Below are 114,163 nucleotides of genomic sequence, written 5' to 3'. Positions count from 1 at the left end.
GCGTGTGTAATCGTCGCTGGTGCAGCCGCCGGCGAAACCGGCAAGAAGCAGGGCGAGGCTCGATCTCAGGACCAGACGCATGGCTTCAGTCCTTCGGCAGGTCGAGGAAATGCCCGACCGTGGTGGTGGGAGCGGCCCGTGCGGCACTGCCATCGGCCAACGCCAGCGCGCGGCCGCTGTCCGACGCCTTCACTTCCTCGGTGTTGTTGAGGAAGTAATCGGCATTGCTGGGCGGCTGCGTGCCATCGGTGGGCTCGACCATTTTCTTCGACGGATCGACCGGCTTGACCAGATAGGGCGTGACGAGGATGACCAGGTCGGTCTCGCGCCGCTGGTAGGATTTCGACGAGAACAGCGGTCCAAGAACGGGCATCTTGCCGAGGCCGGGGATGCGCGACGTGGTGACGTCGTTTTGTGTCTGCAGCAGCCCTGCGATCATGAAGCTCTGGCCGTTCTTCAGGTCGACCGACGTCTTGGCACGCCGCACGATGAAGCCCGGCACGGAGATGTTACCGATGTTGTAAGACGCCGACGCGTCGATCGAAGAGACTTCCGGCGCGATGTCGAGGCTGACCAACCCGTCCTTGAGCACAGTCGGCGTGAAGTCCAGGCTGACGCCGTATTTCTTGTAGGTGACGGAGATCTTGCCGTTGTCCTCCGAAACCGGGATCGGGAATTCACCCCCGGCGAGGAAACTTGCCGTCTGGCCGGAGCGGGCGATCAGGTTGGGCTCGGCCAGCATACGGGCGAGGCCGCGTTCCTCCAGCGCCTTGACGGCGATATCGATGGACACGCCGTTCGACAGCAGGCTGCCAATGATCTCGCCTGTACCCACCGTCGGCACCGACGCCCCATCCGGGTTCAGCACGACACTACGCCCGCCGAGGCCATAGGCGAAATTGGCGCTGTATTTGGCGCCGAGGTCCTGCCCCGCCTGGCGGTTGATCTCGACGAAGCGAACATTGAGCTGGACCTGCTGCGACGACGAGATGTTGACCGAGTTGATCACGTCCTCTTTGCCGGAAAAGCGCGTGGCGATCTGGTTCGCCTTTTCGGCGGCAACCGCGTCATCCGCCTCGCCCGACAGCACGACACGGCCATTGGCCGAGCCGACCTTGATCTTGGCGTCCGGCACGCTGGCGCGGATGGTGCTGGCAAGTTGATCGGTGTCGAGCGTCACCTCAATGTCGACGGTGCCAACGAGCTGCTTTTTCTCGTCGAACAGCGCGATGCCGGTGGTGCCGAGATTGTTGCCCAGCACATAGAAGGATTTGTCGGTCAGCGGGTTGACGTTGGCGATATCCGGATCGCCGATGACGATCTGGTAGAAGGCAGCACTTGTCACGATCGTCTTGGGCTTGCCCTTGGCGACCTTGATCGACGCATTTTTGGTCGACGAGACATAGACGACGTCATTGTCCGCCCTGGCCGCGCTGGGCAAGGCGAGCGTGCCGCTCGCGGCCAGTGCAACCGCCATCGCCAAGGCGCGCGCGATGCACGACCGGTCCGTCATTCGATACTAGGCTACGCATCAGCATTGTCCCGTCCCGCCCGGTCCCCACCGGCCTTTACTTCTGGTTCTGGTCCCGCGCGGGAACCTGATATTCCTCGGCCTTCGTGCCGCGCGTCACGATGATTGTCTTGAATTTCGGCTTCTCCGGCTCCTTGGTCATGGCGCCGAACAGCGAGCCGGCCGCGGCCTCGGCCTTGGCCGCCACCGATCCGCCGAAGGAGGAGATGGTGGTGACGCCGTTCTTGCCATCGCCGCCTTCACTGGCGGAGCGAAGCGACAGCGACAGCGTGCCGACGGTGCGGGCAAGCGCCACTTTCTGCGCGCCTTCGGTCGTCACCTCGATGGTCACGGAATTGGTCACCTGCGGCGTCGTCTGGCGCTCGTCGGCGCCCTGGCCGACACTCAGCACCTTGGCATCGGCAACGACAATCTCGGAAGTGATGGTCGAACCGGCGGCGCCTTGCGCGTTCTTGGCGACTTCCTGGATTTCGCCGGCATCGCGCGTCAGCACGACATCGACGCGGTCGCCCGGCGTGACGAAGCCGCCGACACCGGCGATCTCGTCGGTGCGGATGGTGACCGCCCGCATTCCTGGCGTCATCATGTTGGAAAGCGTTGCGCGCCCGTTCGGCCCCGACAACTTGGTGAGCAGCACCGGTTCGTTGACGTCGATCGGCGACAGCACGACGCGGCTGCCTTCGCCGAGTAATCCATCGATGGTGGGAAAGGCACCTTGCGGCAGGGAATCCTGCGGCCATGGGATTTCAACCAGCTTGGCGCGGTCGAGTTCCATGCCGTAGCGCAATGGCGCGTTTGCCACCACGATGGTCTTGAACTCAATCTTGGGCGCGGCGGGAGCGGGTATCGACGCCGTTTTCTCGCCGGCATCAGCCTTGGCCTGGCTCTTGACCCAGAAATCCGCGGCAAAGATCGAGATCGCGCCGAAAACGGCGGCGATGCCGATCATCGTTATGGCCTTGCCCCTCACGCCGAAACCCCTGATGCCCGTCGTTTCTTGTTATGTTGGGCTCACGCTAGGCCGCTTTGTTAAAGAATCAGGAATGCGGAACGGCGGTCTCAGACCTATTTCCGCCCGCTTGGTTATCGAATGGTTTTAGGATATGAGGGGTCAAATCCCCGAACGTAACAGGAACCTCCGTCGCCTGGCGCCGCAAAGCGTGGCAGTATCGACGGGTGATTTGCAGCATCGGACCCGATGGCAGGCATGGACGACAACAACGATCTCTTCGGCAATCTGGGCAAGGAGCCGCAGCCGGCCCGCACGCTGGCACGTCCGGCGGATCCGCTGGTGCAGGCTGCCAAGCGTCCTGCCGCGACCAAGGATGGCAGCGAGGGTTATAGCGCCGCCGACATCGAGGTGCTGGAGGGGCTGGAGCCGGTGCGCCGCCGGCCAGGCATGTACATTGGCGGCACCGACGACAAGGCGATGCACCATCTGTTCGCCGAAGTCATCGACAATTCGATGGACGAGGCGGTCGCCGGCCATGCCACCTTCATCGACGTCGAGCTTTCGGCCGACGGCTATCTTGCCGTCACCGACAATGGCCGCGGCATTCCGGTCGACCCGCATCCGAAGTTCAAGAAGCCGGCCCTCGAAGTGATCATGACGACACTGCATTCGGGCGGCAAATTCGACTCCAAGGTCTACGAGACATCAGGCGGCCTGCATGGCGTCGGCGTGTCCGTGGTCAACGCGCTGTCGGACCATCTCGAGGTCGAGGTCGCCCGCGGCCGCCAGCTCTATCGCCAGCGTTTTTCGCGAGGTGTTCCGGTGACCGGCCTGGAGCAGCTTGGCGAGGTTCACAACCGCCGCGGCACAAAAATCCGCTTCCATCCCGACGAGCAGATCTTCGGCAAGGGTGCGGCGTTCGAGCCGGCCCGGCTCTACCGCATGACGCGGTCGAAAGCCTATCTGTTTGGTGGCGTCGAAATCCGCTGGACCTGCGATCCCTCTCTGATCAAGGAAAAGGACCAGACGCCGGCCAAGGCGGCGTTCCATTTTCCGGGCGGCCTCAAGGATTATCTGAAGGCATCACTCGGCGATGACTTCCAGGTTACCCGCGAAATCTTCGCCGGCAAGAGCGAGAAGCAGGGCGGCCATGGCTCGCTGGAATGGGCGGTGACCTGGTTCGGCGGCGACGGCTTCGTGAATTCCTACTGCAACACCATCCCGACCGGCGAAGGCGGCACGCATGAGGCCGGCTTCCGCAACGTGCTGACGCGCGGGCTTCGCGCCTATGCCGACCTGGTCGGCAACAAGCGCGCCTCGATCGTCACCTCGGAAGACGTCATGATCTCGGCCGCGGGCATGCTTTCGGTGTTCATCCGCGAGCCGGAATTCGTCGGCCAGACCAAGGACAGGCTGGCGACAATCGAAGCGATCCGCATTGTCGAAACGGCAATCCGCGATCCCTTCGACCACTGGCTGGCCGACAATCCGCAAGAGGCCTCGAAGCTGCTGGAGTGGGTGATCGCGCGCGCTGACGAGCGGGTGCGCCGACGCCAGGAAAAGGAAGTGTCGCGCAAAAGCGCGGTGCGCAAGCTGCGCCTGCCGGGCAAGCTCGCCGACTGCACGCAGAATGCCGCTGCCGGCGCCGAACTCTTCATCGTCGAAGGTGACTCGGCCGGCGGCTCGGCCAAGCAGGCGCGCGACCGTGCCAGCCAGGCCGTCTTGCCGTTGCGCGGAAAAATCCTCAACGTCGCCAGTGCCGGCAACGACAAGCTGGCCGCCAACCAGCAGATATCGGACCTGATCCAGGCGCTCGGCTGCGGCACCCGCTCAAAGTACCGCGACGAAGATTTGCGCTACGACCGGGTGATCATCATGACCGACGCCGACGTCGACGGCGCCCACATCGCCTCGCTTTTGATCACCTTCTTCTATCAGGAGATGCCGGCGCTGGTACGCGGCGGCCATCTCTATCTGGCGGTGCCGCCGCTTTACTCGATCCGGCAAGGCGGCAAGGTTGCCTATGCCCGTGACGATGCGCACAAGGACGAGCTGTTGCGCACCGAGTTCAGCGGACGCGGCAAGGTCGAGCTTGGCCGCTTCAAGGGACTGGGCGAGATGATGGCCGCGCAGCTCAAGGAGACTACCATGGATCCGAGGAAGCGCACGCTTCTGCGGGTCGATGTGATCGATGCCGAGGCGGCGACCAAGGACGCGGTCGACGCGCTGATGGGCACCAAGCCCGAGGCCCGCTTCCGCTTCATCCAGGAACGCGCCGAATTCGCCGCAACGGAAGTGCTGGATATCTAGCCGCTGGCCAGTTTAGCTTGCGCTTCCGATATGGAGACCAGCATGTGACCTGGGCGCGGCTGAAGGGCTATTTCGAGGCGAGTTTGGCGGGGCTGACGCAGCCGACGCGCTCGGACTGGATTTTCGCACTTCGCACGGTTTCGGCCGGCCTGATCGCACTTCTCGCCGCCTACGTCCTGAAACTTGATCACCCGCAATGGGCCATGATGACGGTGTTCATCGTCGCCCAGCCGGTCGCCGGTATGGTGCTGGCGAAAGGCTTCTACCGGCTGCTCGGCACGCTTGCCGGTGGCGTCGCGGCGATCGGCATCACCACGGTATTCGGCACCAACCCATGGGTGCTGGTAACCGTGCTTGCCGTCTGGATCGGCATTTGCACCTTCGTCTCGTCACTGCTGCGCAATCCCGAAGCCTATGGCGCGGCGCTCGCCGGCTACACCGCGATGATCATTGGCCTGCCCGCCTTCGGACAGCCGCATCTCGTCGCCGACCTCGCGGTCGCACGTTGTGCGGAGATCGTGCTCGGTATCGTCTGTGCCGGCCTGACCAGCCGGCTGATCCTGCCGAAGCTGGCGGCCGACGCCATTATCTCGCGGTTGAAGCGCAGCATCCTCGATCTTGCCACCTATGCCAGCGGCGCTTTTTCCGGCGGTGATCCGGCAACGCTCGCCGGCTTGCACCGAAAACTGGTCGCCGACACCCAGACGCTTGGCGAGATGCGCGCCTATGCCAGGCTGGAAGCCCCGAGTTTCGCTCCACGCGCCCATCCGGTCCGGCGCACCATCGGACAACTTCTCTCTGCGCTGTCGGCGGCACGCGCGCTGCATTCGCACGCAGCTCCCAAAAATGCAGCACTCATACCGGTGCGCTCGGAGTTGCATACCCTTGTCAGTGAACTGGCGGCGAAGCCGGGCGCGTTGGACGACACCGCCCCCTGGGTGACACGGCTCGACGCGATCTCGGCCAAGGCCCGGCAAATTCCCGATGCCTCGGTCGACCAGGGCGACGACAGGGTCGGAACCATCACCCGCCTCACCATCGCCGCCGATTTCGCCGAGGCCTTCAAGCAGGTGCTGCGTGGCCTCGACGCCTTGCGCGCTCCCATCACGCGCCCGGTCCGCGGCAGCAGGCAGCCTGCTCTGGTGGTGCACCGAGACTACCCCGGCGCATCGCGCAATGCCGTGCGCGCTGCCCTTGCCACCTTGCTGGTCGCGGCCTTCTGGTTGACGACGAAATGGTCCGAGGCGGCGGGCACGGTCATCATCGTTGCCGTCGTATCCAGCCTTTTCGCCGCTCGCCCCGATCCGGTGCAGGTGTCCTGGGGCTTCTTCAAGGGAACGCTGCTGGCTTTGCCCTTCGCCTTTCTTGTCGGCCAGATCGCGTTGCCCGCCCTGCCCGGCTTCGGCTGGTTCGTCCTGTTTGTCGTCCCGATCCTGGTGCCAACGGCGCTGGGCATGGCCAATCCGCGCTATGTCGGCGTGGCCACGGCCTTCGCCATCAACTTCCTCGCTTTCCTCAGCCCGCATCAGGCAATGACCTATGATCCCGGCCCGTTCTTCGCCGGCTCGGCATCGGTGCTGGTTGGTATTCTGCTGGCGATCGGCGTCTTCATCCTGGTGCTGCCCGCCGATCCGTGGCTGGCGGCCAATCGCATCGTACGCGCCATGCGCGAGGATCTGGCGCGGCTTTGCCTGCATGAGCGCGTGCCGAGACGTTCGGCCTTCGAGAGCCTCGCCTATGATCGGGTCAACCAGCTGATGCCGCTGGTGCAGAATTCCGGGAGCAAGGGCGATGCGGTCCTGGGCGGCGGCGTCGCCGCTGTCACAGTCGGCCTGGAAATCCTGCGGCTGCGCGAGGCGCAACAGGCGCATGCCGTTCCGTCCGAAACCGCGCTTTCGATCGCTACCTTTCTGAGGGGCCTGGCGCGCGAGCTGCTCTTCCGAGCCCCTGGCGATCCGCAGACAGCGACCGTCGCCGTCGCCCGCCAATATGCGGCGACCATCGCCCAGCGAAACGCCACCGGCGACGTGCTGCAGATCGCGGCATCATTGCGCATTATCGCCGCCGCGATCGAGGATTTTCCGGATTTTTTTGCGAGGGATAAAGGCTAGGCTGCCGCTATCGCCAGTGCGTGCCCACGCGCATTCTCGCGCAGCGCATCGAGATGGATCGACTTGATCAAGGCGGCAAGATCGCCTTCGGCGGATTGCCCGCCCACCTCTTTCAGCATCAGCCAGCTGACTTCCTGCACGCCGGCGACGCGCTTGCCGTTGGCGACCTCGCGCCAGATTTTCAGCGCGCGCAGGATGATGGCATGCGTGGCGGCAGCGAGGCCGGCGCTGCGGAACAGCGCCTGCAAGGCGACATCATGCCCGCCGGCCAGCAACGCCCTCACCCTTTGTTCGGATTGCTGGCTGAGCGCGACCAGCGCCGAGCCGAAGAAATCGACCTTGCCGTGCGCGATGGTGCGGATGAGGAAGCTGGCGGTCAGGTCGCCGCGTAGGCGCAGATGCTCGATCAGCGCGGCATGTTCTTCCTGGCGCGTGCCCTCGATCAGCGTCACCGAGGCCTTGACGCAGGCATCGCGCATGACGCGCTCGGCCCGTGCGGCGCCCATCAATGCCATGACCAGCGGCGATGTCTTCAAGGTCTCGCCAAGCTTGATAAGCAGCATATGCCGGCAGTCGGCAGGCAATCTAACGTCCGAGATCAGTGCCTCGCGCACCAGCGGCAGATGCCCGTGGCGTTCGGCCATGCGGCGGAAGCTCAGCGAAGCGATCGCGGCGCCGCTGTTGGCGAGCAGGACGGCGCAGGCTTCCGCCTCGCCGATCTCGGCGATCGCCGCCGACAGCGCCATCGAGACAACAGGACGGTCGGCGATCAGCTTCTGCGTCGCCTTCGGGCTTGCAGCCACGCGATTGATCAGGTCGGCATCGGTCAGCAGCGGCGAGCGCGCCAGCACGACGCCGGCAACCTCCGGCTGATCGGACGCCAGCGCACTGATGATCTGCAGTGGCGCGTGGTGGCTCATGGAGAGTGCTTCGGCCATCGCCAGCCGTACTTTCGACGAGGCATCGTCGAGCAGCAGCGTCAGCGCAGCCTCGGCGGCGCAGCGATCCTCGAACGGCAATTCGGAATTGACATAGGCCCGGGCCAGCGCATTGGCCGCGGCGGCGCGCTCGGACACTCTTGCCGTGTAGATCCATTTCAGGAAATGCGAAACAACAACCATGCCCGTCTGCTTACGCCCCTTGCCGGAAGGTTTCCGGCCCCGCTTAAGACGGTAGGCAGAAATGGTTTACGAACGGTTCACCATGTTCATTAACTGGCTTGCGAGCGCCGGATGCAGCGCCTATCAACCGACAAACAGCGCAGGAGACGGAAATGGCCGGGCTATATCTCGAAGAGTTCGTCGTTGGCCATGTCTTCCAGCACACGCTACGCAAGACCGTCACCGAGAGCGACAACATGCTGTTTTCGGTGATGACGCTGAACCCGCAACCGCTGCATATCGACTTCGATTTTGCCGCCAAAAGCGAATGGGGAAAGCCGCTGGTCAACTCGCTGTTCACGCTCGGGCTGATGATCGGCATTTCGGTCAACGACATCACCGTCGGCACGACGGTGGCCAATCTCGGCATGAAGGAAACCGTCTTTCCGCATCCGGTCTTCCACGGCGACACCCTCCGCGTCGAGACGACGGTCATCTCGGCGCGCGAATCCAAATCGAAATCGGATCGCGGCATCGTCGAATTCGAGCATCGCGCCTACAACCAGCATGGTGATCTGGTTGCGAAATGCACGCGCCAAGCGATGATGCTGAAGAAAGCCGCCTGATGCGCTCGCTGCTGTTCGTTCCCGGCGATTCCGAGCGCAAGCTGGAAAAAAGTTTTGGTGCCGGCGCCGACGTGGTCATCGTCGATCTCGAGGACTCCGTGGCACCGCAAAACAAGGCGCAGGCACGAGACGTTGCGGCGCGCTTCATCATCGAACGCAGGGCGCAAACCAGCCCAACCATCTATGTCAGGGTCAACGACCTGTCGACCGGGCTGACCGATGACGATCTGGCTGCGCTCGTGCCAACCAGGCCGGATGGCATTATGCTGCCCAAATCCAACAGCGGCCAGGACGTCCAGCACCTCTCGGCCAAGCTCAGGGTTCACGAGGCCCAGAGCGGCTTGGCCGATGGCGCGATCAAGATCCTGCCGATCATTACCGAAACCCCGGCCGGTGTGCTCGCCGCTGCGACCTATGCCGGGGCAAGCGCGCGGCTCGCCGGTCTCACCTGGGGCGCCGAAGACCTGTCGGCTACGATTGGCGCGCGCACAGCCCGCGACGAGTACGGCCGCTACACCGACCTCTTCCGCCACGCTCGCCTGACGACCATCCTTGCGGCAGGAGCCGCAGAGGTCGCGGCAATCGACACCGTGTTTCCGAATTTTCGCGACATGGCGGCCTTCGCCGTGGAATGCGCTGAAGCCGAGCGGGACGGATTCACCGGCAAGATGGCGATTCACCCTGATCAGGTGCCCGTCATCAATGCCGCCTTCACGCCCTCGGCGGAGGCGGTGAAACAGTCGTCGGCGATCGTCGCGGCGTTCGCGGCGGCGGGCAATCCCGGCGTCGTCGGCATCGACGGCAAGATGTTCGACCGCCCGCATCTGCGGCTGGCCGAGCGGCTGCTGGCCCGGGCCAAGACGGCAGGCGTTTGTCTCAGTCTCGCGCCAGCACGATGATTCGGTCCTCCGGCAGGTAGGCCAGCGCTTCCGACTTCAGCGGATTGACGGTGACGCCGCCCAGCGCACGCTGATCAGTGTCTCCGGCACGGATGCGCCGGTACCCTATGGCGATCTCGCCGCGCAACCGCGCCGATTCCGCGATCGTCCAGAAGGTCACAGGCTGATCGATGGCGACATAGTCGCCGACCGGTCGCATGTAGATTTCGGAGCCCTGCTCATCGAGCAGGTCATCGAAGATCGCGGCGAGGTACTGGTTCTCCGACGCCTGCGCCAGCATCAGGCTGACCAGCCTATTGCTGACGACGAAATCATCGGCCTTGGTCACCGCCGCAAGCTCACGGTTGCGCACGTCGATCATCTCGCTGACGATCGAGATGTGCGTGCCGGCATCGTCCGCGATCTTGCGCAAATGGAGCAGCGTCACCAGCGTGCGCGTGTCGGCGGGCTGCGCTGCCATGGTTTCGCTGTAGCCGAGAACGAGCACGTGGTCGTAGGACGGCACGTCCAGACTTGCCAGGGCGGTGCTGCTCGATGTGTCGGTGATGCGGCAGGAAACCGACAGATTGTCGCCGGCGACCGGCAGTTCGGCAACTTCCTGCTCGAGGCCGGGTGTGTCGGCGGCGATGGTCAGGATCGACCCAGGCGCGACGTAGCGCGACAGTTCATAGGTGATGATCGGGCCGCGCCGGTTCCAGCCGAGGATCAGGGTGCGCTCCGGCTTCGGCTCGATGGGCCGCGGCCCACGGATCGCCGCCGCATCGATCTTGATCCCGGTGCTTCCGAGCTTTATCGCGGCATCGTCCTCGGCGATGACGATGGCGCGCATGTCCTTGCCGATCACGAGGTCCGACGAAGGGTTGAGGTTGACACGCCCCTGCTGGTCGCAAAGCCCGATCAGCGCGCAGTGTTCATACGCCATGACCGCCTCGCCGAAGGTCTTGCCGGCGAGATCAGGCTGCTCGGTCGCGTAGATTTCGCAGCCGTCGAAATCAAGCAACTCCGAATAGACGCCGCTCAGACCCGACTGCCGGCTCGAATGCACGACGATGCGCGAGATCAGCTGGTCGGCCAGCACGAGCTGCACCTCGGCTCCGCCGACGACGCGGGCGACCTCGGCATTCCTGCCATCGCGGATCTCGGCGGCGATGTTGTAGGGGTCGGTGCGCCGGCCCGGGTCGTTGACCAGCGCCAGCACCGTCTTGATGACTTGCGAATCCGGATCGTCGCCTTGCGGCGACAGCACCACGACCGACCGCGAGGTCTGCGGGTTGACGATGGCCAGGTCATAGAGATCGGTTGGATCGCCGCTGCGGCAGATGACGCGCGTGTTGCCCAGTTTGCCGACCTTGGCCGCGATCTCGTCCTCCATCTCGACCTTGTCCATATTGGCCATGACGACGATGCGCGGGCGGCGGCGGCTGGCATTGGCAATCACGAGTTCGGAGATGACGTCGAAGATCGATGGCGACCAGTTGAGGATGATGGTGTGATCGGCCTCCAGCACGCGCGAGCGGCCCTTGCGCAATTCATCGAGCTTGCCGTCGACACCGGCGCTGAGCACGCCGATGAGGGCCGACACGACGAAGATGCCGGCAAGCGTGACGACGAGCATGACGAGACGGAAGGCCCAGCCGGTGTCCCCGCCCATCGTGCCGGAATCGAGCGTGCGCATCAGCGATTCCCAGAACGCTTCGAAGAAGCCCAGCGGCTCACCGCCCTCCGGCGCGATGCGGGTCACTGCAAGGAAAGCCGCTGCGGCAATGATGATCAGCAGGGAAACGATGGCGAGCCAGCCGATCAGCGCGATCGGCCCGGCGGCCATGCTCCTGTCGAACTGGTAGCGCAGCCGGGTTGCCAGCGAGTTCTCGTTTCTTCATGTCGCCGGTGCCCCCGCACTATCCCCAAGGTCGACGCGCCAACGCAACGCCGAAGCCGCTCTCTTAGCCTGTGTTCAGGTGAAGGGGAATCGCTATTCGCGTGTTCGCGGATAAGGAATCCGCTGCGATGGCTGGCGTGCGAGGGCGGCAGGCACTTCGCCTGACCGCTACCAGACCATCGGGATCAGGCGGTAGCGAACCTCATTTGCATAATCGTCATAGCCGCGCAGGCCGGCGCGAAGCGTTTTCTCTTCGATGAAGGTGCGAATGGCCAGGAGAACGACGAACAAGAGTACCGATGCCAGCCCCCACCAGGAGCCGAGCAGAAGTGCCGTGCCGACGAGGAACAGGATGGCGCCGGCATACATCGGATGGCGGACATGACTGTAAGGCCCCGTGGTGATGACGCGCTGTCCGCGCTCATCCTGGATCTTCACAACGGGTGCAGCAAAACTGTTCTCCAGCATTGTCAGGTAGCAGATCCAGATTCCCACCAGCAGGACCAGCGTGCCGACCACCTGTGCCCAGACTGGAACCGTCGACCAGCCGAAACGGAAGTCGAAGCCCATGAAAATCTGCCAGCCAAAGATGGCGAGCAGCAGTATGGACAGCAGGACCTTGTCGGCCGCCGTCTGGTTCTTCTGGATCGGTGGGCCTAGCCGCTCATTCATCAGGCCCGGATCGCGTCGCGCCAGCGCGATACCCAAAGTGAGACTGAGCCCGACCATCCCCACCAGATAAACCCAGGCCCCCGGCCAATGCAGCGTGCCGGCCGACAGGAACAGCAAGGCGCCCATGACGCCAAACCAGATGAATGTTTGAAGAAGCAATTTCGCGATCATGATCGACCTTCCACGGTATGCCCCCGCGGCATTGGCCGGATTAGACCAATGGTCTACCATACCGACCACTGGTCTATAATTCAAGTGGACTATCCGATATCCCGTGCTGGACGGGAACGCCCATCACGTGCAGAGGTTTGGTCATGCCCCGTGTCGTCAAGCATCCCGAACTCAGGCGAGAAGAACTTCTGGACCACGCCCAGGCCCTGTTCCTGACGCGGGGCTATGACAAGGCGAGCCTCAACGATGTGATTGCGTCCGCCGGCATCTCGAAGGGCGCCTTCTATCACTACTTCCCCTCCAAGGAGGCTCTTCTGGAAGCCTTGGCCAGCCGCTTCGCGCGACAGGCGCTGGCTGGGGTTCAGGGTATATTCGACGATCCCGGCCTCGACCCGCTTGGCCGCTTGAACGGCCTGCTCTCCCAGTCGCGGCGAGCCAAGATCGAGACCGCGACGGAAGCCTGGGCTCTTTTCGAGACGATGTTTCGGCCTGAGAACCTGGTGCTTTTCCACCGCATCAATCTGGCCGCCAGCGCGTCGTTTTCACCACTGCTGGTCAAGATCATCCGGCAAGGTGTCGAAGACGGCAGCTTCAGGACCTTCGATCCGGAGGGTGTCGCCGACATCGTCATGCAGTTCGGCATGGCCACGCATGACGTCGTTGGCAAGGCGATCGCCGGCGGCAGCGACGCCGATATGGAGGTCGCGATCGAAGTCCTGGAGAAACGCGTCAGGCTCTACGAGATTGCTCTCGACCGCATACTCGGCCTCGCCGATGGAAGCATTCGGATCGGTGAACCCGGCTATATCAGGGCCGTCATGACAGCCCGGCGGAAAGCCGATAAGGCGCGGTGATTTGCCAGGCCCCGGCCTATTCCTTGCCCCAGCGTGGCCGGCGCATCGAAAAGACCTCGCTGACGCTGGCATAATCCATGTAGCCGAGACGAGCGACATTGCCGGCCTTGGTGATGTCGAACAGGCCGTCTTTCAGAAAGGCATCGTCGATATGCACGCCGACCACTTCGCCGGCGACGACGACGGCGCTGGTCGGCGTTCCGTCCAGCGCCTTTGGACGAAAGACTTCCGTCACCTGGCATTCCAGCGCGGCGGGCGCTGCTGCCACGCGCGGTGGCTTGACGAGGCGCGAAGGCGCCATGGCGAGGTCGGCATAGACGAACTCGTTAACGCCGCGCGGCGCGTTGACGGAGGTGTAATTCATCTTCTCCGCCAGATCGCGGCTGACCAGATTGGCGACGAACTCGCCTGTCTCCAGGGCAAAGGAGGCGCTGTCCTTCTCGCCTTCCGAGGAGAACCAGACGATGAACGGCCGCGTCGAAACGGCGTTGAAGAAGGAGTATGGCGCGAGATTGACCTCGCCCGCCTCGTTCAGCGTGGATATCCAGCCGATCGGGCGTGGCGCGACGATCGCCTTGGCCGGATCGTGCGGCAGCCCGTGCCCCTTGGACGGTTTGTAGAACATTCAGCCCGCCCAGGGTCCTGAATAATCGGCATAGAGCTTGGCCGGATCAGGCCGTGGCCGTTCCGGCGCCGGGCCGGCATAGGAGCCGATATGGATGAAACCGACCACGCGCTCCTGCGGCGCCAGTCCAAGGATCGCCCTGCCCTCCGGCACGTCGGAATACCAGTTGCTGATCATGTTGGTGCCGTAGCCCAGCGCCTTGGCGGCAATCATCAGGTTCATCGCCGCCATGCCGCCGGACAGGAACATCTCCCATTGCGGGATCTTGGGATTGTCCTTCGGCACCGACACCACGCCGATCACCAGCGGAGCGCGCGAAAAGCGCGCCAGTTCCTGGTTGCGGCGGCCTTCCGGCAACGGCCCCTCGCGCTGTTCGGCAAGCGCCGCCAATTGTTTGCCGATCTCGATGCGGACGTCGCCGCGATAGAGGATGAAGCGCCAGGGTTCGAGCCGGCCGTGGTCGGGCACGCGCGTGGCGGCGGCGATCATGGTGGCGATATCGGCATCGCTCGGCGCCGGTTCCCTGAGCTCCGGAATCGGCGCTGAATTTCGGGTCAGCAGGAAGTCGATGATCGGCGACGCCATGGGCGCAAGTCTCCTAGACACTCTGTTTTGAGCTGAAGCGCACCATCGGGAATTCGGGCGGCTCGGGCAAAGGCGCGCAAGCGCCGGGCGGAAGAGCCATGGATTGGACTCTTAAGCCTTGAAATTGCCACTGCCATGGGCTTCAAAGCAAGGCATGTTTGAGGGGCGACTGCGTCTTTTCCTGGTCTGGCTCTGCACCGCGCTGTTCTTGGCGCCGGTTTCGCTGGCTGTCGCGCAGGAAAAGGACGGTGTCAGCGACCTGAAACTTCCGGGAATTTCGAGTTACGCGACGCCCAAAAGCGAAACCCCGCTGGCGCTCGGCGGCGGTGGCGCCCTCACCTTGTCGGCCCAGTTGACCGACAAAGGCACCGACATCACCCGCGGCCTGGTCTGGCGTGTCTTCAAGCCTGAAGCCGTCAACGGCAAATTGCCGATGGTCGCTTCCGCGCATGGCGGCAGCGCTGTCTTCCAGCTCGAGCCCGGCAGCTATCTGGTCCACGCCTCTTATGGCCGCGCCGGCGCCACCAAGCGCATCACAGTCGGCAAGGAAGCCAAGCGCGAAAGCCTGGTGCTCGATGCCGGCGGCTTGAAGCTTGACGCGGTTCTGTCCGGCGGCGTGCGCATTCCCCCGAAAAAACTGCGCTTCTCTATCTATGAGGGCACCGCCGAAGCCAATGGCGACCGCGCGCTGATCATTCCCGATGTCGAGCCCAACAGTGTCGTGCGGCTCAATGCCGGCATCTACCACGTCGTCTCGACCTACGGCGCGGTCAATGCGGTCATCCGCTCCGACATCCGCGTCGAGGCCGGCAAGCTGACTGAAGCCACCGTCGAGCACCACGCCGCCGAGATCACCATGAAGCTGGTGCGCGAGGCCGGTGGTGAAGCGATCGCCGACACGTCGTGGTCGCTGCTCAACGAATCCGGCGATCCGATCAAGGAAACCGTCGGCGCCTTCGCCTCGATGGTGCTGGCCGAGGGTGACTACACCATCATCGCCAAGAACCGCGATCGCATCTACCAGAAGGACTTTACGGTCGTTGCCGGACAGAACCTGGAGATCGAGGTTCTGGCGACGGAAGCCGCGGCGATGGATCCCGAAGAAGGCGCGGATTAGCCTTCCTTCGGCGGGATATTTCCAAGTTCAGGCAGCCAGCTTGGTCCGTGCCGGCAGGAAGGGAATCCGGCGGCGCGGCAGCTGCGGCGCCAGGTCGAACACGCCGCGGTAAAGCCGGTCGAGCAATGCCTTGCGATCGCGCAGCGGCTCGAGTTCGCTCCAGCTCAGCACCTCGCCGACGCGTACGTCGATCGCCTTGCCGGACAGCCGCGCGAACTCGTGGATGAGCATTGAAAGGCGCAATGTCAGCGATGCCTTGCCAACGAATTTGGCCACGCGGCCATCGCGCTCGGCCATATTCATCGGCCCGCTGATCAGATGGAACAGCCGGCCGTTCTGTCCGGAAAAATGCATCGGGATAACCGACGCCTTGGCATCCTGGACCAGGCGTGCCGGAAACATCTTCCATGGCAGGTCGCGCGCCCGGCCAAAGCCTTTCGGGGCGGTGGCGACGCCACCGGCGGGAAACACCACGATGGTGACGCCTTCCTTCAGCAGCCGCACCGCTTCATGGCGTACGGCCATGTTGTTCTTCAGCGCGTCCTTGGTCTCGGAAAAGTCGATCGGCAGCGAATAGGGCTCCATCTCGCGGATCTTGAGCAGATCCTTGTGGATCATCACCCGGAACGGCCGCCCAAGTTGCTCCACCAGCGACAGTACGGCAATCCCGTCGCCTATGCCGAACGGATGGTTGGCCACGATCACCAGCGGCGTCTCCGGCAATGGCGCGGGCGGCCATTGGTCGGCGGTCCGTATCCGCACGTCGATCAGGTCGAGCATGCGGCTGAATATGCGCTCGCCTGATGGCACCACCTGGCGGCGCCAGAAATCATAGAGCGCGGCATAGCGGTCGCGCCCCGACAGGCCTTCAATGGAATGAATGACCCAGCGCGTCAGCACCGGCTGATGCGGATTGGCATAGGAAAGTTCGGGAAATGGTTTTTCGCGTAATTTCAGCTTGAGCATGGGGCTCGTTACAAGACCGGCGTGACAGGGATATGAAAATGGCGGTGGACCGCTCCACCGCCATCACCAAAGGGCTGTTCAATCAGGCGGCGCGCTTGCGCCGGCGATCGGGCGTGATCGCTTCTTCGGTCAACCGTTCGATCGCCTGGGCAAGGCCGAGCGATTCCTGGTCGCGTGAGCCCAGCCGGCGAATGTTGACCGTTTGCTCTTCCGCCTCGCGCTTGCCGCAGACGAGGATGACCGGCACCTTGGCTAGGCTGTGTTCACGCACCTTGTAGTTGATCTTCTCGTTGCGCAGATCGGCTTCCGCCAGAAGCCCGGCGGCCTTCAGCTTTGCCACCACTTCGGTCGCATAGCTGTCCGCCTCGGAGGTGATCGTCGCCACCACCACCTGCAGCGGCGCGAACCACAGCGGGAAATGGCCGGAATAGTTCTCGATCAGGATGCCGAGGAAACGCTCCATGGAACCACAGATGGCGCGGTGCACCATGACAGGCTGCTTCTTCTCGGAATCCGAGCCGATGTAGAAGGCACCAAACCGTTCCGGCAGGTTGAAATCGACCTGCGTCGTGCCGCACTGCCATTCGCGGCCGATGGCGTCCTTCAGCACATATTCGAACTTCGGCCCGTAGAAGGCGCCCTCGCCCGGGTTGATCGAGGTCTTGATCCGGTTACCAGACCGTGTCCTGATCGTCTCCAGCACATTGCCCATGATCGCCTCGGCATGGTCCCAGGCCTCATCGGTGCCGACGCGCTTTTCCGGCCGCGTCGACAGCTTGACGCTGACTTCTTCAAAACCGAAATCGGCATAGGTCGACAGGATCAAATCGTTGATGCGCAGGCATTCGGCCGCGAGTTGCTCCTCGGTGCAGAAGATATGCGCGTCATCCTGCGTGAAGCCGCGCACGCGCATCAGCCCGTGCAGGGCACCGGATGGCTCGTAACGATGCACATTGCCGAATTCTGCAAGCTTTACGGGCAGATCGCGATAGGACTTCAACCCATGCTTGAAAATCTGCACGTGACCCGGGCAGTTCATAGGCTTCAGCGCGAAGACGCGGTCGTCGTCGGTATCGTCACCGGCGACCGTCACCTTGAACATGGCGTCGCGATACCAGCCCCAGTGGCCTGACGTCTCCCACAGGCTCTTGTCCAGCACCTGCGGCGCGTTGACCTCCTGATACCCCTGCTCGTCGAGGCGGCGGCGCATATAGTTGACCAGGTTCTGGAACATCTTCCAGCCCTTGGCATGCCAGAAGACGACGCCCGGTCCCTCTTCCTGGAAATGGAACAGGTCCATCTCGCGGCCGACCTTGCGGTGGTCGCGCTTCTCGGCCTCCTCCAGCATCGTCTGGTAGGCGTCGAGCTGCGCCTGGTCGGCCCAGGCCGTGCCGTAGATACGCGTCAGCATCGGGTTGTTCGAGTCGCCACGCCAATAGGCACCGGCCACCTTCATCAGCTTGAAGGCGTTGCCGATCTGGCCGGTCGAGGCCATGTGCGGACCACGGCAGAGATCGAACCAGTCGCCCTGGGCATAGATCTTGAGATCCTGGTCCTCGGGAATGGCGTCGATCAGCTCCAGCTTGTAACGTTCGCCCTTGTCGGCAAACACCTTCTTGGCCCTGTCACGCGACCAGACCTCCTTGGTGAACGGCTTGTTGCGCGCAATGATCTCGCGCATCTTCTTCTCGATCACCGGAAAATCATCGGGCGTGAACGGCTCGTTGCGGGCGAAGTCGTAATAGAATCCGTTCTCGATCACCGGTCCGATGGTCACCTGCGTTCCCGGCCATATCTCCTGCACAGCTTCCGCCAGCACGTGGGCGGTGTCGTGACGGATAAGCTCGAGAGCGCGCGCATCGTCGCGGGTGATGATCTCGACCTTGCCCGACTTGCCCAGCGGATCGCTGAGATCACGCACGGTGCCGTCGATGGCGTAGGCGACGGCCTTCTTGGCCAGCGACTTCGAGATCGATTCGGCAAGACCGGCACCGGTCATCGCCGCGTCGTAGTCGCGCACAGAGCCATCAGGAAATGTCAGGGAAACGGAATTCAGCATCATGGTTCTCCTATCCAGTCCCGCAAACGAGCGCGGGTGGTCGTGGGGTAAAGCCGCCAATCGCATGGACAAGCGGCAGCGGGCGGGTTTTAGAGGCAGTGCCGCGTCAGGTAAAGAGCGGCAATTGGCGCAGCTGTCAGGAAGTGTCGCCACAGATATCGAAGACACTTGCCAAAATGCACGACATCAACTGGAATCATCAGCATGGAAGACGCCGTACCCAGCCGAACTGCCCTTGGCGTCGCACGCATGAGGGCCTTGCATCAGTTTTCACCGCAGGCAGGGCTGTTTCGCGATCCCTACGCGATCGCGATCCTGGGTGGGGCTGCTCCCGCTGCACAGGAGCTTGAGGAGGAAGACGAGCGCCGCCGGCGCATGCGCCTGTTCGTGACCGCGCGGGCCCGGTTCGCCGAGGACTGGCTGGCGGCGGCGGTCCGTCGCGGCATCCGCCAACTCGTAGTGCTGGGCGCCGGCCTCGATACGTTTTCGCTGCGCAATCCGTATCCGGATCTCAGGATATTCGAAGTCGACCACTCGGCGACGCAAGCCTGGAAACGCAAATGCATTGCCGATAGCGGGCTTGCCGAGCCACCCGCCACCACATTCGTGCCGGTCAATTTCGAGCGGCAAAGTCTGTCCGTGGAACTGGCTGCGGCCGGTTTACAGTCGACAGAGCCCAGCTTCTTCATGTGGCTGGGGGTCGTACCCTACCTGACAAAAGAAGCGATCTTCAAAACGCTGTCCTGGATTGTCGGCATCCCCGGCTCGGAGGTCGTGTTCGACTATAGCGAGCCGGCAGAGAACCGTGATGCAGCGGGACAGGCCGCCCTTGCCTTCCATGCAGCGCGCGTCGCTTCTGTCGGGGAGCCATGGATCAGCTTCTTTGTCCCCGTCGAACTGGCGAAATCCCTGAATGACCTCGGGTTCGACGAGATCGAAGATCTCGAGAGCGGCGATATCGCCGCCCGCTTTTCCGGGGCCTCGAAGGGAACCACGAACAATTCCGGCGGCCACATCATCCGCGCGCGCCGAAGCGCCTGATCAGACTCATTTCACCAGCAGCGGCAGGTCCTTCAGGAACCCGGAACGCGTGCTCCAGCCCTTCGGCACATCGGTGCGCTTGGTGTCGACGATCAGCCGGGCAAAGACGATCTGCTGGCCGTCCTTTTTCGCCCACCCGACGAACCAGCCGAGCGAACGCTTGTCCCTGACCTTGTCGGCATCATTGGCCAGCCTGGTGCTGCCGGTCTTGCCTTGCACGGTCCAGCCTCCCGCCTGGAAGGTCGGGATGATAGCCGATGTCATGTCATAGGCCTTGGCCGAGACCGGCAGCTTGCGGGCAAGCAGCTTGCGCAGGAAATCGATCTGCTCGACCGGCGTAATCTTGAGCGAGGAATTCACCCAGGAATGGGTAAGGCCGTCATTCTTGCCGGGATTGCCGGAAACATCCCTGTTGCCGTAGTCGAGTTTCGAGACGTAGCCGGCAAACTTTTCGCCGCCGAGCCGTCGCGTGATCTCGCGGGAGAACCAGATAATTGAATCGCGTTCCCAGATTACCGGATCGACGGTCTTCTGATCCCGCTTCACGGCGTTGAATTCGGGTTTGTAATCCCAGGTCGGCGTGTGCTCGTCGCTCAGGATGCCCGCGTCATAGCCGATCAGCGAAAGCGGCACCTTGAACGTCGAAGCCGGGCTGAAGCGCTGGTCGCAGGTACCGTCCTGATAAAGCGTCTTGCCGCTCGCCGCATCGGCGATCAGCGTGCATTGCACATCCCCAAGCGACGCCGACTGCGCGCGCATCGGAAACCCCAGCAGCCAGGCGAGCAGGAACAGGACTCCAGCCAGGATAAAGGGAAGACGGTCGATGTTACGCATTGATGCTCGCTCCAGAAAGGGTGTTCGCGAGCGGGCTTAGCGGGGTCTCTTGTCTCGATTTTGTCTCAAATGCGCAGTCTTTGTGCAGGCTTGCGTTAACCCTACCGGATCGTAAACACGCACTGTCGCCCGAGGCGTGACCGGCGCAATCATGCCTTGGTTTCGGCGTGCTTGCGGCCGATCCGCCAATACCGCCACGGCATGAACCAGACATAACGATCGGCCAGCACTTCCGGCACTAGATCGATGCCATGCGTGCCGAACGGTCCGCAGCGCAGCACCCGGAAAAATCCCATCCAGCCGCCCGCCCACAAGCCATGCCGGGCAATGGCCTCATGCGCGTATTCCGAACAGGTCGGCAAATGCCGGCAGGAATTGCCGACAAAGCCAGACAAAGTCAGCTGGTAAAGGCGCACGAACGACGTGCCGAGGAGACGGCCAGGCGTCTTGCGCCACGGGCCGGGCCAGTTGCGGCCACGCCCCGGCGGTTTGGCAGTATGGGTATGCCCAAGCGGGTCGTGCACCGCATTCTCCGTATCGCGTTCCAACGCGATAGATGTGGGCTTCCGTGGGAGAACGCAATCCCATCCCTTGTCTGCCTGATATCATGGGCGAGAGCGGCGAAATGGCTGCCTGTCAACCGGAGCTGGCCACCGGCCAGAGCTGGCCGGCTCTTCGCTGCGCTTTGCACCATGCCTCTCGTCACGCCATTGGAACGTTGCAATCCGCATCACATCGCCGAAAATGTTTAGGAACTGGATCATGGTCGCCTCTCCTTTGACGCGATTAGACCGCCGCTGGCCTTCGCCTTCAAACGAGTATAATTTCCACTTCGGATAATCCTGGGTTATGCGAAATGAAGCGCGGACGCCTGCCGTTGACGGCATTGAGGAGTTTCGAGGCGGCGGGCCGGCATCTGAGTTTCAGTCGGGCCGCCGAGGAGCTGTTCGTCTCGCAGGCGGCGATCAGCCGGCAGATCCGCGAGCTCGAAACCTTCCTGCGCCAGCCCTTGTTTGAACGTCACCATCGCCGCGTCGAACTGACGGATGCCGGCCGCCGGCTGCTCGCCCAATTGGTCAGGAGTTTCGACGACATCGACAGACTGCTGTCAGAACTGGTTGCCGCCCCCGCGCAGTCCGTGGTTCGTGTCAGCGTCGAGCCGTCGCTTGCCTCAGTGTGGCTGGTACCGCGCCTCAACCGGTTTCGCCAATTGCGGCCTGACATCGACATATCCCTCGAAGTCGATCCCAGGCTGATCGAATTCCGCAGCGATCAGCCCGAGCTTGCCTTGCGCTTCAGTGCGAATGCAAACTCCTGGCCCCGCAGCCAGGCCGAGCGGCTTGCCTCGACGGTCGATTCACCTGTTCTGTCGCCGGCACTGCTCGCCTTGGGTCCTCCCCTTGAGAAGCCGATCGACCTTGCTCGCTACACGCTTTTGCATGAGGAGAATCGTCAGGGCTGGGCACGCTGGTTCGAGGCCGCCGGCGTGCCCGCCGATGCTGTGCCCGCGCGGGGTCCCATGCTGGCGGACGCATCGCTTTCAAAGCAGGCCGCCCTGCTCGGACATGGCGTGGCACTTGGCGATCTCTTGCAGATCGGCGGAGAAGTCGCATCCGGCGCGCTGATCAAGCCCTTCGATATCGACGTTGCGTCCGGCGCCTACTGGCTGGTGGCCAGAAGTCTGCGCGATCTTTCGGAACCGGCAGCCGCGTTCGCCGACTGGTTACGAGGCGAGTTTGCTGAAAGCAGACACGCGCTGGAGGAGCACGCCTAAGCCGCTTCTTCGGCGCGCTTCTTCTCGATCTGGCCGATGGCGTCGACCACAGCGTCGAAAGTCAGCATGGTCGAGGCATGGCGTGCCTTGTAGTCGCGCACCGGCTCCAGATATTTGAGGTCGGCGAAGCGTCCTTCGGGCGGCGCGCCATTGTCCTTCAGCATCTTCAGCATGGTGTCGCGCACCGCGCGCAATTCCTCGGCACTGGCGCCGACGACATGCTGCGCCATGATCGAGGACGACGCCTGGCCGAGCGCACAGGCCTTCACGTCATGGGCGAAGTCGGTGACAATGCCATTCGCCATCTTGAGGTCGACGGTAACGGTCGAACCGCACAGTTTGGAATGCGCCTTTGCGCTCGCATCCGGATGATCGAGCCGGCCGATGCGTGCGATGTTTCCGGCAAAACCGAGAATTTTCGCATTGTAGACGTCGTTGATCATATTTTTCCAATCCGTCGCCGCCAAGCGAACAGCGATTGCCGCTATAACGTCTTCCTTTCGCTGCGCCTGACCATATATAATGCTGGCAGTTGGGTATCGACAAGGCAACCGAAGCGGGTGCCTTCACCTGATCTGTTCACGCCACTTGCGGGGCTGGAAACCGGGCGGGTTCCGACACCGAAAGGTCGTGGTCCGTTCAACTCGTTCCTCCGCAGAGAGGAACTACGGGAGACGCCTTTATGGATGCCGTCATCAAGAAGCTCATGCCCCAGGCCGCCTATATGGAAAAGCCTGTCACGGACCGGCCAAGCGAGGCCGAAGTCGAGGCTGCCGTACGGACGTTGCTGCGCTGGACCGGCGACAACCCGGACCGCGAGGGACTGATCGATACGCCCAAGCGCGTGGCCAAGGCCTATCGCGAAATGTTCGGTGGCTACGATATGTGCCCGGCAGAGGAACTTGGTCGTACTTTCGAGGAGGTCGCCGGCTATGACGACCTCGTGATCGTCAAGGACATCACGTTCCATTCGCATTGCGAGCATCACATGGTGCCGATCATCGGCAAGGCGCATGTCGGCTACCTGCCGGACGGCAAGGTGGTCGGCCTGTCCAAGATCGCCCGTGTCGTCGATATCTTTGCCCATCGCCTCCAGACGCAGGAAGCGCTGACCGCGCAGATCGCGGGCGTCATCCAGGATGTGCTCAACCCGCGTGGCGTCGCCGTCATGATCGAGGCCGAGCACATGTGCATGGCCATGCGCGGCATCCGCAAGCAAGGCTCCACCACGCTGACCTCCACCTTCACCGGCGTCTTCAAGGATACGCCCGAAGAGCAGGTTCGTTTCGTCACCATGGTGCGCGGCGGGGCGTAAGCCCCTCGCCGGCGTCACGGTCAACAGGAAAATAGACCTGCAATGTCGGCACTGGAATTTCCCAAAGCTCCATCAGACAAGAAGGCTCTCGAAGAAGGCGCGGTGTTTTCACCGCGCTTCGACGCCGCCGGGCTCGTCACGGTTGTGGTCACCGATGTCAAGGATGGCATGCTGTTGATGGTGGCGCACATGAATGCGCAGGCATTGGCGCTGACGCTGGAAACGGGCATCGCCCACTATTGGTCGCGCTCGCGCAATGCGCTTTGGAAAAAGGGCGAAACCTCGGGCAATTTCCAGCACGTCGTCGAGATGCGCACCGACTGTGACCAGGACGCATTGTGGCTGCACGTCAAAGTGTTGGGCCACGACGCAACCTGCCACACCGGCCGGCGTTCATGCTTTTATCGGACGGTGGGGCTGGTCGACGGCAAGGGGACGCTTGCCGATGACGGCAGCAAGCCGCTGTTCGATGCGGAAAGCACGTATCGAAAGCCACGGTCTTGAACCTTCTGCCTCACACCAACCACATAGATTTATCATTTCGATACGGCCCGCCTGTACATTAGCCGTGGGACAAGGGAGATCATGATGCTCGAGTGGGCGTCATTGCGTGGCAGACCAGACGTGAGCGAGGCCAACGGCCTCTCCTCGCCCGGCGGCGCATCCGAAACGAAATCTTCCAGGAAAACAGGCATTTCGCTCGCCTTGGGCGGTGGTTGCGCCAGAGGCTGGGCTCATATCGGCGTGCTGCGCGCGCTCGATGAAGCCGGCATCGAAGTCTCGATGATCGCCGGCACCTCGATCGGTGCGCTGGTCGGCGGCTGTTATCTCGCAGGCAAACTGGATGAGCTGGAAGCGTTCGCCCGCAGCCTCACCAAGCGGCGCATTTTTGGGCTGCTCGATCTCAATCTGCGCGGCAGCGGCCTGTTCGGCGGCATGAAGCTCGATGCCCGGCTGCGTGAGCATGTGGCGGGCATTCGCTTCGAGGACCTGCCCAAGCCGTTCGTCTGCGTCGCATCGGAAATCCGCACCGGCCACGAGATCTGGCTGTCGAGCGGCTCGCTGATATCAGCCATGCGCGCATCCTACGCGTTGCCTGGCGTGTTCGAGCCAGTGAATTGCAACGGCCGCATCCTCGTCGACGGTGCGCTGGTCAATCCGGTGCCGGTGTCGGTCTGCCGCGCCTATGAGCAACCGCTCGTCGTGGCGGTCAACCTTCACTACGATCTGTTCGGCCGCGCCGCCGTGATCAAACACAGCGCCGGCGAACTGGTTATCGAAAAGGACGCGCCCCGCCCCGGCCACCTGGACCCGAACCACCAGTCGCATCAGACGCGCCTCGGCATCACCGGCGTCATGGTCGAGGCCTTCAACATCATCCAGGACCGCATTTCGCGTGCCAGGCTTGCCGGCGATCCACCCGACATGTCGCTGCAGCCCAAGCTCAGCCATATCGGCCTCACAGAATTCCATCGCGCCGACGAGGCGATCCAGCTCGGCTATCAGGCGACGATGGCGCAGATCGGTGAACTGACCCGGCTGCAGGCGGTTCTGGCCTGATCAAATCCGGATAGCTCTCACGCCTTTGCCGCATCGATGACGCGAAACTGCACCGTGCGGTTGCCGTTCCAGTAATTGCCCGACAGCGAGCCGGCGACATGCACCGTCTTGCCCCGGTTCTTGAACAGGAATTCGCCAAGCACCGTATCGACGGCGCGAAAGGCGATCGCCTGGATGCGGCCGCCGCTGTCCGACTGCAATTCGCAGCGGATATGGTTGGTGCCGACCGGCCTGGCGTCAGCCAGCCGATGGCGAGGCAGCACGAAGACGGGCGCGACATGGCCGGCGCCGAAGGGACCGGCCTTGTCGAGCGCGTCGAGCAGGCCAAGCGTCGCGCCCTCCGCGGCAAGCGCGCCGTCAATCGCCAGGCTTTCCTCGTCCTGCAGCCGAAACACCTCGGTGGCCGCCCGTTCCTCGAAGAACGCCCTGAGTTCCCCCAGCCTGGCGCGCTCCACGGTGATGCCGGCCGCCATGCCATGGCCGCCGCCCTTGACGATCAGCCCGGCATCGGCGGCTTCGCGCACCAATCGGCCAAGATCGAAGCCCGAAACAGAGCGGCCCGAACCGGTGCCAACGCCATTGGCATTGAAGGCAATGGCGAAAGCCGGCCGACGCGCGTGGTCCTTGAGCCTCGAGGCAAGCAGGCCGACAATGCCGGGGTGCCAATTGTTGCTGGCGGTGACGATGATCGCCGGACCGCTGCCGCCAGCAAGCTCGGCATCGGCCTCGGCACGCGCCGCGGCCAGCATCTCCTGCTCCATCAGCTGCCGCTCCTGGTTCAGCCGGTCGAGCGTCTCGGCGATGGTCCGTGCTTCGACCGGATCGTCCGTCGCAAGCAACCGGCTGCCGAGCGCCGCATCGCCGATGCGCCCGCCGGCATTGATGCGCGGCCCGATCAGATAGGAGAGATGAAAGGTGCTGATTGGCTCGCCGATGCGCGAAACCCGCGCCAACGCGGCCATCCCTTCATTCTTCTGCTGGCGGGCCACCTGCAGCCCTTTGACGACGAAGGCACGGTTGACGCCGGTGAGCGGCACCACGTCGCAAACGGTCGCCAATGCAACGAGATCAAGCAGGGAAAGCAGGTCGGGCGGCGCGACGTCGCTCAGGCCCCGCAGGACCTTTGCGGTCTGTACCAGGGCAAGGAACACGACACCGGCTGCGCACAGATGCCCCTGCCCGGAAAGATCGTCGTCGCGGTTCGGATTGACGACGGCAATCGCGGCTGGCAAGGCGCCGCCGACCTGATGGTGGTCGAGCACCACGACATCGGCGCCGGCTTGATTGGCCGCATCGACGGAAACGGCGCTGTTGGTACCGCAATCGACGGTGACGATCAGCGTCGCACCGCGCGAGACGAGTTCGCGCATGGCATCGGGATTGGGACCGTAACCTTCGAAGATACGATCCGGAATATAGATTTCCGACGGTATGGAGAAATGCGTCAGGAACCGCTTCAGCAAGGCCGACGAGGAGGCGCCATCGACATCGTAGTCGCCGAAGATCGCCACCTTCTCCCTGGCCATCACCGCAGCCGCGATGCGGTTGGCGGCTTTGTCCATATCGGTCAGCGAGGCTGGATTGGGCAACAGGTCGCGGATCGTCGGGTCGAGAAACCGCTCGGTCTCATCGGCGGTCACGCCACGTCCGGCAAGCACGCGCGCGACGATGTCAGGCACGCCATGGCCTTGCGCGATGGCAAGCGCGACCATGTCCTGCCGCTCGGTCAGCCGATGCTCCCAGGAGAGACCGGTCGCCGACTGCCTGACATCGAGGAAGAGGCGCTTGTCGCCCATCATGCGCTTTGCCAACTCATGGTTGGCAGCAGGATAATGCATACCGTCCAAAAATGCGCAGCGGTTTTGGGACAACGGCAGGCACAAGCAGCAGCCCAAAGGCGGGCAAAGCCAAGCGGTTCGCGATGATGCGCGGTCACGGAGGATTTCAACTAAAAACTACGCTTTCCGCTTTTCAGCCTGGCGCCGGACCCATTCGTCAGCTGCATCCCCCATCGTCTTTTCCTGGCCATCCTTGAGCCAGGCCATGAAAGTTCGATCGAACCTGAACGCATCGCCGCATTCGCGGATGAAAAAGCGGCGCACATTCTGGGTGTTACGGTAGGATTTCGTGATGGGCGTGGCACGCGAAACCGAATCCGCGTGCCAGTCGAACGCTTTCATCATCAATCCTTGCGCCGCCAGGTTCAGATGCAGCCAAGGGCTAGCAACTGCGGCGCGGCTTCGCAAGCAGCTCTAGAACTTATCCAGATCCTGGTGCCGGGCCTTGATCTCCCGCACGGTCCGCGATGAGGAACGCAAGACGATCGTGTGCGTGGTGATATAAGTGCGGCCGAACTTGACGCCAGCCAGCATGTTGCCATCGGTGACGCCGGTGGCCGCGAACAGCACGTCGCCGCGCGCCATGTCTTCCGCATAGTAGATCCGCTTCGGATCGGAAATTCCCATCTTGGCGGCGCGTGCGACCTTTGCCGGCGTATCGAGGATGAGCCGGCCCTGCATCTGGCCGCCGGTGCAACGCAGTGCGGCCGCGGCCAGCACGCCTTCCGGTGCGCCACCGGTACCGAGATAGATATCGATGCCGGTCTCGTCGGGATCGGTGGTGTGGATGACGCCGGCGACATCGCCGTCGCCAATCAGCCGGATGGCAGCACCCGTGGCGCGCACCGCATCGATCAGCTTGGCGTGGCGCGGCCGGTCGAGGATACAGGTGGTGATGTCGGACACAGCAACACCCTTGGCTCGGGCGAGGCTGGCGATGTTCTCGGCCGGCGAGGCATCGATATCGATGACGCCATCGGCATAGCCAGGACCAATGGCGATCTTGTCCATATAGACGTCGGGCGCGAACAGCAGGCTGCCCTTCTCGGCAATGGCGATGACAGCAAGCGCGTTGGGCAGGTTCTTGGCGCAGATCGTCGTGCCTTCGAGCGGATCGAGCGCGATATCGACCGCCGGGCCTTTGCCGGTGCCGACTTCCTCGCCGATATAGAGCATCGGCGCCTCGTCCCGCTCGCCCTCGCCGATCACCACCGTGCCCTTGATGGCAAGGCGGTTGAGCTCCTGGCGCATGGCATCGACCGCGACCTGATCAGCAGCCTTCTCGTCGCCGCGACCGCGTAGCCTGGCTGCCGCCACGGCCGCCCTTTCGGTGACGCGCACCAGTTCCATGGTGAGTATCCGGTCAAGGCCGGCAACTATGTTCTGGGCCACATTCATTGGGGGAAAATCCTCGTTCACAAGCGCCTCCCGCCGGAGGCGGGCCTGTTTTGTCAAACGAGCATGACAACGGCAAGACCTACCACGAGTTTTATCGAAAGCTAAGCAATATCAATCGATTGAACCATATTTCCAACAAGAAGGCGGCCCGATCGTAAACGACCGGGCCGCCTTGAAGACGTAAAAATAGCGCTGTCGGGACCTAGAAAACCGCGAGATATCTGAGCAGCGAAATGATGCCGATGATGATGACGATGACCTGCACGATCTGCCGCATCCTGGCGTCGAGCGGCAGGCGCTGCACCAGATAGAGAACGAGAATGATGACGAGGAATGTGATCAGGATGCTGATCAACATGGATGAAGCCACGGTGCCCTCCTTGAAATGATTGCCTGAAATGGAGAATCGAGCCGGCGACGCCGGCTCGATGCCGGCGCGCTCAATACCAGCGGCGCGACGTGTCGTTCGTCGATTGGCCGATGGCAAAACCGGCCAGGAAGCCGAGCAGGCCGATTACACCGACCACGGCTGTCGTCGTGCCCGGGTTTTCGCGAGCGACGTCCGAGACCGCCTGAGCCTGACTGCGCAGTTGCTGCGCGGTCCGCGATGCGCGCGCCGCGGCGCTATCGTAAAAATCCGAAGCCTGTTCGCCGGCGTCGTCGAGCAACTCAGCGCCCCTTGCCGAAATGCTCTTGTTGATCTTGGTGATCTCCTTGCGCAGTTCGGCGATCTGCTTTTCCATTGTCTTCTGGATATCGTCGATATTCGGCAGGTCGGATTTGTTGGTATCGGCCATAAAGTGGCTCCCTTGGTTGTTGACCAAGAGAACGGCGTCGACACGAATTCGTTCCGGCCAATTGGTGGCTATTTGCCATCAGCCAGGCAAAACGCTTGCAGGGTCCCGCGCTACAAGCGAATTGAGAGCTACCCTGCCCGCTCGATGCGGATGACCTGCGGCTTGTCGGTCAGGTGACCGTCCTTGGTGATGCCGTCGACGGCCTTGCGCACGGCGGCCTCGGTGGTCTCATGCGTGACGAGGATCACCGTCTTCTGCACGGCGGCCTCACCACTGACCGCGTGCTGGACGATCGATTCCAGCGAAATATCGTTGTCGGCCATGCGCTTGGCGATAGCAGCGAAGACGCCGATGCGGTCATGCACGGTCAGCCGGATGAAATAACCGCCGGCATGGCTGCGCATCTGCGCCTTCTTGTAAGGCCGCAACTCCTTCGCCGGCCGGCCAAAGACCGGGCCATGCTGGAAGCCGGGCCGGCTCTTGGCGATGTCGGCGACGTCGCCGATGACGGCCGAGGCGGTGGCATTGCCACCGGCACCGGGGCCTGAAAGCAGCAGTTCGCCAAGAATGTCGGTCTCGATCGCCACCGCATTGGTGACGCCATGCACCTGCGCGATGACCGAGGCGGTCGGCACCATGGTCGGATGCACGCGCTGCTCGATGCCGCTTTCGGTGCGCTGGGCGACGCCGAGCAGCTTGATCCGGTAGCCGAGGTCGCCGGCCGCGCGGATGTCGGCCTGCGTGATGTTGGAAATGCCTTCCATATAGATGTCGTTGGCCGCGATCTTCGTGCCGAAGGCAAGGCTGGTCAGGATCGACAGCTTGTGCGCGGTGTCATGCCCCTCGATGTCGAAGGTCGGATCGGCCTCGGCGTAACCCAGCCGCTGCGCATCCTTCAGGCAGGCATCGAACGAGATGCCTTCAGCCTCCATGCGGGTCAGGATGTAGTTGCACGTGCCATTGAGAATGCCGAACACGCGGGTGACCGAGTTGCCGGCCATCGCCTCGCGCATCGTCTTGATGACGGGAATGCCGCCCGCCACCGCCGCCTCGTAGTTGAGCAGCACGCCCTTCTTCTCGGCAATCTCGGCCAGCGCCACACCATGCTTGGCGAGCAGCGCCTTGTTGGCGGTGACGACGTGGCGGCCGGCTTCGAGCGCCGCCTTCACCGATAACCGCGCCGGCCCTTCATCGCCGCCGATCAACTCGATGAACACGTCGATATCGGCGCTCTGCGCCAGCTTGACCGGATCGTCGAACCATTTTGCCGAACTGACATCGACGCCACGGTCGCGTTTCGGATCGCGCGCCGAAACCGCTGACACGACAATGTCGCGCCCGCATTGCCGGGTCAGTTCCGGCGCCTTGTCGCGCAGCACCCGCGCCACCGACGCACCGACCGTGCCAAGTCCGGCAATTCCAACACGCAGTGCTTCAGCCATGGAAGGCGACGTCCCTCAAATCAGATCGATTTTTTTGCTTACCGGTGGGCGGACAGCGGCACCACATTGTTGGGCTGCTTGGCGCTGCTCGACAGGAAACGCTTGATATTGCGCGCCGCCTGGCGAATCCGGTGCTCGTTCTCGACCAGCGCTACGCGCACGAAATCGTCGCCATGTTCGCCGAAGCCGACACCAGGCGCCACCGCCACGTCGGCGTGCTCGATGAGCAGCTTGGAGAATTCGAGCGAGCCGAGATGCTTGAACGGCTCCGGGATTGGCGCCCAGGCGAACATCGAGGCGGCCGGCGCCGGAATGGTCCAGCCGGCGCGACCGAACGAATCGACCATGACGTCGCGGCGCTTGTGGTAGATGTCGCGCACCTCGGCGATATCGGCACCATCGCCGTTGAGCGCATGGGCGGCGGCCACCTGGATCGGCGTGAAAGCGCCGTAGTCGAGATAGGATTTCACCCGCGTCAACGCCGAGATCAGCCGTTCATTGCCGACAGCAAAACCCATGCGCCAGCCGGGCATGGAGAAGGTCTTCGACATCGAGGTGAACTCTACGCAGACATCCATGGCGCCCGGCACCTGCAGCACCGAAGGCGGCGGATTGCCGTCGAAATAGATCTCGGAATAGGCAAGGTCGGACAGGATGATGATGTCGTTCTTCTTCGCGAACGCCACCACGTCCTTGTAGAAATCGAGCGAAGCGACCAGCGCCGTCGGGTTCGACGGATAGTTGAGGATCAGCGCCAGCGGCTTCGGGATCGAGTGACGAACACCGCGCTCCAGCGCCGGAATGAAGCCGTCATCCGGCTCGACCTGCAGCGAGCGGATGACGCCGCCCGACATGATGAAGCCGAAGGCATGGATCGGATAGGTCGGGTTCGGACACAAGATGACATCGCCGGGCGCCGTGATCGCCTGCGCCATGTTGGCGAAGCCTTCCTTCGAGCCGAGCGTAGCCACCACTTGCGTGTCGGGGTTGAGCTTCACGCCAAAGCGGCGCTGGTAATAGGCGGCCTGGGCGCGGCGCAGGCCCGGAATTCCGCGCGAGGAGGAGTAACGATGCGTGCGCGGATCGCGCACCACTTCGCACAATTTGTCGACGATGGCCTTGGGCGTCGGCAGGTCCGGATTGCCCATGCCGAGGTCGATGATGTCGGCGCCGCGCGAACGGGCGCTGGCCTTGAGCCGGTTGACCTGCTCGAACACGTAGGGCGGAAGCCGGCGGACCTTGTGGAATTCTTCCATGGCAGTTCCAGACATCGAAAGACCCCGGACATAGGGGGCGTTGGGCGCGCGCTATATACTCATTTGCAGGTAGGGTCGAGGGCGGGATCGCATTTGCCTTCGATCTGCTTCAGCGTCTGCGGGCCATGCTTCTTGGCCAGATCCGTCAGCGCCGCCTGGTTGGAAACCGGTGGGCCGCCGCCTTTTTTGGCGCCTTGCCGGTTTTCGTCCGCCTTCAACTGGGCGAGCTTGGCATCCCGCTCCTCATTGGTGAACTGCTTGGCTGCCACCTTCGGCGGGATATTCAGGTTCGGAAAGGTGCCGGTATCCTTCGGGCCGGCAGTATCGGCCATCGGCACCGGAGCGCCGGTATTTGTGCTCGAACACCCGGCGATCCCCACGAGGACGATCGCCGCGCCGATGCGGCAAAAGCGTGCGGCACCGAAAAAAACAGTCTCGCCAAAATTAATCGTCATATTGTTTCCTTGGCAGCCGGGGTAGTGCGAGATTGGACCCTGTCGGATGTCCCATGTTAATATGTCAAGAAATCGCTTCGGGAGGAACCCCGCCAACAATGTCCAAAACACCCGATTCGAGCAAAACGGAAGATGACGAGCCTTCGACCGTCGAGCAATATCTGGTGAAGGATCCGGAACGCTTCGCCTTGAACATGGCGCGCATGATTGAGCAGGCCGGCAAGGCGGCTTCCGCCTGGGCCGAGCCGCGTGAGAAAGGCGAAGTGCGCGACCACGTCGCCGAACCGGTCGTCGACATGGTCAAGACCTTCTCCAAGCTCAGCGAATACTGGCTCGCCGACCCGCAGCGCGCGCTGGAAGCACAGACGCGGCTGTTCTCCGGCTATATGACCGTGTGGGCAAACGCCATACAGCGCGTCAGCCCCAACACCGAGGCTCCCGAAGATGCCGTCAAGCCGGAGCGCGGTGACAAGCGCTTCCAGGATCCGGAATGGGGCCGCAATGCCTTCTTTGATTTCCTCAAGCAGGCCTATCTCGTCACCTCGCGCTGGGCGTCCGAACTGGTCGATCACGCCGAAGGTCTGGACGAGCACACCCGCCACAAGGCGAGCTTCTACGTCAAGCAGGTGTCCAACGCCATCTCACCGTCGAATTTCATCCTGACCAACCCGGAACTGTTCCGCGAGACCGTCGCCTCCAATGGCGAGAACCTGGTGCGCGGCATGAAGATGCTGGCCGAGGACATCGCCGCCGGCAAGGGCGACCTGAAAATGCGCCAAGCTGATTACTCGCCCTTCGAGATCGGCAGGAACATCGCCATGACGCCCGGCAAGGTGGTCGGCCGCAGCGATGTCGCCGAGATCATCCAGTATGATCCGACGACCGAGATGGTGCTCAAGCGGCCGCTTCTGATCTGCCCGCCTTGGATCAACAAGTTCTACATCCTCGACCTCAACCCGCAGAAATCCTTCATCCGCTGGGCGATCGAACAGGGCCATACCGTGTTCGTCATCTCCTGGATCAATCCGGACGAACGGCACGGCGCCAAGGGTTGGGAGGCCTATATCCGCGAGGGCCTGCAGTACGGCCTCGACACGATCGAAAAGGCCACCGGCGAACGCGACGTCAACGCGATCGGTTATTGCGTTGGCGGCACATTGCTGGCGGCGGCATTGGCGCTGATGGCGCAGGAGGGCGACGACCGCATCCGATCGGCCACTTTCTTCACCACTCAGGTCGACTTCACCTATGCCGGCGACCTGAAAGTGTTCGTCGACGAGGACCAGGTCGCGGCGGTGGAAAAGTCGATGAACGAAAAGGGCTATCTCGACGGCACCAAGATGGCGACCGCCTTCAACATGCTGCGCTCCGGCGACCTGATCTGGCCCTATGTCGTCAACAACTACATGCGCGGCAAGGATCCCCTGCCCTTCGACCTGCTCTACTGGAACGCCAATTCGACCCGCATGGCCGCGGCCAATCACTCTTTCTACCTTCGCAACTGCTATCTTGAGAACAACCTCTCGCAAGGCAAGATGGAGCTGGCGGGCCACACGGTCTCGCTCGGCGATGTCACCATCCCGGTCTACAACCTCGCCTCCAAGGAAGACCACATCGCGCCGGCGCTTTCTGTGTTCCTCGGCTCGAAATATTTCGGCGGCAAGGTCGACTATGTCATGGCGGCATCGGGCCATATCGCAGGCGTCGTCAATCCGCCGGCATCCAACAAATACCAGTACTGGACCGGCGGCCCGCCGACAGGTGATTTCGGCCAGTGGTTTGCCCATGCCACCGACCATCCCGGATCCTGGTGGCCGCACTGGCAAAGCTGGATTGAGGCCAAGGACAACACCCGCGTGCCTGCCCGCAAACCCGGCAAGCATATGAAAACCTTGGGCGATGCTCCAGGCACCTATGTCAAGGTGCGTGTGTAACGGACTGTAATGTCTGGTGAGTTGACGGCCCGGTAAAAGCGGGCGAAATGGTGTCGTCAACCATCAAGCAGCCGTAATTCGGCAATCACGGCAAAAATACTTCAAGGCTTGCGGATTTGACACAGGTCTCGTTTCCGGATCGGAGACAAAGGTCACCTTGGACAGCGATGCTTCGGCGCCGCGCCAAGGACATACCGACCGGGCATCGAGGGGGAATTTGACTTTGAAATCAGCAGGGTGGAGCCTCGCAAAGGGAGAACGCCGCGCCATCGTGGCAGCGCTCTGCTCCGTGCTCCTGGCCTCCTGCACATCGGCCGGCGACCCGACACAGTCGGTTGGAATGCCTGGTTACAATGCCTCTTCCTCGGACATCAGTGCGGCCGCCACCGGCAAGCCCATCGCCACCGCCGATTCGACATCGCAGACGACGGCCACGCAGACAACCGTGATGAGCGAAGGCGATACGGCGCTGCCGGAAACGGTCGCCTACGTGCCGGTCGCCAAGCCCGAAGCCGCCTTTCCGCTGACAACGCCCGCCGGTGCTGAAACGATCGCGGGACAAACGCCGCAGGCCTTGCAGCAGCCTGTACAGACGGCGCAGCAGACCGACGCGGTCGCCCAGAAGATCGCCGCCGCCGATGCCGCCGTGACCGCGCCGAAGCCGGCCGCCGCACCGGTGATGAACAATCCGGTCTATGTGACAGCTGGCGAAGCGCCGCAAGCCGACGCGCCGAAGAAAAGAGGCTTCCTGGCCTCGATGTTTGGCGCCACGCCCGCTTCCGCGACGCCGGCACCGCTGATCAACACGCGATCGGGCGAACAGCCGATCGTACCGGCCAAGTCGGCGCCCGTGCCGGCGGCCGCAAAGCCGATCATCACTTTGGCCTCGGCCGACTCGACGGCAAAACCGATACAGTTGGCCTCGACCGGTGGCGACACCGGCCACATCACGGGCAGCGATGCCTTGCCCGGCGTGCGCCAGACGGCCCTGTTCGAAATCAAGCGCAAGTCCGGCCTCGACGACGAAAGCGACGTCGACCTCAACGAGGACGAAGGCTCGGGCGGGTCCTACCAGGTGGCGTCGGCCGCCGGCATGGCCAGGCTCGCGCCCAACGGGCTGCTGAAGCAGAACGAGACCGTCGACGTCGCCTGCCTGAAGCCGTCGCTGGTGCGCGTGCTGAAGACGATTGAAGGCCACTATGGCCGCAAGATGATGGTGACGTCGGGCTACCGCGACCCAGCCCGCAACCGCCGCGCCAACGGCGCCAAGAATTCGCTGCACATGTACTGCGCCGCCGCCGACATCCAGGTCCCCGGCGTCTCCAAATGGGAACTGGCGACCTACATCAGGACCATGCCTGGCCGTGGTGGCGTCGGCACCTATTGCCACACCGATTCGGTCCACGTCGATGTCGGCCCCGAGCGCGACTGGAACTGGCGCTGCCGCCGGCGTAGCGGCGGTGGTGACGGTGGTGGCGACGGCTAACTGATTGGCGGGCCGGAGCCTGTTAGCGACAAACATCGTTCCAGTGGGCCGTCCCAGACATTCGAGATTAGCCGAAGCGTCCACAACTTCGTCATCCGAGGACGGAGCAGGAGCGAAGCGATGGGGTGCCTCCGCTAATGATCCAGCCATGCAGTCGTGATGAACCACCTTTGTTTCCAAAGCCCCGGAAAAAAGTTGTCCAAGGCGGCAACTGACGGGTTGCCGGTTGCACACAACGTCAGTATAAGCCGCTTCGTCTGAGCGCGCCCATCGTCTAGCGGTTAGGACACCGCCCTTTCACGGCGGTAACAGGGGTTCGATTCCCCTTGGGCGTACCATCAAAATCAAGCACTTAGCACAACTCTGAGAAATATCGTTTAATATTCGTCTAATATCTGTCTCTTGGCGAGCGCTGGAGACGTATGGAATCATCCAGATTCTTGATTTCAAAAACGACCTCTGAACGGCGATCCAGCCGCCAGTTTATCGTGCCGGGGCTTCGGCGCGGACTGCCAGCAACTGACGGTGCGTCATGAACGACGGGCCTCGTTGCCTGTTGAACCGCTAGCCGAAAAGCATTCTCACCCCGAACAACACCGCCACGAAAATGAGAAAGGCGATTGCCAGCGGGATCAATCCCATAACAATTTCCGAGAAGGATTGAGTTCGGGATGCTTGTTGTGGCCGCATCCGGTACCGGGTGCTTCGAGGCAGCTCGTGCTTGGGATTTGGCGCCGCGATTGATGGCCATTACAAGATCGCCTTCTGGATTACGCGCATCCCCAGTGCAGCCGCAACCAGCCACAAGGCCTCGTCCCAGTGATTGAAGGATTTGGTGGGAAACCGCTGTCCCAGCAGCAGCGCGATCATGGCTGCGAAGACCGCATAGAGACCGAGCCATGTTGAGGTCACGGCGTACCCAGCCTTTCCGTGGGAAGCGATGAGCATGGATATGCGGAGCTTCAGGGTGAACCTGCCTACACTCTGCCGGGAGACCTGATCCAACCGAACAATCATTGCCACTCGCAGTCTGGGACACAGAAGAGGAATGGGCTGTCGGCTGCGCCGAAATCACCATCGAAGCGAAATGCTCGACTGGTTTCCTGACATGCGCCGCTCCTGAACTCAGTCCTTTCCAGGCAAATTCCCGTTCTGAAACGACATTCGCGCCAAACGAGAAACGATCTTACAGCCTGGCTGCATATGGATTCGAAACGGCCCGAAGCCCGGTTTCATAAGAAAGGCATATACTTTCGTGGTTCGGGCGCGCCAAGAAGTGGTATCAGTAGTGCATCTGCATATCCATCATGTCGGCAGGCATCATGCTGCCGTTCAGGTTAGCCATGATCGTCAGTGAACCCACCACGACCAGCGTCACGATCAGCACGCCAAACGCGAGTGCCAGCACGTTGTTGGTGTTGTCCGGGCCTGTTGTGATGTGCAGGAAGAACACCAGGTGGACTCCCATCTGGGCGATGGCAAGAACCGCGAGGCCAAGCGCGACTCCCGGTCCCCAGAGCAGCGTGGTGTTGGCGACCCAGAACGAGATCGCGGTGAGGATTACGGCGAGCAGCAGGCCGATCGAGTAGACGAGGATCCCGGAGGACGCCGCTTCCCGCTCGGTCGCAATCGACTGGTCGCCGGGGGCGCGATCGAAGCGTGCTTCAGTCATTGGGTCACTCCCATCAAATAGACGACCGTGAACAGCCCGACCCAGACGATGTCGAGCGCGTGCCAGAACAGCGAGAAGCACTGCAGCCGGCGCTGGACGGCAGGCCGAAACCCCTTCGATGTGACCTGCCCCATCATCACCACCAGCCAGATCAGGCCGGCGGTCACGTGCAACCCGTGGCAGCCGACAAGGGCGAAGAAAGCCGAGAGGAATGCGCTGCGTTGCGGGCCGGCACCGTGCGCGATCATGTCGGCGAACTCGCGTATCTCCAGGGAGAGAAACGCGACACCGAGCACGAATGTGAGCAAGGCGCCCAGATATGTGGCGAAACGGCGCCGCGAACCGACCGCCAGGCTCATCAGCCCGCATGTGTAGCTAGAGGCGAGAAGGCACGCGGTTTCGATGGCGACCCTCGACTGATTGAACAGCTGGGCACCCGTCGGGCCTCCCGCACTGGCATGCTGAAGCACCGCATAGGCAGCAAACAGCGCGGAGAACATCACGATGTCGCTCAACAGGAAAATCCAGAAGCCGTAGGCAACGACAATCCGTTTCGGCGCCGGACCGGCCTCGCTCGCGCTCTGCAGCGCTTCGCCAGACTCAACAGCAACACTGACGTTCATATCGCGGCCCCCGTCAGGTGAAGCCGGTCGAACTCCGCAATCTGTGCTGCCGGCACCTCGGTTTCGTCCCCCTCGCGAAATGCGAAGACGAGTATCGCCAAAAACGTCCCGATCAGGCCCGCCCCGGCCATCCACCAGATGTGCCAGATCAAGGCGAAACCGATGACGACGGCGAAGAAGGCGTTGACGACACCGACCGGACTGTTCTTCGGCACTTCGATCGGCTCGTACTGGCGCGCCGGCTCCGGCTGAGCTTGCCGTGCGCCGACCCGCTGCTTGGCGACCCAGAAGCTGTCGCGCCCGGCCACTTGCGGCAGGATCGCAAAATTCCACGCCGGCGGCGGCGACGCTGTCGACCATTCCAGCGTGCGGCCGTTCCACGGATCTCCGGTCACGCGAAGCCGGTCGCGGTTGCGGATCGAGACGACTAGCTGCACGATCTGGCAAACGATGCCGCCCAGAATGATGACGGTGCCGATCGCCGCCACGACCAGCCACGGCTGCCAGGCGACATTGTCGTAGTGCTGCATGCGCCGGGTCATGCCCATAAGGCCGAGCACATAGAGCGGCATGAAGGCCACGTAGAAGCCGACCAGCCAGCACCAGAACGATGCCCTGCCCCAGCGGTCGTCGAGCTTGAAGCCGAACGCCTTGGGGAACCAGTAATTGTAGCCGGCCATGACGCCGAATATGACACCGCCGATGATGACATTGTGGAAATGCGCGACCAGGAACAGGCTGTTGTGGAGCTGGAAATCGGCCGGAGGCACCGCCATCAGCACGCCTGTCATGCCACCGATGACAAAGGTCACCATGAACCCGATCGACCAAAGGATCGGCACCTCGAAGCGGACGCGTCCACCATACAGGGTGAACAGCCAGTTGAAGACTTTAACGCCTGTCGGCACGGCGATGATCATGGTCATGACACCGAAGAAGCCGTTGACGTCGGCGCTGGCACCCATGGTGAAGAAGTGGTGCAGCCAGACGAGGAAAGAGAGGATGCAGATCGCCATCGTCGCGGCCACCATGGAGCGGTAGCCGAACAGTGGTTTGCCCGAGAAGGTCGCGACAACCTCCGAAAAAATGCCGAATGGCGGAAGGATCAGGATGTAGACTTCTGGATGACCCCAGACCCAGAACAGGTTGACGTACATCATCGCGTTGCCCTGTCCGTCGACCGTGAAGAAATGAAAGCCGAGATAGCGGTCGAGCAGCAGCATCCCAAGGGTGGCGGTCAGGACCGGGAAGGCAGCGACGATGAGCAAATTGGCCGCAAGCGAGGTCCAGCAGAAGACGGGCATGCGCATATAACCCATTCCCGGCGCCCGCAATTTCAGGATCGTGGTCACGAAATTGATCCCGGTCAGCAGCGTACCGACGCCGGAGATCTGCAGCGACCACAGATAGTAATCGACGCCGACACCTGGGGAGAATTGCAGCTCGCTGAGCGGCGGATAAGCGATCCATCCCGTTTTGGCGAACTCACCAACGACCAGCGAGATGTTGATCAGCAGCACCCCCGAGGCCGTCAGCCAGAAGCTGACCGAGTTCAACGTCGGAAAGGCGACATCGCGGACGCCAAGTTGCAGCGGCAGGACGAAGTTCATCAAGCCGATGACGAACGGCATCGCCACGAAGAAGATCATGATGGTGCCGTGCGCCGAAAAGACCTGATCGAAATGCTCCGGCGGCAGATACCCCTGAGCACCGCCGGCAGCGACTGCCTGTTGCGCCCGCATCATGATGGCATCAGAAAATCCGCGCAGCAGCATGACCAGCGCCAGCAGAAAATACATGACGCCGATCCGCTTGTGGTCGACGGATGTGATCCATTCGCGCCACAGATACGGCACATAGCCTTTTAGCACGACCCAGGACAGGATACCGACGATGGCCAGCACCATGAAGGCCCCTGCCCCCATGATGATCGGTTGGTCGAAGGGGATGGCGCTCCAGTCGAGTTTGCCGAGCAGGGTCATTTGTCTGTCCTCTGTGACACCATGTCCGCGAGCCGTGTGGGATCGTTCGGCTGTACCGCCAGGCTCAGCACGTGGTTGAACAGGTCGGGAGCAACGTCTCCATAGGTGAACGGCGCTACCGTCTCGCTTGGCTTGGCAAGGTCGGCATAGGTCCGCGCGTCGAGCATCGGACCGACCTCGCGCGTCGCGCTCACCCACTGCGAGAAGGCATCGGCCGGCACTGCGTCTACGGCAAATTGCATATCGGCGAAGCCCTGGCCGCTATACTGGGCCGATAACCCACGGTACCGTCCGGCATGATCGGCCTGCAGATGAAGCCGCGTCGCCATGCCGGCCATGGTGTAGATTTGGCTGCCGAGCTGCGGCACGAAGAAGCTGTTCATCACGCCTGAGGACGTCAATTCGAAGCTGACCGGAGTGCCAATGGGGATGGTCAATCGATTGACGCTTGCGATGCCCTGGTCCGGATAGATGAACAGCCATTTCCAGTCGAGCGAGACCACCTGGACCCTGACAGGGTTGGTCGCGGAGGCAATCGGCTTGCGTGGGTCGAGGTCATGCGCGCCGACCCACGCAACGCCGCCAACCAGCAGCACCGTCATGGCGGGGATCGACCAGACCAACAGCTCGAGACGGCCCGAATACTCGAAATCCGGCCTGTAGCGGGCGCGCCCGTTCGACGAGCGAAACCAAAAGGCCACAGCCAGCGTAGCCACGATCGTCGGGATCACGATCGCCAGCATGATGCCCAGCGAGTTGAATAGAACCAGTCGTTCGGCCACCGCGATCGGTCCCTGCGGGCTAAGCACACCTTCTGAGCAGCCCGCCAGCATCACGGCGCCGGCCAAGCCAGCGGCGAGTAGTCCGTACCGCATCTTAGTCCTCATCTGCCTGCGTTGAAGGATTTTCGGGCGAGTTCAAAGGGCGGCAGCAGAACATCAAAACCAACGGGCCTTCAGCAATGGTCTTGACGCTCATCGTGCCGCTCCAGCTTCGTTTCACGGGAAGACGCTTCGGATTTATCATCACGATCTGCGTCTATTGCTTGAGCTTGCCTCGCCCGGTTGAGTTAAGCTTGTATGTCGCTGCTGAACCGGGCCCGAATGTGCTCAAAGAATTGGTTGCGACGGCGCTTTTTGCTTCAGCCACGAGGACGGCATCCGTCGATGGGACAGGCACACCAGCTCGGTTCGGTTGCCGGGCTGGCGATGCATCAAAGGAAATTTTCCTTCACCATTTCCCAGACATCCCCTCCGCGGCCGTGCAAAACCGCGCGCGCCGAGTAAAGCGCCATGCCAGCTGCCGCGCCCGCGGCCATAAACGGTGGCATGACCAGCTGCAGGGGACTGACATGCACATGCAGCAGTGCTGGCCCCGGTTGCGCAAGCCAGTCCTTGACACCAGCTTCAAGGTCGTCTGCCTTAGAAACCGTCTTGCCCCAGAGGCCGAGGGCTCGCGCGACGTCGCCAAAGTTCGGGTTTTTCAGCCGCGTGAACGTATCGAGCATCCCTTCGGCCTTCTGCTCGATTTCGACGAAGCCGAGCTTGCCATTGTCGTAAACGGCAATCTTGATCGGCAATTGCTCCTGGACGATCGTCATCAGGTCGCCGAAAAGCATCGAGAGGCCGCCGTCGCCAGCCAGGCAGACGACCTGGCGGCCCGGCTGCGACTTCTGCAACCCAATGGCCGACGGCATGCCACCAGCCATGGTTCCATGCAGGAGACTGGCGAACGTGCGGCGCTGACCGTTGGTTTCGATGTAGCGGACAAGCCAGGCGGCCGGTGTCCCGTCGTCCGCCGAAAATACTGCATCTTTCGCGGCATGCCGATTGATCGCTTCGGTCAGATAGGTTCCGGGAATGCAGCCGTCACGACCGGCAACAGCCTTTGTCTTTTCCGATTGCCTGGCCTTCGCGTAGCGCCGCAAATATTGGTCGCGGAAGGAGGCGTCGGTGCGTTCGACCAGCTTCGACAGCAAGGCTTCCAAGGTTGCTCTTACGTCGCCGACAACACCCTTTGTGACCGGATGCCGCCGTCCGAGATGGGTCGGGTCGATATCGATCTGAACAATCCTGGCCTTGCCGGGATAAAACTGCCTCCAGGCAAAATCGGCACCCAGAAGCAGCAGCGTGTCGCAGTCGAGCAAGGCGTGATAGCCGGCCTCGTTGCCGAGCATGCCGGTCATGCCGATATTGAAGGGATTGTCGAACTCGAGGAAATCTTTGCCGCGCGAGGTATGAGCGATCGGGGCCTTCAGCCTCTCTGCAACGGCGAGGATTTCCTTATGCGCACCTTGGCAGCCGGATCCGCCATAGATGGCAATGTTGCCGCTGTTGTTAAGTATCGCCGCGATGTCGTCTAGATCGCTGTCGCTCGGACGAACAACGGGCTGTGAAACGTGAACTGCGTACGGGATGTCATCGTGCACCGTTGAGGCGGAAACATCAGCCGGCACAATGAGAACGGCGACACCACGTTTCGCCAAGGCGGTCTGGCAGGCGATGACGGTTTTGCGCCGCGCCTGCTCCGGCGTATAGATCATATCGCAGAAGACGCTGCAGCTCTGGTAGATCTGCCTGAAATCGACTTCTTGGATGAAATCAAAGCCCAGTTCGTCGCGGATGATCTGGCTTGCAATGAGAATGACGGGCGCACGGTTTCGGTTTGCCTCAAAAATTCCGTTGATGAAATGCAGACTTCCGGGACCGCAACTTCCGGCGACAGCGGTCAGATGACCCGTCAGCTGTGCCTCAGCCTGAGCGGCGAAAGCACCGGCCTCCTCATGTCTCATTGACACCCACTCGATCTTGCTTCGCTCGAGCGAGCGCGCAATCAGATTGAGCGTGTCGCCCACGACGCCGTAGCAATGTTCTACGCCTGCGCTCTGGAGCGTTTCTACGATAATGTCTGCTACCTGCTTGCTCATAATGCCTAACCTGGTGAGATCCTTTTAGGGTCTCAATATGCGGCTTGCCCGATGGCCGATCTTGGCTGGGACTGCGAGGATTTGGAGCGGATTGCTGCGGCTGTCCGCCGTTGCTTTCAAGGCGCGGCAATAGGGGTCTTGTCGGGCCTATGCAATCAGCGGCGCCACAGGGGCTCGCGCTCGCGGCGCCAGTTGGCCGGACTTTCGCCAAAGGCATGCCTGAAAAGCTTGGACAAGTGTGCCTGGTCTGAAAAGCCGACGGTCAGCGCGATTTCGCTCAGCGAAGCTGCGCTCGTCAGCATCAGGTGACAGGCTTCCTCGAGCCGCCGCCTCACGATGTAGGCATGCGGCGGTTCTCCGAATGCCTGTTTGAACGAGCGTGAGAAGTGGGCCGTACTGCGCCGCGCAACTTCGCTGAGATCACTTGCGTGGATCGTTCGATGCAGGTTTCGGTCGATGAAGGAACGAACCCGGGCGATCTGCCAACCCGCCAGTCCACCCGTTCTCGAATTGTTGACGCCTGAACGACGCTCGATTTCCAGCTGGAGAATGGATGACGCGGCTGCCAGCGATGTCCTTGCCGCGTCATGGTCATGCTCGATCTCGCTTTGGGCGGCTTCAAGCAACAACACGAGGCTGTTTGCCAGGGAGCCAAACTCGAGATCCATTGGAGATGAAACATCCGCGGCATCGCTGTATGGCCGTTCCATATCGAACCCTCGACAAACACTTCGTCCCAGCGGGGGCGAACTTCATGCAGGCTCTTGAGAGAACCGAACATGAACTCGGCCGTGGTGACAGGCAGTTTGATGGTTTGGGCTGGCGCGATCTATTGCACGCGGGTGGCGCGGAATAAGCTCATGGTTTCACTGGACTGAACTTTGGCTTACACTGGGAATAACCGCAGACCGAATATCGTTGGAACCACCCGGTCGATGCGGCTGCGCATCAGGAGTACTGCGGTTCCTCATCAGGCACCAGTTGCAACTTTTCCGCCATTCGGCTGAGCGCGAGAAGCGAATTGGCCTTCATCTTTCGCATCAAACGGCTGCGGTGCACCTTCACAGTGGCCTCGGCGATGCCGATATCGCCGGCAATCTGTTTGCTGAGCCGACCGCGCGCGACCTCGATCATGATTTCGCGCTCCCTGGGACTCAGCGACGCGAACCGCTCCCTGAGGACGACCAGGGCCTCTTCATTCTCCCGTCGGGCACGATCTCGCGCGAGACCGAGCTGGATGGCGTCGAGGAGTTCCTGATCGCGGAACGGCTTTGTCAGGAACTCAATGGCGCCGCCCTTCATCGCCTGCACCGACATGGCGATGTCGCCATGGCCAGTGATGAAGATGATCGGGATCTCCCTGTTCACCGCGGCGAGCTGGCGTTGAAGATCAAGGCCGCTTCGTCCCGGCAATCTGACGTCGAGCACCAGGCAAGTGGGGCCATTCGGTGGGTCCGACTGAAGAAACTCCGAGATCGACGCAAACAGCCGAGCCTCGAGGTCGAGCGATCGCAACAGACGCCCGATAGAGGCTCGCAAGGCTGCGTCGTCGTCGATGACAAGGATGGTAGTGTTCGCGTCCGACATTGGTGCTGCTCGCGATCAAAGAGCGGGCAAATGAGCCTTTGTCTCAGTCTGCAAGGTTCGCGTGCTCCTTTGCTGCAAGCTTAGTCCCGACCGGCGGACGTGAACAGTCTCATTCTCCGTCAGGGGATGGCCGCGGGCGTAAACGAAAGTTTATGCGATCTGACACCGGTTCGACGGGTCGGCTGTCTTGCAGCTTCGGAATTCCCGGCCCGGCATAAGCCAAAGTTTACTTACACCAGTATTGCTCCTGCCTCACTCTTGGGCGCAGGCTGACCCATCGCATGGGGTGCGGAGGCGTTGTCGGGACGCCCGCACCGAAGGTCGTGCGCATTCCGGAGCACACCTATGCCGGTGGTGTCGTTGGTCTCGGTTGTCGAAGACGACCAGTTCTTTCGCGAATCCATGAAAAGGCTCATGAGATCGCTCGGTTACGACGTTGCGATCTTCCCTTCGGCAGCCGATTTCCTCGCATCGCCTCGTCTCGCCGAAACCACCTTCCTGATCGCCGACGTCAATATGCCAGGGATGACCGGGCTCGAACTCTACGAATACCTCATCAAGGCGGGTTACGCGATTCCGACGATCCTGGTTACGGCCTACCCCAGCGACCTAGACCACGCCCATGCCATGAAGGATGGGGTCGTTTGTTACCTTCGTAAGCCGTTTGATGAGCGGCATCTGATACGATATCTCAGCGAGGCGCTCCTGTCCCGCCAGCCGAGCGGCGAGAATTCGTGAGTTTCTCACGCTTCGCTGGGCAAGGAAAACCGAAACACAGCACCGCCTGATACATTCGTATCTGCCCACAGCCGGCCGCCATGGGCATCGATGATCGACCGGGAAATCGACAGTCCCATCCCGACGCCACTCGCCTTCGTGGTGTAGAAAGCCTGGAAAACTTGATCGAGATGGTCTGGATCGATGCCCGGCCCTGAATCGTGCACGGACACCAGGACGCCGCCGGTCTTAATTTGCTCGGTGCTGATCGACAGTTGACGAACTCGATCGTCGACCATGCTCATGGCTTCGACAGCGTTCAGGATCAGGTTGAGCACGACTTGCTGCAATTGGACCCGATCCCCCTCGACGAGAGCCAGCGCCTTGGTGAAGTGGGTTGCGACCGAGACTCCATTCGTGGCGATTGCGCTTTGTGCCAATCCAATCACTTCGCTGATCGCTTTGTTAAGAGCGAAACGAGCCTTTCGCGGGGGCGCTTTCTTGATGTGGTCACGAATACGGTCGATGATATCTCCAGCTCGATCGGCATCGTCGACGACACTGGCAATGGCCTCCCGGATTTCGTCCAGATCCGGCGCGTTTCTGTCCAGAAAGTGCATGGCCGCGCGGGCGTTATTGCGCGCCGCAGCGATCGGTTGTGTGATTTCGTGAGACAGGGAGGCGGCCAGTTCCCCCATCACGCTGACGCGGTTCATATGGGCGAGATCGGACTCTAATTGGCGCAATCTTTCATGCTCCTCCCGCGCTAGCACGAGTGCCGTCACATCGGTACCAGTGCCGCGATAGCCACGGAATTCTCCGTCGGCGTCAAACACTGGCTTGCCACTGGCGTTCACATGGATGGGAGAGCCGTTCCGGCGAGCAGAACAGTAAACGAAGTCACGGAACGGCTTACGGAACTCGAGAGTTTCTCGCATAAGCCGCCACTTCTCCCGCTCCGTTTCAAGGTCGAGAGCGTCACCCCAGCACGGCGTTCCAATTCGATCGACCGCCTGTGAACCAAATGCATTCTCGGTCAGCAGCGTGAATTTGTGGTCAGGCCCAGTTTCCCAGAACCAATCGGACGCGGTTTCGGCATAGTCCCGGAACTTCTCCTCGCTCGCTTGCAATACTTCCTCGGCGCGCTTGCGTTCCGTCACGTCGAGAACTGTGGCGACAACTTCAACAAGTTCTCCACTCTCGGAGAATTTAGGATGAGCTTTCCCTTCGATGTATTTGATGGTTCCATCCGCTATTTGGATTCTGTATTCAAGCTTGTAGTCCTTTTTGTCTTCCACCGCTCTGCGAGTTACTTCCCGCACTCGCTCTCGGTCATCCGGATGAAACCTATCCAGCACAGCTTTGTAGCTCGGAATACCATCGCGCGGGTCAAACTCGAAAATTCGATAATTCTCTTCTGACCAATGGAAGAGCGTTGTTTGATTGTACGCAGAGGAACCGGCGTGGCTTAGCGACTGCGCTTCGGACAGATATGCTTCGCTGCGACGTAACAGGACTTCGGTCTGCTTGCGTTCCTCGACGTCGACAGACAGGCCGTACCATTGGATGATGTTTCCCTCCCCATCGCGCAGGGGCTCACAACGAGCGTGGTGCCAACGATACTCGCCGTCGGCCCGGCGCAGACGCATTTCTCCTTCGTACGCGGTTCCGGCCTGCATTGCATGAAAGTAAGCCTTTTCGGTCTCCGAATAGTCGGCCGGATGCACGAACGCCTCCCAACCACGGAGCTTAAAATCCTCAAATCGCATCCCGCTGTAGTCCAACAGGCGCTGATTGATATGGGTCGGCTCACCGTCGGGCCCGCTTGACCAAATAAGGCTTGGAACCGTCTCGACGATCTGGCGGAGCTTGTATTCGCTCTCCCGGAGCGCGCGTTCTGAGCGCATAAAATCTTCGATTTCCAGATTCACCCCGACCCAATGCAATAGGGCTCCATCGCTTGCTCGGAGCGGTTCGGCGCGACTAAGGAACCAGTGGTAGTCTCCTTGAGCGTCAGGAACTCGTTGACGAAACTCAGCGGCCTCGCCCGTGCTTAGACACGCGGCCCAGACTTTGCGTGATTCTTCTTGGTCGGCTGGATGCAATAACGGGATATGGGCGTCCCACGGTGCGCCAACGTCGATTCCGAAACGGAGGGGATGATCTTCCGCAAGACCAAGGTAATCCGCAGTTCGCTTGTTCACGAAAATGAGCGCACCTGAAGGAGCTGTGTACCAAGTATACGCGGGAATCGCATTTAGACTTGCTTGCAGTTGCGACATGCGCCCGATCTGGCCCGTCGACCAGGTGAGGCCCGGAACCGTGTCGAGAATTTGACGAAGCTTGTCATCACTTTCCCGAAGGGCTTCCTCAGTCCTCTTTTGATCGTCAACGTCGATGAGAACGCCGCACCATCGTAGCACGCGGCCGTCGCTGGCCCGCAGTGGCTCTCCGCATACGTTGAACCATCGATATTGACCGCTGGGACCGCGAAACCTGCAGACCACATCGTGAGGATTTTCAGTCTCGAGGTTTGTGAGCCAGCTCTTCACTTTGAAGGCGACGTCTTCCGGATGGACTCTGTCCGCCCATCCCCAGCCAGTGATCTCGCCGAGCGCTGCGCCAAAATAGTCGAGCACACGCTTGTTGACGTACTCGATAAAGCCGTCAGGCCCGGCTCGCCATACCAGCGTCGGGATCATGTCCACCAGCAAAGGAGGATCGTCCTCACCGCTGATAAATGCCCCTTCGATTCCGTTACCGTCCTTTGACATAAGTCGCTCCACGGCCAGCTCACAGATTCGGACCTGCCTTTGCCGCAGGTGCTATGTCCCGGGCGATCTGAACGATCCGGCAAAGGTGGCGCGGTCATCTTATCCGCAGCGCCAAAGACAGGCCATATCCTCGGCTCATTCGACGATCAATGCGGCTTCCGGGAGACTCGCCTCCTCCGAGACGGACGCACTGCAAGGCTGATATTGGCAAAATCATGCGAATGAGATCAGCGCTGGCGAGTTCGCGTTGCCAATCCATGTACGCTTGTGATGAGGGCTTGTCCGATGGCAGCGAGCCGGTTCATCTGCTGCTGGCTTCTCATCCTAGGCTGAAAGACGGCCAGGAAAACGGCCTGTTCGCTGTCGGTATATTAGCCAGAAGCTTGGCAAGTACGACCTTTGCCTGTCTTTTGGATCGGCATGCTGCGATTTGGCTGTTTCTGCGTACTCTGTCGCACGCGCAAGGCGGTCCAAACACAGCCCTCGCCTACCCCGGATTGCGGTGCCATGCGGCGCGATCTGTGCTGCGGCGTCCATGGGCACGATTGTGAGCTAGCCTTCGCCGTATGTCTCTCTGAGCTTCTTCTTGTCGAACTTGCCGACGCTGGTCCTGGGGAGCACGTCGACAAACAGGATCTTGTCCGGGATTCCGAATTTCGACATCACGCCGGCGTCCGCGAAGGCTTTCAGATGCGCTTTGATCTGCGTGTCGCTGAGATCTTCGCCCGTGAGGGCATCCCGGATGACGAGCGCCAGCGGCCGCTCGCCCCATTTGTCGTCTCTGATGCCGATGACAGCGGCTTCCGATACACCCTCGCATCGCGAGATGAGATCTTCGAGCTGAAGCGATGAAACCCATTCGCCACCGGTCTTTATGACGTCCTTGATCCGGTCGACGATGCGGACGTATCCGCCGGGCTCTATGACGCCGATGTCGCCGGTGTGCATGTAGCCGCCAGCCCACAATTGCTCTGACGCTTCGGCATTGTCGACATAGCCCTGCGTGAGCCACGGCGCGCGCACGACGATTTCGCCCGGCGTTTTTCCGTCATGCGGCAGTTCGCTGCGATCCCTGTCGAGCAACCGGATGTCGACCAGCGGCGCGGCTATGCCGGCCTTGGTGCGGATATCGGTCTCCTTCTCAAGATCGCCTGTGAGATCCGCGGATTTCACCTGCGCCAGACAAAGCAGTGGTGCACTCTCAGACATGCCGTAGCCTGCATAGACGTCGACGCCCAGCGCCAGCGCCTGTCTGGCAAGGCCCTTCGGCAGTTCGGATCCGCCGATCACCATCTTCAGACCGGCGAGATCGGTGCCGGCCGCCGTGGCCGCGCCGAGCAGCATTTGCAGGATCGTTGGCACGCCGTGCGTGAAGGTTACGCCTTCGGTCTTGATCAGTCTGAGAAGTACGGCGGGATCGTAGTGTCCGGGATAGACCTGCTTGACGCCGGACAGCGTCGCCGTCCACGGAAACCCCCAGGCGTGGACATGAAACATCGGGGTGATCGGCATGTAGACGTCGTCGCGGCAGAACCGGCCTTGTTTCGCAGCGCTGCCCAGGAAGGCCATTTCGGCAAGTGAATGCAGCACCAACTGGCGATGGCTGAAATAGACACTTTCGGCGCACCCGTTGTCCCCGTCGTATAAAAGGTGGTGGCAATCCTGTTCTCGTCGAAGTCCGGAAAAGCATAGTCGGGCGAAGCGGCTCGTAGCAGTTCCTCATAGTCGCCGACGAAGGATAGGTTGCCTGTCTCAGGCACCGCCCGATCCGACATCAGGACCAGCGTCTTCACTTTGGGCAGTTGCTGCTTGATGCTTTCGAGAACCGGCACGAAGTCGTCATTAACGAGAAGCACCGATGAACCCGCGTGATCGATCGTGTAGGCGATCTGTTCCGGTGACAGACGCACGTTCACCGTCTGCAGTACCGCGCCCATCATGGGAACAGCAAAATAGGCCTCCAGGAACCGGTTGCTGTCCCAGTCGAGCACGCCGACGGTGTCGCCGGCGCGCACACCAAGCCTGTCGAGGCTGTATGCCAGCCGCCCGATGCGCTCGCGCAACTGGCGATAGGTGAAACGCGCCCTGTCGCGATAGACGATCTCCTGATCGGGCGACTGCAGGAGCGGCGTATGCCACAGCTGTTTGATGAGCAGTGGATACTGATATGCGGCGTATACGGGTCTCTCGGCCATGGCGGCGTCCTCGGGATATGTCGCGCGTCAGCGCTCGATGGCGAGGACGCCGGCCAAATGGCTTGATGATGGCGGGCCTCACATGCCCCGCCTCGGTTCTAGGCGACGCGATTGGCCTTTCTCGACCGCGCCGCTTCCGCATCCGCCTTGTTTCGCAATTCCAGAAGGCCAAGCAGGACCTCGTCGCGCTCCGCGGCAAGGTCGTCGATCGACCGCGAGCCGACCTCGGCGTGAACGCCATCGATCAGCTTCTTCTGCAGCTCCGGCGTCAGTTCCGGCGAACCCAGCACCTTCCACCAGGCCGACATCGGACCGGTGAATTGCTGCAGGAAATGTTCCATGCCGCCCTGTCCGCCGCCGAGATGATTGAGCAGGACCTGACCCATGATGCCCCACCGCAGCCCCGGTCCCCAGGAGACAGCGGTGTCAGCGTCGGCGACACTGACGACGCCTTCGCCAACCAGATAGTACACCTCGCGCGCAAGGGCAGCCTGCAGGCGATTGGCGACATGCCCGGGCACCTCCTTGTGCAGGCGGACCGTCTTCTTGCCGAGGCCAGTATAGAATTCCGAGGCACGCCGGATCGTCTCCTCGGATGTCTTGGCACCGCCGACGATCTCGACCAATGGCACCAGATGAGGCGGATTGAACGGATGCGCGATGACGCAGCGTTCGGGGTGGTTCGGGCAACCAGACTGGATCTCGCTCATTGTCAGGCCCGATGAGCTCGAAGCGATGATCACGTCGGGCGGCAGCAGTTCGTCGAGCTGGCCGTACAGCTTCTTCTTGAAGTCGATCCGCTCCGGTCCGTTCTCCTGGACGAGGTCGGCGCCCTTGACGGCCTCCGCCATGTCCGCACTAAAGGTCAGCCGCATCGGCGAGGCCCCGGGGGCAAGCCCCAGCCTGTCGAGCGCCGGCCAGGCCGCGTCGACGAAGCGCCGCAAAGACGCTTCCGCATTGGGGGCGATGTCGGTCGCCACGACATCGAGGCCCTTTGCCAGGAATTGTGCCGCCCAGCTCGCGCCGATGACACCCGTACCGATAATGGCGACCTGAGAGATCTGCTTGCTGCCAGCCATAGTCATTTCTCCTTAGAGGGGATTTCGGCGTAAGCGACGCCAGACAGATTGCCTTGGGCGAAAAGAAGCGGGCGCTTTTCGGAGCCATCAAGCTTTGCGGTGTAGACCGAGCCGCCGAGATCGGTGACGAACATCCGATCGTTGGCAGCGTCGAGAGCAATGCCGATGCCTTCCATCAGATCGCTCACGACGAGTTCGGGTCCATATCCATTTCTGGTCGGCGCATCGATTGAGCTGCGATTGACCGTATTTCCGGCCGGCGGATTTCCGCGATCCGTCCAGTAGAGAAAGCGGCTTTCGAGGTCGAGTTCGAGATCGATCGGCTCGGGCAGGTCGTCGAACAAAACTTCTATGTCCGTTCGACCAGCGGCGGCCTCGCCCCTAGGCAGATCTATGCCCGCCCGGAAGATACAGCCGACGCCGGCATTGTCCGGTCCCTTCTGCGTCCAGTAGATTTGTCCACGCACGGGATCTACCGTGATGCCGACGCACCATTTGGTGGCGTCGCGGCTGTCGTCTTCGCCCTCGCCCGTCCGAACCAGCGTCTCTACATTAGTACCATTGAGATTTGCGCGCATCACCCGCATACCCTCGCGGTCGCACCAGTAGAGCTTGCCGCTTCGCTTCTCGAGGTGGATCTGCTTTGGCGTATGCGTGATGCCTTGGGGAACGATGACCCTACGGTTGCTGCCATCGAGGTCGGCGCGCTCGATGGAACCGTCGTTGAGGTTGGGAACTCCCATATTCGTCCAGTAGATATGGCCGGCTCCGACGTCGACCACGATGCCATCGGGTAGATGGCAATCGGTGACGATTACCTCCCGGTCGGAGCCGTCGGGGTTCATCGAGTGGATACGGTTGCCGCTCAGTTCGAGAACGAACAGTCGGCCTACCGTGTCCTTGCTGCCCGATGTTGATTTCGATTTCGTCGCGGAAGCGTCGTTCATGGATTTCTCCTTTCGCGGCCTGAGGCCTCGATGCCAAAGTGCGGCATCACTCACATTCGATCATCGCCAACGGCTCTATGCGACCGCCGCGGGTTTCCTGGTTTTTGTGAAGTCAGGCGGGCGCTTTTCCAGAAAGGCTGTCAGCGCTTCCTATGCCTCATCGGAGCGGACATGCACGCTGAACGCCTCGTTCTCGGCCTGCATCGCCGCCTTGACCTGGTCACGGAAGGACCGCTTCAGAAGTCGCTTGGACGCTTGCAGCGCACCGGCTGGTTTGGCTGCCAGCTTCCGCGCTGTTTCGCTAGCCACCGGCAGCAGGTTCTCATCGAGCACGACCTGCGTGACCAATCCCAACTCCGCGGCGCGCTTTGCATCAAACGCGGAGCCGAGCAGGACGAGTTCGGCCGCGCGAATATGCCCGATCGCGGCCGGAACGGCGTAGCTCGAGCCAAATTCCGGCACCACGGCAAGGTTGATGAAAGGCATCTGAAACCTGGTGCTTTCGCCCGCATAGTCGAAATCGCAGTGCAGCAGCACGGTGGTTCCGCTGCCGACTGCGGCGCCGTGCACGGCCGCAACGATCGGTTTGCCCAAATCAGCCAATGCATTCATGAGCCGAGCTTGACGAGATTCTCCAGCGCCTGGTGGGTTTTTCAGGAGGTCCTGGATATCGTAGCCGGCGCTGAATGCATCTCCCGCGCCATACCAAAGCACAACACGGACGCTGTCGTTCTTGCCAGCATCGTTGAAGATATCCGCGAGCTTGGCATACATGCTCGAAGTCATCGCGTTCGTCTTTTCCGGCCGGTTGAGTTCAACGCGAAGTACGCCTTCGGACCGGTCCGTCACTATGTCATCCATGATCTTCAATTCCTGTTCGTCCAAGATTCCCTTGAGCTCGGCAAAAGCTCCAGCACTTCGTTCTATGCCGCACGTCCTGCGGCCTTCGGAACGGTGCCGCCTATGCGCAGAGCGTCGACCTCTGCAGAACTGAAGCCGAGCTGTTTGAGGATCTCTTCGCTGTGTTCGCCTAGCTCGGGCGCGCGCCGAGCCGGAACCTTGGCGACGCCATGCACCTGCAGCGGGCTGCCTATCGTAAGGTTGAGGCTGCCGCCGGCGCCCTCGAGCGGCACGACAATGTCGTTCGCCCTGAGCTGCGGATCCTTGATTACCTCGCTTGGCGCTTGCACCACGCCAAAGGTGAGATGTGCGTGTTCGAAGACTTCGATCCAGTGCGCCATCGGCTGCGCGGCGAAGGTCTGGTCCAAGATCACGGTGAGTTGCCCCGAATTCGCTGCCTGTTTTGCAGGGTCCACGAAACGGGCATCCGTCAGGAGATCCGGACGGCCAATCGCATTGGCCAGAGCCGCCCACTTGTCCGGTGTCAGCACGATCAGGAACCATTTGTCGTCAGCTGCCCGATAGACATTCAACGTCGCGTTCGGTGGGTTGGCGCGATCGTGCAAGGGATAGAACGTGGCTTCGGCAAGTGCTGCCTGTGCCATGACTCCGGAAGCCCAGACGCCTGCAGCGAGCAGCGAGGTGGTGACGTACGAGCCCTTTCCGGTGCGTTCGCGCCGATAGAGAGCGGTGACGATTGCCGAATAGAGGCTGACCGCCGTCGCATGATCACCGCTGCCGGTAACCGGGAATGTTGGCGGGGCGCCGGCATCGCGCGTCAGCGACAGCAAGCCACTTCGCGCCCAGTACGCCGTGAGGTCGAAGCCCGGGAGCTGTGCGTCAGGACCGTTGTCGCCATAGCCGGTGACGTCGGCATAGATCAGGCGCGGATTCCACGCCGCGACATCGTCATAGCCGAGCTTCAGTTTTTCGCGCGCCGGATGCGGTGTGTTGACGATCAGAACATCCGCCCACACGACCAGCCGCCGCAGGACTTCCTGCGCTTGCGGCGACTTCAGATCGAGCGCCAGTCCGCGCTTGTTGCGGTTGTTGAGATGCCATGGATAGTTGTCTTTTGACCGCGGCTGCGGCGGAACCTTGTAGCCAATCCGCCACGTGTCGCCCGTTGGCGGCTCGACCTTGATCACGTCGGCGCCGAAGTCGGACAGGATGACCGCGGCGGCCGGCCCCGCGATGAAGCTGGCCAGGTCGACCACCTTCAGTCCGGCGAAAATGTTGTCGGTTGCCATAGAGCTGTCCTTTCTGAATTGCCGTGTGCGTCGGGTTTCTTCAGCGCCCACGAAACTGTGGCGCACGCTTTTCCAGGAAGGCGGTCGTGCCTTCCTTCTTGTCCTCCGTTGCAGCGCACAGCCCGAAATAGGCGGCTTCGAGCAGCTGGCCTTCGCCCTGGCTCGTCTCCATCCCCTTGTTTGCCGCTTCGAGTGCGAACCTGATGGCTATCGGGGCGTTGGCAGCAATCTTGTGCAGGATCGCTTCGGCTCGTGCGATGAGATCGGCAACCGGGACGATCTCGTTGACCAGCCCGATGCGATACGCCTCCTGTGCAGTGATCATCTCGCCGGAAAGGATGAGCTGAAGGGCGCGGCCCTTGCCGACCAGTCGCGGCAGCCGCTGCGTTCCGCCACCGCCCGGCAGCAGGCCTAGTGCGACTTCCGGCTGGCCGAACCTGGCCGTTTCCACTGCGATCCTGATGGTGCACGCCATCGCCGTTTCACAGCCACCGCCAAGCGCGAAGCCGTTGACGGCTGCGACAACCGGCTTGCCGAGATTTTCGATGAGGTCGAGCACGCCTTGCCCAAAGCGGCTGGACTGCTCGGCCTCGAACGCCGATACCTGCGCCAACTCGCTAATGTCGGCGCCCGCGATGAACGCCTTGTCGCCGGCGCCGGTCAGAATGACGCCGCGTATCGCTGTATCGTCGCGGCCATCCTCGAACGCCTTTTTCAGATCCGACCACGTCGGCGTGTTAAGCGCGTTGAGCACCTTCGGGCGATTGACGGTGACGTAGGCGATTGCGCCTTTTTTCTCATAGAGAACGTTTGCGAGCGCCGGGCCCGCCGTTTCCACGTCCATGGATGATACTCCTGTTCAGGAAAGGGGGACGAGCCAGGGTGGGGGAGCGACCCCGGCTCGCCGCTGCTCACACGAATGCGCCAAGGCCAGTGATGGCTTTACCGACGATCAGATTCTGCATCTGATAAGTGCCTTCGTATGAGTAGAGCGCTTCGGCGTCGTTGAAGAAGCGCGCCACATTGTAATCAGCGACGATGCCGTTGCCTCCGAGCAGCTCGCGGCCCCACGAAACCGTCTCGCGCGATTTTGCCGTGCAGAACGCCTTGGCCAGCGAGGCGTGGTGGTCGGCCAGTTTGCCTTCGTCGTCCATCTCCGCCAGGCGAACCATCAGGCACTGGCACGCGGTCAAATTGGCAAGCATCTTGGCGAGGATATCCTGCACCATCTGGAACGACGCAATCGGCTTGCCGAACTGCAGGCGCTCCTGTGTGTACTTCAGTGTCGCCTCGAACGCGCCCATCTGGATGCCGGTCGACGCCCAGCCGACCATGTAGCGCGTCATCCGAAGCACCCGTGCGGTATCGCGAAACGAGTTGCCGCCCTGCAGGCGGTTGGCTTCCGACACGCGGACGTCCTTGAGCGTAATGACGCCATTCTGAACGACCTTGAGCGCGATCTTGTGCTCGATTTTCTCGACGCTGAATCCCGGCGTTGTCTTATTCTCGACGATGAAGCCCTTCACCTGATTGTCGGCGAGGTCTCGCGCCCAGATGATCGAAACGTCGCACCATGTCGCGTTGCCGATCCAGCGCTTCTGTCCGTTGAGGATCCAGGTGTCGCCATCACGCTTGGCCGTCGTGGTCAGCCCGCCGCTCGTGCCCGAACCGACCAATGGCTCGGTCAAGCCGAAACAGCCGATCTTGTCCCAGCGCGCCATCGGCGGCAGCCACTTCTGCTTTTGTTCCTCTGAGCCGTCGAGATAGATCGAGCCCATGGCCAGGCCGCTGTGCACACCGAAGAAGGTGCAAAACGAGGCGTCGACTCGCGCCAGTTCCATCGCGACGAAGCCGAATAGTTTCTGGCTGCCGCCGGCGCAGCCATAGCCCTCGTACCCGAGGCCACCGAGCCCAAGTTCCTTGAACGAAGGCAGCAATTCGAACGGAAACTCGTCGTCGGACCAGTACTTGTTGATGATCGGCTGGACCTTCGCCTCCATGTAGGCCCGCACCTTTTTGACAACCGCCAGTTCGTCGGGAGCAAGGAGATCGGCCAGCTGGTAGAAGTCGCTGTTCGGCGCTGGTAAAGGCTTCGCCTGCCGTTCGTCCCTCGTTGCGGTTGCCACTGCCATCCTCGTTCTCCTGCGCGGTTGTCCGATCTCTCGGAATGAAGTGCGTGAGCAGGACTATGGCTTCGGGCAGCGCTTTCTTCTTGGAGAACTCTGCGGCGGGTAGGACGCCTGTGCCCGATCATGCGCATCTGGATTCGTATATGGAGTGCGATGAATCGCGACCCGCGAACGGGGAGCCAAAACGGACGGCGAAGAGACCTCTCGCCTCTATCGAGGCGCCGACTGTTCCACGGCGAGACCGGAAACGGCAATGGTCATGTCACGCAGTTTGGCAGCAAGATCCACACTCACCAGCGTCAGCAGCTTGGCGCGGAGCGCCGGCCCGCTGGCCATGAATTCAACCAGTTGCCGCCAGTGGCCGCCGTCACGTCCGACGGCGACATTGCAACCTCGACAGATCTGCGCTGTCGGGCTGCAGACGGATCACGGCGCCGTGGTTGGCTTGCTCGCGACCACGGCGTTTGCGGGTTGCGGCGGTTCGGATATCAGCCGCGAACTGCGCTGGCCGGTCAGATAGGACCACAGCCACTGCGATTGGACCCGCCAACGATTCTGCAATTGGGGGAGCGCCAAGAGGTGAACGAAAGCCCATATGAACCAGGTCAGGAAGCCAGCCATTCTCAGACGACCGGACTCCAGAATGGCGTAGTTCTTGCCGACGACGGCCATGTTGCCCTTGTCGTGGTAGCGAAACGCGCGCTTTGCTTCGCGGCCTTTGATTTTATCGGAGATCAGACGGCCGACATAGCGCCCTTGCTGGATCGCCGCCTGCGCAACGCCGGGCACGGGTTGCCCGTTCTGCTGCTGTATGGACGCCGCGTCGCCGACGACGAATATGTCTGGTTGACCCGGCACATTGAGCGAAGGCTCGACCAGCGCCCTCCCCGAGCGATCGGCCTTGGCACCGAGCATGTGGACGACCGGCGATGCGGCCATGCCTGCCGTCCACAAAACAGTTGCACTTGGAATTCTTTCGCCTCCCGCGATCACGCCCTCGGCGTCGACACTGTCGACCTTGACGCCGAGCCAGACCTTGACGCCGAGTTTGGCAAGGTGTCTGGCGACCTTCTTTGACAGCGACGGCGCGAAGGTCGGGAGAACCCGATCTCCTCCCTCGATCAAGGTAATCGTGCTGGTTGCCGGATCGATCCGCCTGAAATTCCCACGCAGCGTCACCCTCACCATTTGTGCGATCGAGGCGGCGAGCTCGACACCGGTCGGTCCGGCGCCGACGAGGACGAAATTCATCTGGCGCGCGCGCTCATTGTCATCCTCGGTCGCCTCGGCCATCTCGAAGGCGCTCAGGATCTTGGTTCGGATCGCCTCCGCGTCGGCAAGAGTCTTGATCCCCGGCGCAAAGGCTGCGAACTCGTCATGACCGAAATAGCTCGGGCGCGTGCCCGTGGCGACGACGAGGAAATCGAAGCGCACCTTGCGGATACCGATCCCGGGATAGAGGGTATCGACGGTGCGATGGGGCAGATCGACGCCGACGACGTCGGCCAGCATCACATCCAGATTGGCCTGCTTTGCCTCCAACTGCCGGATCGGCGCGGCGATCTCGGACGGTGCCAGCACGGCGGTCGCCACCTGGTAGAGTAGCGGCTGGAAGATGTGATGATTGCGGCGATCGATCAGCACAACATCCGCATCGGTCTTCCTAAGGGCCCGCGCCGCGGCCACGCCGGCAAAACCGGCGCCGAGGATGAGGACCCGCGGCCGCATCGGTCGCGCAACGTCTGCGGCGTTTTCGGCGGGCACGGTCGCAGCCAACATCGCTCATCACCTCATGATTAGCTTGGGGTCCCTGCAGCAGGCCATACTGACGACCATGCAATGCGATAGCGTCCCTGCGTTCATCTCGCTTGTACTGCTCTGCCGCGAGCGGGACGTGCTTGCGACGTTCGGTCGGCAGCGGTCACATCATCGGCAGCCACAGATCGATGCTGGTGCCGCGATGCGGCGTGCTCGCAATCGACAACCCGCCACCCTGGCGCTCCATCAATTGCCTGACGCTCGCCAGGCCAAGGCCGGCTCCATTTGTCTTGGTCGAGAAATGCGGCTCACCCGCCATTCTCAGCGTCGTCTCATCCATGCCGCTGCCGGTGTCAGAGACCGTCAGGCGGATCATTGGGCTGGCTTTTCGCGAGCGGTCGGTGGAACAGTGGTCCTGGGCAACGGAAATCGTCACGCATCCGCCTTCCGGCATTGCATCACGGGCATTCAAAACGAGGTTGAGCAGTGCCCGGTCGACCAATTGCTGGTCAATGAAAGCCTTGGGGAGATCGTCGGCGACGTCGAGATCAAGACGAATGCGCGTCGATAGCAGGCTTGCAAGCGGTGCCTCGAGCCGTTCCACGAGCCGGCCAACGTCGATTGCGGCAAGATTCACCGGCCGGGGGCTGGCAAAATCGAGCAGTTGCCGCGCCAACGTCTTAGCGCGAAAGGCACAATAGATCGCTCCGTCGATTTTCTTCAGTTGTAGCGCCGTTCCAATCCCACGACCTTGCATCTCTTCCAAGATGGATACGATCGGCGTCAGCAACACGTTAAAATCGTGAACGATGGAGCCAAGCACGACGCGCGGATCGGGAACAGCTGGCAGGGCACTATTGTCGTCAGCAACGCGCCGCCCGGATGTCATGTCGAGATTGTCAGCCATGGCTTCTCTCCAGTGAGAGCGTCGGAAAATCTGATTTCCGTGAGTTGCATTTGAGCAGGGGAAGCGCTTGGGGGCTTGTAGGAAGCGTCCGTGCTTTGGACGCATCTCGCAAGATTGTGACGCTTCGTCGAAAGGCTCCCCGGATCAGAGTTTGAACAACTGCCTGATCCGCGCCCGCAGGGGCGGCATCTTCGCTGCGGCATCCGCTCCGTCACCTCGACCGATTCGCAGCTGTTCCGCCGAGCTGCGCCTCGACAGCAGCAAAGCCAAGTCGTCGGCGATTCCCGGGCGATCCTGCATCAGCGGCGCCAAGCCTTCTTGCGTGATTGCATAGACGACCACGAAGGTCAGAGCCTTGACGCTGCCCAACTCGCCGGCTTCTGTCAGGAGACCGCCTTCCCCAAGGAAATCGCCGGGCGCAAGGCGCCCCAGTTCCGTCTCGCGCGCGCCTTCGCGCCGATAGACCGCCACGACGCCGCTGCGCACGATCATCAGTGACTTTAATACCTCTCCCTGTTCTGCAAGGGTCTCGCCCTTTCGAAAACTCCGGCGCGTCATAGTCGACGCCAGCGCTTCCTTCTCGTCTTCCGTCAGCGAGGCAAACAGGGGTATCACGTCCAGCAGCCTGCGTGGCGTTGTGTGGAAGCCAAACGGCATCTCGACCGCGTTCGGCTCCGCCGAACCAGCGGTTTCCGTGGGCGCCGCAAGGGCGAGACCCGCCGCCTTTGCATGCCGGAAGATGAGGTCTAAGACTTCGCTCTTTGCCTTGCCGGCGAGCGCCCGGTCCGCGACCCTGAAAGCAAGCTCCAGCTCGACCGCGCCTCCGTCCAGCGACACTGTTTGCACACTCGGCTCCGGTTGCGCCAATATCGAATTGCTGCTGAGCAGAACCGAGTGCATGACGTCGACCATCGTCGACGGTGCTGTGGTCGGCCGGAACCGCACGTTGAGTGTCACGCCGTGGCTCCGCTCGGGACTGCTGAGATTGGTAAGCCTTGCTTTTGCCAGGTCGCTGTTGGGAACGACCACCATGTCGTTTGCGCCGGTCAGGAGATGGGTGGCCCGCCAATTAGTCTCGACCACCTTGCCTTCGATGCCGTTGCTCAGCACAAGCCAGTCACCAATCCCGTACGGCTTGGCGAGATTGAGGGCGATGCCCGAGAAGACGTCGCCCAGAGTGCTCTGCAGTGCAAGGCCAAGCACAATGGCCACCGCGCCGGATGTGGCGATCAGCGTTCCAACCGGGGCGTTGAAGACGTAGGCGATGATCGACAGGCCCGCCGCGACATAGATGATGCCGACAACAAGGTCCTGCAGCAGCCGCCCCTCGCGTGGCTTTTGTTCGAGGGTGACAAAGACCCGGACCACGCCGATCAGCGACCATGCGGCGTTGATCCACCAGATCGCCTTTATCATGCCCAGGAATGCTCGCTGCACCTCGGAGAGGTCAGCTGGACCGACCGCATACGGGATGATCCCGTGATACAAAAGCAGCGCGGTAAGCGCCAGGAAGAAGGCCAATTGGCCGATCAGCCGCAAGGTCGGGCGGCCGCGGAGCAGAATGCGCGTGATGACCGCGCCCAGCGCGGCAAGCACGCCGGTCTGAACGATGGGATCGGCGACGACGCCGGACAGGCTTGCATAGTTTTCCATGGGATTGGCAGCCACATATTGTTCAACGACGAGGGGACCGGGCGTGGAAGCCCTGCCGAGCGGACCTGCCTCGAGGTCGGCGGTGGCGGCCGAGACTGCCCGCTCGAACTGGGTTGGAATTGCGGGCAGTGAAAAGCTGCTTGCTGAAGAGGACGGTGACATGCGGCAACCGTCCGCGCCCGATGTCGCGCTCAAGATTTTCAGGAATGTAAACGGACGCGACAGCCTTGCCTGAACGCACCGCGGCCTCGGCCTCGCAGAGCCCGCAGGAGCGCATGGTTGTCCTGAGGCCGGGTGCCGAACAGATTGCATCGACAAAGCTGCGGGACACAGCCGATCTGTCCCGATCCACCACGTCTACGGGAAAGTCGCGCACGATTGCCCTTCCGACCATGGCGTCCACAGTCGATGGCCCCCTTTTGCGGATCGTCCTGCCGAGGCCACGACCAAGCTCATCCAATGGCCTTTCAGTCCTACGGTCGAGCTGCGAGCCAGACGGTCATGCCGGTCTCCAGCCCTTCGACACTGCCCTCCGGATCGAGGCGCAGACGAAAGGAATTGAGATCGTGGTCGCCGACGGCGCGGGCGGCGCGCCAGGTCGCGAACTCCCCCAATGGACGCAGTTCCGTCACCCGAGCATCGATCTGCCGCCCGCCTTGCGCTGTCAGCGCCACCGTCTTGCCGATTGCCAGTTCGTGCAGATCGTCTTCACGCAGTGTGAAAGCGAACCAGGCCTGGCCATCCGCTTCCAATGTCATCACCGGCTTTCCCGGACCGATGATCTCGCCGGGCTCAGCAACGCGGATGCCTATTGTGCCGTCCGCCGGCGCCGTCAATCTGGTCTTGTCCAGCTTTGCCTGCAGATCCGCGACTGTCGCCTCGGCCAATGCCACCTGGGCATCGGCCAGAGCGCGTTCCTCGTTGGTGGGGCCCGCACTGGCTGCCGCGGCTTGCGCCTGCTTGAGATCAAGGTCGGCCTTGGCCTTCGCAAGTGAGGCCGAACTCGTGTCGAGGGTTTGTTTGCTGGCAAAATCCTTGCCGGCAAGTTCTGAAGCGCGATCATACTGTTGCTGGGCGAGCAGAAGGTTGGCTTGCGACGTCTGGATGGCCTGGTTGGCGATTGCCACCTCTTCCGCTCGCGTGCCCGAATAGACATGATCCCGCTGTGCCTTGGCGCTCGCTGCGGCGGCTTTGGCTTCACCGACAGATGCCGTCAGTTCCGGGTTGTCGAGCACGGCAAGCAGATCGCCCTTGTGGACATGCTGGCCCGGATTGACGGCAACCGACGCCAGACGCCCGGTACCGTCCGGGGCGATGCGAATCTCGGTCTGCCGGACCATGCCGGCGATCGCGGGCATCTCCTGCTCCGCCAACGCTTGGCATGAAATACAGGTCACGACGCCGGCCGCGGCCGATGCGATTGCGAAACCAAGTTGCTGCCTAGCGAACATCTGACACCCTCCTGCCGGCAGTGATTGCGGCTGAGGCGACGGCAAGGATCGCGTAAACCCCTGTCAGCGCCCAAAGACCCAGCCAATCCTTCGAAACATCCGTCAAAGTCGCGCCCATCTGATTGACCCGCACCAGCCCGTCGATGCCGAAGGTACTGGGCAGGACAAAGCTGGCGGTGCGAAGCAGCGGCGGGATCGCTTCCACCGGCCACGCAACGCCGACCAGAAAGAACATCGGAAGGCTGATCGCCACAAACAGCAGAACAGCTGTTTCACGGCGCTTGAACCAGCTGCCGACGAGCTGGCCGAGCAGGCTGACCGAGAGGATGAAGGGAATGGCGAGCACCAAGAGGTCGAGGACCCGATTGCTTGCCGAGAACCCGTAAATCCTCGGCAGCACGATGAGGAACAGCGCGAGGCCGGGCAAGGCGAGCAGCAGATGCGCCAGGCCTTGGCCGATCACCGCCGACACGCTGCCCCGGCGGCGGCGGGCACTACGGCCACCTTGCTCGTAGGCCACCCCGGCCAGCGTCGCCGCGCCCATCAGCCTCGTCTGCTGCAGGATCAACATGAAGGCGGCCGGAACGACGTAACTGCCGTAACCGCCGGTGGGATTGAACAGAGGCTGGTTCAAAATCTCCACGGGCGAGCTTTGCGCTAGGGCCGCTTGGTAGAGGCTTCCGCCCGGACGGGCGCTACGCGCGGCAAGATCCGTCGTGACCGCGCCGACGCCTTCCTGAATACCTTGCAGCGTCCTGTTGTAGAGCAGGAAATAGGCGGAATCGACATAGGCTGGCAGTCGGGTCTTTTCGCCCTTCAGAATCTCGCGCTCGGTTCCCTCCGGAATGCTTAAGATGCCGAACACCTCCCGGCGCGCGAGCGCGGCCTCTGCGTCAACCAACGTCGCCGGCCGGAGCGTAACCTTGACCGCTTCGTCGGCATTGACCGCTTGGGTGATTGTTCGGCTGACGTCGGAGGAATCGTTGTCCACGACCGCGATGGGAATGTCCTTGATCAGTTCGCCCAGATAGGGTTGCGGGTAGAACAGGCCGTAGATGATCGGCGCCAGGACGATGAGGCCGAAGGCCATGCGATCGCTGACGACGCCGCGAAATTCGTCGGTGAATGCGCGAACAATGCCGATCCTGCCCGGTGCATCATGCCGGGGTGCTGCGGCCGGTTTTGGCAGCGGGTGAGGACCGATGGCGCGCAGCCTCATCCAGGCCAGGCCGAAATAGAGCACGGCCAGTCCGCCCAGCATCATGAAAGGCTCGGCGGAATCGCTTGCCGGCACACCGCGCGCCGCCTGGTCGAACAGGATCTGGATGTACCAGCGCAGCGGCAGCATCGTCCCCCAGACGCGGGAGAAGATGTTCATGGCAAGCACCGGAAAGCCGACGCCGGCGAAGCCGAAGGCCGGCGAACAGATGATGCCGGTCAGGCTGAGCCCTACCGGCAGGCTCCTGACGAGAAGCTGCAGCAGCGCGCCCAACGACAGATAGGCGATGATCAGCAGGCAGGCGCCGGCGCCGACCAGCACGGGGTCGCCGCGGAATGGTATTTCGAAATAGCCATGAATGATGCCGAGCCCGACCGCCATCATGAAAAGGAAAATGCCGAAATAGGGAGCGAGCTTGCCGACGAGCGCGATGAGCATGCTGTCGCCTGCCGTCGCCAGCCATTCGCGCATGTCACGCGAACCGAATTCGGAGCCGACCGAATAGCCTGCCGCAAGCGCGATCACAATGTGCAGCACCGTCGGCAGGATCGCGCGCAACAGGAACTGCGCATAGTTCAGCGCCGGGTTGGTCAGGACGTATTGCTCGACGACAAGCGGACCGGGCGTGTAGGCAGCGCTGCGCGGCCCCGCCGGCAGGTCGGCGACAGCGGCCGAGAGTGCAGCCTGCAGCGAAGCCGAGGCGACATTGCCCGGCGTGAAGAACTGCTTGTTGAAGAAGATCACGACCTGCGGACGGCGCCCCGCCACGATGTCGCGCTCGAGATTCTGCGGGATATAGACCGTGGCGATGGCGTCGCCGGAGCGGACGGCATGCATGGCTGCATCGAGATCGGAGGATCGTTTCGCCACCGTGACGCCCGGCGCCGCGCTGATCGCCTGGACGAAGGTTTCTGACGTCTTCGACCTGTCCTGATCGACCACATCGACCTTGAGATCGCGAATGACGGCATTGCTGAATGTGGCGGTCAGGAGTGCAAAGGCGATCAACGGGATGCCGACAACGAGCAGCAGGGCTACCTTGTCGCGGCAGACCCAGGCCACCTCGCGCAGGACGACCTCGAGAATCCCGAAACGGCGCGCGCTCGCCATTACTGCGCCCCCTTCCAATCGGCGTAGGCGCTCATGCCGGGCCTGAGGCCGGGGATCTTGTCGACCGGATAGGCCCGCACCTCGAAGGTCCTGAGGTCGAAGTCGCCCGTCGCGCGCGTCGCGCGCCACCCGGCATACTCGCCACGGGTGGCGATGGTCCGCACCTCGACGGTTACAGGCATGTCGCCGAATGCAGGGATTTTGACCGTGAACCGGTCTCCAACCTTCAGGCCCTTGATCAGATCCTCGCGCAGATCGAACTGCACCCAGACATCGCTGAGATCGACCAGCGAGAGCAATGGCACGCCTGGCGACACATATTCGCCGACCTCAGCGCCGATCTGATAGACCTGTGCTGCAATCGGCGCCTTGACGGTCATCTCGTCGGCCTGTGCCTGCAATGTCACGATGGCGGCCTCGGCCTTGGCGACGGCAGCCTGTGCCACACCCCGCTCCTCGGCGGTATAGCCATTGACGGCTTCCTGATAGGCAAGCTGCGCCTGCTCCAGTGTTCGCTTCGCGACGTCAAGCGAAGCGGTCGCCTGATCGAGATTGGCGACCGACTCGAAGCCACCCTTCGTAACCTGCTTGACCCGGTCATAGGTCTGCTGGGCAAGCGTCAGACTGGCCTGCGCCGACGCGACCTCAGCCTTGCGCTCGGCAACCACTTCGGCGCGCGTGCCGACCTGGATGCGCGTGAAGTCGGCCTGGGCGACGACCCTTGCCGCGTGCGCCTCGCTGAGCTGCGTCAGCAATTCGGGATTGTCGATCGCCACCAGCGTCTGCCCGGCAGCGACGTTGTCGCCGCGCGAAACCGGCCGCTGTCCGACCCTGCCTTCGACCCGGGCCGCTATATCGATGCGCGTGGCATCGGCCTCGCCCTGCACCAGGAGCGGCTGCGGCCGAACAAGATACCACAAGGACAGACCAACGATCGTCAGCACGGTCAGCACGACGATGAGCGCCGCCGCCTTGGAGGTTCTGGGCGGCTCGGAGGCGGCGAGTTGGCCTGGGATGGGCGCGGGATAGGCCGGTTCAGCCTGAGAGCTTTCAAAGCTTCGATCCGGAGCGTCGAAACCTTGAGGATGGGCGACGGGCACGGCACGATTGGGCAACGGTCCGTCGGTCGAATCCGATGGCTTGGTCATCGGGTCACGCGACATGTCCGACACTGTATTTCTCCGCTTTGCTTAGACAACGCTTGACGGCGATTGTCATCCGTTTGTCTCGAAGTGCTTTCTCAAAAGAGCTTGTCCAGTCTTGGGAGGTTGACCTTGAGGGGCGCTCGGGCACAACCGACCCTCGACGGAAGGCTCATCGCAGAATCCAGGCGGTGTTTTGTTCCAAGGGACGCCATTGCGACCCATTTCGTAGCCTTTCGCGTAAAGCGCGCGCATGAAATTTTTGTCGAACGGGCTCTTGGCTTGCACGGTGAAGTCTGCCGGGATGTCTATGGCGTTGAAGTCGATCCCGTCACGTTTGGCGACGGCATAGAGCCGGTAGAGGTCACCGATGCCTTGCGTCTTGATCAGCGACGAGACCGCCTTCTCGGCGATGTCGGGCAAGGTGGCTTTGACCACGCTGTACTCCGGCGTGGTTTTGCCATTGCGGATTACATAGAGCCGCGCGGTCACCTTCGTGTGGAATGCCTTGTCGAGTGCGCTAAGCGTCAGCCCGGCCGGCATGAGGAAGACCTCGTTGGCGGTGCCGCCATCGACATGCATCTCGTGATAGGTCTTGCCGTCCGCCGCCACTTCCAGGTTGACCGAAGGGAAGATGCCGGGAATGGACGTCGAGGCGAGAATGACCTCGTTGAACAGCTTTCGGCGATCCGGCCGCCCGCTTGCGGCGATGGCCCCCATGTCCCAGATCACGGCCCGGTCGGCATCCAGATTGGTCGTGCCGATAAACAGGCGGCGACCCTTAGAATACTCGTTGGCGATCTTCGTCAGCACGTCCTCGGTGATGTGTTCGTCGAGCATCTTGGCAAGTGGCGCGTTGCTCGTGAACGAGCCGCTCGAGACCGCCCCGAGTAAACTGTGCCTGGTGTAGATGTTGGCGTCGGTGACCTCGGTGAATCCTGCCTTGAGTTCGTCGTCATAGGCCGGACCAAGAAAGGCAAAGGGTGCGATCAGCGCGCCGGCGCTGATCCCGGTGACGATATCGAATTTTGGTTTGGTCCCCGCCTTGGCCCAGCCTGCGAGAATGCCCGCTCCAAAGGCGCCGCTGCTGCCACCGCCCGACAGTGTAAGGGCGTTCAGTGCTCTGACATTTATGGACGGATCGGTCTTCGACGCCTTCAGCCTCTCATCGTGAAACCGGACAAGTCGCGCGGCCGGATAGCTGGCATAGGAATCGCCCCAGATCCGGATGTCGCTCTGATAGCCCGGCGGCTCAGCCGCCGACGCCAATTGCTGTGGGACACTGTCCCGGGGAAAGGCTGCGATGCATCCTGTGAGCTGGCATGCGCACAGGCCAAGCGCAATCGTTCTGGCCCCTGCCCTGCGGGAGCGACGGACGAGATTGCAGCCGCGCTGAAAGATTCGCAAGGCGGCGGGAGAATATGCAGTCGTGCGGCGAGAGAAGGACCGGGACCAGCTGCCTTCCGGTGACCATGAGGTCCGGACTGTCGTCATTGACCTTTCCTCATTCAAGCTAACGCGCAGCGAGAGATGGAGTAGATTACGCCTCCATCGTCTCGCACTTCTGCTCACGAAGCATCCTTCGACCACAGGCCGATGTCCGGCGCTTGTACAAAGCGCTGGGTTTTTTGACGTCTCATGCATGATCGTCGTTTAAGTTGCCGCACCACGCGATCGGGCTCAGCCGAGCGCGGCGAGCCGCCTTGCAATCCCGCGCGAAACGTCAAAGGGACGGATACTTCCTACAAGTCCTGAACCTCCACCCATGATTCAGTGCGCCTCACGGAAACTGAGACTTGCCGAAGCTCTCGATAGCGAGAACCGAAGCACGCTAGTCATTCTGAGGAGGAAAAAATGGCTAATACCCGCATGTCTCCCTCTTTCGCCTGACGCCAAGATCGCGCTGAAGCGACGCGGACAGATAGTCCTAATCGTTATCAATCGACCCCAAATGCTCAACCGCATCGACCCTGAGGCATTTTACGGGTTGGCCAAGGCCTACTACGACTTCGATAACGACCCCACGCTCCGGGCGGCGGTTCTCTACGGTCACGGTGACAATTTCTGCCGCGGGAATGACGTCGAGGCGTTTTCAGCTCTTGCTAAAAGCGGAAAGGCTTTCACATTGGGTGCGGGTCAAATCGATCCCCTCGGAAGGGCGCAAAAGCTCTCAAAGCCGCTCGTCGCCGTGGGGCACGGCGACACATGGAATATGGGTTATGAACTCCATCTTGCCGCCGATATCCGTGTCGCGAGTGCGGACGTCCGGTACCGCCAAACCGAAAACGCCTACGGCCGGGTCCCCGGCGTCGCACCGGTCCGCTGGCCAAGGGAGGTCGGTTGGGCAAATGCCATGCGATACCTGCTCACCGGCGATCCATGGCACGCGGAGACTGCGCACCGGATGGGTATTGTTCAGGAGATTGCATCCAACAAGGCCGCCGCGGTCGAGGTTGCGATTGGCATAGCAAACAGGATCGCCGCCTGCGGCCCGATCGGCATCAAGGCTACGTTGGAGGTGGCGCACGTCGCGCTCAATGAGGTTGCCGATCCATCCGCTTACGCAAAACTCGAAGCGAAGTATGTGTCCCTTTTCCGTTCGGAAGATTTCATCGAAGGGCGCAAAGCTGAAGCGGAAGACCGGCCTCCTAACTTCCATGGTCGATGAGCAGACGATCGTGGCGGCATGTCACACCGCGCGGTGCACCGTCCGAACCCGCCTCACGGAGGCGCCGTTTCCCGTTGAGGGGGACCGTGTTCAATTGCAGAAAGTGGTGCTGAACCTGGTCCTGAACGCGGTCGAAGCCCATGAGTACGGTTCACGGGAATTATCGACCAGCACCCAGCAAACACAAACCGATGGCGTTCTGTGTCTCGGTGCGCAATTCAGGGCCGGGCATTGATCCGGACCATCTCGAGCACGTTTTCCAGGCTTCTACACCACGAAGCCGAGCGGAGTGGGTATGGGCCTATCGATCATCGATGTCCACGGCTGCCGGCTATGGGTTGACGTGAATGTATCGGGTGGCGCCGCCTTTCGGTCCTCCTTGCCTGGCGCACGCAAGGAAGTCACAAACTGTGGTCAGTCGGCCGACAGGTTCGATTCCCTTGCTCCGATTTATGAGCACCTTGCTGCTCATGCGAGCGCCAGATACATTCGGGTAGGCTTCGATGTCCGATGCCTAATTTGCAGCCTTGCAGAACAACGATTTCACGACTGACCTGCGTCCAGGCGTTGCGCAAACCGGTCGATCGGAATCAGGATCGAGAGATTGGAATGCCGCGCCGTCCCCTTCAACGAGTTCAAGCAGCGCTTGCCGTTCGGCTCTATTTCGTCGAGCAGAAGACCAAGTCCGAAATCGCCGATTATCTCGGCGTTTCCCGCTTCAAGGTCGCGCGCCTTATCGATGCGGCCATTGAAGAGAAGATCATCGAATTCGTCATTTCCGAGCCCGAGGACTTGAACACCAAGCTGGGGGAAGCGGTTCGCCGCGCCTATGGGTTGAAGGCGGTCCTGGTTCTGGATGGCCCAGACTTGTCCACAAGTGCGCTCACCACGCCGCTCGGCAATCTGGCAGCTTCGTATCTGGATGAGACGCTTGTCGACGGCCAGTTGCTCGGCATTGCCTGGGGGCGGACACTGGCAGCCATGGCCAAGGCGTTGACCCACCTGCCCAAGGTCGACGTCGTCCAGGTCGCCGGGACCCCTGCTGGCCTCGACACCTCCCAGACACCTGTGGAGTTGGTCCACCGCCTTGCCGGCTTAAGCGGTGGCACCGCCTATCCTGTTTACAGTCCCATGTGGTCGGAAGACGCCAAACTGATCCAGAGCTTGCGCAACGAACCGTCGGTCGCAAACGCCATCGGCAAATATGACAGCCTTGATGTACTGGTCATCGGGTTGGGATCCTGGCTTCCCGAGGAATCCTGTCTTTCGGCCGGCTTTCCAAAGGCGTGGAGAGATAAGGCCATTGCGGCAGGCGTGCGAGCCGACGTCTGCGGTACACTGATCGCCGCGGACGGCCGCGAAGTGCCGAGCGAACTCGACGACCGCGGCCTCAGCATCACCAGCACACAGATACGCAATATTCCGGATGTCGTCGGCATTGGCGGTGGCCTCGAGAAGGCCGAGGCGATAGCAGCGGTCCTACACGGCCGGTGGATCAACACACTCATCACCGACGCAGGTGTTGCCCGACGTCTCGTCGCCTAGGGGCCACGCAATTCCAATCCAGCAGACTTCTTCCAAACGCAGCAGCTTCATTCAATCCAGCAACTTTCTTCCGGTCGAAATTTCGAGCGCTGAGACATGGATTTTATGTCTACCATGTCGCTCAAATGAGCGGATATTGGCTCTCTTGACGGATCTTAAATCGGTTGTTACCGTCACGTCTAAACTGGACGGACACGGACAAAACCACGATTTATGCGTGACCGTTCCCATGACAGCGAAGCTGTCGACCCACGGTGTGATCAACGCTAATCGGCGCGCGGACCCTGCATCGCTCGACGGATCGAGAGTGCCTTCGTTTAGGTAGCCAACGGATCGCAAAGGCGAGGTTGTGGTCACCGGCGGCGGTACTGCAGGTAAACGTCGCAGCGTATATGCTCACAGCCTGTGGAACCACCCGCTTTCTAGCCGTCGGCCACGGAGCGATCTATGTCAAGGGAAGGTGACGGAGCCGAGGAGGCCCTTCGGGAAAGCCGATTCGAGATCTGTCAGATTATCGAAACGGTGCCAGGCCTCATCTGGTCAAATAGGCCCGACGGTGAACCGACCCATGTCGGTCAGCGCATGTTGGACTATAGCGGAATGCAATTTGAGGACTTCCAATATCGTGGTTGGGAGCCATTCGTGCACCCGGATGAATATCCGCAAACCGCAGAGGCTTTCTACCACGCAATTCAGACCGGCACAGCGTACCAGGGTCTGATGCGTCTACGCCGGGCGGACGGCGAGTTTCGTTGGCACCACGCTCGTTGCGAGCCTCTGCGTGACCACCAGGGACGCATTGTCCAGTGGTACGGCTTGTGTGTCGATGTCGATGAATGCAAGAGGGCCGAAGACCTTCTACGCCGCAGCGAAGCCCATCTGGCCGAAGCACAGAGGCTGGGTCGCAGCGGCGCGTCCGCCTTCAACGAAACGGCGATTCTCTATTTTTCGGAGGAGGCTTACCGGATCTGGGGATTTGACCCGGCGCAGGGCACTCCGAGCCCTGAAGCCGCTTTCCAACTGATTCACCCCGACGACCGGGACCGGGCGCGCGCAGCGGCCAAGCGCGCGTTCACCGAGAAAAGAGAATACGCGCTCGGATTCAGAATCGTACTGCCCGATGGAACGGTCAAACACATCGAATCAATCAGTGAACCTGTGTTCTTACCAAGCGGGGAGTTTGTCGAAGTTGTCTCTACACACAGCGATGTGACGGAAAGCAAACGCGCCGAGGAGGCTCTTAGGGAAAGCGAACACAAGCTCCGCCAAATCTTCGAAACCGTACCGGGCCTGCTTTGGTCAGCGGACCCCGCCGGCGAACCGACCCAACTCAATCAACGCCTGTTGGACTATACCGGCATGCGATTTGAGGACTTCAAGCATGGCGGCTGGGAGGTTTTCCTGCACCCCGACGACTTTCCAGACACCGCAAGGGCGTTTCAGCACGCAATTCAGACCGGAACTTCGTACCAGACCGTGAACCGTCTCCGTCGGGCGGACGGCGAGTTTCGTTGGCACCATACCCGTGGTGAGCCTCTGCGTGACCAACAGGGACGCATCGTCCAGTGGTACGGCCTGTCTGTCGACATCGATGAGGGTAAGAAAGCCGAAGAGCGCCTGCGCCGTAGCGAAGCCTATTTGGCCGAAGCGCAAAGCCGTAGTCACACCGGTTCCGTCGCCTACAATGACACAAGAATCCTCTATTGGTCGGATGAGACTTATCGAATTTTTGGGTTTGATCCGCGTAACGGCCTTCCAAGCCGCGAAGCTGTTGAGCAAAGGATGCATCCCGATGATCTGGAACGAGTGCGCGAGGAGGCCCGGCAGGCGGTGCTGCAGAAGAGGGACTACAGACTCGAATCCAGAATTGTACTAGCGGCAGGAACCATAAAATATATCGAATTGACTGCCCATCCGAAGTTCTCAGCAAGCGGAGAACTTGTCGAGGTTGTCAGCACACTCCTCGATGTGACGGAACGCAGGCGCGCCGACGAAGCACTGCGGGAGAGCGAAGGGAGGTTCCGCGACTACGCCGAAAGTGCCTCCGATTGGTTTTGGGAAATCGGTCCAGACTACAAGTTCACGCTGCTGACCGAGAGCGCTTTTGGTTCAGACGCCGCCGGTCGAATCGGCACAGCGTGCTGGGATCGCGCTCTCGATCTTGCGACGGAGCCGGAGAAGTGGCGGCTTGTCTGGGCAGCCATCGATGCACGCTTACCGTTCCGCGACTTCGTATATCGCGTGCTGGGAGGCGACGGCTCGCCTATGCATGTTAAGGCAAGCGGAAAGCCTGTGTTTGGCGCAGATGGCGAATTCCGTGGCTATCGCGGCACGGGCTCCGACGTGACAGCACTCGCGCGCGCGCAAGAGGAGCATGAGAAGTTGCGCCGGCTGGAGTCGGACCTCGCGCATATGAATCGCCTGAGTGTCATGGGAGAACTGGCCGCCTCGCTGGCCCACGAAATCGCGCAACCAGTTGCCGCGGCGCGCAATAATGCCCGTGCGGCCATGCACTTTCTGAACAGAAATCCTCCTGCTCTGAGCGAAATCCGGGAGGCGCTCGCAAGTTCGCTCGACGATGCTGATCGAGCCCGGAATATAATCGACCGCATCCGTGATCAGGTCAAGAAAACGCCGCCGCGAAAGTTTCGTTTCGATCTGAACAAGGCGATCGACGAAGTGATTGGATTGGCGCAAAGCGCAATCACGATGAATGGGGTCTCAGTCGCAACCCGCCTCACGCAGGCGTTATTTCCCGTTGAGGGGGATCGTGTTCAATTGCAGCAAGTGGTGCTGAACCTGGTCCTGAACGCGGTCGAAGCCATGAGTACTGTCGAAGCAGGGTCACGGGAGTTGTCGATCAGCACCGAGCAAACACAAACCAATGGCGTTCTGGTCTCGGTGCGCGATTCAGGACCGGGCATTGATCCGGCCCACCTCGATCGCGTTTTCCAGGCTTTCTACACCACGAAGCCGAGCGGAGTGGGTATGGGCCTATCTATCTGCCGGTCGATCATCGATGCACATGGCGGCCGGCTGTGGGCAGACACCAATGCATCGGGTGGGGCCGTACTTCGGTTCTCGTTGCCAAGCGCGGCCAACGAGCTCAGGAACTCTCGTCGTTCGCGCTAATACCCCTTTCAGGTGCTCCTCGCCTGACCAAGGTCTTCGGGATAGGCGGGAATGAGGATCGTCCGAATTCGATCATCGGGCGTGGCGCACCCTGCACCTCGGCCCATGCCGGCAAGACACGTCCATTCTCCCGTCGGGCACGATCGCAAGAGAGACCGAGCTAAATGGCGTCAAGGAATTCCTGATCGTGAAACGGCTTAGTCAGGAACTCAACGGCGCCATCGTTCATCGCCTTCACCGACATGGCAGCGTTGCCATGGCCGGAAATGAAGATGATTGGGATTTCCTGGTTCGCTATGGCGAGCTGGCGTTGAAGATCGAAGCCGCTCTGTCCCGGCAATCTAACGTCGAGCACCTAGGCACGTGGGACCATTCGGCAGATCCGCCTCAAGAAACTCCGGGACTGAGGCACACAGCCGTGAATCCAGGTCGAGCGATCGCAGCAGGCGCCCGATCGAGGCTCGCAGGTCCGCATCATCATCGACGACCAGAATGGTGGCGTCCGCGTCCGACATTGTTGCTGTCCTGGATGGGGTGGCTGGACGACCGCGACGAAAAAGCTACCCGCTTTCGCACAGAAGCTGCCTTCACCGAGCCAACAGCAGTTTCATCCCCATCACGTCCTTTCTTCCGTTAATCCCGCAGTGAGAGATTTACCTTGGCAAGGTCGATAAGCTGCGTCGCCCGGCCGTCGAGAACGGCCTTCATCGTGTACATTCCAAAATGATAGGCCTGATCCAGCGTGGTTCTGGGGGGCATAGCGAGCTCCTGTCGTGCACTCACCACATCGACGAGAACCGGTCCCTTGTGCGCCAGTGCAGCCTCGATGGCGCCCTTCAACTCCTGCGGCTTTTCAACCCTGATGCCTCGGACGCCCGTGGCTTCCGCCATCAGGGTGCGTATTCCGATGAAGCCGGCCACCGATTCCGATTTGAAGCCGGCCAGTCATTCCGATTTCATTCCGGCCGGCGTTCCGATTTGAAGGCGGCCATTTCTCGGACTGATCCTGGGTCTGGTTGATGTTTGGATCGGGTTTTGTTTGAGGTCAAGCGTCGGTGTTTTCGGGTGCGATTGGCGGGCGCTGTTTTCGCATGCTTTCACCGGTGAGATCGATGCGATAGGCGTTGTGAACGAGGCGATCCAGTATGGCGTCGGCGAGTGTTGGGTTTGCAATAATCTCCCACCAGCGATCCACGGGCGCCTGACTGGTGACAATTGTCGACCGACGCTCGTAGCGATCTTCGATGATCTCGAGGAGGTCACGTCTCTGGTCATCGTTGAGTTTTTCCGGTCCCCAATCATCCAGAATAAGCAGATCGGTCTTGGCGAGGGATTTGAGGATCCTGCCGTATCGCCCGTCACCTCTGGCAAGGGCGAGCGTGGCGAACAGCCGGGGAACGCGGTGGTATGTGACGGAGAAATCCTCGCGGCAGGCCTTGTGGCCGAGCGCGCAGGCCAGCCAGCTCTTGCCGACGCCGGCTGGCCCGGTGACAAGAAGACCGTGATGCTTTCTGATCCAGTCGCAGCTGGCAAGCGCCATGAACAGATTGCGGTCGAGACCGCGTGCAGCACGAAAGTCGGCATTCTCGATCTGCGCGTCATGACGAAGTTTGGCAGCTCTGGCGCGGGCCTCGAAACGTTTCTGGCGGCGCATGGTCGCCTCGCGTTCGAGCAGCATGGCAAGCCATTCGCCGTGCTCGAGGCCGCGCGCTTCGGACTGTGCGTCGAGTTCCTGGAAAGCGGTTGCCATGCCGTAAAGGCCGAGCTCTCGCAGCATGTCGATGGTGGGATTGATCAGCATGGGTGTGTCTCCTCAATGAAAGTAATCAGGGCCACGCAGATTGGCGTGATCGACGATGGCGGTTGGTTCGGTGGAATGGCGTGCGGCTTTGTGGTTGGCGATGAGCGAAGCAATGCTCTTGCAGTTCAGGCCACCGATCTCGACGGCGCGGGCTGATACGGCTTCAGCCCGATTGCGCTCGATGTCGCGAAACAGGCGCAGGATGCCCAGGCATGTTCGGAAGCCCTGTTCGGGGTGCGGACGGCTGGCGAGAATTGCGATGACCAGACCTTCGGTCTGCGGCCCGATCGACGTGGCCCAACGCCGAAAGCGCTCCGGGGTCCACTCGGCATAGCGCCGGTGGGAACTGGGCATGTGATCCGGATCGGTTCCATGGCGAGGACCTCCATAGCGGCGCTGATGCACCGCGACGCGCTTGCCGCGGTGGAAGATCTCGATGGTGCGCGCCGTTGCTCTCAGATCCACCTGCTGACGAATGAGGCTGTGCGGCACGGAATAAAAGAAGGTCTTGAACTCGACGTGGTAATCCGTCGAGACGCGAGCCAAACGCCATTCGGCAAACTCGTAGTCTTCGCTCGCAAGGCTGGCGAGTGCGGCACGCTCGACACTCTCAAACAGTTGCCGGCGACTGACGCCCAGCCGGCGCATGACGTGGTCGTTGATGCGATCAAGTGCCTGACGAATGGCCGCATTGGCTTCTGCCAGCGAGAAGAAGGTCTGATTGCGCATCCGCCCCAGAATGCACGATTGGGCGAAGCGGACGCCGTTCTCGACTTTGGATTTGTCCTTCGGTCGCCGCGGCCGTGCCGGTAGGACACCGACACCATAGTGGGATGCCATCATGCCGTAGCTGCGGTTGATCTCGGGATCGTAGAAACTGGCGCGGCTGACGCCCGACTTCAGATTGTCGGGAACGATCAGCCGGGGAACGCCTCCGAAGAAACGAAACATCCGGACATGCGAGCCGATCCAGTCCGGGAGCGTTTGCGTCCAAGTCGCCTCCGCATAGGTGAAGCTGGATGCGCCGAGCACCGCCACGAAGATCTCCGCCTCGCGGATCTCACCGGTCTTGCGATCAACAATCGGGATCTTCTTGCCGGAATAATCGACGAAGACCTTGTCGCCGGCCGCATGCTCCTGACGCATCGTCGGCGAAAGCCGCTGCTCGAAACCGCGAAAGAGTTCGCAGAAGCGACTGTAGCCATATCCTTCGGGATGCGACCCACGATACTCCTCCCACAGGATAAGCAGGGTGACGCCGGGCTTCTTGAGCTCGACGGCAAGATCGGCCCAGTTCGGTTCTGTGCGTCTTCTCGTGCCCTGTTTGACGCCGTTGCGAGTGAAGAGTTTGTTCTCGAGCGCATCGTCGGTCAGTTCGCCCGGCAAGGGCCAGGTCAATCCAACCGCCGCTGCGCGCTGCAGATTATCCTGCACCGTACTGCGCGCTATTCCCAACACGACGGCAATCTCGCGGGAGCTGGTCCCGCTTCCGGCAAGCCGCAGCATTTGTCGTAACTGTCTCATGGTCAGCCTTCTCTTTGCCGGCATCAAAATCTCCCCGTTCATCGCGGGGCATTTGATGCCAAAGTTGCTGACCCAGGAGGTAATGTTCAGTGCCGAAAACTGGCTGACTTTTGATTGGAATGGTGGCCGGCTTCAAATCGGAATGGTGGCCGGTCTTTGATCGGAATGGCGGCCGGCTTCACGTCGGAATCCGCAATCAGGGCAAAGTTGGGATTTTTCAGATCGCAGCCCGTGTCGAGAAATCCACTCGCTTTCATCTCCATCTCAACAAAGCCGAGCGTTCCGTTGTTGAGAACGATGACCTTCACCGGAAGCCCCATCTGGGTCAGTGTGAGGAAGTCACCCATCATCATGCTGAAGCCCCCGTCGCCAGACATTGAAATGACCTGGCGATCCGGGAAGGTCGCCTGTGCGCCGATCGCTTGCAGCATCGCATTGGCCATCGACCCGTGATTGAATGAGCCGATAATGCGGCGCTTGCCATTCACCTGGAGATAGCGCGCCGTCCAGATGATCGGCGTTCCCACGTCGCAGGTGAAGATCGCGTCGTCCGCCGCCAATTCGCTGACAAGGCGGGTGACATATTGCGGATGTATGATGTTGCTGTTGGGGCCACTTTCCGCGAGAGCATCAAGGCTTTTGCGTGCTTTCCTGTAATCACGCAGCGCGGCGTCGAGATGACTTGAATCGGTCTTCGCTGTAATCGAAGGCAGCACGGCGTCGAGCGTGTCCTTTACATTGCCGAGCAGGCCTAAATGAAGCGAACAGCGATTGCCGAGGGCTTCAGGGCGCACATCCACCTGAGCAATTTTTGCGTACTCCGGATAGAACGCCCGATATGGAAAGTCGGTCCCGAGCATCAGGAGAGCATCGCAATTCTTCATGGCGTTATAGCCGGATGCAAAACCGACCAGGCCTGTCATGCCCACGTCGTAGGGGTTGTCGTATTCGACAAATTCCTTGCCGCGAAAGGCATGGACAATCGGGGCCTTCAGTTTGCGGGCGACTTCGACGACTTCTGCGTGGGCTCCTGCGCACCCGGCGCCGCAGAACAAGGTTACCTGTGATGCCTGGTTGAGAAAAGCAGCCAGGTGCCCGATGTCGGCGTCGCTTGGCCGCAAGACAGGCGCAGTAGGCACTATCCATTCCGGCACATCGGCATCAAGCTGCATCAACGCGACGTCGCCAGGCAGCACAACGACCGAAACACCTCGCTTCGCGATGGCGACCCGGATGGCGCGCTTCAAAATCTGCGGAATCTGCTTGGGGTTGGAAACCAGCTCGACATAGTGACTGCAATCCTTGAACAGTGCCTCCGGATGTGTTGCCTGAAAATAGTCGATCCCGATTTCGCTGCTGGGGATGTGGGACGCGATTGCCAGAACCGGCACGCCGTTGCGCTGGCAATCGAACAGGCCGTTGATGAGATGAAGATTGCCTGGACCACAGCTGCCGGCGCACACAGCAAGGCTTCCGGTCAGGTGAGCTTCAGCCCCAGCCGCAAAAGCAGCGGCCTCTTCATGGCGCATGTGAATCCAGTCGATCGACTTTCGCCGCCGCAACGCGTCGGAAACGCCGTTGAGGGAGTCTCCGACCACTCCGTAGATACGCTTCACGCCCGTCTTCTCTAGGGCTTCGACCAGATATTCGGATGCAGTTTTTTTGCTCATCAATTTCCTCACTTATCGCGAGAAAGCTCCCGGCTGAGGTCAACGCGCATGGGGTCTACTCCCATGTAACTCGGGTCGGCTTTTCTCTGACGGCTTTGGGCAACGATCTTGCTCTGTTTTCAGCGAATCGATTTGCCGGCTGCACGCGCTCTGCGGCGTGGACCACGACACCCCTAAGTTATCCGCCGTCGCGGGTGGACCGGTGTGGCGGCTGACATATCGCCCCATCCGCACTTTGCAGCTCCTTGGATTTGACGGCGACCAGCAGCCGACACAGATGGTTGTCTATCGTACGAGCATCATCAGGCAGTCCCGTTGAGACGCTCCCACAGTTGCTCAAGCAATTCTTGGACGGACTTGACGCCAATTGAACGCCTTTGCTCTTGAGGGTGCCTGACTTTCTCGTGTCGCATGCCATTAACTGCAATGGCCTGAGCACTAAATCTCCCAAAGTCGCACTGTCTTGGCAGGCAACTCGAACGTTGTAGGAAGTGCGCGAGCCTTGGCCCGCGTCTCGCAGGATCCCCGTTCGGCAAGCGGCAACCTGGGCAGTGCCGGCGACTCTTTTCTGCGTTCTGCCGACGGCCAGCACCGGAACGCTTCCCGGCAGGCATGGCGATCAGCGCAGGTATCTACAAACCACGCGTAGAACCGTAAAGAACCGCAAGCCGCGATTGCCTTAGGCTCCTTTCAACTAGGGTTTGTCGCCACCTCCGAGGATGCACAACAATGCTCAAGGGATACATGGTTCCACTCACGCCGCAGGGAAAATCCGCTGCGACACCGCCCCCGCCTTGGCATTATGCCAGCGATTGTCTGACTGTCGAATACTGGGCGGATCCGGCCGCTGTCGCCGCACTCCTACCGTCTGGAATGACGCCGGATCGCAATGCTAACGGACGCGCCTTCTTCTGGTTCCTCGACTGGCAGTTCACGGCTTCCAATGACGAGATCACGGATCCTGCGCGCTATCAATACAGGGAGGCCTTCGCGCTGGTCGAGGCACTCCTCGACGGCAAGCCGGTCACCTACTGTCCGTACATATTCGTGGACAACGAGGCAGCCATGGCCCGAGGCTGGACACAGGGCTATCCGAAGAAGTTGGGCAGCATCTTCCAGACGCGCAGCTTCGCTGCGTCCAACCCTGCGGCATCGCCGCTTGTCAGCGGAAGCCGCTTCGGCGCCAGCGTAACCGCGCATGGCGAGCGGATGGCGACCGCCCGCATCCAGTTAGAAGAAAAGGTCGCCGACCCCACTACTGTCTTCAACCGTCCGACGACGATGCGCCGGTACTTTCCTCAGCTGACGGCCGGCCGTCAAGACAAGCCGGCGGTCGATGAACTGACGCTGTCCCTGACGGACAATCTCACCTTTGCAGAGGTCTGGGCCGGTTCGGCCGAACTGGCAATTCCCGAAGTACGTGGCGAGGACATGCATATGATTGCGCCGTTGCGCGTCGGACGCGGCTATCGGGTCAGCATGGCCTATTCGGTCACGGATCTTTCCATAATCAAGAACTATCTCGCCTAGGGACGTCCTTGAGGGCAGACTGTTGGACCGTTCCGGCAAGCTGGATCTGCCGCGCTAGCGACCGGCGCCGCGTACAGTGGGACAATTCTTCGATCCAAGGCCGCGGATGGCGATCGGAAGAATTGGTCTCCAGCACGGTGTCAAGCGCTTCGCGAGCAACAACACATGGGTAGATTTCCATGCCGCTCTACACTGTGACCACCCAAGCTGGCGCAAAGGCCAATCTCGCGAGCAGGCTGACCGACCTGCATTCGCAATTCGCCTGTGTTCCGAAAAACTGGGTGCATGTCGTCTTTCATGACTATGCGCAGGGGAGTGGATTCACGGCCGGCAATCCGTCGGCAACTGCAGCGCTGACGCTCCTCATTCGAACCGGTAGATCCGAAGACTACAAACGAAGCCTGCTGGAACGCCTTTGGGAATTGCTCCAGACATCGACGGGTGCGCCCGACGCCGAGATCGTCATCGGTATTCAGGAAGTGCCGCCGAGCCAGGCGATGGAAATGGGCAAGGTCATGCCAGACGTCTCTGGCGCTTAGCCCAGTCTCCCTCGCCCGACCGTAAAGGCACTCCCAAAAAACGTCCTAATTGCGCACGGAGGAGTTGGCCTCGGCATCTTTTCCGAGCCGGCCATTGGGCGCGCATAGCAGCCATGTCATGTTTTGGGCCGGAGGCGGACTGGCAGCTTATGGCGTCCGCGAAGCGAATAGCGGACTTCAAACCGAGAGGGCAACGGTCTTGGATGGCCCTGAGCGGAAGTTCGTTCGCGCTCGCACAAATTGGTAATGATCCGATGCTGCCCTACCACGGAACGACCATCGCAGCTGGGGGTCGCGTGGAAGTCCGCGTTTGGCCCGTCTGCGCAAGTCCGCTGCGCCAAAAACGTGCGTTGGATAGAGGTCGAGCCGCAACGATTTTGGCAAAGTACTCATATCCCGTCCAAGTTGTGGACACTTCGGCAAGCCGGCCCTCAACGGCTTCACCTAACTCATAGAAGGCGCTCGCGGGATTGGGCTGGAGTATTCAATACCGTGGCCTTCTGTCAGCCACTACGATCAACCTCCCTCCAACGGTCTTGCATCGTTTGCACACGAGCTTCGATGCTAGCCGCGTCTTGCTGGTGAAATCGTAGTGAGTGCCGTAAACCTCAATCAAGTCATCCAGGTCGAGCGAGCGCAAGTGACCGCAGCGGGCATTGCTGCAGTACATGCTGAGGCCCATGCCCTGTTCGCGAAGCTCTCCAAGCCTTGGTGGCACCGCCTTTGGAGCTGCAATTTCATACTCGGGCATGGCAGGTTTTATCGCCACGACAGGGATGGGTGTTCGAAGCCCTACCCGGTCCATGCATCCGATCGCGTGGACTGCCCTATCTTCTGCAACGCCAATCAGGGAATTGATTTCTCCCATTGCTTCGATGTGTCCACGAAGAAAAAGAGACTTCCGGAGCCCGTGCAGCGCATCTCTGGTTTCGCAGAGCGTCGTCCGGAGAGTGCCATCACGTCTCTCGATCGGGTTGTCGAAAGATGTAGTCGGGATGTTTGTCACCGCATAGCTCCTGCCGCGGGCGGGAGAATGTTACGCGCTCTCAAGCACCGGCGCCCTTGCAATTGCTGGTGACGCATTTGTTTAAGCATATAAACAACTCCGCGTCCATTAACTATAAAAGATTGTTTTATTCAGGACTGGACTAGCGATATGGATGAAAATGTTTCTGCGCAGGATCAAGATGTTAGGCCCGATTGGGGGCAATTCTCAGCAATATACACACAAACGACTCGCATTCGACTGTACGAAAGCGTACACTTCGTGTGTCGCCCGCCTTCCTAGGCATACGGGTGCTTGGAAGCCAACTCAGGTGCTCCCGCCACGACGCGGAGGCCGAAATGGCAGCAGACCAATCGGAAAACAGAATGACGGCCTTCGTTTGCGAGGTTGTGCGCAACGCATCCGGAAAAACACATCTTCGAACGAAGCAGCCGCCAATACGCCAGACGTCCGGAGGCCGAACGTACCGAACGGGACGAAATCGACGCCGACATTCTGGATTGGATTGCAACGCGCTTGGCAAGGAGTAATGGGCTCATGGGCACGTTTGGTGACCCTTCAGCGGCGATAGACTCGACCCTTCAATCTTACATCCTAGGCAGCCTCGCACGCCGGCCGCGAGGAGCGGTGGTGTCGACTGATGCGATTGTCGCAGAGATCAGATCCGCGCATCCAGAGTGCCAGTTAGAAGATATGCAGATGGCAAAGCTTATATCAGAGGCGGCCATGCTGGTCGGCCTGATCCCTGTCTTCGACCCGGATTGGAGGGGCGATGTCAGATCAGAAGATCACCCGACGTACGGTTACGGCCACCCTGCGCATCGGCCGGACCCATCGGCGGTCTACGTCTTCCGCCCCGGGCAACCGCGGACATTGCCAGTTCAAGGGAATCGCCACCTGAGACTGACCAAATAGGCTGGACTGCCTGCCACATGCCGCCGGCATCGCGAGCCGACGGCCATGCACTTGCGCGCGATTTTGGTAGGTCAGTAACATCTGCGTAACCATTAGAGCCGATTGCTTACAACCATCCATGTTTTCGACCGTTTACAAATGCGGCAGCTCCAGAATAATAAAAACGGGGCTCACTATGTTCAAATCATCATCCGTTCGCACTCGTTTGATTTCGTATTATTTGCTTTCGGTTGCGCTGCTGATTAGCGTCAGTGTGTATGCACTTATTCAGATGGCGGCGCTCGATCGACTGACGGAATCGCTTGATCGCAAGTGGGTGGTGGGCACCCGGGTCCTTGGAGTGATGGCGGATCTCCTCTCCGAGACCCGACTGGCTGAAACGCGCCTGGCGCTCGCCACGGATCAGGAGCAGACCGACCGGGCATTGGCCGCGGCTGACGGGTACATGCTATCGATGGGCTACCAGAGAGGTGCGTATGGCTTGTTGGACAAAACCGAAGAGGAGTTCGAGCCTCCTGAAAACCTTCGATCAGGAATGGGGCACCTGGGCGGCCGAACATCGCGCATGGATAGCGCTCAGTCATGACCGACGCCTCGCCGCCTCGCCGGCCTTTCAGCTTCGTGCGCATGCTTACTATATGATCGCTGACAACGCCGTCGACGCGCTCAGTGCCGTCAACTCGGCGGGAGCGGACGCCGCCGGAACGCGCGCCGAAAACATTGTCAATACCTCAACCGTGTACTTCGCGATCGTCGTCGCCTGCGCCCTTCTCCTGGCGAGCTGGGTGACCTGGGTTATCCACGCCGGAATATCCCGGCCTCTCGCCTCCATCACAAAGGCCCTTTCCGAACTCGCCGCCGGAAATCGCGATATCGTCATTCCACAAGTCGACCGGCGGGACGAGATTGGCAGCATGGCAGCGGCCTTCGAGGTATTCCGACAAAACGCCGTCGCCCTGGATCTCGCCGAGCAGGAGGCGCGCAAGCTCGCACGGCACGATCCGCTGACCGGTTTGCTGAACCGCCGTAACTTCGAAGAAAGGCTCGATGAATGTCTGCTTCCCGCTAGCGCCGCTCATCGAGTGTCGGTGCTCCTCCTTGACCTTGATGGCCTTCAAACCGTCAACGATACATACGGCCACAGCACGGGAGACAAGGCGCTCGGCGAATTTTCCCGCCGGGTCTCGAAGGTTCTGCGTGCAGATTCCCACTTCGCCCGGATTGGCGGGGACAAATTCGCAATCATCAAGCCAAAAATCGCATCCATCGAAGACGCCGCCAATCTGGCGCGTCGTATTGGAGCAGCAATCGTCGAACCCTTTTCAATTGACAATGCAAGCATCGAAATAAGCGTTGGAATTGGTATTGCTATCGCGCCAGTGGACGGCGTCAGTTCCGACGAATTGTTGCGGCACGCCAATCGTGCCCTTCATCGCGCGAAGGCCGCTGGCAGATCGAGTGTTAAGTTTTTTGAGCCCGAGATGGACGTGCACTTCGAGCGTCGTATCTTGCTTGAGCGAGAACTCAAGGCCGCAATCGCAGCCGACGCCCTTAGGCCATACTACCAGCCGTTAGTCTCGCTCGCTGATGATCGCATTGTTGGATTCGAGGCTCTGGCGCGTTGGGAAAGCGGGCCGTTGGGGCACGTTCAGCCTGCCGAGTTTATTCCGATAGCGGAGGATACCGGGCTCATCGTAGCACTTGGAAATCAGCTTTTTCGCCGCGCATGCTTGGATGCCAAAGCCTGGCCCGAAACGCTGACGCTTGCTTTCAACGTCTCGCCGGTCCAGTTGCATGACCCCACGCTCGGACTGCGAATTCTATCTACCCTGTTGGAAACCGGATTCAGTCCACGGCGTCTGGAGATAGAAATTACCGAAAGCGCGCTTATCGAAAGTACCGGAGTCGCGCAGGCCGTGGTTGACGAGCTACGTCAGGCTGGGGTCCGCATCGCGCTCGATGATTTCGGAACAGGCTATGCCACGCTCAGCCAGTTATTTTCCTTCAACCTCGACAAGATCAAGATTGACCGGAGCTTCGTGTCGCGGATCGGCACAGGCAAAGATGGCCAGGTGATCGCTAACGCGGTTCTCGGCATCGCAAAGGGATTTGGTTTGACGACCACTGCGGAGGGTGTCGAAAACAAAGCGCAGCTGGCGTATCTGAAAGCCAAGGGGTGCAACCAGGGGCAGGGTTATCTATTCGGCAAAGCCGTCCCGGCTGCCGACATCCCGAAGTTACTAAACCTCGATACGTTCGTGTCTGCCGTAGCGTGAGTGGGTTTGCGGCGTAGTAGCCTCCGAATTCTAAGGTCTGCTCTTTGGCATTAACAATCCCTACGTGGGGTTGCCGTAGTGGTTTCCACGAATACGCAGACCAGCCGTTAATAGAAATCAAATGTTCAGGATAGTTTGGCATGCTTCTTCATTGCCTTCGACCGGATGGCTCGGATGGAAGGTCAAGAAGGCAGTGAAGGGCCCATCGATTGTGTCAGATGCGATGCACCTCGACGTGCAGGATGACCCTGCCATAGCTGCAGAAGTTGACCGACTTCTGGCGCGCCGCACGCGCGATATCCGCCTCAAGGGCGAGATCAAACGCCTCTTTCGGGCGCGTGTCTGGTCGCAAACGGCGAAGATCATCCGCGCCTGGATGATCTGGGTGGCATTTTTGGATGTACTGACCCTGGCGCTCAACATGATAATGCTTCCAAGGGCGATCGCGCTTTCCATGCTCCTGCCTGGCGCCATCATTCCGCCAGTCGTTATGGCCATTGTCTTTGTCTGGCGAAGACCGGAGGTGCCCTGGCTCCAAGGGGTGTCGCTGATCGCAGGCATGTTTCTCATCCTGTTGTCGATCGCATTGGTTGGTGTAAGCGCCGGTGGCGAGTTTTACGAACGGCACTTAAACATCATGCTGTTCGTGGCTATAACAGCCATCATCATCTTTGGCGTCCCACTGGCTTGGACGGGGACGATCGCAGCTCAAGCGCTTGGTCTATATCTCCTTTTTCAGCTGCAGAACCCGAGCATTGAATTTGGGAGCGCCTTGGCTGCAACGCTTTTTTTCGCTAGCGGTATCTTCGCGACGGTCGCCGCGCGGCGCATCATGACAATTCTCGCTCAGAAGACTTTCCTGTTTGAGCTTCGCGACCGGCGCAGGGTCGCCGAACTGGCGGAAGCGAACGATCGGTTGGAGGTCCTCGCCAGAACCGATCCGCTCACCGGCATCGCCAACCGGCGTTGGATGACGGAAACGCTCCACCACCTATGGGGCGGTGACAGAAAATGCCCTGGCGGTGCCGCCATGCTGATGTGCGACATTGACGACTTCAAGAAGTTGAACGATCATCTCGGCCATGCCGAGGGCGATCGCTGTCTGGTCGAGGTCGCCAGTATTATCCAGGAAAACGTGAGGCGCGAACGCGATCTCGTGGCCCGATACGGCGGGGAGGAATTCCTCGTACTCCTGCCCGGTGTGGACGAGGAAGAGGCCGTCTCTGTGGCTGAGCGAATTCGCAAGTCCGTTGAGGCCGCCGCTTTTCCCAACCCTACATCCCGGGTGTCGCGCCGTGTCACCCTCAGCATTGGGGTTGCAGTCCAGACAGCTGAGGAGGCCATCTCACCGGAGCAGTTACAGCGTCAGGCGGATGCGGCACTCTATCTTGCCAAGCAAAACGGCCGCAACCGAGTTCTGCTCGACAGGCCGAAGTCATCCGGGCGCGCTCGTGGACCAAGTCTACGAGCTTTATGAGGCGATGTTTATGAAGGGTACCGCCCGCATGGGGCTCAAAGCGGGTAAGTTACGTGGGTCCGCGACACAAAGGTTGCTGACAACGTAGGCTTGCCTTCCCGGCAAGGTTTCAAACACGCCGTCGGTCACCTCTGGCAAGGATCTGCTTGCGCCATGAGCAGATGACCGCAGTGGGGCCGCAAGCGGACTGTCCACTACTATATGGTAGCCTCGCCAAGCAGTCTTCGCGCCTGTGATCAAGCCAAAACTTGAGGAAAATTCAAGTCTCTCCCAGTGCGCCATTTGTGAGACTGAGCACTCCTGTCGGAGCCGCCCGCCGCCAGTTGCCAGACCTTCCAGATGCCAGCTTGATCGAGGTCAATCGGCGACTTCTGCTTCCAGAATGCCCCCTTGCCTTAGGCCACCGTCAGACCGGCGAACGGCTCGATAGCGGCCAGGCGACAGGCCATGATGTCGAAGGAACAGTTTCGAAAACGCGGCCGCGGTCTCGTAGCCGACACGGGTCGCAATCCGTGCAATCGCTTCGTCGCTTGTTTCGAGCAGAAATGCGGCCTCCGACATCCGCCGTGAGATCAGATATCGGTACATGGACTCGCCAACGAGCTTGGTGAAGCGGGCCGAAAACGTCGACCGACCAAGTCCCACGCTTTGCCCGAGGTCGCCAAGCGTCCAGGGCCGATCCGGTCGTTCGTGGATCAACTGAAGTGCCGGTCCTATGTGCGGGTCCGCCATCGCCCCCAGCCAGCCGCCTTCTCCGGGGCCGAGCGACTTGATCCAGCTCCGCAACACCTCGACGAAGAGCACTTCAGTCAGACGTGAGAGCGCGACGCCTTGTCCGGGACGCTCGAACGCCGCCTCGCTCACCATGCGTTGCAAAATCGCCTCGAGCCATCCTCCGTCTTCCGCTGGCTTCAGGAGAAGCAGGGGCGGAAGCAATTCCAAAACGCTGCCGCGCGAGGGCCGTGCCACAGTGAAGTTACCACAGATCATCGTCGCGACAGGCTGTTCGCCGCCTCCGTGACGAATGAGGCCAAGACGCCCTGCCAGTCGATCGATGTCGACAATCGGTAACGGCTCCGTCCGGCTATCCGAGTAGATCACATGGGGCTCGCCACGCGTGACGACGACAAAGTCGCCCTCGCTCATGTGGAGTTCTCGTCCCTCTTCGAGCGCGAGGGTAGCCGAGCCACGGCTGAGATAGTGGAACAGGGCGTAGGGGCGCTTTGGCAACGCGACATTCCAGGGATGGCCGAGCTCGAAATGGAACAGCAAGGTTCCGCCAAGGCGAACGCGATCGAGCACTTCAGCGAGGATGTCCATCGTCGCGATGTTAATACGACGGACGGTCAGACACAATATTCGGACGATTGAGGCCTAACGTCCAAATGCTCCCCGTACTAGTTGATCGCAAGTCGAGCCAACAGGTCGCGCGGCAACCATCACCCAAACGGCAGATGGGCGCGACTGTTGCCGACACGCCTGCCCTTCCCCGGACCCGCGTCGTCCGTCATCACAACAGGAGCAATCAATGCGAAATCTTCTACTTTCCGTCGCCACCATCCTCATGGCCGGAGCAGCAATTGCCGCCCCCGCCCAATCAGCTCAGCTGCCCAAGGGGGCGGCTCACAATATCGTGCTCGTTCATGGCGCTTTCGTCGACGAGACGAGCTGGAAGCCGGTTGCCGATATCCTCACGAAGAAGGGCTACAACGTAACGCTCGTCGAAAACCCGCTCACCTCCCTCGAAGCGGACGTCGATGCCACCAAACAGGCGCTCGCGAAACAGAACGGCAAGACGGTCCTCGTTGGCCACTCCTGGGGCGGCGTTGTCATCACGCAGGCAGGTAACGACCCGAAGGTCTCGGCGCTCGTCTATGTCTCGGCATTCGCGCCCGAAGTGGGAGAATCTCTAGCCACTCTGGCAAAGAGCGGTCCGGCAACCGAAGGCGGGGCGGCGATTCATCCCGACGAAAAGGGCAACCTCTACATCGATCCCAAAGTGTTTCCTTCGGCAGTCGCCGCCGACCTTCCTCCTGAGATCGCCGAATCCCTGGCAAATCATCAGCTGCCGTTGAACCACACTGCATTCGAAGCCCCGGTCGATACGGCAGCCTGGCACGACAAGCCGACATTCTACGTGATCAGCGCGAAGGACAAGGTCATAGCACCCGAGGTCCAGAAGATCTTCGCGACCAGGATGAAGGCGCAGACGACGGAAGTCGCCGGCAGCCATGCCTCGCTGGTCGTCCACGCTAAGGAAGTCGCCACGGTGATAGAAAAGGCCGCACTCGTGAAGTGACGATACCGCTCCCGGCCACTTTCGTGCCGGGAGCACCTACCGTGCTCGACGGACCACGGAATGCCTTGGACCGCGAGCGGCTCAAACCTGGCCAAAACCGCACCAGCTATTCGATTATTTTATGCCAAGCATCCGGAGGATGACATGACTGAGCTCGACACCGCGAACCAGGACGCCGCCACACTGGAAACGGCGCCCACCCGTTACATCGAAGGCGGCGGAATCCGCTTCGCCTATCGCCGCCTCGGCCCATCGACCGGAACGGCGCTGGTTCTCCTGCAGCATTTCTCAGGCAATATCGACGCGTGGGACCCCGCCGTCGTCAATGTCCTGGCCGCCGATCGACCGGTGATCGTTTTCGACAACGCCGGGGTCGGCCGCTCGACAGGCCAAACGCCCGACAACATCGCGGCGATGGCCCGCGACGCGGTCGTCTTTATCAACCTACTCGGCCTCTCCCAAGTCGACCTGCTGGGCTTTTCCCTCGGCGGCTTCATCGCGCAGCAGATCGCCGCCGAACACGCAACGCTGGTTCGCAAGCTCATCCTCGTCGGCACCGCTCCGAAGGGTGGAGAGGAACACCTGTTGGCGGTTCTGCAGGACGCGTTTTCCCAAACCGGGGCGCCGGACCCCCGCCTGCCGCTGTTCTTCACGAAGTCGTCCGCCAGCCAGTCCGCCGGCCTGGCGTTCCTGAAGCGGGCGAAAGTGCGTAAGAACGATCGGGACACCGACAACGGCGGCGCGGTGACGGATCCGCAGGCCAAGGCGCTGATTACCTGGTGCGCCACACCTGATCCCGAGCACGCCATTCTGCGTGCCATCCGCCAACCCGCCCTTGTGGTCAGCGGCAGCCACGACACCATGCTGCCGGCGGACAACGCCTACGCAATCTTCAAAGCTTTAAGCAACGCCCAGCTGGTGCTCTTTCCCGATTCCGGCCACGGCGCCCTGTTTCAGTACCACGAATTGTTCGTCAGCCACGTCCGTACCTTCCTGGAAGCTTAACCGGCGTGTTCATGATAGCTGTTGCGGAGAAAGAAATGACAATCGCAAAGGTCGAGGTTGAGCGTTTCAGCCTGACGTGTTCCAAACCATTCGACGCCGTTGTGGTCTCGCTCAAGTCAGCGGTTGGCCAACCTGACATGATAGAGTTTTTCAAGGCCACGAGCGCCGCGAGTTCCTTTCCAGAATTGGAGCGCGTCGTGCACAGCGGCCTCGGCCGCACAGGTCTCATGCTCTTCGCGGAATTCGAATTGGGCGCCATTCTGCGCCGCGAAACTGGAGCCGAGACTCCCAAGAGCATGCGGCTTTTGGTAGGCAATCCCCTCATTATGAAAGAAATGGTCAAGCACGTTCCCGATGCTGGATCTTACGCCCCAGTCACAATCCTCGTTGATCAACGTCCCGATGGGGTCCATGTCTCCTACGACAAAATGGAGAGCTATCTGCTCCCTTATTGCAGTTTGGAGGCTCTTGCTGTCGCCCGCGATCTTGATGCGAAAATCACAACCTTGTTACTCGAATGCACGAGCTAAACTCTTTTGATGACGCTTCAGACGGATGGAGTGAGCACCGAAAACGCATGATGCGGGGCAAAGAAACCATGGTAGCGACGGCTTTGAGGAGAGCGGTCGCCGAAGCAATTGTGGGCTCGGCATGCTAGCGGGTCGGTGCGGAGCGGCTCGGTACGATATGCTTAGCGAGCCGGTGACAGCCCCGCGACCAAGCGCGTTCAGTCGCGGCGGCACCACTTGCGTCATGACGCACCCTGCGATTCCCCTAGCGAGTTCGTCAAACTCACCCGCGGCGCATTAACGAACGGCTGCTTTTGGGTGCGGCGACAACCACTTCGAACGGCCGGCATGGGGCGCAAAGCTGTCGTTACTTCGATACAAGTTTTCAGTGTCACCATCCGCTCAAAATGCCACTCAAGCGACCGACCGCCATCATATGAAACGCGCTGTCCTCACAAGAACATCAATGCGTTATGTAGCGGTGCGTATTCGTGGCGCGTAGTGACGGTATGCTTTTCCGACTTTCTGACGCTAGCGCGAACGTGCGATGCAGCGCTCCCCTCACCATGCCACCCGGCCGGAAGGACCCGTGAATTTAGGATGACCCACCTCGAAGGCATAGCGAAGGGTAGACGGCGGCGCGGGCACAGCTAAATAATTGATTTCACTACGTTTCGAAGGCACGAAGGTAGATTTAAATATTACTCATCCGAGTTTTTGTCCTGAATGGATCTAACGATCCAATCCGTTGACCCCGCAACTTATGCTTGACACCTCGATCCCTTCGAAGCTGCTTGATTTCAACCACTTAGGTCCGAAGGGTTGTGCCCCTACCCTTCGCGTGCCTTCGCGACATTTGGGTTTATGAACAGTCGCCGACGTGTCTTTGGGTCTTTCGAGCCCTGCACCCATCCGTAGTTGGTGAGGATATTGACGATCCGGTTTTGTTCGATCCGGCCTATCTTTGAGGCATCCATCTCCAGAACATCTCGAGCAAAATCCAGGATCGTAGTGGAGGATCTGGTGTCCAGAAAGCCGACAGCCTTATCCTCCCACGCATCAAAGGCATACCGTTCGGACTGGACGGGAAGAATGTACTTGCGTTCAAATTCGTCGTCCGGCCACCATTTTGCGTTGCCGCTGCGATAAAGGTGTACTGCTTCCGCCCAGATCTGATCGCGGTCGCGTCGCAGATCATCAATGCGAATATTGTTTACGTTCACCGGCCAAAACCGCCGGGCACCGGTCGCATCGCGAAGATAGCCGCCGGAAGTAGGATTAATTGTACCAATCATGATCGACTGGCGCGGCTCCTCCACGACGAAACGACCGTATGGCGGTCTATAGCGTTCCGTCGTGCGCGTAATAAATGCCTTCAGAGCCCCTGCTTCGCCCTTGTTCATCGAATGCATCTCCGCGATCTCGATGATCCAACTTCCCTTCATCGCAATGGAAGAGTCCTTCCCACGTAAATCATCCGGAAGGTGATCGGTAAACCATTCTCCTCCCAAGATCTTACAGACGGTAGACTTCCTCGCGCCTTGCGGACCTTCCAAAACAAGCATGTGGTCTGCTTGACAACCCGGCCTCTCTATTCGAGCTACGCCGGAGATCAGCCAGAGCCGCCCAACACCCCCGGCATATTCAGGATTTGTAGCGCCTAGATATGTGCCGAGCCAACCATCGACGCGGGGGATGCCATCCCACTTCAAGCTATCAAAATAGGCGCGCACCGGATGATACCCGTTCTCGCGCGAGACCAAAGTTATCGCTTCCTGAACAGTCTTTATCTGGGCGCCGGGAAGGTCCTTCCCCTGAAGCCATTCGGTCAAGCTGATCACGTCGGCATCGTCTATGGCCCGGTCGGAAGACCTTGGTGGGCCTACAGCCGGCAACGGCTTTCGCACCACGATGTTGCCGCTCATTTGGTCAAGTGCGATTGCTCCGTGGAGTTCGGGCGCCCTGCGGAAAGCAAATGCCACATTGATGATTCCCGGTAAGACCTTGCCTTTGTCGTTGACGACAAGCCGTGACTTCCATTTTGGGTCTGGGCCGTCTGGCGGAGGGCTATTGCCTTTGACAGGCAACCGCGTGACTTGGTGGCTTGGTTCGTGTTCGGACAGGACGCCGTTGACACGCCTGACCACGACCGACTGCCCGGGCCGATTTGGCTTCGGGAACGAAGAGTCGCCTTTTGCTGGCCCCATCATCAAAGCTCACCCCGTCCTGCCGCCTTAAGGGCGGCATACAGCGCACGCCCGAAGCGGAGGCGCATCTTTCCTGGCCCGTACCTGTGAACGAACTGTGCGAGCGCCTGTCGCCGCGCGCTATACGTCCGGTGGGGCTCCGGGAGGGCTGAGCTTTCCGCGATAATGCAAATGCGCTCTTCCAGCACCTTCGACCTTATGATTGCCTCGAAAGCTATTTGGGTGTGATGGCGCTGCCAGCGAGTGGTTCGTTGATAGGTCGCCAAGCTGCGCAGATCGGAAACATCGCGCGCCAAGGCGGCGTAGCGGACTGGTACAGGCTCCCGTATTTCGAGCGCAAGTTTGCAGTAAGTCGCCAGGTCGGCAGTTGGGGCCTTCATTTCAAAAACGATTTCGTCCGGCAGAACGTCGAGGATGGGCACAACTCGAACTAAAGGAGGTTTCTCGCGACCGCCGTGGAACGGTGGGAAACCATAGCTACATTCCGGTACTCGCAACGGATCTGCGTTGAGCCCGGTAAAGTGCAGTCGCGTGCAGAGACTGCATTTCGTGATCCCGGTGATATGCAGGGCGCCCCCACGGAGGATCTCGACGGCCGTGGGCCAGGCATAGGTGATCGGGATGTTCGGATCAATGTCGGCGGACTGAGAGCACCGAATCGCTTTAACTTGTTCTTCGGATAGATTCACGCCGGACGCGGCGAGCCGACGCAGTCCACCATGGGGTTCGATGTTGGGCGTTTGCGTTTTGCAAACACTCGGGACGCCAGCGCCTTGCTCGGCGCGCGTAATTTGGGTATGTGTCATCTGCTGCCTGCCTGAATCTGATGTGAATGCAAGCCCGCCCTGCTAGGCGGGTTTTTGCGTTCAGGCGGCTGCGGCGCCAGACTGCGGAAGAGAGTTGATATAGGCCATCAATTCATCATGACTGATAATTGACCGCCTCCCCGATTTGCGGACCACAAGCCGGCCGCTCTTGATCTCATTGTAGATGTGGCCGTTCGAAAAGCCGTAGCCGATCAAATCGCTGATAGTATAGAAGGGCTTCTGGGCCTGCGTGTGCATTTTTGCTAGTCTCCATATCGATGTCGATGGAGACCGTTGTAGCGGTGTCGCTACGATTTGTTGCCGCAACATACCGCAAACCCGCCGACAAAATTCAGGACGCCACCGCCGCCAGCTTGAGGTGCGCCACATTGGCGGATCTAAGTGGGATAATGGCGCGAGCCGCTAGTTCGTCCAGAGCGCTCACGATGAAAGCAGAATAGTGTTTTTCAATCATGGCCGTGCTGGTGTCGTGCAGCGCCGCCACCAAACGCACCGGCAATCCAGCACGCAATCCCCGAACAATGCTCGAATGTCGAAGGGCATAAGGTGGAACGTCCACGCTAAGCCCTGCCCGTTCGGTCACGTCTTTCCATGGACGGGCAAGCTCGCTTGGTGTTTTCCAAGCGACACGGCCGATCATCGTCCATTTGGTAGGGGTAAGCTGTTTCCACCGTGGCCGCAAAAAGAGCGTTTCTCTTCCTCGCCGTCCAGCTATCGCCGGCCGCAACACTTCAAAGACTTCCTCGCCAACCGGCATTGCGACCAAAGAGGCGTTCTTAGTTCCCCTGCCCTTGAACGAAACCGGAATCATCAAGCGAGATTGCGCGGACTGCACATCAGCCACCGTCATGCGTATCACTTGAGAAAAGCGGGCGCCGGTTGCGGCCAAGACTAAGATCAGCCGTGTGAAATCGCCGCCCCAACCGTCGTCGCGGTCGAAGTTGTCCGCCGCCTCAACCAGTCGGCGAATATCTGCGTCGGGCAGGATGATTTTATCTCGGGCAACGGGGGAAACCGCATCCATTGCCGCCAGGCCGTTCTTGACGACCACGCCGATGTGAGAGGCGTTCAAGGCCTGAAGCCGCCGTGCGTGCTTGCTAACGCCCGCATTCAGCGCCGCTTTGAAATCGTTGTTGACGCGGAGCACGGTTGCTCGGGCGAAATCGACGGGTAGACGGCCGCGCCAATCCTGCAAGTCCGCCTCCGTCAAATGATGCAATTCTAGGTCCGCAATAGCGGCGTCCGACAGAATATGCTTTCGCATTCGGTTGCCAGCATCAAGGCGAGCGCCGCGAGCGCGCTCAACCTTCTCGCGTTCCAATATGTAGGCCTCAGTGACGGTGCGGACCGTCACAGGCTCCCCGGCGGCCTTTGAGACGGCCTCAACACGCTTTGCCTCGACCAGCCTGCGCGCCGCGCCGACTGCCTGCTGGAAAGAAAGGCACGTCACCCCGTCCGCTTCCATCGCATCGTCAGCAGTGGCAACGGTGTCTTGCCGGTACTTGCCGTCAACATACCAGCGAACCACCCAACGCCCGCCTCGCGGCGCCACTCGATAGCCTAGGTGCACGGTCGGGTCGATTGATCGCCAATGAGTTCCGGACGCCAATTTCGCACGCGCGGCCTTAGTCGTAACCTGCGACTCTTCCAGTGTTCTCGGCATCGCTTCCCCGCTAACTCGTCTAATATCCGTCTAATATCAGCCCGTGTAGACCTCTGGAGGTCAATGGAGAGAGACGCGCTAACTTATTGAATTATATGGAAAGGTGTGGAAATACGCAATGCGTGAAGCGGCACAAATGCAGCACTTTCACGGCGGTAACAGGGGTTCGATTCCCCTTGGGCGTACCAGTAACCCGCTGAAAACATCCATATGTTTTGACCAGCGATGACGGCGGTGGCTTCGTTGCTTCTAATCCGATGCAGATGAGAAAGCCTCGCAGGCAAGGCCGCGCGAGGAACCACTTGCATTTTAGCTAACTTGAATGTGAGAACGGTCATGGAATTCCGAGCGGGGGCTCATGACCACAGACCTGTTTCTCACTGCCGTCGCGGCATTCGCGATTCTCGTCCCGTTGTACTTCATCTTTAAGTAAGGCGCCCGGCGCGGGTCATACCGATGAGAACGCCGTCGGCGACCTTCTCGACCTTGCCGAAACTGATCGGGGCGACCAGTCGTCCGACCGTACGCAATCTCGCGATAGCCGGCTTGTCGAAGTCTCTAAACCATTCGTAAACCATGCAGACGCGGTAAACATTTTATGACGAACCGATCAGGTTGCAGGGGGTTGTAGACGGGTCTGCAACAAAGAGGACCAGCCCAGCCATGCACCGTTTATCCGTCGTGACCGCCCTGTTGATCTCTTTCGTGGCGGCGTACGGGACATGCGTCTGGGCATCGTCTAGTCACCCCTTCGACCTGTTCCAAGCTCAAGCGTCACCGTTGGACATACGCGGCTCCGAATAGGTGACAACCTCCTGCAAGCGAACAGCTATTACGGATTCTGCCGTGCGAGTATTCTCCAGATGTCCGGAATGAGCCGGCGTATCGTCACAGTGGAGGCGGGAATGAACTTGCTTCGCATAGCGCTCTTGTGCGCGACCATGACCTGCATGGCAGGCGTTCCTGCCGTTCGCGCTGAAGACCAGCCTGCCCAGCCGAATGCCCAGCCAGCGACGAAGCAGTCGCCGCCAGTTCATTGCGAGGGGCAAAATTGCCTGTCACACGCCAAAGACCCCGTCCTCGACTGCAAAGGCCAGGATTGCACACCGGCTCCAGCGACCGATCAGACGCCGGCTCCGGAGATCCAGGAGGTCAAGTAATGGCATCAGCCAGTTTTTGAGTATCTGTGAGGGTCAGGAAAGCGGCACTGGCCTCCGATCAATTCGGAACCATTGGCGAGGGCTCTTCGCAGCGATAGACCATGCATTGACCATCACTGGCCGGGACATAGTCAACCATCGGCACGTAAGGGGCATCGCACTCACTGCCGAACTGGCGGACATAGCGATCATAGGTCTTCGGTCCGGTGCTCAACACCGCGGCATGTTGGCTCTGAATGAGGGCCTGAGTCTGTGCACACGTCATCTTGCGCGTCTCGGGCCGAGCGTTGGCGAAGCTTATGCCGGCAATGCCGATTACTGCGGCGCAAAGCACAATCTTGCCTTTAGGCATGCTGGCGTCCTCGAAAAAATCATGTCATCAAATTCGCAGTTGTGACTCAGATCCGCAACTGTCGTGCTGTCACAATGCAGGGAGTGCGGAGACAGTGCGTGGAGCGCGTCTGCGGCTGCAACTACCCCCGTTCCCGCAAATCGGCGTCCTGCAACCAAGCACACTGCAGCAGCAGCGAGCGCTCCCGACAACAGACATGATCAGATCAGCTGGACAGAAATCCGCACAACGCCAGAGTTTACGTTCTATTCGCGTAAACAGCTCGATACGATAGACTGATCTTTGCTTCAAGCGGAAAGAATTGGTGCCGTCTCGGCGGCCATTCCAGCCAACAGCTCTCTCTGTACGGCCAGGAAAAACCTTCGTACTTCATCACTGGCTGTCGCTCTGTCCCTGCCCGACCCGACAACGAGCTCAAGCAGTTCCGCTGCTTTGGACCTCCAGAACGAGGCTGCGGTCTCGCCATGCAAATTGTCGAGCTTGGCGGCAACTTCTCTGACTAGGAATAGCTGACGATCGATCGGGAATGCACGGACTTTTTCTGGGGACATCTTCGCAACCATGAACTGACGCAACGAATCAACCATTGCTGAACAAGCAATGGCGTAGCCTCTGATATGGAAACGGAAGCTTAACGCCGCCGTCGATGCGTCGTCGTGGGAGAAGATGGAGGCGACGATCCGCACACGAGATGGTCAGTGCGTTCAAGCCAATTTGGTTCAAAAGCCGGGTGGTTGATCGGGAGGGGCAAACGGCCCTCAGGCCTGTAGCGCCTTCGCCTCGACGCCACGTTTGCCCGGCACCATCATGTCACTGGCCATCAGCCCGGTGACACGGCAAAACGCCATGAAAGCCCGGCACGCATCCTCGGTCTTGACCACGTCCACAGTGGCGCCGAAACAGGCGTTGAAGGCTTTCTGATAGACCGGCCCTTGCCGACGCACCGGCCAGTCCTGGAGAAAATCGAGCGCCTGCTCGACGCCGTAAATCTCCTCGACTGGCAGGCCGGGGGCTTGTGCAATGCGCACCGGCACCTCGAATTGCAATCTGTCCATCCTATATCTCCCGAACTGGCGTCGCCAAGTAACGCCGTTCGTCGTCAAAAGTTGCCTGACCGGTTTGTGCCACGAAAATGTGTCGTCACTGCGGAAGCGGTGATTTTTGCAGCAAATGGTTGAGGAAAGCCTGCCGGATACGAGTTAGTCTGGCAGAACTTTCCGAGTTGGCAGCGCGATTACTGGTTGGCTGGGTCGGTCTCCGCGTCGAAGGCCATGCGCACCGCGGCCAGCAGAACATAGGCTGACGGCAAGGCGAAGATGACGCCAAGGACGAGCGCTCCGGCTCCCGACAGATAGAGCGTCTCGGCGATCGCCCAGTAGATGGTTCCGATACAGATGACGGCCTGAACAGAGAGAAACGAAGCGGCTGAGGCCGCACGCGACAGGCTTTTGAATGTCTTGATACGTTGCTGCATTGCAATGATCCGGGAAATGACACGCCGCGCCACCAATGCGCGGCTCTCGGCCGCCGCACGGATCGCGACGCGAATGACTTGAAGGAGGTGAACGTGCGGTTCTGGACCGCTCAGGCCTGCGTGGAAGGGGGTGCACGCGGCTGGTTGCTGCTTGCGCTGGGAGCGGAGACCGCCCCATAGCAGGCAACAGACACTGCCGGCGAAGTCAGGTCGAGCCGAAGGAAAACAGCTTGCGGAGCCAGCAAGGCCGGATGGCCGCAGGCGAACTTGGCCAGCACTGGGCGGGCGGCGCGAACCTCCAGCGCCTGTGCCTTGTTGGTGACGCGCAGCAGCGCCGCGACCTCGCCCGACCGTTCCAGGCCGATGCTGGCGCCGCCCTGTGCGGGATCGGCAAACGCGGGCACATCAGGCCGGCCGAGGCACAGCATAGCCAGCAGCACCAGGCCCATCAGGCATGAGCAGGCTGCCGTCAGCGGCGCTTCAAACAATCTGGCCCGCTTGGTAGGCGATCTCCAAAACATACACCCGCCCTAGCGCACGATGGCCGGAAAGGAAAGCAAGCCATGCAAAACCGGCAAAAGATCGCCCTGGCGAGACGAATATCCCGGCGGCTCGGGCCGCATCAGGCAGTTCTTCCTTGAACCTTTTGCTCCCAAGTGCCAAATCTGATGGGATATTCACGCCCGCACTCCCGCAGCGCCACCCTTCTATACGGACAAAATGGTCACCTATCTCGACGCCGCCACGGCACCACTCCGAAACACCGGCCAGATCCGCCTCTATGGCGAGGACGGCTTTGCTGGCATGCGCAAGGCATGCGATCTCACCGCGCGTTGCCTGGACGAGCTGGTGCCGATGGTCGAGCCCGGCGTCACCACCGACACAATCGACCGTTTCGTCTTCGAGTTCGGCATGGACCACGGCGCGCTGCCGGCAACGCTCAACTATCGCGGCTACACGAAATCGTCCTGCACCTCGATCAACCACGTCGTCTGTCACGGCATTCCCGACAACAAGCCGCTGAAGGATGGCGACATCGTCAACATCGACGTGACCTACATCCTTGACGGCTGGCATGGCGATTCCTCGCGCATGTATCCGGTCGGCACGATCAAGCGCGCCGCCGAACGCCTGCTCGAGGTCACCCATGAATGCCTGATGCGCGGCATCGCCGCGGTCAGGCCGGGTGCGCGCACCGGCGCCATCGGCGCCGCCATCCAGACCTTTGCCGAAGCGGAGCGCTGCTCGGTGGTGCGCGACTTCTGCGGCCACGGCGTCGGCCAATTGTTCCACGACGCCCCCAACATCCTGCACTATGGCAGCGCCAATGAGGGCGTCGAGATGCGGCCCGGCATGATCTTCACCATCGAGCCGATGATCAACCTCGGCCGGCCGCATGTGAAAGTCCTGTCGGATGGTTGGACGGCAGTGACGCGCGATCGCTCGCTGTCTGCCCAGTACGAGCACACGATCGGCGTGACCGACACCGGCTGCGAGATTTTCACGCTGTCGCCCAAAAAGCTCGACCGGCCAGGCCTGCCAACCTAATACTTCATGCGTTGGGCGACCGCTTTGCCCGACTGATTGGCCGGATGCGGGGGCAGATGGGGAAAGCCAGCGACGAAGACGAGCGGAGTTTCTTCTCCGAGGTGCCGGTCCGACCAGCGGCGAAGGCCAAGCCGGCACCAGCCGAAAAACCGCACTATCTCGGCCATCGCGACCGCTTGCGTGAACGCTTTGCCGCAGCCGGCCCGGACGCCCTGCCCGATTATGAACTTCTGGAGCTCTTGCTCTTCCGGCTGATCCCGCGCGCCGACACCAAGCCAGCCGCCAAGGCGCTGCTGGCACGCTTCGGCACGTTCGCCGAAGTGCTTGGCGCCCCCATCGGTCTGCTGCAGGAGGTCAAGGGCATCGGCCCGACGGTGGCGCTCGACCTGAAAATCGTCGCGGCGACCGCGCAGCGCATGGCGCACGGCGAGGTGCATGGCCGCGAGGTCCTGTCGTCCTGGACGCAGCTTCTCGCCTATTGCCGCTCGGCCATGGCCTTCGAGGCGCGCGAGCAGTTCCGCATCCTGTTCCTCGACAAGAAGAATGCGCTGATCGCCGACGAAGTGCAGCAGACCGGCACCGTCGACCACACGCCCGTCTATCCCAGGGAAGTGGTCAAGCGCGCGCTCGAACTGTCGGCGACCGCGATCATCCTGGTCCACAACCATCCATCAGGCGACCCGACGCCGTCGCGCGCCGACATCGAGATGACGAAGGAAATCATCGACGCGGGCAAGCGGCTGGGCATCGGCGTGCACGACCACATCATCATCGGGCGCAAGGGATATGCCAGCATGAAGGGGCTGTTGCTGATCTGATCGGCACGGGTGTCGGCGCCGCCCAGTGGCACATCGGATTACCCGCTAAACCGCGGCTCGGGAACGCCGGTCACGCCAAGGCACCACGTCGAGCACGATCGCAGGGTCGGGGTTGTCGTAGTTGATGGTTGGGGGGATCGTACAATTGCGGAGGGTGAGTACCGAGAACACCGCTTCGTGTGCCCGATCATCGACTTGTTGGAGGATACCGGAAGCGACGGCATGCGATCCCCGAAAACCGTCGGCATGGCCAGATACTCCATCTTGTCATTCTCAGGAGCCGACGTGCCGTGGGCGTTGACGTAGTCTCTGGCCGCTGCCGCGATCCTCGCGTCAGTTAGGGCCGCACGCATAGCACCGATGGCAGGCGACGTATCCGGTTTTGATCGGGTGCGATCATCTGCCTTTTCCCCGCAACCTTGCATGATGGCGAGAACCCCGGCCCCTTGCCCCACCGCTGCGGCCAGTGGCTCCAAGACCATCGCCCCCGCGCCTTCCGCCGTGACAAAGCCGGCACGGTCCAGTGAAAACGGCTTGGCGGCCTTGTGGGGATCGTTGTTGCCGGTTGGTGCCGAGAGCAGGGAAAAGCGGATCAGGGCTTCGCCGCCGCCGATCATCAGCACTTCACGAACCTGTTTTGGATCAGCAGGCCGAAGATCGCGTGCACATACGGAACCACGCTAACGCCGTCCCTGTCACACTCGCTCTGGAAACATCCACCTTGGCGGTAAATGAACGAACCGGTATCCTTGGCTTGCAGGACCTCGATATTGCCAAAATCGGAGTGGTATTTCGCTATCCGGATCATGCCATTGCAGCTGGGCTCAGGGTCTCGCACGTTTGCCATTGCAGGCAATCAGCCTGCCGGCCCGATTTTGCCGACAGGGCCAAATCACCAAGCGGTACTTACATCAAAATCAATGTTTTATGCATCAGTTATTGACGATAGAACCCTTTAATATATGTTGCAACTTGCACGCATGATATCCAACATCTCACATCAAGAGGACCCGCCACGTGATCACGGCTCCCCAGCTACGCGCCGCCAGAGCGCTTCTCGGTATCGACCAGCGCAAGCTCGCGGACCTGTCCGGACTTTCCGTGCCAACGATCCAACGCATGGAGGCAAGCGAGTCCATGATAAGGGGCAATGTCGACTCGCTGATGAAGCTGATCGGCGCCCTGGAGCTGGCCGGCGTCGAATTGATCGGCGATGGCATACCGAGTCAGGTTGGAGGTCGCGGTGTCAGGCTAAAGGCCGACTTCGATCCGGCGAAGCTCTCCGGCGACGCTACTGGCAGAGCCAACGCCGGTCTGGCGACGGTCACGTGATCCGCGCTGTCGCATGTCTGCATCAACTACGCGTCCCGCATCGCCTTTTCGCAGGTCCTGCCCGACGAAAAAGGAAAGCGCCATCGCCTGTCTGGCTGCACAGATACAATTGGCATCCCCCGCACAGCAGCTTAAAGTCCAAACCATCTATCAGTCGCCTCGCCCTAACCGGGGACAACCTGTTGAGGCTCTACAACCAGGCGGTCAAATGCCGCAAATATCCTGGCGACGTGTTCCGGCAGGTATTCCCCCGTGTCAATCTCGTCGCCAAGTGAGACCAGGCCGGCATCAAGGATGGGCAGAGAGCCCAGGACCATGTTTAGTTTGCCGGGCGTTTCGGCGAGCCTGGAAAGATCATCCACCACTATGACGTCGCCCGAGTTGATCGCGCCAAGCAATTACGTCAGGCGAGGTTGGTGTTTGGACCGTTCGACATAAACCCGATCGCATCCTGCTTTCAGTAAGCGTGAGGTATAGCCCCGTCCTCGTCAGTTACATTCAGAAGGGCATACCCCAAGCGCATTGCGAGTCCTAAGCTGGTAGATGCAACTTCCGCAGTTGCTGTTGCGCCTCGTCGAGGGTGTTGGTGAAGTCAACCTGCGGTGAAGCCACGCCGCGAAGATTCAAGGCCTGGATGACGCCGGGCGACGCGCCTGCAATGAAAAACCGTAGACCGGCCTTATGTGCCTTATGAACGGCACTTTCGATGATGTTGGCGGCTGTCGAATCCAGAAACGGCACCGCTGAAAAATCAAGGATGAGATTCTTCCGTTCACTTGAAATGCGGTCAAGTACGGTGCCTACGGCCGAGGCCGCACCGAAAAAGAAAGCCCCGGTAATCCGGTACACGACCGTGTCCGGATCCGTAGCTGTGGCAACGTCGTAAGGCGGACGGTCATCGACGTCATCGGCCATGTCCTCAGGCACGAGGGGGGCGTGCTGCTCGATGCCAGTCGCTTGCGACATCCGATGGATGAACAGCAGCGCACCGAGGGCGAAGCCTACCACAATCGCTTCCGAAAGGCTCCGGAACACGGTGAGGCCGAACGTTGTTAGCAGGACCACGGCATCGCCCCACGAGGTCCGCACGAGCGTTGCGAACTCTTGCTTTTCCGCCATGCCCCATGACACTACGGCGAGCACCCCTGCAAGGCCGGCTAAGGGAATGAAGCTCGCGAGCGGGGCTGCCACCAACATGAACAGGAGGATGAAGCCTGCGTGGAATACGCCCGCCAAGGGGCTCCGAGCCCCGGCCCGCACATTGGTGGCGGTGCGGGCGACCGTGCCAGTGGCACAGATGCCCCCAAATATCGCAGACGCGATGTTGGCCATGCCTTGGGCGACAAGTTCCATGTTGGACCGGTGGCGACGCCCTGTCATGCCGTCTGCCACGATGGCCGACAGCAGCGATTCAATAGCGCCAAGGAGAGCGAACGAAAGGGCGTCGGGTAATACTGCCAATGCCTTGTCGAGCGAAAGAGGTGGCAGGGAAGGCCGAGGCAGGGAGCTGGGTATGCCTCCAAAGCGCGTGCCGATGGTTTCGACAGGGAGCTTAAGCACGACAACCAGGACGGAGCCAACGACAACCGCGATCAGGATCGCAGGCCAGCTGGGCCTCACACGCCTGACACCGACAATGAGGCCGATGGTGATCAGCGCTACAGCGACAGCCGCAGGGTTGATAGTCGAAATGGCTGCGGCAAGCACCTGAAGCTTGGAGACAAAGTCCGCCGGCTCCTTGACGGTTAGTGTCAGGCCCAGAAGGTCGTGCACCTGGCCGGCAAAGAGGATCACAGCAATACCGGAAATAAAGCCTACGGTAACCGGGAAAGGAATGAATTTGATGTAGCTGCCGAGGCGCAGGAACCCCAACAACATCAGGAAGATGCCCGCCATGATGGTGGCCAGCAGCAGCCCGTCGAAACCATGGTTGGCGACCGTGGTGGCGACGATCACGGTGAACGCGGCCGCCGGGCCGCCGATCTGGAACCGGCTCCCGCCAAAAAGTGAGATCAGGCATCCGCCCACCACCGCAGTAAACAAACCGCGCTCCGGCGTCGTGCCGGAGGCTATGGCAATCGCCATCGATAGCGGCAGGGCGACAATGGCGACGGTCAGTCCGGCCAGAAGATCCGCGCGGAGGCTGGCGACGCCATACCCCTCGCGCAGGACAGTGATGATTTTCGGAGTGAAAAGCTCGACGAACGTCGGCTGGGACGGACGCGAGACTGGTGGGGCCATATCCAAAGCATGAGCCTTCCTGAGTTGAAGGCGGCGGGATCGTCGGCGGGAGGGTCGGCGGTCACCGTCGCGGTGACGGTTGTTCAATGTGCCTTACCAAGAAGCGTGTCGGTGTGACGCAGCCGGACGCCACGCCCTCCCCGGTCACTGCGTTCGAGATCGTTGATGAAATCCACCCCCACGCTGTTGAGCGCGTGGACGACCTTGGTCAAAGAATCAACCACCCCGCGCACGTTGCCGTCGCTCGCTTCCATCCGCTGGATGGTAGCGATCGACACGCCCGACAACTCGGCCAGTTTGATCTGGTCGATGGCAAGCAGTGCCCGGGCGGCCCGCATTTGAGCAGAAGTGATCACGCCATCCCCTTCCAACATGCAATTGAGCCATCTGAAAATTGTATAATGATGTTTAAACCAGCAGTCAAGATATGTAAAACACGATAAATTGCATGTAGCGAGTGATCTATGGGGAAATCAGGCGGCTTGCGCGTGCGAGGGTGACCCACACCTCGGCAGGTCACGCTCGCCTGCATTGCATTCGTCGCCCGGAACTTAGGAGATGACGGAGCTTCGATGGCGCGAGGCCATCTCGGATCTGACTCCACCGCGCGCTTCAAGCGCCTGCGCCATCAACAGGCCAGCCTCGGCCTCGGCAAGGAACAGTTCGGCGTCGGTCTCTGTCGCGTCAGATCGTTGAAAGATGTCGTTACGTTGTCATGCCGCAAGCGCGCGGCCCTTGCAAACGTGGGATAAGCGAAATGAGTACTATCCGTGATGCCGGCCTTGGCTTCCGCAGCTCTGATCTGAATTTCGATCTCTCTGGCGACGCGCCCCAGATCCGCGATCATGGCATCGAGTTGCAGCTGCCGCCGCCCGCTCTGGCTGACCTGAAACTGCTTCAGGCGGACCAGATTGGCGGGCAGTTTCATGGCACAGCACTCCGGAAAGCAACCCTCGCTTTCGTCACCGCGCCCGGCGGCCCAAGGATCGTTCGGTTGACACACCGACGGTTTCCGGCGCGTGGGTAACATGCGCGCCGGGCAATCGCTCATGGAGGTGCCGGGTTTCCGCTGCCTCAGCTTATTTGCATTAAGCTCTCGTGGCGGGCGCATCCTTCAGAAAGGATTGACAACCGGCTGGTCGGGGCGCCGTGTCCCGGTTCAGTGTATTGGAATGAAGCAATGCCCCATTGGCCGCAATCCTCGCCGAAGTTCTATCTCACTGCACCCACGGTCTGCCCATACCTGGACAGTCAAGTCGAGCGGAAGATCTTCGCGCACCTGCTGGACGACAAGGCTAACGTGTTGCACGACCAACTGTCGCAAAGCGGGTTCCGCCGTTCGCAGAATATTGCTTACCGCCCGGCGTGCGATGCGTGCCATGCATGCGTATCGGTGCGAATCGTGGTCAGCGAATTCACGCGGACCCGATCAATGCAACGTGTCTGGCTGCGCAACTCCAACCTGAGCCGGTCCCGTTACCAGGCCAAGGCCTCCAATGAGCAGTTTGCACTGTTCCGGCGCTACGTCGCTGCGCGCCACCGCACAGGTGGCATGTCCGACATGGATGTGCTGGACTACGCGCGGATGATTGAGGATACCCACGTCAGGACCAAGGTGATCGAGTATCGACGCCCGACGCCGGGCGAGCCTGTTCCAGGCACAGGCGCAGGCACATTGGTCGCAGCAGCGCTCACCGACGTGATGGTTGACGGGCTGTCGATGGTCTATTCCTTTTATGAGCCTGATGATAAAGGCGCGTCCCTCGGCACGCTTATGGTTCTCGACCACATCGAACGGGCGCGCGCCCTCAAGCTCCCCTACGTGTATCTCGGCTACTGGGTCAGGGGCTCCCGCAAGATGCAGTATAAAACCCGGTTTTCACCGCAGGAGCATCTTGGTGCGAATGGGTGGGAGCGGCACGACCCCTCCCTGTAACACTCGGCATTGTGTCCGGAAAACGACCGTTTCCAGCACACTCGGCCGAGGTGGGTTCCAAATCGTTATTCGTAGGCCGGTTGTGTACGACAACTATGTGCGGAGTCCTATTGTCCGGAAAACGGCTACCTGCCACGACAGGGGTAACCCCGGAGATCTGCTAGGTTTGGCGGCCTCCAAATGCGACCATGCCTCAGCGGAAAAAATCACGAGTAGACACTTTCTACATACCCCAGCTAACGGTCCCATCCCTCGATCATATTTGATTAAGTATCTGATAAATATGACTATTATCGCCACAGCACATTGATCCACAACCATCCCTCTGGCGATCCGACACCGTCGCGCGCCGACATCGAGATGACGAAGGAAATCATCGACGCGGGCAAGCGGCTGGGCATCGCCGTGCACGACCACATCATCATCGAGCGCAACGGATACGCCAGCCTGAAGGGCCTGCTGCTGATCTGATCGGCACGGGTGTCGGTGCCGCCCAGTGGCACATCGGATTACCCGCCAAACCGCGGCTCGGGAACGCCGGTCACGCCGAGGCCTGTGATGGCGAACAGGCTGCCACGCAGGACACCGTCGCCGGGAAAGCGCGGCAGCGGCGGCTTGGCCATCGAGGTGACGTAGAGCGTGTCAAGCTTCGGCCCACCGAACATCACGCTGGTGATCTTCTTCACCGGCATGTCGATGATGCGATCGACGCTGCCGTCAGGCGCATATCGCACCAGGCGGCCGTCATAAACCAGCGCATTCCACAGATAGCCCTCGGCATCGACGGTCGAGCCATCGGCCGCACCGCCCTTGCTGGTGTCGACGCGCGCGAAGGTGCGGCGGTTGGTGGCAGTACCCGTGGCGATGTCGTAATCATAAGCCCAGATCTCGCCGGTCCAGGTATCGGCGAAGTAGAACGTGCGGTCGTCAGGGCTCCAGCACGGACCGTTGGAGCAGATGATGCCGGAATCGATCATGGTGACGGAGAAATCCGGATCGAGCCGATAGAGCCCGCCTGACGGCCCCTCCTCCATCGTGTCCATCGAGCCGGCGAAGAAACGGCCGCGCCGGTCGACCTTGCCGTCATTGAGCCGGTTCATCGGCCGGTCCGGCTCGGGATCATGGATCAAAGTCACATCGCCGGTGGCGAAATCGAGCAGATGGAAGCCGCGCTGCAGTGAGACGACCGCGCCGCTGCCATCCCTGCGCAGCGCCATCGAGCCGATCTTCATCGGCACGTCCCAGGAGCGGATCTCATGCCCGTCGGCGGTGGCGCGGAACACGCGCCCGTCGAAACTGTCGATCCAGTAAAGACGCTCCTGTTCGACGTCCCATAGCGGGCCTTCGCCAAGTGTCGTCTTCACGTCCACCACGACTTCGATCTTCATGCCATCCTCCTGTGTATAGGCATCCCGTGCTGCGATTATCGCCCCGCGTCAGAAGGCGACCTTGTCGCCACCCTTCAGCGACAGGATTTCGCGCGCCTCGTCCGGCGTCGCCACCTCCATGCCAAGCCCTTCGATGATCTTGCGCGCCAGGAGGACCTGCTCGGCATTCGACTTGGCGAGCTTGCCCTTGCCGGCCCACAGGCTGTCCTCCAGCCCGACGCGGATGTTGCCGCCGAGTGCGGCCGATTGCGCAGCGATGCGCAGCTGGCTGGCGCCGGCGCCGAGCACCGACCAGCGGAACTGGTCGCCGAACAGCCGGTCCGCGGTGCGCTTCATATGGGCGACGTCTTCGGGATCGGTGCCTATGCCGCCGAGCAGGCCGAACACCGACTGCACGAAGAACGGTGGCTTCACCAGGCCGCGATCGGCGAAATGCGCGAGGTTGTAGAGATGCGCAATATCGTAGCACTCGAATTCGAATCGCGTGCCATTGTCGTAGCAAGTCGCCAGAATGTACTCGATGTCCTTGAACGAGTTGCGGAAAACGAGGTCGCGCGTCGCCTCCAGATGCGGCTTTTCCCAGTCGAACTTGAAGGTCTCGTATTTGTCGGCGAGGTGATAGAGCCCGAAATTGATCGAGCCCATGTTGAGCGAGGCGACTTCCGGCTTGAACTGGGCGGCCGGGCGCACGCGCTCCTCGACCTTCATATAGGGGCTGCCGCCGGTGGTGATGTTGATGGCGGCATTGGTGCCCTGCTTGACGCGCGGCAGGAAGCGGGCGAAGGCTTCCGGCGTCTGGTCGGGCTTGCCGGTTTCCGGGTCTCGCGCATGAAGATGCAGGATCGCGGCACCGGCCTCCGCCGCGGCGATCGCCTCCGAGGCGATCTGATCCGGCGTGATCGGCAGATAGGGCGACATGGTCGGCGTATGGATCGCGCCCGTCACTGCGCAAGTGATGATGACTTTGCCTCTGGCTGCCGTGGCGCTGGGCTTGCGGCTGGTTTCTTTCATTGTCCGAACTCCTGATCCGATTTTATCTTGTGCGCCGCCAGCGCCATCAGCCGGCGATCCCGCCAGACCTGCCGCTCACCCAGGCCTTCCCTGGGCAAGCGCTTGCTGCGCTCGGCCTCGACGGTTTTCATGACCTCGCCCGCCCAGTCGACCCGGCGCAGCATCTGCGGGAAGATGTTGGAATAGATGCCCTGATAGCGCTCGACATAGTCGCGCACACCGCCGGGCGCGTTGAGGTCGATGGTCTCGAATGGTCCCATGAAGGACCAGCGCAGCGCCAACCCGTCACGGATGCCGATATCGACATCCTCGACGCTGGCGTAGCCGTCGGCGACAAGCCGGAAAGCTTCCTCCAGCAGCGCTCCTTGTAGGCGATTCATGATGAAGCCGTCGAGCTCACGCTTCATCACCAATGGCGCATGGCCTGCATCGATGAGGAAGGCGCGGGTCCTTTCCAGCGTCTCGGCGGAGGTCCACGGCGCAGGCACCACCTCGGCCGCCGGAATGAGATAGGGCGGGTTGATCGGATGCACGACCAGGCAGCGGTGCCGCCCTTGCAGATGGTCGGTGAATTTCGACGGCAACAGCGCCGAGGTGGAACTGGCGATGACCGTTTGCGGGCCGGCAAGGCTATCGATCAGCGAGAAAACCTGCCGCTTCACGTCGAGGTTTTCAGGTGTGTTCTCCTGGACATGGGTTGCATCGGCCAGCGCCTCCCCTAGCTCGCGGACGATGGCGATGCGGCCAAGCACTGTGCCGACGGATTGCCCGCGCAACAGGTCATTCGAAGCGAGATCGCCGAGTACGCCTTCTATGTACTCGCGCGCGCCGCCCGTCGCGGCGGGCGACTGGTCCCACATCCGTACATCATGGCCGGCGCGGGCGAAGCTGATCGCCCAGGCCCGACCGATGAACCCGCTTCCGACAATCGCGACATTGGCCATGGATTGCTCCTCAAAGTGTTTCGACGTTGCCGTCGACGCCGAGCGACTGGCCCGAGATGTTGATGCCTGCGTCGGAGAGCAGGAATGCGACCATGGAGGCGACGTCATAAGGGCTGGTCATGCGGCGCAGCGAAATGTTCTGCAGATAGCGCCCGGTCATCTCCTCATGGCTGATGCCGACCTGTTTGGCACGCGCTGAGATGACGCCTTCAATGCGTGGTCCCTCGATGATGCCGGGCAGGATGGCATTGACCCTGATGCCGTGCGGCCCAAGCTCCTTGGCGAGGCTCTGGGTGAAACCAATGACGCCGAACTTGGCCGCCGAATAGGGCGTGCGGAACGCGTAACCATGGCGGCCGGCCGCCGACGACATCGACACGATCGAGCCGCCGCCTGCCGCCTTGATCAGCGGCACGGCGCGCCGCGCGCACAGGAACTGGCCGGTCAGGCAGATATCGATGCAGCGCCGCCAGTCATCCGGTTCGATCTCGTCGACACCGCCGGTCGGCCCGGCAATGCCGGCATTGTTGATCAGCGCGTCGAGCCCGCCAAGTTTTTCCTGAACCGTCAAGAACAGCCGGTCGACGTCCTCGTCGCGCGAGACATCCGCCTTGACCGCAGCGACCAGGTCGATCTTGCCCGGAGCGGCAGCCAACGCCTCGTCGGAAACATCGCAGATGACAATGCGTGCTCCAAGCCGCGACAGCGTCTCGGCGATGGCAAAGCCTATGCCGCCTGCGCCTGCCGTCACCAGCACGCGCTGTCCTTTCAGCCCAGCCAGAAATTCGTCCGCCGATGCGGGTGCGTTAGCGCTCATCGTCCTGTCCTTTTCATTGCAGCCGCCGTTCACGCAGCGCCATGACGGCACCCAGAACGACCAGCCCGTAAAGAATTGCCCTTGTGGCATAGGGAAGCGTTGTGCCGGCCAGCAGCATCTGCAGCGCCGTCAAAAGCAGCACGCCGCCGAGCATGCCGAGATAGTGGCCACGCCCGCCAGTGATCAGCGCACCGCCAACCACCACCACCGCGATCGACGGCAAGAGATAATCGTCGCCCATGCCAAGGCTCGCCTGGCCGGAAAAACCGGTCAGCATGATGCCGACGACAGCAGCGCAAACGGCCGACAGCATGTAGACCAGGATCAGCGTGCGCTCGACACCGATGCCGGAAAGGCGCGCCGCGCGCAGCCCGTTGCCGATGCCATAGACCCTGCGCCCGAACGGCGTGCGTCCAAGCAGCAGCACCGCTGCCGCGACGAAGACGACCATCAGCAGGACGATCGGCGTCACCAAACCCAGCTTGGCCGTCATGAACCAGCGCAGCATCGGCGAGGAAAAACCGGCCGGGGTTCCCTGCGAATAGATCAGCGCGAAGCCCTGCAGGATGCCGTTGGTGGCAAGCGTCATGACGATCGGCGAGATGCCGAGATAGGCGATGCCGAAGCCATTGGCGAAGCCGATGGCGCAGGCCATCACCAGCACGACCGGCAAGGCATGGACAAGGGCAGCATCGGAGCCATTGACCATGCCGGCCAGGACGATGCCGGAAATGCCGATCGTCCACGGCACGGAAAGATCGAGGCCACCGGTCAGGATGACGGTGCCCTGCCCCAGCGCCAGCACGGCAAGGAAGGACGACAGCACCAGCAGCGAATTCCAGTAACCCGGATTGAGGATAGCGCGGCCGAGCCAGACCTGGGTAACGACGACGATGATGAGCAGGCAGACATAGGCGGGCAGCGCATAGCGCAGTGTCTCGGCGTTGCGCAGGCGAAAAGCCGGGCGTGGCGATGCCGGACCGCGCTGGCCTTGCGAGGGCCCAGTGATCTTCAGCCGCCGGTCGACCGGCTCGAGCTGCGAGGGCAAGATGCCGGCGCGCCAGGCGGCGAGCCGGGCGCGCGCCGCGCGCAGCTGCACGGCAAGCACCGATGCGTGCGACAAGGACCCGGCAAGGGCCGCCAGCACTAGAATGGTGCCTTCCGCGATGGTCGCGTAGTAGGCCGACACATTGAGCACCAGCAGGATGTTCACCACCATCATCAGGATAAAGGCGCCGAAGACGGTGCCCACCGGACCACCTTGCCCACCGCCAAGGCGCGTGCCGCCGACCACGACCGCCGCGAACATCGACAGAAGCAGTGGATTGCCGACCAGCGGGTCGCCGCTGCCGGTCTGCGCGCTGATGAACACACCGGCAAGGCCGTAGCAGCCGCCAGCGATGACATAGACGGCAAAGCGCACCAGCACGACATTGATGCCGACGGCAGCCGCCGAATCCGGGTCGCTGCCGACGGCATAGAGTGCTGTGCCGAAACGAGTTCCCTTCAGCCAGAACCAGGCGAGCAGGACAACGCCGATCACCACCAGCGGCATCGGCAGCCAGCCGGTGATCGCGTCACCCAGATAGAAGCTGCCGAGATCGGGCGAGACGAAGCCGCCGGGCTTGTCCATCACCAGCAGCGTCACGCCTTGCAGGATGAACATGGTGGACAGCGTCACCACGATCGGCTGCATGCGCAGCACCGCGATGAAGAAGCCGTTGAAGGCGCCCACCGCCATGCCGACGCCGACGCCGACCGCGGTCCACAACAGGATGCTGGCGCCTGGCGCCATCGGGTCCATGCTCGATGCCAGCACGGCATTGACCAGCGATATGACCGCCCCGGCGGACAGGTCGAAACCGCCCGACAGGATCACGATGGTCTGGCCGATCGCCGCCAGCGCCGAGGTCGCGCCACCGCTCGACAGGAAAGACACGTCGAAATAGGTCAGCGGCCCGGCGCTGATCCAGTCAACGATGAAAAGCAGGATCGCCAGCACGGCTGCCGCGATCAGCGCGCCGCGATTGCGAATCAGCGCGCGGCGCAACCCGAAACCAGCGGGAGCAGGAGGTGAAACGCCGCTCATGCGGCGGCTTCCCCGGCATGGCCAAGCGCCGGGCGCATGATGGCGGGCTCGGTGATGGCATCACCTTCGAGCTCGGCAGCGATGCGTCCGTCGTAGAGGACCAGGACCCGGTCGCATTGGTGGACGAGTTCGGGAATCTCGGTCGAATGCAGCAGGATGGAGCCGCCGGCGGCGACGTAGTTTCGCATCATCACATAGAGCTCATGCTTGGTGCCGACATCAATGCCGCGTGTGGGATCGAACAGAAGCAGGATGCGGCTCTGCGCCACCAGCCATTTGGCAATGGCAATCTTCTGTTGGTTGCCGCCCGAAAACGCACCGGCCCGCGTCCACAGCGCGCGGCGGTCGACCTCGACAGTGGCGAACGCCTCCTCGACGGAGCGGGTCTCGGCCGCGGCATCGACAAGGCCGAAGCGGGTGAAGCGCGACACGACGGGCAACGTGGCGTTCTGGCTGCCCGATAGTTTCAGGAACAGGCCTTCGGATTTACGGTCTTCCGGCACCAGGCCGATGGCCATGTTGGGCCGCAAGGCGTCAGCCGGCGAGCCGAGCCAGACCTTGCGCCCATCGACCAGGACGTCGCCACGGGTGATCTCGGCCATGCCGAAGCAGGCCAGGAACAGGTCCTGCTGGCCCATCCCCTGCAGTCCGGCGACGCCGAGGATCTCGCCCTGGCGCAGGTCGAAGTTCGCGCCGTCCAGCTTGCGCCCGACCTTGAGGTTGCGCACGCCGAGGACCGGCGGACCGAAGGCCTGGGCGCTATCGGGCTTGGGCGGAAAGGTCTGCTCGATGGAGCGGCCGATGATCTTTTCGATGACGTCTGCATCCGAGACATCGGCGACCGGCGCGGTGACGATGTGGCGGCCGTTCCTCAGGATCGTCAGCGTGTCGCAAAAGGCGCGCACCTCGCGCATGCGATGGGTGATGAAGACGATGGTCGTGCCCGCAGCCTTCAGTCTGGCGATGATGTCGCCCAGCCAGTCGACGTCGCGGCCGGCGAGCGTCGAGGTCGGCTCGTCGAGCAAAAGGATGCGCGGCTTGCGATAGACGGCGCGCGCGATCTCGATCTTCTGGCGCACCGAAAGCTCGAGCTCGCTGACCTCGGCATCGAGATCGACGGAAAAGCCGAGTTCGTCGATATGGCGGCGGACAGCTTTGCGGGCGGCACCGCGGCGGATCAGGCCGGAGATGCCGACGGGAGCATAGGGCAAAAGCATGTTGTCGAGGACCGAGAGGTCGCGCACCAGGGTCATCTCCTGGAACGCCGTCTGCACGCCCAAAGCATGTGCCGTGCGCGGCGCGCCGTAGCCGATCTCCTTGTCGAAGACCCTGATATGGCCGCTACTCGGCCGCACCAGTCCGGACAACAATTTCACCAGCGTCGACTTGCCGGCTCCATTCTCCCCCAGCAGCGCATGGACGCTGCCGGGCGCGATGCGGAACGACACGCTGTCCAGCGCGACGGTCGGGCCGAACGCCTTGCCGATGCCGTCGATCTCGATGGCGGGGAGCTGTTCTGTCATGTCCTCGATCGCCGGGCTGCACAAGTTTTGGACGCCGCGCGTTGGCGCGGATCGACGATGCGCGGACAAGACGTCAGCGCATCGTCGCGGTTGGCCTTGAGAGGCTCAGTTCTCCGGCTGTCCGACGAGCGCGGCGTTGAGGCCGATCTCGGGCGTCTGGTCCGAAAAGATCGAAGCGAACCAGCCGGGGTTGGAAACCAGCGACGGCTTGAAGACGTTGCAACCGGCCTTCATCTCCGCCCAGGTGCCTTCATCGCACAGCTTGATCGTCTCATTGGTGACGATCGGTAGCGGCAGGATCGTGGTCTTGGGCACATCCTTGCCTTCGATCGCCTCGACGGCAAGTTTTAGCGCCAGAGCCCCGGAATAAGGCGGCGAGGCATAGGAAATGCGTTGCGCGCCCGCCGGTGCATAGGGGGGAGCCGCACCTTCGACGTTGGTGTCATCCGGCAGCATCTGGATGCGGCCGCCATTGGAGCCTTCGCCGGCGCAAGGCAGGAGTTCGCTCGCCTTCTTGCCGGCCTCGAGCTGCATCGAGTTGGCCGTGAAGCAGCCGACCTGCATCCACAGCCCGTTAATGTCGCCCCAACTGCGTGTGGCGAGGATCTTGGAGAGTTCGGTGCGGGCGACCGCCTGGCTCCACATGCCGACAGCCTCGCCGACAATCTTGATGTCGGGATATTTGGCAAAGACTTCCTTGGCGGCCTTTGTGCGCTGATCGTCGACGGAAGTTCCGGGAACACCGGTGATGGCGATGATGTTGCCCTTGCCGTTGAGCTTCTTGACCAGCCATTCGGCGGTCACCCTGCCCGCTTCGAGTTGATCAATATGGACATTGTAGGCACAAGGTTCGGTGATCTCGGCGTCGTAGGCAAAGACCTTCACGCCCTTGTCGCAGGCATTTTTCACCACCTGATTGAGCGCGGTGGGCGAAATCGGATAGACGACGATCGCCTCGGCGCCGCTTTGCACCATGGCGTTGATCTGCTGGATCTGGCGCTGCGCGTTGGGCCCGGCGACCTGGACCTGCAGGTCGACCTTGTCGGCAAGGCTCTTGTGGGCGGCCATGGCCTTGACCATGTTTGCCGCCTCGGCCTGCCAATCATTGCCGATATAGCTCATGCTGAGAAAGATCTTGTGCTTTTCGGCGGCTTGCGCGGCCGAGATGCCAAAGGCGCAAGCGGCCATGCCGGCCAGCAGCGCGAGCCGCCGGACTTTCAATCCGATACCCATGTAAATTCCTCCCGATACGAACGACCGAATGCCTCCCAAGGGCACGAAACGTAGCCCTCGCCATCCGATGTCGATAACCCTAACATCATTTGATCA

General features: G+C 61.2%; 104 protein-coding genes, 1 tRNA gene and 4 pseudogenes (1 of these 109 cut by a window edge). 34 read left to right on the top strand and 75 right to left on the bottom strand.

All coding sequences use genetic code 11. The annotated features are described in order from the left end of the window. The 3 genes in view from ACZYHG_RS21495 to cpaB are tightly spaced (at most 55 nt apart) and all read right to left on the bottom strand, a layout consistent with a single transcriptional unit that may run on beyond the window. Positions 1-81 carry the beginning of a hypothetical protein gene (locus ACZYHG_RS21495; protein WP_464610278.1) on the bottom strand. Its footprint begins 189 nt before the window's first position, so 81 of the gene's 270 nt are visible here — the first part of the coding sequence; the start codon lies at positions 79-81; the stop codon falls past the left edge of the window. Between the two features lie 4 nt (positions 82-85). After that, the gene (locus ACZYHG_RS21490; RefSeq protein ID WP_464610277.1) at positions 86-1,513 is read right to left on the bottom strand and encodes a type II and III secretion system protein family protein; all 1,428 of its coding nucleotides are present in this window, start codon (positions 1,511-1,513) and stop codon (positions 86-88) included. A 55-nt stretch (positions 1,514-1,568) separates the two neighbouring features. Next, positions 1,569-2,501 (bottom strand): Flp pilus assembly protein CpaB, encoded by a 933-nt coding sequence (gene cpaB / locus ACZYHG_RS21485; protein ID WP_464610276.1) that lies wholly within the window; start codon positions 2,499-2,501, stop codon positions 1,569-1,571. 237 nt (positions 2,502-2,738) lie between these two features. On the opposite strand from cpaB, the gene parE reads away from it, so the two are divergent. Together parE and ACZYHG_RS21475 are read left to right on the top strand one after the other, a co-directional pair. Further along, positions 2,739-4,793, top strand: a complete 2,055-nt coding sequence (gene parE / locus ACZYHG_RS21480) for a DNA topoisomerase IV subunit B (protein ID WP_464610275.1) — start codon at positions 2,739-2,741, stop codon at positions 4,791-4,793. Positions 4,794-4,837: 44 nt separating this feature from the next. After that, positions 4,838-6,904, top strand: coding sequence for an FUSC family protein (locus tag ACZYHG_RS21475; protein WP_464610274.1), 2,067 nt, complete (start codon positions 4,838-4,840; stop codon positions 6,902-6,904). On the opposite strand, the gene ACZYHG_RS21470 is transcribed toward ACZYHG_RS21475, so the two are convergent. Continuing rightward, positions 6,901-8,025 carry a DUF2336 domain-containing protein gene (locus ACZYHG_RS21470; protein ID WP_464610273.1) on the bottom strand — a complete coding sequence of 375 codons (1,125 nt, stop codon included), beginning with the start codon at positions 8,023-8,025 and terminating at the stop codon, positions 6,901-6,903. The genes ACZYHG_RS21475 and ACZYHG_RS21470 overlap by 4 nt on opposite strands. Before the next feature lie 152 nt (positions 8,026-8,177). Between ACZYHG_RS21470 and ACZYHG_RS21465 the strand changes: the two genes are divergently transcribed. Next, complete coding sequence (locus ACZYHG_RS21465; protein ID WP_464610272.1) at positions 8,178-8,630, top strand: MaoC family dehydratase; 453 nt, start codon at positions 8,178-8,180, stop codon at positions 8,628-8,630. After that, positions 8,630-9,529 carry an HpcH/HpaI aldolase/citrate lyase family protein gene (locus ACZYHG_RS21460; RefSeq protein WP_464610271.1) on the top strand — a complete coding sequence of 300 codons (900 nt, stop codon included), beginning with the start codon at positions 8,630-8,632 and terminating at the stop codon, positions 9,527-9,529. The genes ACZYHG_RS21465 and ACZYHG_RS21460 overlap by 1 nt, the downstream gene beginning before the upstream one ends. Here ACZYHG_RS21460 and ACZYHG_RS21455 read toward each other — a convergent pair. Next, positions 9,507-11,354 (bottom strand): CASTOR/POLLUX-related putative ion channel, encoded by a 1,848-nt coding sequence (locus tag ACZYHG_RS21455; protein WP_464610270.1) that lies wholly within the window; start codon positions 11,352-11,354, stop codon positions 9,507-9,509. The two genes, ACZYHG_RS21460 and ACZYHG_RS21455, sit on opposite strands and share 23 nt — an antisense overlap. Before the next feature lie 222 nt (positions 11,355-11,576). Further along, positions 11,577-12,251, bottom strand: a complete 675-nt coding sequence (locus ACZYHG_RS21450; RefSeq protein ID WP_464610269.1) for a methyltransferase family protein — start codon at positions 12,249-12,251, stop codon at positions 11,577-11,579. A gap of 143 nt (positions 12,252-12,394) precedes the next feature. Between ACZYHG_RS21450 and ACZYHG_RS21445 the strand changes: the two genes are divergently transcribed. Then, complete coding sequence (locus tag ACZYHG_RS21445) at positions 12,395-13,105, top strand: TetR/AcrR family transcriptional regulator (RefSeq protein ID WP_464610268.1); 711 nt, start codon at positions 12,395-12,397, stop codon at positions 13,103-13,105. Between the two features lie 16 nt (positions 13,106-13,121). Here the strand turns inward: ACZYHG_RS21445 and ACZYHG_RS21440 are convergent, their stop codons facing one another. Next, positions 13,122-13,730 (bottom strand): flavin reductase family protein, encoded by a 609-nt coding sequence (locus ACZYHG_RS21440; RefSeq protein WP_464610267.1) that lies wholly within the window; start codon positions 13,728-13,730, stop codon positions 13,122-13,124. Continuing rightward, positions 13,731-14,315 (bottom strand): nitroreductase family protein, encoded by a 585-nt coding sequence (locus ACZYHG_RS21435; protein ID WP_464610266.1) that lies wholly within the window; start codon positions 14,313-14,315, stop codon positions 13,731-13,733. Between the two features lie 154 nt (positions 14,316-14,469). On the opposite strand from ACZYHG_RS21435, the gene ACZYHG_RS21430 reads away from it, so the two are divergent. Then, entirely contained in the window at positions 14,470-15,432 is a 963-nt protein-coding gene (locus ACZYHG_RS21430; protein ID WP_464610265.1) for a hypothetical protein, read from the top strand. A 27-nt stretch (positions 15,433-15,459) separates the two neighbouring features. Here ACZYHG_RS21430 and ACZYHG_RS21425 read toward each other — a convergent pair whose 3' ends face one another. Both ACZYHG_RS21425 and thrS read right to left on the bottom strand, forming a co-directional pair. Continuing rightward, positions 15,460-16,398 carry a lysophospholipid acyltransferase family protein gene (locus ACZYHG_RS21425; protein WP_027029239.1) on the bottom strand — a complete coding sequence of 313 codons (939 nt, stop codon included), beginning with the start codon at positions 16,396-16,398 and terminating at the stop codon, positions 15,460-15,462. Positions 16,399-16,480: 82 nt separating this feature from the next. After that, complete coding sequence (gene thrS / locus ACZYHG_RS21420; RefSeq protein ID WP_464614761.1) at positions 16,481-18,457, bottom strand: threonine--tRNA ligase; 1,977 nt, start codon at positions 18,455-18,457, stop codon at positions 16,481-16,483. Between the two features lie 204 nt (positions 18,458-18,661). Here thrS and ACZYHG_RS21415 point away from each other — a divergent pair, with 204 nt between their 5' ends. Continuing rightward, positions 18,662-19,498 carry an SAM-dependent methyltransferase gene (locus tag ACZYHG_RS21415; protein WP_464610264.1) on the top strand — a complete coding sequence of 279 codons (837 nt, stop codon included), beginning with the start codon at positions 18,662-18,664 and terminating at the stop codon, positions 19,496-19,498. Between the two features lie 6 nt (positions 19,499-19,504). Here the strand turns inward: ACZYHG_RS21415 and blaOXA are convergent, their stop codons facing one another. Continuing rightward, positions 19,505-20,332, bottom strand: coding sequence for a class D beta-lactamase (blaOXA, locus tag ACZYHG_RS21410; RefSeq protein WP_464610263.1), 828 nt, complete (start codon positions 20,330-20,332; stop codon positions 19,505-19,507). A 149-nt stretch (positions 20,333-20,481) separates the two neighbouring features. Beyond that, complete coding sequence (yidD, locus tag ACZYHG_RS21405) at positions 20,482-20,856, bottom strand: membrane protein insertion efficiency factor YidD (protein WP_464610262.1); 375 nt, start codon at positions 20,854-20,856, stop codon at positions 20,482-20,484. 332 nt (positions 20,857-21,188) lie between these two features. Between yidD and ACZYHG_RS21400 the strand changes: the two genes are divergently transcribed. Continuing rightward, positions 21,189-22,106 carry a LysR substrate-binding domain-containing protein gene (locus ACZYHG_RS21400; protein ID WP_464610261.1) on the top strand — a complete coding sequence of 306 codons (918 nt, stop codon included), beginning with the start codon at positions 21,189-21,191 and terminating at the stop codon, positions 22,104-22,106. On the opposite strand, the gene ACZYHG_RS21395 is transcribed toward ACZYHG_RS21400, so the two are convergent. Beyond that, positions 22,103-22,549 carry an iron-sulfur cluster assembly scaffold protein gene (locus ACZYHG_RS21395; protein ID WP_464610260.1) on the bottom strand — a complete coding sequence of 149 codons (447 nt, stop codon included), beginning with the start codon at positions 22,547-22,549 and terminating at the stop codon, positions 22,103-22,105. The genes ACZYHG_RS21400 and ACZYHG_RS21395 overlap by 4 nt on opposite strands. A 239-nt stretch (positions 22,550-22,788) precedes the next feature. Between ACZYHG_RS21395 and folE the strand changes: the two genes are divergently transcribed. From folE to ACZYHG_RS21380, 3 genes are all read left to right on the top strand, one after another. After that, complete coding sequence (folE, locus tag ACZYHG_RS21390) at positions 22,789-23,421, top strand: GTP cyclohydrolase I FolE (RefSeq protein ID WP_464610259.1); 633 nt, start codon at positions 22,789-22,791, stop codon at positions 23,419-23,421. A 42-nt stretch (positions 23,422-23,463) separates the two neighbouring features. Then, a complete protein-coding gene (gene hisI, locus ACZYHG_RS21385; protein WP_464610258.1) occupies positions 23,464-23,925 on the top strand; it encodes a phosphoribosyl-AMP cyclohydrolase in 462 nt (153 codons plus the stop codon). A gap of 84 nt (positions 23,926-24,009) precedes the next feature. Then, entirely contained in the window at positions 24,010-24,981 is a 972-nt protein-coding gene (locus tag ACZYHG_RS21380; RefSeq protein WP_464614760.1) for a patatin family protein, read from the top strand. 17 nt (positions 24,982-24,998) lie between these two features. On the opposite strand, the gene recJ is transcribed toward ACZYHG_RS21380, so the two are convergent. From recJ to ACZYHG_RS21340, 8 genes are all read right to left on the bottom strand, one after another. Beyond that, complete coding sequence (recJ, locus tag ACZYHG_RS21375) at positions 24,999-26,780, bottom strand: single-stranded-DNA-specific exonuclease RecJ (protein ID WP_464610257.1); 1,782 nt, start codon at positions 26,778-26,780, stop codon at positions 24,999-25,001. A 156-nt stretch (positions 26,781-26,936) separates the two neighbouring features. Next, a complete protein-coding gene (locus tag ACZYHG_RS21370) occupies positions 26,937-27,161 on the bottom strand; it encodes a DUF6434 domain-containing protein (RefSeq protein WP_464610256.1) in 225 nt (74 codons plus the stop codon). Between the two features lie 72 nt (positions 27,162-27,233). After that, positions 27,234-28,217 (bottom strand): class II fructose-bisphosphatase, encoded by a 984-nt coding sequence (glpX, locus tag ACZYHG_RS21365; RefSeq protein ID WP_464610255.1) that lies wholly within the window; start codon positions 28,215-28,217, stop codon positions 27,234-27,236. Between the two features lie 202 nt (positions 28,218-28,419). Continuing rightward, positions 28,420-28,575 carry a Thivi_2564 family membrane protein gene (locus ACZYHG_RS21360; protein ID WP_348626914.1) on the bottom strand — a complete coding sequence of 52 codons (156 nt, stop codon included), beginning with the start codon at positions 28,573-28,575 and terminating at the stop codon, positions 28,420-28,422. An 82-nt stretch (positions 28,576-28,657) separates the two neighbouring features. Beyond that, positions 28,658-29,014 (bottom strand): hypothetical protein, encoded by a 357-nt coding sequence (locus ACZYHG_RS21355; protein WP_464610254.1) that lies wholly within the window; start codon positions 29,012-29,014, stop codon positions 28,658-28,660. Between the two features lie 128 nt (positions 29,015-29,142). Continuing rightward, on the bottom strand, positions 29,143-30,456 hold the full coding sequence (locus ACZYHG_RS21350; protein ID WP_464610253.1) for a homoserine dehydrogenase: 1,314 nt from the start codon (positions 30,454-30,456) through the stop codon (positions 29,143-29,145). A gap of 38 nt (positions 30,457-30,494) precedes the next feature. Further along, entirely contained in the window at positions 30,495-31,712 is a 1,218-nt protein-coding gene (locus ACZYHG_RS21345) for an LL-diaminopimelate aminotransferase (protein ID WP_027029254.1), read from the bottom strand. A gap of 59 nt (positions 31,713-31,771) precedes the next feature. Continuing rightward, a complete protein-coding gene (locus tag ACZYHG_RS21340) occupies positions 31,772-32,263 on the bottom strand; it encodes a hypothetical protein (protein WP_464610252.1) in 492 nt (163 codons plus the stop codon). Positions 32,264-32,265: 2 nt separating this feature from the next. On the opposite strand from ACZYHG_RS21340, the gene phaC reads away from it, so the two are divergent. The 3 genes from phaC to ACZYHG_RS21325 all read left to right on the top strand — a co-directional run bounded on the left by phaC (position 32,266) and on the right by ACZYHG_RS21325 (position 35,925). Continuing rightward, positions 32,266-34,101, top strand: coding sequence for a class I poly(R)-hydroxyalkanoic acid synthase (gene phaC / locus ACZYHG_RS21335; RefSeq protein ID WP_464610251.1), 1,836 nt, complete (start codon positions 32,266-32,268; stop codon positions 34,099-34,101). 217 nt (positions 34,102-34,318) lie between these two features. Continuing rightward, the gene (locus tag ACZYHG_RS21330; RefSeq protein WP_464610250.1) at positions 34,319-35,587 is read left to right on the top strand and encodes a YcbK family protein; all 1,269 of its coding nucleotides are present in this window, start codon (positions 34,319-34,321) and stop codon (positions 35,585-35,587) included. Positions 35,588-35,850: 263 nt separating this feature from the next. Further along, positions 35,851-35,925 (top strand) — tRNA-Glu (locus ACZYHG_RS21325). A gap of 412 nt (positions 35,926-36,337) precedes the next feature. On the opposite strand, the gene ACZYHG_RS21320 is transcribed toward ACZYHG_RS21325, so the two are convergent. The 8 genes from ACZYHG_RS21320 to ACZYHG_RS21285 all read right to left on the bottom strand — a co-directional run bounded on the left by ACZYHG_RS21320 (position 36,338) and on the right by ACZYHG_RS21285 (position 44,377). Beyond that, positions 36,338-36,499: a hypothetical protein gene (locus tag ACZYHG_RS21320; protein WP_464610249.1), complete on the bottom strand. Its 162-nt coding sequence runs from the start codon at positions 36,497-36,499 to the stop codon at positions 36,338-36,340. A 370-nt stretch (positions 36,500-36,869) separates the two neighbouring features. Then, positions 36,870-37,259 (bottom strand): cytochrome o ubiquinol oxidase subunit IV, encoded by a 390-nt coding sequence (gene cyoD, locus ACZYHG_RS21315; protein WP_464610248.1) that lies wholly within the window; start codon positions 37,257-37,259, stop codon positions 36,870-36,872. Further along, positions 37,256-37,882 (bottom strand): cytochrome o ubiquinol oxidase subunit III, encoded by a 627-nt coding sequence (cyoC, locus tag ACZYHG_RS21310; RefSeq protein WP_464610247.1) that lies wholly within the window; start codon positions 37,880-37,882, stop codon positions 37,256-37,258. Before cyoC ends, cyoD begins: the two co-directional genes overlap by 4 nt. Further along, positions 37,879-39,858, bottom strand: a complete 1,980-nt coding sequence (cyoB, locus tag ACZYHG_RS21305) for a cytochrome o ubiquinol oxidase subunit I (protein ID WP_464614759.1) — start codon at positions 39,856-39,858, stop codon at positions 37,879-37,881. The genes cyoC and cyoB overlap by 4 nt, the downstream gene beginning before the upstream one ends. A 2-nt stretch (positions 39,859-39,860) precedes the next feature. Further along, complete coding sequence (gene cyoA, locus ACZYHG_RS21300; RefSeq protein WP_464610246.1) at positions 39,861-40,739, bottom strand: ubiquinol oxidase subunit II; 879 nt, start codon at positions 40,737-40,739, stop codon at positions 39,861-39,863. A gap of 338 nt (positions 40,740-41,077) precedes the next feature. Then, on the bottom strand, positions 41,078-42,790 hold the full coding sequence (locus ACZYHG_RS21295) for a thiamine pyrophosphate-dependent enzyme (protein WP_464610245.1): 1,713 nt from the start codon (positions 42,788-42,790) through the stop codon (positions 41,078-41,080). Between the two features lie 155 nt (positions 42,791-42,945). Continuing rightward, entirely contained in the window at positions 42,946-43,458 is a 513-nt protein-coding gene (locus tag ACZYHG_RS21290) for a helix-turn-helix domain-containing protein (protein ID WP_464610244.1), read from the bottom strand. Positions 43,459-43,738: 280 nt separating this feature from the next. Next, positions 43,739-44,377 (bottom strand): response regulator transcription factor, encoded by a 639-nt coding sequence (locus tag ACZYHG_RS21285; RefSeq protein ID WP_464610243.1) that lies wholly within the window; start codon positions 44,375-44,377, stop codon positions 43,739-43,741. Between the two features lie 345 nt (positions 44,378-44,722). Between ACZYHG_RS21285 and ACZYHG_RS21280 the strand changes: the two genes are divergently transcribed. Then, positions 44,723-45,115: a response regulator transcription factor gene (locus ACZYHG_RS21280; protein WP_464610242.1), complete on the top strand. Its 393-nt coding sequence runs from the start codon at positions 44,723-44,725 to the stop codon at positions 45,113-45,115. Positions 45,116-45,120: 5 nt separating this feature from the next. Here the strand turns inward: ACZYHG_RS21280 and ACZYHG_RS21275 are convergent, their stop codons facing one another. From ACZYHG_RS21275 to ACZYHG_RS21215, 13 genes and pseudogenes are all read right to left on the bottom strand, one after another. Continuing rightward, positions 45,121-47,868, bottom strand: coding sequence for a PAS domain-containing protein (locus tag ACZYHG_RS21275; RefSeq protein ID WP_464610241.1), 2,748 nt, complete (start codon positions 47,866-47,868; stop codon positions 45,121-45,123). A gap of 552 nt (positions 47,869-48,420) precedes the next feature. Further along, the gene (locus tag ACZYHG_RS21270) at positions 48,421-49,437 is read right to left on the bottom strand and encodes an AMP-binding protein (protein ID WP_464610240.1); all 1,017 of its coding nucleotides are present in this window, start codon (positions 49,435-49,437) and stop codon (positions 48,421-48,423) included. 107 nt (positions 49,438-49,544) lie between these two features. Further along, positions 49,545-50,063 (bottom strand): annotated as a pseudogene (locus ACZYHG_RS21265) (AMP-binding protein); the annotation flags it as partial. Between the two features lie 98 nt (positions 50,064-50,161). After that, complete coding sequence (locus ACZYHG_RS21260) at positions 50,162-51,142, bottom strand: 3-hydroxyacyl-CoA dehydrogenase NAD-binding domain-containing protein (RefSeq protein ID WP_464610239.1); 981 nt, start codon at positions 51,140-51,142, stop codon at positions 50,162-50,164. 2 nt (positions 51,143-51,144) lie between these two features. Continuing rightward, the gene (locus ACZYHG_RS21255) at positions 51,145-52,089 is read right to left on the bottom strand and encodes a 3-hydroxyacyl-CoA dehydrogenase (RefSeq protein WP_464610238.1); all 945 of its coding nucleotides are present in this window, start codon (positions 52,087-52,089) and stop codon (positions 51,145-51,147) included. 150 nt (positions 52,090-52,239) lie between these two features. Then, positions 52,240-52,974: an enoyl-CoA hydratase-related protein gene (locus tag ACZYHG_RS21250; protein ID WP_464610237.1), complete on the bottom strand. Its 735-nt coding sequence runs from the start codon at positions 52,972-52,974 to the stop codon at positions 52,240-52,242. A gap of 38 nt (positions 52,975-53,012) precedes the next feature. Beyond that, the gene (locus tag ACZYHG_RS21245; protein ID WP_464610236.1) at positions 53,013-54,239 is read right to left on the bottom strand and encodes a CaiB/BaiF CoA transferase family protein; all 1,227 of its coding nucleotides are present in this window, start codon (positions 54,237-54,239) and stop codon (positions 53,013-53,015) included. 40 nt (positions 54,240-54,279) lie between these two features. Then, complete coding sequence (locus tag ACZYHG_RS21240) at positions 54,280-55,083, bottom strand: enoyl-CoA hydratase-related protein (RefSeq protein WP_464610235.1); 804 nt, start codon at positions 55,081-55,083, stop codon at positions 54,280-54,282. Positions 55,084-55,150: 67 nt separating this feature from the next. Continuing rightward, positions 55,151-56,371 carry an acyl-CoA dehydrogenase family protein gene (locus tag ACZYHG_RS21235; RefSeq protein WP_464610234.1) on the bottom strand — a complete coding sequence of 407 codons (1,221 nt, stop codon included), beginning with the start codon at positions 56,369-56,371 and terminating at the stop codon, positions 55,151-55,153. Positions 56,372-56,578: 207 nt separating this feature from the next. Further along, on the bottom strand, positions 56,579-56,704 hold the full coding sequence (locus ACZYHG_RS21230) for a hypothetical protein (RefSeq protein WP_464610233.1): 126 nt from the start codon (positions 56,702-56,704) through the stop codon (positions 56,579-56,581). Between the two features lie 90 nt (positions 56,705-56,794). Next, positions 56,795-58,147, bottom strand: coding sequence for an NAD(P)/FAD-dependent oxidoreductase (locus tag ACZYHG_RS21225; RefSeq protein ID WP_464610232.1), 1,353 nt, complete (start codon positions 58,145-58,147; stop codon positions 56,795-56,797). Positions 58,148-58,289: 142 nt separating this feature from the next. Further along, positions 58,290-59,033, bottom strand: a complete 744-nt coding sequence (locus ACZYHG_RS21220) for an ATP-binding protein (RefSeq protein ID WP_464610231.1) — start codon at positions 59,031-59,033, stop codon at positions 58,290-58,292. A 144-nt stretch (positions 59,034-59,177) separates the two neighbouring features. Next, entirely contained in the window at positions 59,178-60,686 is a 1,509-nt protein-coding gene (locus tag ACZYHG_RS21215) for a cyclic nucleotide-binding domain-containing protein (RefSeq protein WP_464614758.1), read from the bottom strand. 82 nt (positions 60,687-60,768) lie between these two features. Here ACZYHG_RS21215 and ACZYHG_RS21210 point away from each other — a divergent pair, with 82 nt between their 5' ends. Next, on the top strand, positions 60,769-60,921 hold the full coding sequence (locus ACZYHG_RS21210) for a hypothetical protein (RefSeq protein WP_464614866.1): 153 nt from the start codon (positions 60,769-60,771) through the stop codon (positions 60,919-60,921). Positions 60,922-61,159: 238 nt separating this feature from the next. Here the strand turns inward: ACZYHG_RS21210 and ACZYHG_RS21205 are convergent, their stop codons facing one another. The 4 genes from ACZYHG_RS21205 to ACZYHG_RS21190 form a co-directional block, all read right to left on the bottom strand. Continuing rightward, entirely contained in the window at positions 61,160-62,044 is an 885-nt protein-coding gene (locus ACZYHG_RS21205; RefSeq protein ID WP_464610230.1) for an HlyD family secretion protein, read from the bottom strand. An 82-nt stretch (positions 62,045-62,126) separates the two neighbouring features. Beyond that, positions 62,127-64,466, bottom strand: coding sequence for an ABC transporter permease (locus tag ACZYHG_RS21200; protein ID WP_464610229.1), 2,340 nt, complete (start codon positions 64,464-64,466; stop codon positions 62,127-62,129). Then, positions 64,466-65,629: an HlyD family secretion protein gene (locus ACZYHG_RS21195; RefSeq protein ID WP_464614757.1), complete on the bottom strand. Its 1,164-nt coding sequence runs from the start codon at positions 65,627-65,629 to the stop codon at positions 64,466-64,468. Before ACZYHG_RS21195 ends, ACZYHG_RS21200 begins: the two co-directional genes overlap by 1 nt. Positions 65,630-65,680: 51 nt before the next feature. After that, positions 65,681-66,877 carry a patatin-like phospholipase family protein gene (locus ACZYHG_RS21190; RefSeq protein ID WP_464610228.1) on the bottom strand — a complete coding sequence of 399 codons (1,197 nt, stop codon included), beginning with the start codon at positions 66,875-66,877 and terminating at the stop codon, positions 65,681-65,683. 568 nt (positions 66,878-67,445) lie between these two features. On the opposite strand from ACZYHG_RS21190, the gene ACZYHG_RS21185 reads away from it, so the two are divergent. From ACZYHG_RS21185 to ACZYHG_RS21175, 3 genes are all read left to right on the top strand, one after another. Continuing rightward, the gene (locus tag ACZYHG_RS21185; RefSeq protein ID WP_464614756.1) at positions 67,446-68,276 is read left to right on the top strand and encodes an enoyl-CoA hydratase-related protein; all 831 of its coding nucleotides are present in this window, start codon (positions 67,446-67,448) and stop codon (positions 68,274-68,276) included. 609 nt (positions 68,277-68,885) lie between these two features. Continuing rightward, on the top strand, positions 68,886-69,821 hold the full coding sequence (locus ACZYHG_RS21180) for a sugar-binding transcriptional regulator (RefSeq protein WP_464610227.1): 936 nt from the start codon (positions 68,886-68,888) through the stop codon (positions 69,819-69,821). Between the two features lie 447 nt (positions 69,822-70,268). Continuing rightward, a complete protein-coding gene (locus ACZYHG_RS21175) occupies positions 70,269-72,953 on the top strand; it encodes a PAS domain-containing sensor histidine kinase (protein ID WP_464610226.1) in 2,685 nt (894 codons plus the stop codon). A gap of 160 nt (positions 72,954-73,113) precedes the next feature. On the opposite strand, the gene ACZYHG_RS21170 is transcribed toward ACZYHG_RS21175, so the two are convergent. The 5 genes from ACZYHG_RS21170 to poxB all read right to left on the bottom strand — a co-directional run bounded on the left by ACZYHG_RS21170 (position 73,114) and on the right by poxB (position 77,948). Beyond that, entirely contained in the window at positions 73,114-73,293 is a 180-nt protein-coding gene (locus ACZYHG_RS21170; protein ID WP_464610225.1) for a response regulator transcription factor, read from the bottom strand. A 293-nt stretch (positions 73,294-73,586) separates the two neighbouring features. Next, positions 73,587-73,874, bottom strand: a complete 288-nt coding sequence (locus ACZYHG_RS21165; RefSeq protein WP_464610224.1) for a thiamine pyrophosphate-dependent enzyme — start codon at positions 73,872-73,874, stop codon at positions 73,587-73,589. A gap of 124 nt (positions 73,875-73,998) precedes the next feature. Further along, the gene (istB, locus tag ACZYHG_RS21160) at positions 73,999-74,754 is read right to left on the bottom strand and encodes an IS21-like element helper ATPase IstB (protein WP_464610223.1); all 756 of its coding nucleotides are present in this window, start codon (positions 74,752-74,754) and stop codon (positions 73,999-74,001) included. 12 nt (positions 74,755-74,766) lie between these two features. After that, a complete protein-coding gene (istA, locus tag ACZYHG_RS21155; protein WP_464610222.1) occupies positions 74,767-76,278 on the bottom strand; it encodes an IS21 family transposase in 1,512 nt (503 codons plus the stop codon). 86 nt (positions 76,279-76,364) lie between these two features. Beyond that, the gene (poxB, locus tag ACZYHG_RS21150) at positions 76,365-77,948 is read right to left on the bottom strand and encodes a ubiquinone-dependent pyruvate dehydrogenase (RefSeq protein WP_464610221.1); all 1,584 of its coding nucleotides are present in this window, start codon (positions 77,946-77,948) and stop codon (positions 76,365-76,367) included. 729 nt (positions 77,949-78,677) lie between these two features. On the opposite strand from poxB, the gene ACZYHG_RS21145 reads away from it, so the two are divergent. Together ACZYHG_RS21145 and ACZYHG_RS21140 are read left to right on the top strand one after the other, a co-directional pair. Next, positions 78,678-79,478: an acetoacetate decarboxylase family protein gene (locus ACZYHG_RS21145; protein ID WP_464610220.1), complete on the top strand. Its 801-nt coding sequence runs from the start codon at positions 78,678-78,680 to the stop codon at positions 79,476-79,478. A gap of 179 nt (positions 79,479-79,657) precedes the next feature. Beyond that, the gene (locus tag ACZYHG_RS21140; RefSeq protein WP_464610219.1) at positions 79,658-80,017 is read left to right on the top strand and encodes a tautomerase family protein; all 360 of its coding nucleotides are present in this window, start codon (positions 79,658-79,660) and stop codon (positions 80,015-80,017) included. Between the two features lie 484 nt (positions 80,018-80,501). On the opposite strand, the gene ACZYHG_RS21135 is transcribed toward ACZYHG_RS21140, so the two are convergent. After that, positions 80,502-81,023, bottom strand: a complete 522-nt coding sequence (locus ACZYHG_RS21135; RefSeq protein WP_464610218.1) for a hypothetical protein — start codon at positions 81,021-81,023, stop codon at positions 80,502-80,504. Between the two features lie 1,090 nt (positions 81,024-82,113). On the opposite strand from ACZYHG_RS21135, the gene ACZYHG_RS21130 reads away from it, so the two are divergent. The 3 genes from ACZYHG_RS21130 (at position 82,114) to ACZYHG_RS21120 (ending at position 85,691) form a co-directional block, all read left to right on the top strand. Beyond that, on the top strand, positions 82,114-82,524 hold the full coding sequence (locus tag ACZYHG_RS21130) for an MCP four helix bundle domain-containing protein (protein ID WP_464610217.1): 411 nt from the start codon (positions 82,114-82,116) through the stop codon (positions 82,522-82,524). Between the two features lie 52 nt (positions 82,525-82,576). Beyond that, positions 82,577-84,214, top strand: coding sequence for a putative bifunctional diguanylate cyclase/phosphodiesterase (locus tag ACZYHG_RS21125; protein ID WP_464610216.1), 1,638 nt, complete (start codon positions 82,577-82,579; stop codon positions 84,212-84,214). Between the two features lie 223 nt (positions 84,215-84,437). Continuing rightward, positions 84,438-85,691 carry a GGDEF domain-containing protein gene (locus ACZYHG_RS21120; protein ID WP_464614755.1) on the top strand — a complete coding sequence of 418 codons (1,254 nt, stop codon included), beginning with the start codon at positions 84,438-84,440 and terminating at the stop codon, positions 85,689-85,691. Between the two features lie 357 nt (positions 85,692-86,048). Here the strand turns inward: ACZYHG_RS21120 and ACZYHG_RS21115 are convergent, their stop codons facing one another. After that, positions 86,049-86,963, bottom strand: a complete 915-nt coding sequence (locus ACZYHG_RS21115; protein WP_464614754.1) for a cupin domain-containing protein — start codon at positions 86,961-86,963, stop codon at positions 86,049-86,051. Here ACZYHG_RS21115 and ACZYHG_RS21110 point away from each other — a divergent pair. The 4 genes from ACZYHG_RS21110 (at position 86,892) to ACZYHG_RS21095 (ending at position 89,525) form a co-directional block, all read left to right on the top strand. Next, positions 86,892-87,062 (top strand): hypothetical protein, encoded by a 171-nt coding sequence (locus tag ACZYHG_RS21110; protein ID WP_464614865.1) that lies wholly within the window; start codon positions 86,892-86,894, stop codon positions 87,060-87,062. The two genes, ACZYHG_RS21115 and ACZYHG_RS21110, sit on opposite strands and share 72 nt — an antisense overlap. 157 nt (positions 87,063-87,219) lie before the next feature. Continuing rightward, positions 87,220-87,990 carry an alpha/beta hydrolase gene (locus tag ACZYHG_RS21105; protein WP_464610215.1) on the top strand — a complete coding sequence of 257 codons (771 nt, stop codon included), beginning with the start codon at positions 87,220-87,222 and terminating at the stop codon, positions 87,988-87,990. 144 nt (positions 87,991-88,134) lie between these two features. Continuing rightward, entirely contained in the window at positions 88,135-88,995 is an 861-nt protein-coding gene (locus ACZYHG_RS21100) for an alpha/beta fold hydrolase (protein WP_464610214.1), read from the top strand. Between the two features lie 35 nt (positions 88,996-89,030). Beyond that, positions 89,031-89,525: a DUF302 domain-containing protein gene (locus ACZYHG_RS21095; protein WP_464610213.1), complete on the top strand. Its 495-nt coding sequence runs from the start codon at positions 89,031-89,033 to the stop codon at positions 89,523-89,525. An 809-nt stretch (positions 89,526-90,334) separates the two neighbouring features. Here ACZYHG_RS21095 and ACZYHG_RS21090 read toward each other — a convergent pair. The 10 genes from ACZYHG_RS21090 to ACZYHG_RS21045 all read right to left on the bottom strand — a co-directional run bounded on the left by ACZYHG_RS21090 (position 90,335) and on the right by ACZYHG_RS21045 (position 97,868). Next, positions 90,335-91,714 carry a virulence-associated E family protein gene (locus ACZYHG_RS21090; protein WP_464610212.1) on the bottom strand — a complete coding sequence of 460 codons (1,380 nt, stop codon included), beginning with the start codon at positions 91,712-91,714 and terminating at the stop codon, positions 90,335-90,337. Then, the gene (locus tag ACZYHG_RS21085) at positions 91,714-92,517 is read right to left on the bottom strand and encodes a hypothetical protein (RefSeq protein ID WP_464610211.1); all 804 of its coding nucleotides are present in this window, start codon (positions 92,515-92,517) and stop codon (positions 91,714-91,716) included. Before ACZYHG_RS21085 ends, ACZYHG_RS21090 begins: the two co-directional genes overlap by 1 nt. A gap of 60 nt (positions 92,518-92,577) precedes the next feature. Then, the gene (locus tag ACZYHG_RS21080) at positions 92,578-92,775 is read right to left on the bottom strand and encodes a hypothetical protein (RefSeq protein WP_464610210.1); all 198 of its coding nucleotides are present in this window, start codon (positions 92,773-92,775) and stop codon (positions 92,578-92,580) included. A gap of 94 nt (positions 92,776-92,869) precedes the next feature. Beyond that, a complete protein-coding gene (locus tag ACZYHG_RS21075) occupies positions 92,870-94,201 on the bottom strand; it encodes a tyrosine-type recombinase/integrase (RefSeq protein ID WP_464610209.1) in 1,332 nt (443 codons plus the stop codon). Between the two features lie 1,218 nt (positions 94,202-95,419). Next, the gene (locus tag ACZYHG_RS21070; RefSeq protein ID WP_464610208.1) at positions 95,420-95,713 is read right to left on the bottom strand and encodes a hypothetical protein; all 294 of its coding nucleotides are present in this window, start codon (positions 95,711-95,713) and stop codon (positions 95,420-95,422) included. Between the two features lie 287 nt (positions 95,714-96,000). After that, positions 96,001-96,399, bottom strand: a complete 399-nt coding sequence (locus tag ACZYHG_RS21065) for a DUF6074 family protein (protein WP_464610207.1) — start codon at positions 96,397-96,399, stop codon at positions 96,001-96,003. Positions 96,400-96,471: 72 nt separating this feature from the next. Then, positions 96,472-96,768 carry a DUF982 domain-containing protein gene (locus ACZYHG_RS21060; protein ID WP_464610206.1) on the bottom strand — a complete coding sequence of 99 codons (297 nt, stop codon included), beginning with the start codon at positions 96,766-96,768 and terminating at the stop codon, positions 96,472-96,474. A gap of 179 nt (positions 96,769-96,947) precedes the next feature. Next, a complete protein-coding gene (locus ACZYHG_RS21055) occupies positions 96,948-97,187 on the bottom strand; it encodes a hypothetical protein (protein ID WP_464610205.1) in 240 nt (79 codons plus the stop codon). A 110-nt stretch (positions 97,188-97,297) separates the two neighbouring features. After that, on the bottom strand, positions 97,298-97,675 hold the full coding sequence (locus ACZYHG_RS21050; protein ID WP_464610204.1) for a hypothetical protein: 378 nt from the start codon (positions 97,673-97,675) through the stop codon (positions 97,298-97,300). Further along, a complete protein-coding gene (locus ACZYHG_RS21045; protein ID WP_464610203.1) occupies positions 97,668-97,868 on the bottom strand; it encodes a hypothetical protein in 201 nt (66 codons plus the stop codon). Before ACZYHG_RS21045 ends, ACZYHG_RS21050 begins: the two co-directional genes overlap by 8 nt. Before the next feature lie 39 nt (positions 97,869-97,907). Here ACZYHG_RS21045 and map point away from each other — a divergent pair, with 39 nt between their 5' ends. Next, positions 97,908-98,735, top strand: coding sequence for a type I methionyl aminopeptidase (gene map, locus ACZYHG_RS21040; protein ID WP_464610202.1), 828 nt, complete (start codon positions 97,908-97,910; stop codon positions 98,733-98,735). A gap of 56 nt (positions 98,736-98,791) precedes the next feature. Next, entirely contained in the window at positions 98,792-99,553 is a 762-nt protein-coding gene (gene radC, locus ACZYHG_RS21035; protein ID WP_464610201.1) for a RadC family protein, read from the top strand. Between the two features lie 51 nt (positions 99,554-99,604). On the opposite strand, the pseudogene ACZYHG_RS21030 reads toward radC, so the two are convergent. After that, positions 99,605-100,176: pseudogene (locus tag ACZYHG_RS21030) on the bottom strand (beta-ketoacyl-[acyl-carrier-protein] synthase family protein); the annotation flags it as partial. 394 nt (positions 100,177-100,570) lie between these two features. Between ACZYHG_RS21030 and ACZYHG_RS21025 the strand changes: the two are divergent. Together ACZYHG_RS21025 and ACZYHG_RS21020 are read left to right on the top strand one after the other, a co-directional pair. Next, positions 100,571-100,885 (top strand): helix-turn-helix domain-containing protein, encoded by a 315-nt coding sequence (locus ACZYHG_RS21025; protein ID WP_027061187.1) that lies wholly within the window; start codon positions 100,571-100,573, stop codon positions 100,883-100,885. Between the two features lie 80 nt (positions 100,886-100,965). After that, positions 100,966-101,079: pseudogene (locus tag ACZYHG_RS21020) on the top strand (IS481 family transposase); the annotation flags it as partial. Here ACZYHG_RS21020 and ACZYHG_RS21015 read toward each other — a convergent pair. The 4 genes from ACZYHG_RS21015 to ACZYHG_RS21000 all read right to left on the bottom strand — a co-directional run bounded on the left by ACZYHG_RS21015 (position 101,050) and on the right by ACZYHG_RS21000 (position 104,054). Beyond that, a complete protein-coding gene (locus ACZYHG_RS21015) occupies positions 101,050-101,283 on the bottom strand; it encodes a hypothetical protein (protein ID WP_464614864.1) in 234 nt (77 codons plus the stop codon). The pseudogene ACZYHG_RS21020 and the gene ACZYHG_RS21015 overlap by 30 nt on opposite strands. A 133-nt stretch (positions 101,284-101,416) precedes the next feature. Further along, entirely contained in the window at positions 101,417-103,126 is a 1,710-nt protein-coding gene (locus ACZYHG_RS21010; protein ID WP_464614753.1) for a SulP family inorganic anion transporter, read from the bottom strand. A gap of 83 nt (positions 103,127-103,209) precedes the next feature. Then, positions 103,210-103,482 (bottom strand): helix-turn-helix domain-containing protein, encoded by a 273-nt coding sequence (locus ACZYHG_RS21005; RefSeq protein ID WP_464614752.1) that lies wholly within the window; start codon positions 103,480-103,482, stop codon positions 103,210-103,212. Between the two features lie 272 nt (positions 103,483-103,754). Further along, a complete protein-coding gene (locus ACZYHG_RS21000; RefSeq protein ID WP_464610200.1) occupies positions 103,755-104,054 on the bottom strand; it encodes a hypothetical protein in 300 nt (99 codons plus the stop codon). 252 nt (positions 104,055-104,306) lie between these two features. On the opposite strand from ACZYHG_RS21000, the gene ACZYHG_RS20995 reads away from it, so the two are divergent. Then, positions 104,307-105,062: an arginyltransferase gene (locus ACZYHG_RS20995; RefSeq protein WP_464610199.1), complete on the top strand. Its 756-nt coding sequence runs from the start codon at positions 104,307-104,309 to the stop codon at positions 105,060-105,062. Positions 105,063-105,368: 306 nt separating this feature from the next. Next, positions 105,369-105,533: pseudogene (locus tag ACZYHG_RS20990) on the top strand (JAB domain-containing protein); the annotation flags it as partial. 38 nt (positions 105,534-105,571) lie between these two features. Here ACZYHG_RS20990 and ACZYHG_RS20985 read toward each other — a convergent pair. The 7 genes from ACZYHG_RS20985 to ACZYHG_RS20955 all read right to left on the bottom strand — a co-directional run bounded on the left by ACZYHG_RS20985 (position 105,572) and on the right by ACZYHG_RS20955 (position 114,067). Next, complete coding sequence (locus ACZYHG_RS20985) at positions 105,572-106,450, bottom strand: SMP-30/gluconolactonase/LRE family protein (RefSeq protein ID WP_464610198.1); 879 nt, start codon at positions 106,448-106,450, stop codon at positions 105,572-105,574. Positions 106,451-106,498: 48 nt separating this feature from the next. Next, a complete protein-coding gene (kce, locus tag ACZYHG_RS20980; protein ID WP_464610197.1) occupies positions 106,499-107,461 on the bottom strand; it encodes a 3,5-dioxohexanoate:acetyl-CoA acetone transferase in 963 nt (320 codons plus the stop codon). Beyond that, positions 107,458-108,405, bottom strand: coding sequence for a 3-hydroxyacyl-CoA dehydrogenase (locus ACZYHG_RS20975; RefSeq protein ID WP_464610196.1), 948 nt, complete (start codon positions 108,403-108,405; stop codon positions 107,458-107,460). The genes kce and ACZYHG_RS20975 overlap by 4 nt, the downstream gene beginning before the upstream one ends. Positions 108,406-108,415: 10 nt before the next feature. Continuing rightward, complete coding sequence (locus ACZYHG_RS20970; RefSeq protein WP_464610195.1) at positions 108,416-109,222, bottom strand: SDR family oxidoreductase; 807 nt, start codon at positions 109,220-109,222, stop codon at positions 108,416-108,418. 13 nt (positions 109,223-109,235) lie between these two features. Beyond that, positions 109,236-111,311 carry an ABC transporter permease subunit gene (locus tag ACZYHG_RS20965; protein WP_464610194.1) on the bottom strand — a complete coding sequence of 692 codons (2,076 nt, stop codon included), beginning with the start codon at positions 111,309-111,311 and terminating at the stop codon, positions 109,236-109,238. Beyond that, the gene (locus tag ACZYHG_RS20960; protein WP_464610193.1) at positions 111,308-112,834 is read right to left on the bottom strand and encodes a sugar ABC transporter ATP-binding protein; all 1,527 of its coding nucleotides are present in this window, start codon (positions 112,832-112,834) and stop codon (positions 111,308-111,310) included. The genes ACZYHG_RS20965 and ACZYHG_RS20960 overlap by 4 nt, the downstream gene beginning before the upstream one ends. 105 nt (positions 112,835-112,939) lie before the next feature. Then, complete coding sequence (locus ACZYHG_RS20955) at positions 112,940-114,067, bottom strand: sugar ABC transporter substrate-binding protein (protein WP_464610192.1); 1,128 nt, start codon at positions 114,065-114,067, stop codon at positions 112,940-112,942. Between the last annotated feature and the right edge of the window lie 96 nt (positions 114,068-114,163).

Source organism: Mesorhizobium subarcticum (genome assembly GCF_055456085.1).
This window is presented reverse-complemented; position numbering and strand designations above follow the sequence as displayed.

What these genes read in the sequence shown, in the direction of transcription:
- ACZYHG_RS21070 (WP_464610208.1), bottom strand. Translation starts at nt 95,713, where the DNA reads ATGCCTAAAGGCAAGATTGTGCTTTGCGCCGCAGTAATCGGCATTGCC.
- ACZYHG_RS21055 (WP_464610205.1), bottom strand. Translation starts at nt 97,187, where the DNA reads ATGCAGCAACGTATCAAGACATTCAAAAGCCTGTCGCGTGCGGCCTCA.
- ACZYHG_RS21450 (WP_464610269.1), bottom strand. Translation starts at nt 12,251, where the DNA reads ATGATCGCGAAATTGCTTCTTCAAACATTCATCTGGTTTGGCGTCATG.
- ACZYHG_RS21400 (WP_464610261.1), top strand. Translation starts at nt 21,189, where the DNA reads ATGAAGCGCGGACGCCTGCCGTTGACGGCATTGAGGAGTTTCGAGGCG.
- ACZYHG_RS21360 (WP_348626914.1), bottom strand. Translation starts at nt 28,575, where the DNA reads ATGTTGATCAGCATCCTGATCACATTCCTCGTCATCATTCTCGTTCTC.
- ACZYHG_RS20975 (WP_464610196.1), bottom strand. Translation starts at nt 108,405, where the DNA reads ATGGCCAATGTCGCGATTGTCGGAAGCGGGTTCATCGGTCGGGCCTGG.
- ACZYHG_RS21355 (WP_464610254.1), bottom strand. Translation starts at nt 29,014, where the DNA reads ATGGCCGATACCAACAAATCCGACCTGCCGAATATCGACGATATCCAG.
- ACZYHG_RS21270 (WP_464610240.1), bottom strand. Translation starts at nt 49,437, where the DNA reads ATGGCCTTCCTGGGCAGCGCTGCGAAACAAGGCCGGTTCTGCCGCGAC.
- ACZYHG_RS21215 (WP_464614758.1), bottom strand. Translation starts at nt 60,686, where the DNA reads ATGGAAAACTATGCAAGCCTGTCCGGCGTCGTCGCCGATCCCATCGTT.
- ACZYHG_RS21395 (WP_464610260.1), bottom strand. Translation starts at nt 22,549, where the DNA reads ATGATCAACGACGTCTACAATGCGAAAATTCTCGGTTTTGCCGGAAAC.
- ACZYHG_RS20965 (WP_464610194.1), bottom strand. Translation starts at nt 111,311, where the DNA reads ATGAGCGGCGTTTCACCTCCTGCTCCCGCTGGTTTCGGGTTGCGCCGC.
- ACZYHG_RS20955 (WP_464610192.1), bottom strand. Translation starts at nt 114,067, where the DNA reads ATGGGTATCGGATTGAAAGTCCGGCGGCTCGCGCTGCTGGCCGGCATG.
- ACZYHG_RS20960 (WP_464610193.1), bottom strand. Translation starts at nt 112,834, where the DNA reads ATGACAGAACAGCTCCCCGCCATCGAGATCGACGGCATCGGCAAGGCG.
- ACZYHG_RS21095 (WP_464610213.1), top strand. Translation starts at nt 89,031, where the DNA reads ATGACAATCGCAAAGGTCGAGGTTGAGCGTTTCAGCCTGACGTGTTCC.
- ACZYHG_RS21205 (WP_464610230.1), bottom strand. Translation starts at nt 62,044, where the DNA reads ATGCCCGCGATCGCCGGCATGGTCCGGCAGACCGAGATTCGCATCGCC.
- ACZYHG_RS21125 (WP_464610216.1), top strand. Translation starts at nt 82,577, where the DNA reads ATGATCGCTGACAACGCCGTCGACGCGCTCAGTGCCGTCAACTCGGCG.
- ACZYHG_RS21255 (WP_464610238.1), bottom strand. Translation starts at nt 52,089, where the DNA reads ATGAACGACGCTTCCGCGACGAAATCGAAATCAACATCGGGCAGCAAG.
- ACZYHG_RS21370 (WP_464610256.1), bottom strand. Translation starts at nt 27,161, where the DNA reads ATGAAAGCGTTCGACTGGCACGCGGATTCGGTTTCGCGTGCCACGCCC.
- ACZYHG_RS21380 (WP_464614760.1), top strand. Translation starts at nt 24,010, where the DNA reads ATGCTCGAGTGGGCGTCATTGCGTGGCAGACCAGACGTGAGCGAGGCC.
- ACZYHG_RS21080 (WP_464610210.1), bottom strand. Translation starts at nt 92,775, where the DNA reads ATGCACACGCAGGCCCAGAAGCCCTTCTATACTATCAGCGATTTGATC.
- istB (WP_464610223.1), bottom strand. Translation starts at nt 74,754, where the DNA reads ATGCTGATCAATCCCACCATCGACATGCTGCGAGAGCTCGGCCTTTAC.
- ACZYHG_RS21445 (WP_464610268.1), top strand. Translation starts at nt 12,395, where the DNA reads ATGCCCCGTGTCGTCAAGCATCCCGAACTCAGGCGAGAAGAACTTCTG.
- ACZYHG_RS21235 (WP_464610234.1), bottom strand. Translation starts at nt 56,371, where the DNA reads ATGGCAGTGGCAACCGCAACGAGGGACGAACGGCAGGCGAAGCCTTTA.
- ACZYHG_RS21075 (WP_464610209.1), bottom strand. Translation starts at nt 94,201, where the DNA reads ATGCCGAGAACACTGGAAGAGTCGCAGGTTACGACTAAGGCCGCGCGT.
- ACZYHG_RS21460 (WP_464610271.1), top strand. Translation starts at nt 8,630, where the DNA reads ATGCGCTCGCTGCTGTTCGTTCCCGGCGATTCCGAGCGCAAGCTGGAA.
- ACZYHG_RS21465 (WP_464610272.1), top strand. Translation starts at nt 8,178, where the DNA reads ATGGCCGGGCTATATCTCGAAGAGTTCGTCGTTGGCCATGTCTTCCAG.
- ACZYHG_RS21060 (WP_464610206.1), bottom strand. Translation starts at nt 96,768, where the DNA reads ATGGACAGATTGCAATTCGAGGTGCCGGTGCGCATTGCACAAGCCCCC.
- recJ (WP_464610257.1), bottom strand. Translation starts at nt 26,780, where the DNA reads ATGATGGGCGACAAGCGCCTCTTCCTCGATGTCAGGCAGTCGGCGACC.
- ACZYHG_RS21440 (WP_464610267.1), bottom strand. Translation starts at nt 13,730, where the DNA reads ATGTTCTACAAACCGTCCAAGGGGCACGGGCTGCCGCACGATCCGGCC.
- istA (WP_464610222.1), bottom strand. Translation starts at nt 76,278, where the DNA reads ATGAGACAGTTACGACAAATGCTGCGGCTTGCCGGAAGCGGGACCAGC.
- ACZYHG_RS21290 (WP_464610244.1), bottom strand. Translation starts at nt 43,458, where the DNA reads ATGGATCTCGAGTTTGGCTCCCTGGCAAACAGCCTCGTGTTGTTGCTT.
- ACZYHG_RS21490 (WP_464610277.1), bottom strand. Translation starts at nt 1,513, where the DNA reads ATGACGGACCGGTCGTGCATCGCGCGCGCCTTGGCGATGGCGGTTGCA.
- ACZYHG_RS21345 (WP_027029254.1), bottom strand. Translation starts at nt 31,712, where the DNA reads ATGGAAGAATTCCACAAGGTCCGCCGGCTTCCGCCCTACGTGTTCGAG.
- radC (WP_464610201.1), top strand. Translation starts at nt 98,792, where the DNA reads ATGGGGAAAGCCAGCGACGAAGACGAGCGGAGTTTCTTCTCCGAGGTG.
- ACZYHG_RS21195 (WP_464614757.1), bottom strand. Translation starts at nt 65,629, where the DNA reads ATGTCGCGTGACCCGATGACCAAGCCATCGGATTCGACCGACGGACCG.
- ACZYHG_RS21435 (WP_464610266.1), bottom strand. Translation starts at nt 14,315, where the DNA reads ATGGCGTCGCCGATCATCGACTTCCTGCTGACCCGAAATTCAGCGCCG.
- ACZYHG_RS21295 (WP_464610245.1), bottom strand. Translation starts at nt 42,790, where the DNA reads ATGAGCAAGCAGGTAGCAGACATTATCGTAGAAACGCTCCAGAGCGCA.
- kce (WP_464610197.1), bottom strand. Translation starts at nt 107,461, where the DNA reads ATGAAAGAAACCAGCCGCAAGCCCAGCGCCACGGCAGCCAGAGGCAAA.
- ACZYHG_RS21415 (WP_464610264.1), top strand. Translation starts at nt 18,662, where the DNA reads ATGGAAGACGCCGTACCCAGCCGAACTGCCCTTGGCGTCGCACGCATG.
- cyoA (WP_464610246.1), bottom strand. Translation starts at nt 40,739, where the DNA reads ATGCGGTACGGACTACTCGCCGCTGGCTTGGCCGGCGCCGTGATGCTG.
- ACZYHG_RS21175 (WP_464610226.1), top strand. Translation starts at nt 70,269, where the DNA reads ATGTCAAGGGAAGGTGACGGAGCCGAGGAGGCCCTTCGGGAAAGCCGA.
- hisI (WP_464610258.1), top strand. Translation starts at nt 23,464, where the DNA reads ATGTCGGCACTGGAATTTCCCAAAGCTCCATCAGACAAGAAGGCTCTC.
- ACZYHG_RS21140 (WP_464610219.1), top strand. Translation starts at nt 79,658, where the DNA reads ATGCCGCTCTACACTGTGACCACCCAAGCTGGCGCAAAGGCCAATCTC.
- folE (WP_464610259.1), top strand. Translation starts at nt 22,789, where the DNA reads ATGGATGCCGTCATCAAGAAGCTCATGCCCCAGGCCGCCTATATGGAA.
- ACZYHG_RS21425 (WP_027029239.1), bottom strand. Translation starts at nt 16,398, where the DNA reads ATGCTCAAGCTGAAATTACGCGAAAAACCATTTCCCGAACTTTCCTAT.
- ACZYHG_RS21350 (WP_464610253.1), bottom strand. Translation starts at nt 30,456, where the DNA reads ATGGCTGAAGCACTGCGTGTTGGAATTGCCGGACTTGGCACGGTCGGT.
- ACZYHG_RS21000 (WP_464610200.1), bottom strand. Translation starts at nt 104,054, where the DNA reads ATGAAACTGCCCGCCAATCTGGTCCGCCTGAAGCAGTTTCAGGTCAGC.
- phaC (WP_464610251.1), top strand. Translation starts at nt 32,266, where the DNA reads ATGTCCAAAACACCCGATTCGAGCAAAACGGAAGATGACGAGCCTTCG.
- ACZYHG_RS21090 (WP_464610212.1), bottom strand. Translation starts at nt 91,714, where the DNA reads ATGATGGGGCCAGCAAAAGGCGACTCTTCGTTCCCGAAGCCAAATCGG.
- ACZYHG_RS21120 (WP_464614755.1), top strand. Translation starts at nt 84,438, where the DNA reads ATGCACCTCGACGTGCAGGATGACCCTGCCATAGCTGCAGAAGTTGAC.
- cyoD (WP_464610248.1), bottom strand. Translation starts at nt 37,259, where the DNA reads ATGACTGAAGCACGCTTCGATCGCGCCCCCGGCGACCAGTCGATTGCG.
- ACZYHG_RS21225 (WP_464610232.1), bottom strand. Translation starts at nt 58,147, where the DNA reads ATGTTGGCTGCGACCGTGCCCGCCGAAAACGCCGCAGACGTTGCGCGA.
- ACZYHG_RS21100 (WP_464610214.1), top strand. Translation starts at nt 88,135, where the DNA reads ATGACTGAGCTCGACACCGCGAACCAGGACGCCGCCACACTGGAAACG.
- ACZYHG_RS21085 (WP_464610211.1), bottom strand. Translation starts at nt 92,517, where the DNA reads ATGACACATACCCAAATTACGCGCGCCGAGCAAGGCGCTGGCGTCCCG.
- ACZYHG_RS21470 (WP_464610273.1), bottom strand. Translation starts at nt 8,025, where the DNA reads ATGGTTGTTGTTTCGCATTTCCTGAAATGGATCTACACGGCAAGAGTG.
- ACZYHG_RS21285 (WP_464610243.1), bottom strand. Translation starts at nt 44,377, where the DNA reads ATGTCGGACGCGAACACTACCATCCTTGTCATCGACGACGACGCAGCC.
- ACZYHG_RS21180 (WP_464610227.1), top strand. Translation starts at nt 68,886, where the DNA reads ATGCCGCGCCGTCCCCTTCAACGAGTTCAAGCAGCGCTTGCCGTTCGG.
- cyoC (WP_464610247.1), bottom strand. Translation starts at nt 37,882, where the DNA reads ATGAACGTCAGTGTTGCTGTTGAGTCTGGCGAAGCGCTGCAGAGCGCG.
- glpX (WP_464610255.1), bottom strand. Translation starts at nt 28,217, where the DNA reads ATGAATGTGGCCCAGAACATAGTTGCCGGCCTTGACCGGATACTCACC.
- map (WP_464610202.1), top strand. Translation starts at nt 97,908, where the DNA reads ATGGTCACCTATCTCGACGCCGCCACGGCACCACTCCGAAACACCGGC.
- parE (WP_464610275.1), top strand. Translation starts at nt 2,739, where the DNA reads ATGGACGACAACAACGATCTCTTCGGCAATCTGGGCAAGGAGCCGCAG.
- ACZYHG_RS21245 (WP_464610236.1), bottom strand. Translation starts at nt 54,239, where the DNA reads ATGGCAACCGACAACATTTTCGCCGGACTGAAGGTGGTCGACCTGGCC.
- ACZYHG_RS21220 (WP_464610231.1), bottom strand. Translation starts at nt 59,033, where the DNA reads ATGGCTGACAATCTCGACATGACATCCGGGCGGCGCGTTGCTGACGAC.
- ACZYHG_RS21200 (WP_464610229.1), bottom strand. Translation starts at nt 64,466, where the DNA reads ATGGCGAGCGCGCGCCGTTTCGGGATTCTCGAGGTCGTCCTGCGCGAG.
- ACZYHG_RS20995 (WP_464610199.1), top strand. Translation starts at nt 104,307, where the DNA reads ATGCCCCATTGGCCGCAATCCTCGCCGAAGTTCTATCTCACTGCACCC.
- ACZYHG_RS21280 (WP_464610242.1), top strand. Translation starts at nt 44,723, where the DNA reads ATGCCGGTGGTGTCGTTGGTCTCGGTTGTCGAAGACGACCAGTTCTTT.
- ACZYHG_RS21130 (WP_464610217.1), top strand. Translation starts at nt 82,114, where the DNA reads ATGTTCAAATCATCATCCGTTCGCACTCGTTTGATTTCGTATTATTTG.
- ACZYHG_RS20970 (WP_464610195.1), bottom strand. Translation starts at nt 109,222, where the DNA reads ATGAGCGCTAACGCACCCGCATCGGCGGACGAATTTCTGGCTGGGCTG.
- poxB (WP_464610221.1), bottom strand. Translation starts at nt 77,948, where the DNA reads ATGAGCAAAAAAACTGCATCCGAATATCTGGTCGAAGCCCTAGAGAAG.
- blaOXA (WP_464610263.1), bottom strand. Translation starts at nt 20,332, where the DNA reads ATGCGTAACATCGACCGTCTTCCCTTTATCCTGGCTGGAGTCCTGTTC.
- ACZYHG_RS21010 (WP_464614753.1), bottom strand. Translation starts at nt 103,126, where the DNA reads ATGGCCCCACCAGTCTCGCGTCCGTCCCAGCCGACGTTCGTCGAGCTT.
- ACZYHG_RS21230 (WP_464610233.1), bottom strand. Translation starts at nt 56,704, where the DNA reads ATGGCCAGCGGGCCGGCGCTCCGCGCCAAGCTGCTGACGCTGGTGAGT.
- ACZYHG_RS21430 (WP_464610265.1), top strand. Translation starts at nt 14,470, where the DNA reads ATGTTTGAGGGGCGACTGCGTCTTTTCCTGGTCTGGCTCTGCACCGCG.
- ACZYHG_RS21275 (WP_464610241.1), bottom strand. Translation starts at nt 47,868, where the DNA reads ATGTCAAAGGACGGTAACGGAATCGAAGGGGCATTTATCAGCGGTGAG.
- ACZYHG_RS21260 (WP_464610239.1), bottom strand. Translation starts at nt 51,142, where the DNA reads ATGGCTGGCAGCAAGCAGATCTCTCAGGTCGCCATTATCGGTACGGGT.
- ACZYHG_RS21105 (WP_464610215.1), top strand. Translation starts at nt 87,220, where the DNA reads ATGCGAAATCTTCTACTTTCCGTCGCCACCATCCTCATGGCCGGAGCA.
- ACZYHG_RS21145 (WP_464610220.1), top strand. Translation starts at nt 78,678, where the DNA reads ATGCTCAAGGGATACATGGTTCCACTCACGCCGCAGGGAAAATCCGCT.
- ACZYHG_RS20985 (WP_464610198.1), bottom strand. Translation starts at nt 106,450, where the DNA reads ATGAAGATCGAAGTCGTGGTGGACGTGAAGACGACACTTGGCGAAGGC.
- thrS (WP_464614761.1), bottom strand. Translation starts at nt 18,457, where the DNA reads ATGCTGAATTCCGTTTCCCTGACATTTCCTGATGGCTCTGTGCGCGAC.
- ACZYHG_RS21240 (WP_464610235.1), bottom strand. Translation starts at nt 55,083, where the DNA reads ATGGACGTGGAAACGGCGGGCCCGGCGCTCGCAAACGTTCTCTATGAG.
- ACZYHG_RS21455 (WP_464610270.1), bottom strand. Translation starts at nt 11,354, where the DNA reads ATGGCCGCCGGGCCGATCGCGCTGATCGGCTGGCTCGCCATCGTTTCC.